Below are 107,107 nucleotides of genomic sequence, written 5' to 3' on the forward strand. Positions count from 1 at the left end.
AAGCCCCCGCCACCCCGACCGAGCCGAGCGTGGCCGTGGCGTGGAAACCCCGGCGGTAGTGCTGAGGAAGAATGGCACGGCCAAGGGTGTGCAAAAGCTCAAATCCCACGGCGTAGGCAGCAAGAACCGCCGCGCCTCCCAAATGACGCTCCTCGGCAAGCGCAATGAGCGCGGGCACTAGCGTGACACTCGGATGCCCGGTCATCACGAAATCAACGTCGTCATAGTCGAGCGCATGCCCTGCCACCCCGTTCACAAATGCGGCCCAGGTAGCGCTGGTTTTCTCGCCGCCCGTCAAGACAGTTGCCACGCCGTTTCCGCCCTCCTCCACCGCCAGCCGAAGCGCCAGGCGGGCGCTGTCGTCCCCCATCCCGGCGAGGGTGACGCCCAGGGTGTCCACCACGGCGTCGCGCGAGCGCGCGCGTGCCACAGCGCCGATGGCATTCGGATCGGCATTGGCGATGAGGCGGGCAATCTCTCGGGTGGCGGGCCAGGGGCGACTCAATTCGTTCACGGGAATTTCCCTCTACGTTCAAGAAAAAGGCGTACATCAAGATTCTACAAGACTATGTTCCAACAAAAAAATGCGGCCAAAAAAAAGCGGGGCCCGCGCTGGGCCCCGCCTGATTGGATCAAAATCATTAAAAAACTAGACGCCTCGGAGATCCTCTGGCGGTTTTTTGCCTTTTCTGGATTTAGGCGCCTTTTTCTTCAACTCCTGGGTCAACTTGTACTTGTTGATGGCAGAGACAAAAGCCTTCGCGGCGGCCTCGACGGTGTCGGGGCTCGTGCTGTGGCCCGCTATTTGGGTGCCATCCTCGAACTCAACCTGAAGATTCACCTCGGCCAGCGCGTCGCGCCCTCGGGTGACGGAGTTGACCGTAAAGTCGGCAAGACGGCTTCGGTTGCCGGTAATGATGTTAATTCCGTCGAGCACAGCATCGACAGGGCCATTGCCCCTTCCAACCTCGGTATGCACCTCATCGCCCTCGCGGAGGTGGACGGTGGCCATCGAGCCGGGCTGCGAGCCGGTTGAGCTCGAAACCTGGAGCGCGTCGAGCTCATAGTAGCTCTGGCCCGAATCGGCCCGATTCTCTTGAAGAAGGGCAATCAAGTCCTCATCGTAAATCTCTTTTTTCCGGTCGGCCAAATCAATGAAGCGTGGATAGATGGCCGAGATTTCCTCGCGGTTCATCTTGAAGCCAAGCTGCTCGTAGCGTTGGCGAATCCCTGCGCGGCCCGAATGCTTGCCAAGGACAAGTGTGTTCGAGGGGCGACCCACCGACTGCGGCGTCATGATCTCGTAGGTGATGGCATTTGAGATAACGCCGTGTTGATGGATGCCCGCCTCATGGGCAAAGGCGTTCTTGCCGACGATGGCCTTGTTCTGTTGAACGGGCACGCCCGTCATCGAGGTGAGAAGACGGCTAGTCGGGTAGAGCTCCTTTGTCTTCACGCGAGATTTAAAATCGAGAATGTCCTTTCGCGTTTGAAGCGCCATGACGAATTCTTCGAGCGAGGCGTTGCCCGCCCGCTCACCAATACCGTTGATCGTGCACTCAACCTGGCGCACCCCGCACTCGACGGCGACGATGCTGTTGGCGATGGCAAGGCCCAAATCGTTGTGGCAGTGAGCGCTGAAGACCACTCCCTCATAGTTGGGAATTTTTTCGAACATATGCTCCCAAAAACGGCGAAACTCAGAAGGCACCGTGTAGCCAACCGTATCGGGCAAATTGATCGTCGTCGCGCCCTCATCAATGGCAATTTTCACGACCTCGATGAGAAAATCCCAGTCCGCACGCGTTGCGTCCTCGGCGCTCCACTCAATGTCTTTGCAAAGTTTGCGCGCATGGCGGACCTGCTGCCGCACTTCCTTCAAAAGCTCGGCGCGGCTCATCTTGAGCTTGTATTTGAGGTGAATGTCACTCGTCGCGATGAAGGTGTGGATGCGCGGTTTTTTGGCGTGGCGCACCGCCTCCCAGCAGCGGTCGATATCGCCGCGCTCCGAGCGCGAGAGCCCGGCGACAATGGATTTCTTCACCGCCTTGGCGACATCTCTTACGGCCTCGAATTCATCGTTCGAGGCGATGGGAAAGCCCGCCTCGATGATGTCCACCCCCAGCTTTTCAAGTTGGAGGCCCATCTGGACTTTTTGAAACCGGTCCATGGCGCAACCCGGCGACTGCTCGCCATCGCGGAGGGTGGTGTCGAATATTCGTACACTGTTGTTTGATTTCGATTTACTCTTGGGTGATGCGCCCTTTGGCGCGGGTGATTTTTTCTTTGGCTTACTAGCAGGCATCTTATTAAGCTCCTTAGGATCAAAATTTAATTTTGGGTTCCCGCCGCGCATCGTGTGCGGGCAGGCGCAACCTCGATTTGGCTCCTAAGTCGCCAGCGACCGTTCGGGCGCACCACTCACGCCCGTGTTCCTCCTCTTGAACTTATCAAACGGCATCGCTTTATTCTTCAAGGTCTTGCTCCATTTCATAAAAAAACCAGCCAGGCTCCTTCATACAACCCCGTAGGGCCCACAGCCAGCGTGTTGCAATACATATCGGCAATTTTGGCCTCCGGGTCAAGTGGTTATTGCGCAAAATACAGATTTTTGGGGAGTTTCCCCATGTTTGCCCCGGATTAGCACATCCCCTAGAGCCCTCGGGGACTGTAGGGGCAGGCCCCTCCGTCTTTACCTAATTTTTACGCGAGAGCCCCGCTCGCTCATGTATGATTCGCCAATACGCACATACTGGCACTAAATGTGCCCATCTTTTTTGCACGAACATTTCACAACAAGGAGCATTCTTGATGTCGAAACCCACCACCCCGGCGGACCAGAGCGCCACTCCCGGCGAGCGCATCATCGACAAGCCCGAGCACCCCCAACAGGGGTATGCCAACACCATCGTTGCCGAGATGGAAACCATCGAGGGCAAGGGCCAGCTTAAAATCGGCAAGAGCGGGAATTTTGAAATTTTTTGCGATGAGCCCCCTCGCCTCGGCGGAGGCGGCGAGTACCCCCAGCCGCTCAACTATTTTGCGCTTGGCGTTGGCTTCTGACTGCTCACCCAGGTGGCGCGGTACGCGCACATGATGAAGATCGAGTTTAAAAAAGCCCGATGCCGAATTGAATACGATTTTTTCCTGAAAGGCTCGGTGTTAAAGGGCACCGTCGAGAGCGGGTGCACCGGCTTTCGCTCATTTTTATTCATCGACTCCGATGCGCCTAAAGATCAAATCATCAAACTCGCCAAGAATGCGAAGGGGGGTTGTTTTGCCGAATGGACCCTCCGCAACCCGGTCGAGATTGAGGATGTACTCGAGATCAACGGCGAGGCGGTGGCGCTGTAGGCAAAGTGCCGAAAAAGGTTTCCCCAAAAAATTACCCGCACAAAAAAAGAGGGGCCGCAAAAAGCGGCCCCTCCCGAACTGTCTGGTTAAGCGTAATTACTACTTCTTGCCCTTCTGCGGGACGATACTAACCGAATCCTCGCCCACGGCTGGGGTTCCATCTTCCGTTTCGCCGCTCAGCTCCGCGCTCTCATCGCCTTCGCCGATGCCCGTATCCTGTGTCGGGAAATGGCACACCAGATCGTCAAGGCCGTCTTCATTGACGTCCTCGGCGTGGCATTTTTTCGGTGCAGCGCCGGCCGGGCCGAACGCCAGCGAGGCGGTGTCGAGCGTGTTCGCGTCAAAGTCCTCGGTCGAGAGCACCGCCACCGGGGTCACGCCCTTGGATTTTAAGTTAATCGGGTTTTTATCGCTGCCGGGCTTGATGTCCACCACCAGGTCAACTTGGGGGTCAGCAAACTCGGTGGTGTTGAGCATGACCGAAAAGGTTCTGTATGCATAGTTCGCGTTAAAAACATCGGGCTTGCCGTCCCCGTTGTAGTCCCCCAAATCGATGTTGCCTGGTAGACGCACTACACTGAGATCCAAGGGGTCGGGGAGACTCGTGGCCGCGGCGAATGAGCCAACCCCGTCGCCCAGCAGAACGGAAATGCTATTGGACCAATAGTTCGCCGTCGCCAAGTCCAGCACGCCATCTCCATCGAGATCCGCCGCCTTAACTGAACCGGGCCAGTCTCCCACAGGATGGTTCACCACAGCGCCAAAGGTGCCGTCGCCGTTGCCAGCGTAGACCTTGACCACGTCTTCATGCACATCGGCGTGTGCCAAGTCGATGTTCCCGTCGCCATCAAAGTCAGCCAGCACCAGCGACCAAGCATCAGACGAGATTCTCTGCCCTTTGGTGAGATTGCCGGCGCCATCGTTCAGGTAAATGTCGACAGATCCGACGTCGGCTGACACCACATCGTTGTCCCCGTCACCGTCAAGGTCGGCAACCTCGATGTCGGTCGAGCCCCAGAAAATGGGGTCCCCGTAGTTCGTGGGGGCGCCGAAGGTGCCGTCGCCGTTGTTCAGCAGGACAGAGGTATGGTTATAAGAGCTGCCCGCGATGATATCAAGATAACCATCGCCGTTGAGGTCCCCGAGGCCAACCGAGCGGCCACCCTGCGGCAACACCGGCATAACCACAGTGGTAGCAAAGGTGCCGTCGCCGTTGCCGAGCGTGACCGCGACAGCCCTGGCATGGTTGTGGACCGTGACGATGTCGAGGTTCCCATCGTTGTTGACGTCTCCCACCTTTAAACCGTAGAGGTCGGAGGAACCGGTGAGTATCTCCGCTCCTGCGGAGAACGTGCCATCGCCGTTCCCCAGCATGAGGGTCACCCTCGTGTACGGATCAAAATTCCTATGGCGGGCGATGACATAGTCGAGGTTGCCGTCATTGTTAAAATCGCCCGAGGCCCCTACCCCCATACCAAAGGCGCTGTTTGGAACTACCGTAGCGACCGGGGGGTCGAAGGACAGTGTAGCGGCGTTACTCACAACCGGGGCAAGAGCCAGCCCTGCGGCAACAAAGAAAGCAACTAGTAAATAATTTAAACCCTTTTTCATCTGAAAACTCCCATTGGTTAAATTTAACAACTCTGAAATAAATTCCCTTACTTTTTTTCAGTCAACTAAGCGAAATCAACGTATTTATTTGCCACCACTTCCAGGCCTTTCAGGAAAAAAGCGCTGGCTAGGTGGGCGGATTGCTGAACTGCCAGAGGCAGATAATAATCGGTTCAAAAGTTAGTGTGTGTGTTTTAGCTGATATGGCGAGAGATGCAAACAATAAAAATTAAGAAAATAGTAATAGGGTTAAAATATCTGTTTATCTAAATACCCCCATAAAGTGCTTATGCCCCGCGCTGGCTCTTGAGCTCGGACTCTTTTTCAGCCTGCTCGGGATGGAGGCCCACGCCCAAGGCGCTGACCATGCGGTTCATGTGGTTGAAGTAGCCGGTGATGAGCACGACATCGAGGATGTCTTCATCGGAAAGGCCCGCCTCTCTTAAAGGGGCAAGGTCGGCTTCGGTCATTTGGCTTAAATTCAGGGTGAGCTTTTCGACATAGGCGAGAACGGCCTGCATTTTAGGATCTAGACCGTCAAATTCGCCCGCCTCGACCCTTACGGGGAGGTTAACGTCTTCACTGAGCTTCGCGAGCACCTGCCCGTGGGAGGTCTTTCAGTAAAAACAGTTATTCACGCTCGAAACTCTAACGGCGATCATTTCTTTCTCGATCCGAGTTAGCCCTGATGCCCCTTCCATCAAAGAGACGAACATGGATTGGTTGGCGCGCAGGTGGTTTTCCTTGATGCTCATGATCTCGGTCGTGCTCGACACGAAACCGCGGCGGTCTTTTGAGGCCTTGTAGTAGCGCTGAAGATTGGGGCTTGCCTCATCCTCGGGCACTGTTCTGATCCAGGGCATGATGAAGTTCTCCTTAAAGTAATCAAAAAAAATTATCCGGGGTTCAATTTAATTACATGGCGCTCTGGCCACCATCGATGACAAGGACCGAGCCGGTCATGAAACGCGAGGCGGGGCTTGCGAGGAAAACGACGGCGCCCTCTAGCTCCTCGGGCGCACCCACGCGGCCCATGGGAATGTGGGTTTTAATCATTCGCTCGCCAGCCTCTGAGGTGAACATGTCGCGGTTGATGTCGGTGAAAAAATAGCCGGGGGCAATAGCGTTTACGCGAACGCCCGAGCGGGCCCACTCGAGGGCGAGGGTTTTGGTGAGCTGGATGAGGCCGCCCTTGCTGGACGAGTAGGCCGAGAGCATTTTGATGCCCACCATCCCGGCGACCGAGGCGACGTTGACGATAGTACCGCTGCCTCGCTCGCACATGCCCCGGCCTGCGGCCTGGCACATCAGAAACGCGCCCCTGAGGTTGGTGGCGAAGACGCGGTCCCACTCTTCAAGGGGAAGATCGGCGGCCCAACCTGCGCCGCTGATGCCGCTGTTGTTAACCAAAATATCGAGGGGCCCGAGGGCCGCCTCGGCGGCGGCAACGGCGGCGGCGGGTGACTCATCGTCGGTGAGGTCGAGCGCGATGGGCTGGGCACCTCGTCCAAGGGCGCGGATTTCGGAGGCGACCTCTTCGAGTTTGTCCACCCGCCGGGCCGCAAGGGCGATATCGGCTCCGGCCTCAGCAAGGGCAAGGGCCATGGCGCGGCCAAGACCGGTGCCGCCTCCTGTGATGAGAGCTGTTTTGCCTTCAAGGTCGAAATCTTTGCGCATGGGGGGAAGGCTCCTCATTCTAAAAAGCTGGGCGAGCGATACTGACGCAGCGCTTGTTCGTGTCAGATTTCCATCAAGACGGGCGGCCCGTTTTCCACTTCGGCACAGGCTCGGGACCCGCCACTAGGCCGCCGGAGGTGAACCGGGTGGAGCGGAAAAATTTCTTTGGTGCGCGCCGCGAGGTATCACTATTATTATCCCGGGGGGCGGCTCTAATCACCGCTTGCCAAGCGAGCTGTTCACCGCACATCGCGCGAGGTGTCACCATTAGCCACACGAGGTGTTCACAAGTTGTGGATAACTGACGGTATCGGCAGCTTAAACACCCCAAAATCCGACACTTAGTTCTAGTTGCCCCATGAAGGAGCACTACATTTAATGCGTTAATTATCAATAAGATATACTAAATTTTCGCCTATCCGTGCCGGTAGCCTTCGTCTTCGATATTGTTTTTACACAGCTTTTCCAGATTCCGGAAAAAAGGCACTAAATGTGGGCACCTAAACCCGCGCCAACCACTAAAAGTTGGGGTCGTCTCTATGAGCGGCATGTTGCGCTGAATAAACTCCGCTCATTAGTCCTCCATCGCGCCCTAGGGTGCCACCTCAAGGAAAACCAAAGAGGTGTTGCCATAGTCCGCGCGACGAATTTTCCTTGCTCCCTCGGGCACATCCGGCTCAACCTTACCAACTGAAAACTCGCACACCGCCAGTGCGCAAAGCGGGGGCGACTGAAAAAGCAAATCCAAAATCTGCTGCCGAAGCCCTTCCTCGACCCAGGGAGGATCGACGAAAGCAACGTCAAACGATGCGCCCCCCTCTTCACGGAGATTCGAAAGAGCCCCCCTGGCGTCTCCATGGCAAATATCGAGCCTATCGCTGAAATCAAGGCGTTCTGCTTCATTCTGAATATGGCGGCAACGCTCCTTGTTCGACTCAAGAGCAACAACCCGCTCGGCGCCTCGACTGATTGCCTCAAGCGATACAGCCCCGCTACCGGCACACACATCGATAAAAGACCAGCCCTCGAAACGTTGCCCCAGAATATTGAAAACCGCCTCACGCACCCTGTCGCCCGTGGGTCGCACATTTTTGCCCGGAGGAGAGGCCAGCCGCCTTCCTCTGGCACTTCCACCGATAATTCTAAGGGACATTTCCATGCACCAAGTGAAACTAGAGTTGATCAAAATGTGCCAAATCACTGAACTGGCGATAGCGCCCTTCGATCTCGCTCTGGGTAAGTGTTTTTAGCCGATCATAGCTAAAAGATTCGACGTTAAAAGAAGCCATAACGCTTCCAAAAATGACAGCACGTCTAAGTGCACCAGAACTCATATCTCCTTTCGATGAGATGTAGCCCATAAAGCCACCAGCAAAGGTGTCCCCCGCCCCGGTCGGGTCGTAGATTTCCTCCAAAGGAAGACCTGGAGCGGAAAAAACTGAATCTTTCTGAATCAAAAGTGCACCGTACTCCCCTTGCTTCACAACAAGAGTTTTAGGACCCATTTCCAATATCTTGCGCGATCCCTTGAGCACATTGGAGTCACCAGAAAGTTCGCGAACTTCACCTTCGTTGATCACCACCATGTCAACCATACCGAAAGTTTCTATCAGTTCATCACGCTTCCCCTCAATCCAGAAATTCATCGTGTCACAGGCAACTAGACGAGGAGATTTAACCTGCTCAACCACGGAAGCTTGGAGTTCGGGATCAATATTCGCGAGAAATACAAATTCACTTTTGCTGAACGCCGCCGGGACCTGTGGGCGGAAATCTTCAAACACATTAAGTTGAGTATCGAGAGTATGCGCCGTATTTAGATCATACCCATACTCTCCTTTCCATCTAAATGTTTCTCCTTCACTCCGCTCGAGACCCGCAAGATCAACCCTGCGATCAGAGAGAAAATCAAGTTCAGCTTGTGGAAAATCACTTCCCACGATTGCAACAAGACGAACTTGAGTGAAATAGCTCGCGGAAACAGAAAAGTAGGTCGCTGAACCGCCAATTGCGTCCTCGCGCTCTCCAAAAGGAGTTTTCACAGAATCAAATGCCATAGAACCGACCACAAGAAGACTCATCTATTAATATCTCCATCCCATCGAAGCGGGCAGTGAATTACATCCACTCTACAAAGAAACACCTTACTCTATGCACCCTACCAAAAAAAGGTTTGGTCTATTTCCGTTGGTATTTTACGATTAAGGGGGCTAACGCAGAACTAGCCAAAGGACCGAACCAACATCTACTACTTTGTTGTTTCCTGGCAACCTTCTATATTTTACATAATAGGCCTGTTAGCTTACGGGTTAAAGTTCGCTTAGCGGACTAGCGATTCCGCTGGAGATATAATCATATGAATGGATTACATAACGAATCAACTGGGACACCTGTCACGAGGGATGATTTAAGTCGTCTCGACTACTTCAAAGACCTTAAAGAGCGCTACCTTTCTGTCATGGGCCTAAATGCCCGCTGGCATCCAATTGAAGACTCCACACTTGCCCCTAATCGCAATACTTGCATGCACCTGCATTACCTTATTTCACTCACTCGAGCCGTCGAGGAAACACTCGACTCAACCTTCCGCTCCGGTCATGTTCCTGGAACAGCATTTTTCGGGCGCGGAAATGAGGCATCGAGTGTAGCCAGTGCATCCTGTCTCCACGAAGAAGAATGGCTCATTCCCATGCACCGAAACTGCGGGGCGCATCTGGCCAAAGGGCATCCCCCGGACAGCATCATGTCCCACTTCTTTGGCCGTGAAGCTGGACCATCTGCTGGTCGAGACGGGAATTTCCATATGGGCTACCGGCCAAAAAAAATCACGCAACTCATTAGCCATATTGGCACGATGGTTCCCATCGCAGCAGGAGTCGCCTGGGCTGAAAAAATCCGCGGCTCAGGTCGTGCCGCTCTCACCTACATCGGCGACGGCGGCTCAAGCGCAGGCGACGTACACGAGGGCATGAACTTAGCGGCCGTTCAAAAACTTCCTCTCGTTATCATAATCGACAACAATCAATTTGCTTTCAAAACACTTTTAACAGAGCAATTCGCCTGCGAATCGCTTGTTTTGAGAGCGCCGGGCTACGGCATGCCCGGCTACTTGATCGACGGAACCAATGCTCTTCTTATGAGAAAGATTTGCGGCGAAGCACTTGAACGAGCCCGAAAAGGAGATGGTCCCACCCTAATAGAAAGCGTCACAATCCGCGCTGTAGGTCATTCGGTCTACGACAAATTTTCTGACTACGTGGACATGGAGAACCTCAACAAATGGAATGAAGAGCGAGATCCGGTGAAGCGGTTCGACGAATATTTACTTGCAAATGAAATCGCAACGGAAGACGAGATCGGAGCATCCCATACACGTGCACGCCAAGACGCTGAAAAGGCAAGGGACGAGGCCCTGAAGGGTCCGTTTCCAAGTCCCGAGTCTGTCGAGGACGACGTTTATGCACCCGATTAGAGGACGATCGACAGGAGAACTGCGTGAGTCAACTGACATATCGTGAAGCTATAAGTGTCGCCATGTGGGAAGAAATGGAGCGCGACAATTCCGTCTTCCTCCTGGGGGAAGATATCGGCCTCGGCGGTGGTGCCTTCTATATCACCAAGGGATTTCAGGAACGCTTTGGCCGCGAACGTGTCGTTGATATGCCGTTGAGCGAGGCGGGATTCACAGGTGCCGCCATTGGAGCCGCCCTGAATGGAATGCGCCCCATCGTGGAATTTCAATTCGCCGATTTCGTGACCGAATCTTTCAAAATGATCGTTGATTTTGCTGGCGGCAACCATTACAGGAAGATGGGACCAGTACCAATAGTGCTACGACTCCCATCGGCATCGCTCACCAGTGCAGGTCCGTTCCACAGCCAGAATCCTGAACCATGGTTCTTCAGCACGCCGGGCCTCAAGATTGTCGCGCCGACTACCGCTTACGACGCTAAAGGCATGATGAAAACAGCCATACGGGACAACAATCCCGTGCTCTTTTTGGAATATAAAAAATTTTACAACTATCCAATTGATGAACTGCCGAAAGTGCTTAGACCCGACATCCCGGATGAGGACTACACCGTGCCCTTCGGCGAGGCGAGGATATTAAGAGAGGGAGATGATCTATCCCTCATCACCTTTGGCACGACTGTGCTAGAAGCCCTAGATGCTGCTGATATTCTCGAATCAGACGGCGTCCAGGTTGAAGTAATCGACATGCGCACGATTTTCCCCTTCGACAAAGACGCCATACTGAATAGTGCCCGGAAAACGGGAAAGCTACTCATCCTTCACGAAGCCCGAAAGCGTGGAGGTGTCGCCGGCGAATTTGCCTCTATCGTGGCGGAGGAGGCTTTTGAATTCCTTGACGCCCCAATTAGGCGAGTGGGCGCCATCGACACTCCTGTTCCGATGAGTCCGCCCCTAGAGAAGGCATATCTTCCGGGTACGGAAATGGTGGTCGACGCACTCAGGGACTTGGCTGCATACTAACAGCCATAGGTTTTATCTGATCGGGGAAAAAATCCCACAATCCTTGAGGAATGACATGTACCAGGCGCGTGTTCGAATGCCCCAGATGGGGAGCAGCGTTCACGAAAGCACAGTCATTGAATGGAAAAAATCGGTGGGAGATCGTGTTCTCAAGGGAGATCCACTACTTTCGGCAGAAAGCGATAAAGTGGAATTTGAGATTGAGGCACCTGCCAGCGGGATGCTCAAGGAAATTCTGGTAGCCTCGGAAAAAATTGTCGCTGTGGGCGAAGTGCTGGCTATCCTTGAAACAGAGGAAGAAATTACAGAAGAACAGTTTAGCCTACCCTCCCAAAGTGGCCCGCCAAAGACAAATGAATGGACAGCCCCGGTGGCGCCGGTAAAACTGGAGAAATACGAACCCGCATCTTCCGGCCCTGCTCAAAGGCCGCCTCACTCAGGCAATGAGTCCACCTCGCCTCAAGACTTTGACAGCCACATGTCGCTCTCTACCCGCAACACGTGGCTCTCGCCCCGCGTGCAGCGCCTGGTGGCAGCGCATGGCCTCGATCTAGGCACGGTGGCAGCCTTGCCCGGCAGTGGCACAAGGGGCCGGGTGACGGCCAAGGACGTCGAGCGCTTCATCGCCGATGGCAGCTTTCAACCATCTGATATTATTGATCTTACATTCTCACCCCTCGCCGAGACACAAGACCGCGAGCGCGCCGAGCCCTTGAGCCGCCTTCGCCGGCGCATCGCCGAGAACCTCACCCGCTCGGCCCAACAAATCCCCCAGGTAACCACTTTTCTTGAAGTCGACATGAGCAACATCGCCGCCTGGCGAGCCGCACATAAACACGAATTCGAGCAAACACGCGGCGTAAAACTCAGCTACAACCCCTTTTTTGCCCTCGCCGTAATCGCCGCCCTCCGCGACCCCGAAAACGAGCGCCTAAACGGCAGCTTTGAAGATGACGCTCTTTCCATCAAGCGCTACGTCAACCTTGGCCTCGCAGTGGACACCCCCGTGGGCCTCATGGTCCCCGTCTTAAAAGATGCCGACGCCCTGGGCTTTGGAGATCTCGCCCTCGCCCTGGCCGATCTTGGAGCCAGAGCCCGCACGGGCAATCTCGCCCCCGATGAGGTAAAAGAGGGAACCATTACCCTGACGAACTTCGGCGCCTCGGGCGCCCTTTGGGGCAACCCCATCATCAACCCCCCCGAGGTCGCCATCATCGGCACAGGCGCCGTTGCCCCGCGGGCTGTGGCCCTTCCCGGCGGGGGTGTCGGAGTAAGGCCCACCATGGGCCTATCAATAACGTTTGATCACCGGGCCAACGACGGCATGGCGGCAGGCCGATTCGCCGCCGCGGTCCGCGCCGCGCTCGAAAGCATGAACCTCTCACAACTGGAGTTTTAAACGACATGGCAAGACCCGACCCCTCAACACCACTCAGATCGCTCCTCTTCACCCCCGGCAGCAACGAAAAAATGCTCGCCAAGGCTCCCCACTCGGGCGCCGACGCCGCCCTGTTCGACTTAGAAGACTCGGTCGCCCCCGACATGAAAAAAGGCGCGCGGCCCATGGTCGCCCAGGCCATGAAAGAAACCGCCGCCACCGAAGGCGGCCCCCCCGTCATTACCGTCCGCGTCAACGACACCACAACCGGCCTTTTGGAGGGCGATTTAGAGGCCATCGCAATCCCTGAGCTCGACGCCATCAAGCTCGCAATGACAAACTCCGCCGCCGACATCCGCACGGCGGACGCCATTTTGACCCGGCTAGAAAACGAGCGGGGCCTTGAGCCAGAGTCCATCGGCATCATCGCCCTTATTGAAACAGCCCTTGGCCTCTACAACTGCTTTGATATCTGCAAGGCGGCCAGCCGCGTCGTCGGCATCGGCATCGGAAGCGCCGAGGGGGGGGACATGAGCAACGATCTGGGTTGTGAATACCGCCCCGACGGGCAAACGCTTCTCTATGTGAGGAGCAAAGCCCTGGCCGATTCGCGCGCCGCAGGCGTTCCCTTTCCCACCGACGGCCCCTTTACCCGCTTTAAAGACCCCGATGCTTGCCGCGCCGACGCGATTCATGCAAGGGAGCTTGGCTACGTGGGCAAGGCGGCGATTCACCCGAACCAGGTCGAAATTTTGAACGAGGTATTCTCGCCAGACCCTGAGCGGGTGGCTTATTTGAGAGAGATGATCGACGTTTATTATGAGGCCGAGCGCGCTGGCGCTGGCGCCGTTTCCTTCCAGGGCCGCATGATCGACATCGCCATGGTCAAGGACGGCGAGCGCGTCATCGCCTTTGCCGACAATATCGCCAAGCGGGGCTGAGCTCCGGCGCGTGGTGTGACAGCGGGAACGAGTTTTACTGAGAGGGCTTTGGCCCTCTGACCCTGAGCGCCAGCGAAGGGTCTGCTGTTTTATGAATCAAAAGTCGATTCTTCGCTGGCGCTCAGAATGACATCAAATGGAATTACGGGCAAAAAAAGAGCCGCCCTCCAAGAGAAGACGGCCCCTTTTTATCTACGAAATTTTACTTCGTGCCAAAAGCCTTGCCCTTTTGCTTGGGAAGGCGCTTCCAGCTCATCGCCAACTCGGCGAGGATTCGGACCCCGACACCCGTTCCGCCTGCGGGGCGGTAGGGCTCGCTCTTTCCTGTGTGCGAGGGGCCGGCTATGTCGAGGTGGACCCAAGGGGTGCCCTCGGCAAAATGCTGGAGAAATGCGGCCGCCGTATTCGCGCCGCCCCACCTTTGGCCCGAGATGTTGCACAGATCGGCCAGCTCTCCCTTCATCATTTCGCCAAACTCGGAGAACAGCGGCATATGCCACACACGGTCGCCGGTCTCTTCCCCTAACTCTGAGACGCGCGATATCAACTCATCGTGGGTGCCGTACATTCCCGTAATACTTTTGCCAAGCGCCACCATGCAGGCGCCCGTCAGGGTGGCGAGATCAATCATGCACTGGGGCTTGTATTTTGTTTTGGTGTAGTGAAGGGCATCGGCCAGAACGAGCCTGCCCTCGGCATCGGTGTTGTGAATTTCGATCGTCGTGCCGCTCATCGCCTTTATAATGTCGCCGGGCCGGGTGGCGTCGCCGTCCACCATGTTCTCGGCCAAGACGGCCACGGCAACCACGGGCACGCTAGGTTTAATGCGCGCGACGGAAACCATTGCGCCCAGTACGGCGGCGGCCCCGCTCATGTCGGTGGTCATCAGCTCCATCCCGCCGCTCGGCTTGATGGAGATGCCGCCCGTGTCAAAAGTTACTCCCTTGCCCACAAACGCAATGGGCTGCGCCTTTGAGCCGCGCGGGCGGTATTCGATGGCAACAAGACGGGGCGGGGCCGTGCTTCCTTTTCCCACGGCCAGAAGAGCGCCCATCTTTAATTTTTCTGCCTGCTTGTGATCCAGAATCGTGCACTTTAGCCCCTCGCGGCGGGCCATGCGGCGCGCCTCGGCGGCTAGAACCGGTGGGCGTTTTTCATTGCTCGCCGTGTTGATCAGATCCCGCGCATAGGCGGTGCCGTCGGCAAGGGCTTTTCCAACCTTGATTCCTGCTCGAAGACCGGAGACCGAGGCTTTTCCTCCGCACAAAACGGCCTGCGAAATTTCTTTTTTGCCTTTCGGATCTTTTTTCTTGTATTTTTCCATCCGGTAGAGACCAAGAGAAACGCCCTCGGCTGCGCTTTGCCCCGTGAGCTCAGGAGACATCGCTCCATCGCGCACTATGTCAACGAGAGAGATGGCAATCTTCTCGGCGCCATCAGTGCGGGCGCGCCTGGCGCCCGTGGCACAGGCCCGCCGCACCACCTCGGCATCCCTGTCCGCCATGCTTCCTAGGCCAACGAGCACCACGAATCCGGCGCCAAGGACTGACTTTCCGGCTGGGACCGCGACCGAGGCGATCTGTCCCGTTTTACCCTCAAAAACCTTTCGCTTCCTGAGGGATGTCAACGCACCGGCCAGCGCCTTATCGAGCCGGTCGTGTATCCGTTTGTCATCCACAAGAAAAACCAGGGCATCTACCTTCTGGTCGAATCCATTACCCGGGGCTGCTGAGAATCGCATTCATCATCTCCTTTGAGATCTAAAATAAGAGCCGGGCGCACCCGAGAGCCGCCCAGCCATACCACTCACCCTTTCGCGGCGTGACACAGGAGTGTAGCCGAAGCGCTGCCGGGCCGCTAGTTTGGGGAGGCGGCCATTTTTTCGGGCCGATGTTTTCTCAGGGGCGATAATATGAAACATTACACGTGTTATATGTGCAGGATACGGAGGAACTCAATTTTGCGAGAAGAATCAAAAAATCGATATCAATTGACCAGAATTTTTCTGGCGCTCGCCACAATGGTCTTGCTCTCGGGATGCGGAAAAATTATCGCCATCACATCGAATCCAAACAGCGTCTACAAACTAAAAGTCGAGCCCATAAATTCGCCGGATCGCAACCTTCGAAAATTGGAGTTTTTCTATGCAGAATATCTTTTAGAGACGGCAACCTCATCCACCCGGATAGGGGTTCTGCTTGAACCGCTAAAAACACCAATGGGCATTGTCATGAACCCCTCGAAATATATTTCGGGTATGACGGGAGCAGACAAAATCTCAGATCTCATCAAACGCTTCGCCCCGATGAAGTTTTATTCGCTACGAACCTCGGCAGGAAAACACCTGGGTTATGCATTTCTTCACCCCAGGGAAACCCTGCGCACCATTTCAGTCCATAAAGGGCGTTATTGGCTGGAGTTATTCAGGACAAAGAAATAAAACCACACCAGCCATTTTTCACGCAATTGGAATTTCCATGAAACTTAGGTAGGTTTGCAACATTGATATTCTTTCATTCTAACGGAAAGGGAAACCGACATGAGCTTTTATAACTGGGACATGCTTCCTGTAACGAACGAGCGACCAGGCGTTACACATAGAAGAATTTTCGGCGACACCATGCAGATTCAGCACCTCATTACCGAGCCGGGCGGCACCCCAACAAAGATGCACACGCATCCCGGGGAGGAGGAAATCTTCTACATCCAGGCTGGCGAGTGGGAATTCAACCTCGACGGCGATATCCGTCAACTATCTCCGGGCGATGTTGTTCATGTGAAAGCTGACGTCCCCCATATGCTTCAGATGATGAGCACCGACGAGCCAGGCATGGCCCTTGAAGTTTTCTCCTCGGTACATAATCCCGAGTTGGCCAAAGACCGCGAACTCTTCACGGTTGATGCGATCAATGCACGTATCAAGGAAGCAAACCCCGAGGATTAGATTTAAGAATAAAACAGGCAAAAGAAATTCACTGGCCCTGGGGCTCCTGTGCGGCGAATAAGCGGATATTTGCGCCCAGTGATTTATTTGTGATGCCCCAGGTATTTGTCCCACCTAATGCCGAAATAGCCGAAGACCATAAATAATCCCGATATGGGAATCGTTTTAAAAAAACGTGCGACATAGTAGGGCAAGTCCGAATTCTCGAATCTCGACCACATCTCCACCCCTTCGGCCTGGGCCCCGGGGATTTGGTCCATCACGATGGACACCGAATGCGCGAACTCCTCCACCATCAACGCTATCGGGTAGCGATTCCAAATCCCGTCTTGCCGCCAGAGATAGATCTCATAAACAAGAAGGGCGATTCCCCCCAGATAAAGAAACCATCCAAGACGCCTGCGAAACCAGTGAACGAACAAATTCAGACTCCTTTACGGTGATAACAACACTGCCTGCTAATAATATCACGATTTCGATTGCCTAATTCCACTCAAACATGAGCCCAGAGGTGCCCGGCGACACTTGTTTCAAGTGAATAAAATCTAATTTCTCCAATACATACGGCGGCTTGAAACATGCGGCGTTTCATCTTCATAATGGTTAACTACACTGAACAATGGCATCTTCGAGGAGATATGAAATCATGGCCCAGATCAAGCTTCTTCAACACTTCAGTATTTATTGCCGAGAGCTAGAGCCCATGCACAACTTCTACGTCAACGTACTGGGCCTTCCCGAATTGCCTCGTCCCGAATTCCCCTTCCCTGGCTACTGGCTCGAATCCGGCGAGGGACACCACATTCATTTGTCAAAACTGCGGGAAGGACACGTCAAGAATTCCATCAGCGAGAACGAGGACAGCTACATGGACCACCACTTTGGCCTACTAACCGACGATCTTGCTGGCGTAAAGGCAAATCTTCGTGAGCACGGCATCGAATTTCATGACGAGCCCTATGGCTACCCGCAGATTTTCTTTCGCGATCCCGAGAACAACCTCATCGAAGTCGCCTCGGCGGAAATGTTTGAGGGTTAAGACTCATTTTTTTGAAAAGAGGACAATTCGCCATGGCCGATAAACGTTTGCGACAGATAAACGCCACCAACGCACCAGGCCGCTATTCGCGTGCCGTCGTCTCGGGGAACACGGTTTATCTGGCCGGGCAGACCGGTTTTGGTCTCGACGGCGAGCCGATAACGCCCGGCAACGCCTCTGCCCAAGCCAGGCAGGCATGCGAGAACATCAAAATATTGATGGAAGAGGCGGGTGGCGACCTCTCGCACGTCGTCAAGCTCACCACCTATGTCACTGACCGGGCTCACAGAGAGCCCGTCTACGCCGTCATTGCCGAATTTTTTGGCGAGTACGCCCCAGCCTCGACGGGGCTCATCATCGATGGCATGGCTCACCCCGACATGCTCGTCGAGATCGATGCGACGGGCACCCTGCCGGGGTGAAGAAAGTTTCGCCACTACCCAAAAAATTCAAATCACTTCCCCCCTCAGGCGTTTATCATCTCGTTCTTCATCTCGGCAAAGAGCGGCGTATCCAGGTGGGCGCGCTCGGGCGCTTTGTTTTTCCGGCGGGCTATTACACCTATACGGGCAGATCCATGCGGGCGCTTCCTGCACGGGTGGCGCGGCACGCCCGTCGCGACAAAACGCTCCGTTGGCATATCGACTACTTCAGACGACATACAAAATTCATCGGGGTGCAGGTGATTGCATCCACCAAGCCCGGTGATGAGGAGAGGCTTGCTCGTGCGCTTCTCGCGTTAGCTCAAAAACAAACGGGGAACAATGCCGTGCCCGCTCCCGGATTCGGGGCCTCGGACAGTTCCTGCCCGGCACACTTATTCTACTGGGGCAATTTGTCACCTGACTTCGAAAAAATTCATAAATAACGATTTATCAATATCTTACAAATAGTTACCGCACCGATATTTCATCTCATATTCTCTCGCTGAGATTCCTAGAGGAAGGAAAAGATCTCTTTTAAGACAATAATCACAAATAGGACTTGAAATTAATTTAGACATGGCTAATAATATTTTTAGCACATTAACGCCCTAAAATTTATCAATAGTGAAAACCTGAAAATAGATCGACGAGGAGACACATGACCGACCCGCTTGCAGCACTCATCATCGCCGGCATTATCACGCTCCTCTCCGTGGTACTTTTCTGGCCTGTTCGGGGATTTTTTTGGCCCTGGTTGAGAACATTTCGAGCCACCGAACGCATCCTGATCGAGGACGCCCTCAAGCACGTCTACGACTGTGAGTACCGCCAGTTGCCCTGCACCCTCCACAGCATCTCAGGCGTCCTGAGCATTTCGGGCAACCGAGCCGCGCAACTTCTCGTTCGCCTTGAGCAGTTAAAACTCGTGACATCGGCGCGGGGTGCTTATGTGGTCACCGAGGAGGGCCGAGGCTATGCCCTGCGCACCATCAGAATTCACCGTCTCCTAGAGCGCTATCTATCCGATGAGACAAACCTTGATCCTGCCGAGTGGCACCAAAGTGCCGAGTACCGCGAGCACAAGACCACGCCCGAGGAATCAGAGGTTCTGGCGGCGCAGATGGGAAACCCATTGTTCGACCCTCATGGCGACCCCATCCCGACGGCGCATGGCGACATTCCCCCACCCCAGGGAACACCCTTGACTGAACTTTCTCCCGGCAAACTTGCCGCGATTGTCCATGTCGAAGACGAGCCTCAGGCGATCCACGCCGAACTCGTAGCCAAGGATTTACACCCAGGCATGCGCGTTCGTGTACTTGAGAGCGGGCCCGAAGAAATTCGTTTCGAGGCCGACGCACACGAATACACGCTCGCCCCTGTCGTTGCGGCCAACCTTTCTGTCCACCCTGTACCCGAGGGGCAGGAAATGAGCGTTTCCCTCAAATCACTCGCCGATCTTAAGCCCGGGGAAAAAGCCGAGGTCGCTAGTATTTCTCCCGCCTGCAGAGGCTCCCAGCGGAGGCGCATGCTCGATTTGGGCATTATTCCAGGCACCGAGGTAACTTGCGAAATGAACAGCCCCACCGGAGACCCCACCGCCTACCGAATCAGGGGCGCCGTAATTGCGCTCAGGCGTGAGCAATCCGGGATGGTCCAGATTAACGAACCTCAAGGAGTCACCACATGAGCAGTCAACCAGCGGCCGCCTGCGAATACTGTCCTGTTCACAACGCCGAGAACCTCATCAAGCTCGGCGTCGATATGGAGAACTGGGATTTTGTCGTGGCGCTGGCCGGAAACCCGAACACAGGAAAGAGCACCGTCTTCAACGCCCTGACCGGCCTCCGTCAGCATACCGGCAACTGGCCCGGCAAAACTGTCGCCCGCGCAGAAGGCGGCTACTCGATAGGCGGGCAGAGTTACAAACTAGTAGATCTGCCGGGTACCTACTCGTTGCTCTCAACCAGTTACGATGAAGAGATCGCCCGCGACTTCATCCTCTTCGGGCAGCCGGATGTGACCGTTATCGTGGTGGACGCCACCCGTATCGAGCGCAACCTCAACCTGGTTCTTCAGGTGCTCGAAATAACGGATCGCGCAGTCGTTTGCCTCAACCTGATGGACGAGGCCAAGCGGCACGGATTGGCGGTCGACGAGCGACGTCTGGCCAAGGATCTGGGTGTACCCGTAGTTGCCACATCGGCCCGCTTCGGGGAGGGGCTGGATCTCCTCAACAAGACAATCGCCGAGGTGGCAACAGGTCAGATTGTTTGCAAGCCGCGAAGGATAAAGGGGCAGTCTCTTCCCCTGAAATCCGCAGTGGACAGCCTAGCAGGCACTGTTAGCGAAGGGTTTCCCGAACTGCCTAACGCCCGCTGGATAGCCCTTCGTCTTCTGGACGCCGATGAGCGGATAGTCGAAGCCGTCCAAAGCGGTGAGTTGGAAAACATACTGGCACCTAAAACAGCAGAAGACGGAACGCACATGCAAACGGCAGCATCGAGATTAAATGCGCCATGGGACACCACGAAGAGCGATAAGATCCTCGCCGAGGCGTCCTCGCTTCGCTGGAACATCGGTGCCGACTTTCACCAGACGCTTATGGAAACTATCTATACCGAGTCCGCCCACATCGCAGACCGTGCAGTGTCGCGAAGCGGGCAGGAGCCGAAATTCGATTTGGACCGAACCATCGATCGTCTGGTGACGAGCCGAATTTTTGGATTTCCGATCATGGTGCTCGCCCTCACGGTTATCCTCTGGCTGACGATCTCGGGGGCGAATGTACCCTCGGCCATGCTTGCCACGCTTCTTCTCGAAAATATTCACCCCATGCTTAAAAGCGGCGCGGCTTTCATCGGAATGCCCTGGTGGCTCGATGGTTTTTTAATTGACGGCATGTACCTTGGCACCGCCTGGGTCATAAGCGTCATGTTGCCGCCAATGGCGATCTTCTTCCCGTTGTTCACCCTCCTTGAGGATTTTGGATATCTACCGCGAGTGGCCTTTAATCTCGACAGCATGTTCCGAAGCGTGGGGGCCCACGGCAAGCAATCGCTGACGATGGCGATGGGGTTTGGCTGCAATGCCGCCGGAGTGGTTGCAACACGCATCATCGAAAGCCCCCGGGAGCGCCTGATTGCTATCATCACCAACAATTTTGCGCTTTGTAACGGACGCTGGCCCACGCAGATAATGATCTCCTCTATTTTCATAGGCGGTCTGGCCCCAGCCCACCTTGCCGGATTGCTCTCGGCCCTGACCGTTGTCTCGGTGGCCATGCTGGGCGTGTTCTTCACATTTGCCACCTCCTGGTTTCTCTCCAGGACGGTTCTCCGCGGAGAGGTTTCTACTTTCAGCCTCGAATTGCCTCCCTACCGCCCGCCGCGCATATTTCAAACAATCTACACATCGATGATCGACCGCACCCTACTCGTTCTATGGCGCGCAGTGATCTTTGCCTTGCCGGCCGGGGCGCTTCTGTGGCTCATTTCGAATATCCCGATTGGTGATATCAGCCTGGCGCAACTCATGATGAACTGGCTCGATCCATTTGGATATATGGTCGGCTTGAGCGGCCTCATTCTCCTGACTTACATCATCGCAATTCCCGCCAACGAGATCATTATTCCAACGATCTTGATGCTCACCGTGCTGAGCGGGGGAATGACGGGTGTGGGCGAGGGGTCGGGCGTGATGTTCGAACTCGATTCCGAAGGGGCCACCGCCCAACTCCTCAAGGGAGGCGGATGGAACCTCTTAATCGCCGTAAACGTTCTGCTATTCAGTCTCGTTCACAACCCCTGCTCGACCACCATCTACACCATTTGGAAGGAAACGCGGAGCGGAAAGTGGACGGCGGTTTCCGCCCTTTTGCCTGTCGTGATGGGTTTTGCTCTGTGCTTTGTAGTAGCTCAGGTGTGGCGTCTCGTTGCAGGGGGTGGCTACTAATACTTCCCGCGAGGGAGGAAGGCAGATTCAAGCTCTTGTTTGCGTTGTTCCAGCGTAAGGGATTAGGCCTCTAGCTGCTTTAGAGTTTTCGGCAGACGAAAAGATAGCGGTTGAGGCTGAAAAAATATTTCCCCTCGGCGCCAAGCTCCTCAAGCTCCCGAGCCCAGGCCTTCACCTCCTCTTTAGGTATGTCCCCGTATCGGATAACAAAGGGGACAATGATGTTCAGCATTCGGCAACTATATCTTTCAAGATCGTATTCGGGGTTGAGGAACGTAAAAACATCTCGACGCTCGATTTCAAAGCCCGCCGCGCGAAGCTGGGCCGAGAGCGATTTGGGAAGGTGCGGATTGGCTAGGTGTGCGTCCCAGGCCTTCAGGATGCGGCGCGCACGCTCTTCATCCCTCGCGCTCCACACGAGCGAGTCCCAGTCGGTATCGAGAATCACCGCCCGCCCGCCAGGCTTAAGAACGCGGTTAAGCTCCGAGAGCGCCGCCTCGATGTCGGTAACATACTCATAAACCTGGGTGGAAACGGCTGCGTCATACTCGCCAGCCCCTGCAGGGACAGAGTTGGCATCCCCCTCTTTGATTTCTACATTTACAAGCCCGGCACACCTTGCCCGCGCCAGCTCATTCATCGCCCCGGTCGGGTCCACACCAACCGCCCGGCCCGATGGCCCGACGGCCTCGGCAATATCGCGCAGAACAAAGCCGGGCCCGGAGCCAATGTCGAGCACCCGCTCGCCGTTGCGGGGCGCCAGCGCCTCCATCACAAAAGCGCGTTGACCCTCTTCATCCGGGGTGGAATAGACCTCCTCCACCCGGCGGGCCGTTTTATCGTCAAATTTAGGCGGTTGTTGCAAAACGCCACCTCCTGCCCCCTGGTCCATGCTATTCATTGACCCATTTAGCCGCACAAGCGTATAAAACCTCCTCTGCCTTGCGGCACACCCTAGCACCGGGGACCATCCTGGATGGATTCGGCGAAAGATACAAAGATTACCGCCATTGCTGCGAGCCATGGCGTTAATTCATTTTACCTTTTTTTTCTAACGCCGATTATCCCGATAATCGCCACCGAATTTAATTTAAACTATGTAGAAGTAGGCATAATTGCGTCTTTATATGCCTTTGCCAACGGCATTTTTCAATTTCCCATATCATTTCTGGGCGACTACCTTGGGCGATGGCGCACTGTGCTAACCATCTCGCTGCTTGTGCAGTCCATCCCTGTATTCCTCTACGGGATTTCTCCGACTTATGGCGTATTTCTGATTTTTGTCTTTTTTAGCGGCCTAGGATGCTCAGCCTATCATCCCCCCGCCATCGCACTCATCACCAGAGAGAGCCCCGAGCGACGCGGCTTCATCATGGCAATCTTCGCAGGCGGCGGCGATGTCGGAAGCATTATTACCCCCGTCCTTGTGGGATGGATGACCGTCTATTTTGCCAGCTGGCGTATGGCCGCTCATCTGGCGCTTATCCCAGGAGTTATCATGGCGATAATCATTTGGCGCCTGTTCGAGGACATACCGCGCGACGACCGCTCGATGAAACAAGCGGCGAGTGCGACCCTGGGCGCCCTCGTAAGAAACAAACCCTTGATTCTTTTAATTCTTCTCTCCACCTTTCGCATCACTGGCTTCAGAGGGCTTATGACGTTCCTCCCGCTTTTATTGGCGCAAAATTTTGGTTTCGACACCCAGAGCGTTGGCTGGACCATATCCTCCTATTTCATTATGGGCACACTAACGACGATCATCGTAGGCCGCTGGTCGGATAAGGGAAGCAAGACGATGTTCATCCTTGTCCTGACGTTGTTCTGCGGGCTTGCGCTGGCTTCTATTTCACTGGCAACGACGACTCTCGGCGTAATTTGCGCCATAATCTCCGTGGGCGTCCTCCTCACACCGGTGCCTAGTCTAGTGCTTGCCGTGGGTACCGAATTGGTGGAAGAAAGACAGCGTGCCAGTGCCATCGGCCTTGTTTACGCCATAAACGAGGGGGCAAGCACAATATCGCCGCTCATCGGCGGACTCGTCGCCGAGGCCGTGAGCCTGAGGTTTTCGTTTCTTTTCTATGCCGTGCTGTTCGGCATATCGAGCGTCATCGCATTTATTCTTCACCAGGTGAGTAAAAATCTAGACACCCCCAGGCCAGAGAGCGCCGCATGAGCCACGACATCAACGAGAAGAACGAGACAGAGAACGAACTTGCCCCCTGGGGCGCCATCGGTCTTTTGTTCCTGGCGCATTTCGTCGTGGACAGCCAGATAAGCTTTCTCTCACCCCTGCTTCCTCTTTTAAGCGAAAAGTTCAATATCGATCTCGGGGCTGCGGGTGTTCTGGTGGGTCTGCTCGCCTTTTTCGTCGCGGGAACCCAGCTTTTCACCGCCATCATCACCGACAGGTGGCCCAGGCTTCCCTGGTTGGCCATCGGCCTCATCGGAAGCTCTTTTTTCATGACGGCGGTAGGGTGGCTGCCCTCATATACCTGGGTGGCCATATCGATCCCGATTGGTGGGGTGCTCGCAGGAATAGCGCACCCCGATATGGCCTCTCGGGCGGGCTCGCTTAGTGACAGGCACAGAAGCCTCGCCGTCAGCTTTTTCGTCTCGGGCGGGAGGCTCGGTTTTTCCCTGGGGCCCATCATCGCCCTTTTCATCGCCAAATGGTGGGGGATGGAATGGCTCTGGCTCTACATCTTCGTGAACATCGTCGCCGTTATCGGCATCTTGAGCGGCCTGCCAAAACCAGAGGCCGCCAAGTCGCATGACAAAGATATTTTCCGGGGCCTCGGGGCCGCACTCTGGAAAGCGAGACACCCACTCTCCATCCTGCTCGGTGTCACAATCTCCCGAGCAGTCGTTACGGTGAACATGCAAGGCCTGCTGCCCACCCTCTATGTCGAGATGGGGCTCGGCCTTTGGCAAGGCGGAATCGCCAACTCGCTGCTTCTTTTCTTTGGGATGGCAGGGGTAATGGTCGGGGGCGCACTCGCCAACCGCCTTGGAAAGCGGCAGATAATTGTGAGTGGAATCGCCATTTCAATTTTGAGCCTGGTGGGATTTCTCGCGGCAACGCCAGGCCTGGCATTGGTCTTTCTTTCCATTTTGGGCTTTGGTCTCTACATGCCCATGGGCGTCGGCATGGCCTATGCCCAGGAATTCTTGCCATTGCACAGGGGATTCGCCAGCTCGCTTACCCTCGGGGCCTCGTGGGGTGTCGCGAGCATATCAGTCATCCCGCTCACCTGGGTCGCCGAGGACATTGGCCTTCTCCTGACCTTCTGGGCGCTTCCCATTTGCCTGGTCATCGGCATGGGATTCGCCTTTTTCCTCCCGGACGAGAAAAAATTCAGCTAAACAAAAAAACGCGGCCTCCCCATGGGGGGCCGCGTTTTTTCTATCGACAATAGAATCTAGGCGCCAGCACTAACCCCTTGCTCTTTCACCAGTTCATCAAGAACCAAGTCGATCCGAGGCTCCTCCGTCCAGTTTGATTTGTAGGCGATCTTTCCATCCTTATCGATGACGTAGACCATATTCGGCATGCGCCCGAAGGACTCCACCACCGCCTCGTCAAGATCATCCACGAGAACAGGCACCTTCATTCCGAAAATATCAACAAGCTCCTTTGCGTAGCCAAGTTTATGCTCGTAGGAGGTATGTTGCGTATATTTTTTAAAATACCTGCGCTCGCCCGCGTGAGGCTCTTTCGAATAGATGACAAAAAACTCAACATCCTTATCCTTATACTTTTGATATAATTCATCAATGCCAGGCACCTGCCGGCGAAAAGGCGGTCACGTGATGGCGCCAAACTCGATGACAATGTTCTTTTTCCCCAACATATCGGCAAAATCCACCTCAACACCCTCGGTCGTCTTAAGCTTGACAGGAGGGGCCGTGTCGCCCGGCTGAAGCAACTCCTTGAAGGCCTTGTGGCGAATTTTTCGAAAACCGGCGAACTCTCGTTTAAGCGTTCGAACAGGGTCCAGATACCAGAGGCTCCACATCCCCCCCATGGGGCCGGGCGGCCTGTCGAAATGATCTTGTTTCTGCATGAACTGTCTCCTTGGATACAACAGTGATAATCGGGTATTTCTAAAGATATCCCAAAATCTGACGATAATTAGGTTATTGATCTGTAATGGTTTTGTCGAGGGTGGCGCAATTTTTTCTCAGAATACGATTGAGACATTCACCTTAAAGGTTTAATATATATAGAGTTGTCGACACCTAACAACAAATGGCCGAAGTGGAGGACATAACATGGAAACTTTAAAAATCGCTTTGACCGGATTAATAACCCTCGCTGCTGCATCCCTATCGCCTTCTGATTTTCCCGGCAGCGTTTATTCCCAGGAAAAAAAAGGCGACCCATCAACCCAGACAAAAAAATTGGACGCCGAAACGGCTAAAAAATATAGGGAAATTCGAATTCAGGAAACCAAGAAAAAAATTCTGAATATTTCCTCACTCATAGAAGACATCAATAAAAAACTCAAAATCCGTACATCCGGACAGGATATTTTCACGGAAAAACGAGATCTTGAAAATCAACTCCGTGATTTAATCACTCTTTACGCCCTGACCGACCAGGCCCTCACCGAAGCGGGACGCCTCAACAAGGAAATTCGCATCATCAAGCACAACTCAAGAAAAGGCCCGCGAGATTCAAGTCGCCTTCAACTCGCCAACTTTCTAGACGCCAGACGTCAAGAATACATCACCTTCGCAACGCGATAGGCTCCAAGAGAAACGTATTAATTCTCCATCTCAAAAACGCTCCATGACACATCCGCCACCCGGCGAAACCCCAAACTGCCGAAAACACGTTGCGAGGGCGTATTGCCGTCGATGATGTAGCAATAGACTGGTGCACCACGCGCTATCTGCATGGCGGCAAGCGCCGAGGCAACGGCGCGCCCCAGTTTTTGATTACGGAATTTTTCAATCGTGTGGAGCATCCCAATCGAGCCATTCGCATGAACAATCATATAGGCCGCCAACTCATCGCCAACATGAACAGCAGCGTGCGGCGCCCGTGCAATACGCTCGGTGATATAGGCGTCGCGCTCGCCATGCTGCCCCATACTCGAAACCAGAGAAATTTCATCCTCCCGAATCCTATCCATTGGCGGACCATCAACAACAGGCGTGAATTCATCTTCCGCGAGGATATAGAGGCCGCATGGGGTTTCACGAACAAGGGGGCGCCTCGATATAATGGCCTCGCGCACATCGGCTGGAAGCGCGCTCAACCTCATGACTCTTTCTTCCTGTTGAGCGTTGGGATGATAGGGTTTCTCGCCCGCCGCCTCCATTCCGAGCGCCATTTGATCCAGGTCGGCCAGATTTTCGATAATCGCCTCTGTAGTACCCAGCGTGGCGAGCCAACCTCGACCTCCGTGAACACACAGAGACGGCTGCTCGGCACTATCCACAAAAATTTGGACATCGCCATTAGACTCTGCTATTTGCCCGCCTATTCTGTAGCTATAGGGTCGTGTCGATTCAAGAAAACCAACGAACGCCGGATCCTCTAAACTTCCTAATTGATTGAGCGCCACAAAGGCCTCCCAAAAATTCGAGCAAAAAAAAAAGACCGAAACAATACGGCTATCATACAATTTCGGGACTCGTTAGTGTATGAATAAGGAGCCGTTTTTTCATTCATCAAGGGGGCTGATGTGCGAAGCTGCAGCATCATTATCATCCCCGGGGACAATATCGGCCCCGATGCCGCTGCACAGACCCTCGTCCAGAACCCGGCCCACTACGATGTTCTTGTAATAGAAAACCTGCTCGGGGATATTTCAAGCGACTTAGGGGGCGGAACTATCGGCGGGCTCGGAATGTGCCCGGCTGGCAACATCGGCGACGAATATTCTTATTTCGAGCCTATCCATGGCTCGGCGCCCGACATTGCCGGCAAGGGTATCCGCCAACCCGTTGAGTCAGATTTTATCGAGTGCGATGCTTCTCAAACACATCGGAGAGGCCGCCGCAGGCCAGCGAATCGAAAATTCCGTATGGAAAGCGCTTGAGGAGGAAGACATCGTAATCGATAAACTTGGAAGGTCCTCAAAAAGAACCATATCGGCTGCCGAGGCCATCATTTCCAGACTTTAAGTAGGCTTGATAATTTCACACCGAATGGCTCAAGGCACCCTTAGTCCCAGAAGCGATAACGAAACAAAGTCCAGATCGCCACGCCACCATCGCGCCAAGTGATCTTTTTTCCTTCCTCGTAGGTTCGGCCATAGTAGGAAATGGGCATCTCAAATACGCGCCATTTCCTGGCCTTTAAAATTTTAGCGGTTATTTCCGGCTCCACGTCAAATCGCATTGACTCGATGACCATTCCTTCGATCACTTCGCGCCGAAACATTTTGTAGCAAGTCTCCATATCGGAGAGCGTGCAGTTAAATAATATATTCGTCAAAAAAGTCAGCAGATGATTTCCCATCTTGTGCCAGAACATGTGGACCCGCTGGGGTTTTCCCCCAAAACGCGAACCGTAGACGACATCAGCCAACCCTTTTTCAATGGGCGCAAGCAGCTCGGGTAACTCGGAAGGATCGTATTCAAGATCCGCATCTTGAATGACAATCACATCCCCTTGAGCTAGCTCAAATCCGGTCGAGAGCGCCGCCCCCTTTCCCCTGTTTTCTGAATGCAAAAGGACACGAACACCCTCTCCTTCGAGCCCGGCGAGAATCTCCCTTGTCCCGTCCACGCTTCCATCATCCACAACGATGATTTCAAGATTCAGAGGAACAGCGCGAACGCGTCCAACGATTTCAGTAATGGTATCCCGCTCGTTGAAGCAAGGAATCACAACGCTCAACAGAATTTCTTTCGTTTCGCTTGCGCCCATTTCGGCTCCAAAATCGATAAGAAAATGAGATGAACTACCTACAAAACAGCCTACCCGCTCGCTAACTCATCGACAGCCGATAAGATAACAGAGGCTCGCGCATGCTCAGATGCGTCCCGGCCCCGCCAGGCCCACGACAATTCTCCGCCCTTGTCCACCACAAATGCCCCCGGAAGGCGAAACCTATCGCCTATCGGCGCGCCCTGCCGGTTTCCTTGGGCAAAGGCCCAAAAGCCCCGCCAAATAGTGCGCGGACTTATAATCCGCCCAAGATTTCCCCGCTCCAGGCCATAAGCATCGTAAGCATCCCCTGAGGGGTCGCCGAGACAGGTGAACGGAAAATCGAAAATACTGCACACCGACACGGCCGAGGCCCCCTCGGAGGGGCTCACGGCAACAAGCCGAATCGACCTTTCCTCAAATTCGGTTTTATGACGGCGCAACTGCGCCATCTGCTCGCGACAGAAAATTCATCCCAAATGACGCATAAAAACGAGGACGAGTCTCGACTCCTCCCAAAATCCAGATAGAGAAGCTGACTTCCCCTCCCCATCCTCCAGCAAGACATCAGGAGCCATTTGGCCAACTCCCACCATTTTATCCATTCCCCAAACACCTCCCCGAACCAGAAGATCCACGGCTATTTACGTCATCATACGGCAGTGGACGCAAAACCGCCAAAAGCGGCATATCATCCATCCCTAGAGGCGAGGCGGCTTGGCAAACGGTGTCAGCACATGCCAAAATCAACCCGCCGTCACTCATTCGAGTGACAACTATCTTTAGCTGAGGAGAGACGTATGGCAACGCAACTTCTCGAACACATGCGCGAATTATGCGCCATACCCGGTCCGCCTGGCCGCGAGGACGCTGTCCGCGATCGTATCGTGGAAATTCTCAACCCCTCTGCAGATATTCTGCGCTCAGACGCATTCGGCAATCTGATTGCACGCCACAGCGCCGTGGACACTGTTCCCCACGTTTTGATTGAGTGCCACATGGATGAAGTGGGCCTCGTCGTAAGACAAGTCGAGCCCGGGGGCGCAGTGCGTTTTGACAAAGTGGGTCTGGTCGCAGACGCCGCCCTTCCGGGCCAGGAAATCGATCTGCTCACCGAGGATGGCAAACTCCATCGCGGAGTGGTCAACATACGAGCGGGGCACCTCCAGGCCAGGGACGGGCAAGAGCATCCCGGCGTGCAGGATATGTGGATTGACCTGGGCGGACTGGACGGCGCAGCTACCTCTGCCCTCGGCATCGGCCCCGGTACGCAAGGTGTCTTCCATAGTCCGTTCGAGGGGTTGAGCGATGGCGTATGGAAATCAAAGGCGGTGGACAATCGGGCGGGGTGCGCCCTTTGCATCGAGGCGTTCCTCAATATGAAAGCCCTTGCAAACCGCCTCCGCCTAAGCGCCGCCTTTTGCGTTCAAGAAGAAGTTGGCGGGCGCGGGGCGTCCGTTCTATCGACCAGCCACACAATCGGCCGCCATTCCCCCGATCTGGCCATCGTTATCGATACGGTCGGGGCCGAGGGGCCTGCGGGAGTCAACGATGCGCTCGGTGTACGCCTGGGAGAAGGACCTGTCCTAAGGCGATACGATTTTTCGCCGGGTAGTCGTTTGGGCCACGTTCCCTCACGGGAAATGGTCGCCTGGGTGCGGCGCGCCGCCGAGAGTTCTGGCGTTGCCATACAAGAGGACGCCTATGTCGGCACCTTCACGGACGCCGCCACCTTGAGCCGCTCGCTTCCGGGCGGGCTTCCGACCGTGACGCTGAATCTTCCCCGGCGGAACGCACACAGCCCCTCCGAGATGTTCATGGAGTCCGACCTCAATGCTACTGCGGCCTTAATCGGCGCCCTCCTGCGCACCACGTCCGAGGGTGATTATCCGAAAAAAGGGAAAGACTACAAAGAATAATCCTCCGATAGATTTATGAAAGGGAAATTTTACGTGCCACAGACCATTCGAGTCGCCCATAGCCCCGACTCTGACGACGCTTTCATGTTTCACGCCCTGGCGAATGACAAAATCGATGCGGGCGGCTATGAGTTCGTTCACGAGTTGCACGATATAGAAACACTCAACCAGGCAGCCTTCGGTGGCAAGTACGAAGTCAGCGCGGTGAGCTTTCACGGCTACTGCCACATCGCCGACAAATATGCCATTCTCCCTCACGGAGCGAGCTTCGGGGACGGCTACGGGCCGGTCATCATCACCCGGAAGCCCATGACCAAGGAGGCGCTTCGCGGGGTCGAAATCGCAGTGCCGGGCCTTCTGACGACTGCCTACCTCACACTTCGCCTCTACCTGGGAGGCGATGAGCCCAAGCATCGTGTCGTGCATTTTGACCACATCATGGACGAGGTAAAAAGCGGCGCAGTCGAGGCCGGGCTTCTCATCCACGAGGGCCAACTCACCTACGAGGAGGAGGGCTTCCACCTTGTCGAGGATTTGGGCATATGGTGGCAAAAAGAAACGGGAGGCCCCCTTCCCTTGGGTTGCAACGTCATCAGGAAAGATCTTGGGCCCGAGTGCGTACGCGAGGTAAGCCGCGTCCTGGGCGAGAGCATCAATTATGCGCTTGAGCACAGAGAAGAGGCCTTGGACCACGCCATGGCCTACGCCCGGGATCTTCCGCGCGAGAAAGCCGATACTTTCGTTGGCATGTATGTCAACGACTGGACGCGCTCATACGGCGAGGCGGGACGTCAGGCCGTCGTCACACTTCTTGCCCGCGCAGCCGAGGCCGGAATCATCCCCAACCACACAGAACCTGAATTTGTGGACTGAGCCAGACAATCAGTCAGGAGGCATCATTATGTTTGACGGCATTCACCATATTTCCATCGCCGTTGATGTTCTCGAGGAGGCAAGGGATTTTTATGCCGGCCTGCTCGAACTTGTGGAAATTGACCGACCGGACCTTCCCAACGCTGGCCATTGGTTCCAGGTCGGACCTGTCCAGCTTCATCTGACGGAGAAAACAACTTTAGAAAACGGCGAAAACATTCCGGGAACTGGCGCCGGAGAAACACACTTTGCTTTCAGCGGCGGCGACCTTGAATCCATGAAGGTAAGGCTTGAGGCCGTGGGTATTTTCGTCAAAGACGGCATTAACCATAAAATCGGAATGCGTCAGCTTTTTTTCAGAGACCCCTCCAACAACTTGCTTGAGATATTCGCTCCTCTTGGCTCTTAGGAGTTAAACGGAAGATTCCCTAAACAACAAACCCCAAGGGATTTGCCATAATTTTTTACTAAATAATATATACCATCTTCGCGAATATGGTATATTTACCATGTTCTCGATAGAAAGTGTTTTAAGATTTACAAATCGGCCTCTATTGCCGAGATGTAAATTCTCAAAAAAATAAATCAGATTTGAAATGTTTAGGGGGGGGAGTAAGCGTTACTCGTTTATTCTTATGAAGGAGCGGAAGCAAAATGGAGAAACTTAGATTCTGGAAGAAGTTAGCCGTCGTCGTACTTGCAACAGGCTTCATCGGAGGCTGCGTTAAGCTCAATGATGATCTAGGCCAAATATTCAAGTACAATAATCCGAAAATTGAAGCACGCAAAAAAGTTATGCGCGGCATCGCAGGCAACATGAAACGAATCAAAATCACCATGCGGGCTGGCAGCGGCATCGGTCCCATGCGCCAGATTAAGTGGGCTGCCGAGGACATCGCAAAACTAGCGCGCAAAATACCCGGTACCTTCAAGCATCAAACCCTCGCCGGAAAAACTACGGCAACAAACAAAATATGGGGCAACTGGAGCGGGTTCACCCAAGTTGCCACGAACCTTGTCACCTCGGCAGAGGTTCTCGCTTTGGCTGCCGATGGCCAGGATATGGGCGGCGTCAAGAACAGCATCAAAACAGTCGGCGCCAATTGCGGTAAATGCCACAAAGGGTATCGCGTGAAGAAAAAGAAGAAGCGGATGAAAAAGTAGTATTTTTTCAAACAACTTCAAAAATCCCCGGCTCTCAACAGGCCGGGGATTTTTTTCATTTTTTTAATCATATGACTGTCTAAAATGTAAACACTTGCACTTCAAACTTTTATATATCTCTTGACTTCTTATCGGACAGCGATAACATCTAGTCGGGCATGTTGTAGATGCCATTCCCCATGTGATATCGAATACAGAGGGCCACACTTTGCAGGAAAAATTTCCCACCGAATCTTTTGAAGATAGATACGAAGACGAGGCCCGTATCAATATCGATCTATCCTACGCCCTCAAATTAATGAGCGAGGCGTCAGACGCTCACAAAGAAGGCGACATCAACAAGGCTATAGAGCTTTACAAAGAGTCCATCGCGTTTTGTCCCACAGCCGATGCACATACCTACCTCGGCTGGATGTACTCTTTTCAAGATCGCTTCGAGGAAGCCATCGAGGAGTGCCACCAGGCCATCGAAATTGACCCTGATTTTGGGAATCCCTACAACGACATCGGCTCTTATCTCATGGAGTTAAAGGAGTTCGATGAGGCGGTCGAATGGCTCGAAAAAGCCAAGAGCGCGTCGCGCTATGAATCACGGCATCTTCCCTATATGAACCTTGCGCGGCGGCACATCCTGCGGGACGAGCACGGAAAGGCCATCGGTGAATTGTACGGGGCAATCCAGAGAGCGCCCGAGGAGGCTTTCCTACAAAACCGCTTCAAAGAACTACTCTCTATGCTCAATTAGCCCACTACATGTCATTTCACAAAAAAAAGCGGCCGCCCCGGGTTTTCTCCGAGTCGGCCGCTTTCATTATTAATTCAAAACATTGGCAAAATGTATTAGCCGGGAATACTGTCCCTTTTATCCTCTTCCTGCCATGCCTCTTCAACATAAATCGTGCGTGCGGCATCGCGGTTCGGACAATTGCCGTAAGTGAAAATCAACTCGGCATCCTCGGTCTCGCTCGGATTAAAGAGACCGTGAATTTCTCCCGCTGCGGCATAAACGAAGTTGCCCGTCTGAACGGTGTGCTCTTCTCTCTCCTCACCCATCCAAACGACGAGAGGCCCCTTGGCGATATAGAAAGTCGCATCACAAACATGATAGTGGCGCTGATTGCGGCCCTGTGGCGGAATGATGGTGCGGCCCATGGTTATCGTCTGCGTTCCCACGGCATGGGAATCTACACCCCAGGCGATGATCAGGGGTGGCTCGTATTTTTTGTCCACACCGATGGCCGTCGAGTCCACGACTGCCCAACGTTGTTTTTTTTCGGCTGCCTTGACGTTCATTCCTTCTCCTTTGATATCTATTGATATTTAAACGAAAAAATCACTCTCGGGTGGTGAACCTACTACGGATAGAAAAAATCGGAAAGCTAGGCGATACCCAGAAGATTTCGGGGCCCCGGCGTGCTGGGGCCATTTCCGACCGAATTAAGAATTTGTAGACCCGATTTCGCCGTCTTATTGGCCTTTGAGAGGACAGCTGCGTTCGCCTGGAAGAGCACCCTGTTTTTGACAAATTCTACCGTTGTATCGGCAAAATCCGTATCCCGAATGGCACTTTCGCTGCTCCTGAGGTTTTCAAGTTCAACGCCTTGCCGCTGAACGCCCGCCTCAAGGTTGTTTGACTGATGGGCGCCCACCTCACCCCGATAGGTAGAGAGCTTTTCGATAGCTGCGTCTACGGTATCCAGAGCTTTCTGAGCGCCGCTTGGGGTGGAAATATCAATCTTTTCTAAATCACTCGATATCCCTGAAAGACTAGAGGAGTCCACCCCTTCGTCCGTCGTATCGATGCCTTTGAGCACCTTTGACACGGACGATACGGAAGACTGCGCCGAAGTCTGATTCGCCGCCCTGGCCGTTGCATCTGTGCCGCCGGTATTAACCGCCTCTAGAGCCCGGTTGCGAACTGAGCGCAACTGATCGAACGCCTCCCCTAGCTTGGCGTCCTCGGTTCTCAATTCATTTATTTTTCTCTGATCACCTTGAATATTTCTTTCAAGGCTGTCGCCCTGAACGCGGAGATTCTCGCTAATAATCAATCCGGATGGATTATCGGCCCCGCTATTAATTTGCTGTCCCGTCGAGAGGCGCTCAAGAGATTTAGACAAGGCCTTTTGGCGAGCCTGAAGTGTTCTCGCCGCCGTCAACGCCGAAATATTCTGATTAATTCGAAGACCCATATCAGCCCCCCTTTACAGCGACTTAAAAAATGCATTGCCTAAAGCCTATTAAAAAGATGAGTCCTATTACTAAAGTCCAGTCACCCCCCTTGCAAAACTAGACAACTCATCTTTGTCCAACATGAAAATCATAGCATTTATCAAGGGAAGAACCAAAAAACGAATAAGTAAAATAATGACGGGTGAGAGCACCTAAACGACTGACAAATAACCTCTTATGAAATTATCGTTCCAATCCGGATAATGTGAACCCGGGCACTCAACCATTACATTTACCCCAAAATTCACTAAAACCATCCCTACTTCGCCTTGAACTGGTCATCGAGGAGCTTGAACATTCGTTTAATAGATGATTGTGACAGCAATTTCAATTTCGTGGCCTGTAATACTTGAGCGCCTCGGGCAACCAGCGCTGAATATCGCGTATTCGGGTGCTTCCCGAAGGGTGGGTCGAGAGGAACTCCGGGGGCCTGTTATTGCCATCTTTCTCTGAATTTTCTTTCATTCGCCGCCAGAAATCGACAGCCCGCCTTGGGTCATAGCCCGCCTTGGCCATGAAAATCAGACCTAGCCGATCAGCCTCGGATTCATGTAGACGAGAAAACGGAAGGATTAATCCCACCGAGACGCCAGCGCCCAGCGCGGCCATCGTCATTTGCGAAGTTCGGGATTCGCTCTTCGATAGTGCCAAACTAACAGCAAGCATCGAAGTTGAGACAAGAACTTGCTGGCTCACCCGCTCGCCTCCATGCCGGGCGATAGCGTGCGCCACCTCATGTCCCAAGACTGCGGCCAGCCCGTGTTCGTTCAGCGTGATGGGAAGAAGACCCGTATATACGAAAACCTTCCCACCCGGCAAGACGAAAGCGTTTGGCGTTTTATCGTCCTGTATAACAACAAACTCCCATTTATATTTTTTTCCCGATGCACGAGCGATTCGCTCCCCCACCCGGCGAACATGTTCGTTTATCGCCGGATCATGGTTGATTTTCTTTTCGTTTGTTTTCATCAAACTCTTAAATGACTGTGCACCCATGCTCAACTCTTGCCCCTCAGAGAGCAAAAGAAGACGCTCGCGACCCGTATAGGGCGTCTTCGAGCAAGCAGTGACCACTAGGAGGAGGAGAACTGTAATTCCTGGCAGTATCCGGTGAAATTTCATTCTGGGCCCTTTCCTAAATTCAACTCCACCTCACACACCTCAATAAGATAAAACGGAAAAATAACATCTAACTAAAAATCGTTTTCGCCATCAAGGAAGCAGCGCGCCATTATAAAACCCTTCCGCTTGGTACGCCTCATCCAGCAACACGAGAGGATGGACCACACGAAGATCGATCTCTCGCTCCTTGGCGCCGAAACCGATCTGAATCTGGCAGCCAGGGTTACCAGTACAAAGTACCGGAGCGCCCGAGTCATGGATATGTCCCATCTTTCTATCCAACAGTTTCATTGAAATCTCTGTCTGCGTCAGATTGTAACTACCAGCCGAGCCGCAGCACCAGTCACTCTCCCGGAGCGGCACGATTTCAGCATTTTCCACCGAGCGCAAAACATCAAGGGGCTCGGCGCGAACCTTCATGGCATGGAATAGATGACAGGGGTGATGATAGGCGACCCGCTGAGGCTCAGGATGTCTCGCGTTTCGCACTCCAATTTGAGAAAGAAAAACTGTCGCGTCCATCGCCTTTTCACTGAATTGTCTAGCTTTTTTAGCGAAAACAGGATCACCCTCAAGTAATTCGGCATATTCATGAAGCATGGCGCCGCAACCCGATACGGCAAGAACTATCGCATCGTAAGCATCGGGATCAATCGCCTCAAGATTCCGGCGGGCAAGTTCTCTCGCCGTTTCCTGATCGCCTGCATGGGCCTGCAACGCACCGCAACATGTTTGCTCGCGTGGAAAAATTACCCGCACACCATTGGCCGCCAGCGTGCGTACAGCGGCGCGGTTCACATCTCCAAAAAGAGCCGACTGAAGGCATCCGCCGAAAAATGCAACTCTGTGTCGCTCCTCGCCCACAGCGGGAACTTCGGGCGGAAGCGGCATCATCACGCCAACCTCGGGCGCCTCGGGCAACATCGGCTCAAGGCGCGCCAGCTTTTTAGGTATCAATCCAAGCCACCGAACCAAAACACCCAGAACCGTAGTTTGATAGAGACGAGTGAGCCCTGCAGCGAAGTTAAGCAGCGGGCGGTTCGGCAATAGCCACCTGAAAAGAAAACGCCTAAGCGCCCGCTCGCCCAGCGAGCGTTTCCGCACTTTCTCGATTCCCACTCGCGCCGCACCAATGAGTTTGCCGTAAGACACACCCGATGGGCACGCCGTCTCACACGCCCGGCAATCCAGACATCGATCCAGATGCTTGATGACGGTCTCGCTCACTTCCATCTCGCCATCCACCACGAGACGCATGAGATAAATGCGCCCACGGGGCGAATCCATCTCATTTCCCATGATGGTGAACGTGGGGCAGCTAGTCGTACAAAATCCGCAATGGATACAGTGTTGAATAACATCACGGTCCACCCCGTCAGGCCCCAGAAAAGGATTTTCCGACACCGGAACAGGGAAGGCGGCCTCGCTAGTCATACGAATAATTCCCTTATGTTAAATGCGGGCAACGAAACGCCCGGGGCTGAGCGTTCCCTGAGGGTCATACTCGGCCTTGAGACGACGCATGAGTTCAATCGCGGGCGAGGCGAGCGCGTCTTCTCCGAAAACATCTGTCTCATCCCGCAACGAGGCGGGCGCGGCACTGAGCGCAACGTGCACAGCCCTCCCCTTTTCCCGGTCCGCCCCGGCGCGGCAGCCTTCCCGAAACGCCTCCCAGGCTGCGAGCGGCGATACGTTTTCGGAGCCAGGTGAGAGCCAACACCGATAGACGCCACTGGCGGCATGCGCCCCAGACACAAGACGATACCCCCCGCCCGCCCGGGCAGCTTCAATCGCCGCTGCGGCAAATCGAGGGAGTTGGTCCAGTCGCCCCGAGGCTCGAAATTCTAGAGCGCCCGAATCGATAAACTCACCACCCGGCGAATCCGCCATCGCCCGAGAAAGACGGGTCGCCTCCTCAGGATGGAAACGATGCAATTCGGCGCCCCCTTGTTTTTCGAACAAGTCCTCGACCCGGCCAAGCTGCTCCATTAGGCCTTCCTTGAAATCACCATACGCGGCGGCTAGACACCAGGGACCAGGAAGACCGATTCCGACTGATCCCCCACGAAGGTCAGCTATTCGGCCAGCGTCCACCACCTCGACCCACATAGGAGAAAGCGCCATGCGCGTCAACTTTTCTGCGGCTGCAAAGGCCTCTGCTGCAGATGAAAATCCGGCCGCTCGCGCCTCTACCCGCTCGGGATTTTTATAAAGGCGAATCGCCAATTCGGTTACGACGGCTAGCGTCCCCCAACTCCCGGCCAACAGGCGGTTCATGTCGTAGCCAGTTACGTTTTTCACTACGAGCGCTCCATAGGTCTGTGTCGAGCCATCGGCAAGCGCCACTCGCATCCTCATCACGCGATCCCGGGCACGACCGAACCGCACCCGCATCGGGCCCGAGCGATCGGCAATAATCGTTCCGCCGACAGTGGCCCTATCAGAAAAAGGTGGATCGAGTCCCGCCGTCTGGCCCTCTGGAAGCGTCAGACTATTCAACGAGGAAACCGTCATACCCGCACCGACAATAGCCGTCAGATCATCGCGGAGAAAATCAACGACACCCGAGAGTTTTGTTGTCGAGAGTGCCACGTCGTAGCGCGCCGGGGGATAGCCCCCCCGCCGACTCGTTCCGCCACCCCAGGGCACAACCGCTAGACCAGCCTCACTCGCTCGTGCGAGTACCCGCGCCACAGCTTCATGCGTCCTCGGCTGGGCCACGAGAGCGGGCACCTTTCCACCAAGCCCGTAGCCAGCCGATGCCGTTTCGGTGATCAGGTCCCGCTCGCCAGTATCGGCAAGAACGGCGCTAGCAAATTTATCAAGAGATGGAGAAGACATAACTATTTCGACATTCCAGCGGCGTGCGAGGAGACTGCGCCACTCTCAACGACAGGAAACAGGTCATCCTCCCCTGGAAAAATTTTACCTGGATTGAGAAGACCGGTTGGCTCGATTGCGTCTCTCATTCGCATCATCATATTGAGAGTTGGCTCATCAAACTGATCGGACATCTCACGCATTTTTTCTATGCCAATACCATGCTCACCCGAAAGCACCCCTCCGGCACGAATGCATGCCCGCAGGATTTCAGAGCCGCACGCAACGGCACGCACCGTCTCTCCGGGGATTCTGTCGTCGAAAAGAACATTGGGGTGTAGACTTCCGTCTCCGGCATGAAATACATTGGTGACGATAAATCCAAAGCGCTTTCCTATCTCGTCAAATTCGGCCAGCACCTCTGCCAATTTTGATCTAGGAACAGTACCATCTAGGCAATAGTAGGCAGGCGCTATCGCTCCGAAGGCGCCAAAAGCTTTTTTTCGGCCCATCCAGAGTGCCTCGCGCTCCTCCTCGTTTTCGGCGAGCCTGAACGAGGTGCATTTATTCTCCTCACTAAACTGACGAACTATCTTCTCAAGCGACCTCATCGACGGCACCAAACCATCAAGCTCGATGAGAAGCACGGCCGCTGCATCCTGGGGATATCCCGCCTTCATGACCTTCTCGATCGCCTCAACAGTATAGCGGTCCATCAATTCCATAGCGGCGGGCACGGCTCCAGCCGCAATAATATCACTCACCGTCCGGCATGCGTCGCCCACATTTGAAAACGTCGTCAGCATCGTACGCACGCCCTCGGGATTAGGCACCAATCGGACGGTAATCTCAGTCGTTAGAGCAAAAGTCCCCTCAGAGCCGACAAAAAAGCCCCTTAGATCGAACCCCGGCACCTCTTCACCATCTGCCCCCAGTTCGACGACCTCTCCCGAGGAAAGAACCACAGTCATCCCCATGATGTGATTCGTCGTCATCCCGTACTTGAGACAGTGAGCACCGCCTGAGTTTTCAGCAGCATTTCCACCAATCGTGCAGGCCATCTGGCTGGAAGGATCGGGCGCATAGTGGAATCCGTTGGGCCGTGTTTCATTCGAGAGATGAAGATTAACAACCCCCGGCTGGACGCGAGCCAGCATATTTTCGTAATCCACTTCAAGAATACGGTTCATCCTCGTCGTAACGAGGAGCACGCCACCGGGCGCTGGCGTCGCGCCGCCCGAGAGGCAGGTGCCTGCTCCGCGTGCAATCACAGGAACACCAGCCTCATGACAGATCGTCATCACCTGCCTAACATCTTCCGTTGAGTCTGGAAGAACCACAACGCCGGGCTCGCCTTTGTAAATCATCAACGCATCGTGGTCGTAGGTGCGCATCGCCTCGTGGGCAGTATGTACATAATCCTCGCCAATGGCCGATATGAGTTTTTCAACAAGTCCAGAGTGATTCATTCACAACCACCTTTTACCGAACAAATTTTCTAAAAGACCACCTTTCCAACGATTATAACGCCACCGCCCCACGTTGCGACACCTCCCAGACGGGACAGAGCACGTAAGAGAGCGTATAATCATTTTTTATTCATATTACTTAGTCTCAGAGGTCTTCTTGAACACACCCGCAACCAATACCCCGAAAGGGCCTCGTATATATTACGGCTGGATCATCGTCTGTGTTTCGTTCCTCTCCATGGGGTTTCACAACTCAGCACGTTTTTCGTTCACTATCTTTCAAGTTCCCCTTATTGATGAGTTTGGGTGGAGCCGAGGCGCCCTCGGCGGGGCCTTCTCGCTTATGCTCGGTTGCTATGCTCTCTCGGGCCCGCTCATCGGTTCAATATTCGACAAAAAAGGCCCGAGAGCCGTTATGCCCTGGGGCTCATTGTTAATCGGAAGCGGCCTCATTATCGGCTATTTCACCAGTTCCCTCTTGCATATTTACCTCTTGTACGGCGTTTTTATTGGTGTCGGTATGTCGATGAGCGGCTTTGCACTCCACGGCGCCCTTATGCCGCGCTGGTTTCAGAAAAAACGCGGCCTCGCAACCGGCATCTATCTCTCCGGCGGCGGTGTCGGCATCCTTGTCTTCTTCCCCCTCATCGAGCGCCTCATCTTCTATGTCGGATGGCGTTATACCTTTCTACTCTTCGGCGTGACCATTCTTCTTATCATGGTCCCCCTCAAACTGATTTTTTTACGCGATGGCCCCGATGACGTGGGCCAAACGATGGACGGTCTACCCCCGGATTTGACGGCCCCAGCCCCCATCCCTCAACCCGAAACGAAAGAGCAACCCAACATCAGGGAAGTATTCGACGAGGTAAGGCACGATGGCCGCTTCTGGCTACTCGCCTGCATTGTCTTTTTCCTTGGGCTAAACAACAACACCATCATGAGCCAGCTTCAACTTTTTCTCGTGGACTCAAAGTACGGGACCGCAACCGCTGCGCTCTTGTTGGGTGGCATCGGCCTCATACGTATGGCGGGAAGCTCTTGCATGGGCTGGTTGAGCGACTCTATCGGCAGACCGCGAACACAAGCCCTGTCCTCCTTTGTCTCGGCAATGGGGCTCATCATTCTCCTCACCTTACCGGCTGCAGGCGGATCAATCTTAATGGGCATCATTTTCGTTCTCGTTTACGGATTTGGTATGGGGGGCATGTCGGCCTGCCACTCGGCCATGTCGGCGGACGCCTTTGGAGGGCGAAACTTTGGCGTCATCATGGGATTTCTCGAAATTTGCTTCGGGCTCGGGGGTGTTGTCGGCCCGCCGGCCGCAGGCTTTATCTTCGATGCGGTGGGAAGCTACAATGTGCCGTTTACAATCATAATTGCAGGTCTTCTTTCCATGAGTTTCGTCTGCCTGGTTATTTATCCAAAAGTGGCCGCAAGAAATAACTAACTTTCTCGACAAACTCATAAAAAAATTTAAAAATCAATCGCTCATCCCGTATATTCCAGAATAAACAGCCCCAATCCCCATCGATCACCAAGATAAATAAGACCGGTCTGGGTGTCCACGAAAACATCATTGCTCTGGGTGAGCCAGCGCTCAGAGTCTCCAGCCGGAATATAATGGCCCACCTCTTTGGGTTTAAACGGGTCCGACCAATCTGCAATACGCAACCCGGCCCCATACCAGCATATGTACATCAGATCATCTGCCTTCATATCGAGCCAGACATTATGAGCCCCATAGCGAGCCCCGAGCTGCGACCAGTAGGGATCCACCGGCCTCATCGATTCGGGATCTATTTCATAGGGATGAAAACTTGAAATCGGAAGCGGCACCATCGGATTCCGCATGTCGTAAAAGGTAACGAAGGCGGGCGGGTGAGCACAGTTCATCGTAACGCACTCGGTGGCCACGATGGCGAATTCTGAGCCCGGAGGAACGAGAAAGGTGTGGTAGCAGCCGGGCCAACCGTGGGTCTCGTGCGGGTTATGGCGCCACATGAACTCAGGGTTTCTGGGGTCAGTCATGTCGAACATGGCAATGCCCCCGTTCCAGAAGCCGCAGGTCACATAATTCCCAAACGGGTTCGCTTCATGAAGCCAGACACCCCAACCGAGCTTTTCAAAATCCCACGAGGGTGTCTCTCCCGCCCCTTCGTTCTGCCCCTCTATCCAGCATTGCGATAAAAGCTCGGGAGCAGAAGGGTCTTTTACGTCAAAGGTGCTGAGCACTTTCCCATGGCAGCCGTCCTTGAAAGCCGAGCAATAGAGAAGACCCCTATCCTTATCGTGAATCGGGCGGTGTATCCCCCTGCCATCGGCCTCAACGTGTCCAACCTGTCTCGGATTAGTAGGGTCGCTCAACTCGAAAATTTTCATGCCCGGTATTACGTCGGGTGGCGGCTCCTCGCCGGGCCGAAGCTCACAATTCGTGTAAAGCATATCGCCGACCATCAAGATTTTATGGGTTCGGGCACCAGGATGGTCCTCGATCTGATTGACGACCTTTGGTTTCGTGGGGTCCGAGACATCGACGATCGTAAGACCGTTATGACCGTTCGCGCCAGAGGCGGCGACATAGGCGAGCCCATCCCTCACTTGAATTTGAAAGGTATCGCCCCAACCGTTCAGATCCGAATGTCCCACGACGCGGACATTTTTTTTATCCTCAGCGACAGGGCCGGTGAGAACAGAGGGCTCATCCTTGTATATAACCTGCGTGTCTAGCGAGCGAGGCGGTATCTTGTACTCTGGCTTCGGCATGAGACAAACTCTCCTGATAAAGACTATTAAGCTAATAAGACATTCTAGAAAAAAAATGAAAAATATTAAGCACCTTAATCTGGAACAGCGACACCCAACTCTTCGGCGAGGGAGGCTGAGGCGCGCCACACGTTTTCTTCAATGGCAACACCCTCGCGGAGCCGGATCGCCCTTTCCCTGAAACTCCTCTCGCCCGGCATACGTATTTCATCTGCACCCGAGGCGAGGGGCGAATCCTTGATTTCCTTGATGTGCGCGCTCACGGCACGCCTGAAAACGGAAGGATCGCCGAAAGCCGCAGGGTCGATCACGATGAAAAGATCACCCTTGTTTGCTTTTCGGCCCTGATGAAAAACTCCGGCAACGGCCTTTCCGACCAGACCGCCAACCATGGGCCCGGCCAGAAGCCCGAGCATGAGATTCAAGCCGTATCCTTTGTAGCCGCCAAACGGAGTGAGCGCACCTTGGGCCGCCTCTGCCGGATCGGTAGTAGGGGCGCCGTCCGGACCCAGCGCCACACCCTCTGGAAGCGACTCGCCCTTCGCACGGGCCTTCATGACATTACCAAACGCGATTTCGGTAGTGGCGAAATCAAGCAGCAGCGGTTCTTCCTCATCCGAGGGAAGAGCGATGACGAGCGGGTTCGTACCAATGATCCGTTCGGTCCCACCGTAGGGATGGGCAAGTGGAGGCGTCACCGTCGTTATGATGCAAGCCATGCCAGCCCGAGCAATTCGCTCTCCATAATAGCCGACGAAAATTAGATGATTCGCATTGAGCAAACCCACCGAGCAGGTTCCGGCAATCACCGCTTTTCTCATGGCCAGATCTATCGCGAAAGTGCCGCCAATCGGCCCCAGCGCTCCCCCGGCATCGACAAGGGCCGAGCCCTCCCGCTCCTGGACAATCCTGGGCCTCGCCTTCGGGTCGATCATCCCCTCGTTGATTCGTTTAATCATGTCGGGCATGCGGATAAGACCGTGGCTTGATATTCCGCGCAGGTCCGCCTCCCACATCACCTCCGCCGCCTGTCTGGCATCTGCGGGAGAGCAGCCAGCGGCAACAAACATCGCCTCTTCATATGCTCGAAGTACGCTAGCGCTCACGATATGCTGAGATAGTTCACTCATATTCTTTCCTTTTCACTAATAAAATTTATTGATCGAAAGTATTTTATAAATCCGGTTCCGGCGCTGCGACAGAGGGTTTTGTGACATTCATCATCCAGCAGTATATCTCGATCCGGTTGCCGTCAGGGTCGAGAAAATAGAAGGCATGACTGCCACTGCCGCCTAAAAACCCTTTTTCATCCTGGGCCTCATGCCCATGTACATAAGGACCGGAGACCAACTCGATTCCCATTGAGCGTACATGGTCAAGCGCGGCGAGCCAGTCTTCTCGATCATCCACTTCAAAGGCAACATGGTTGAGTCCCACGTCATGTCGCTGTGTCGAATCAATCCCAACCGATGGGGGGTTGTCCGCCCCCTCGGGCAACCCAAAGAGGACAAAGTTGTGGTGCATTTGATCGACGCGCATGAAGCAAATCTGACCAGGAAAATCGGGCGGCCCCCATCTTCCCGTAAGTTTGAGCCCCACAACTTCGCGGTAAAACTTAAGGGAGCGATCCATATCGCTGACCTGAACCCCAATATGTCCAAGTGAACCTACATTACAGCCCATTTCCGAAATCCTCCATAAAGGAATGTCCGGCAATTTTTTGCCTTACAAATCAACCCATCAAATTGTCTCAATAGCTTAGATTATATCATGTCCTGCGCATTTAGACCTCTCTCATGGCCACTCTCGGGAGCGAAATTCTCCCAAAAAGCCTAGATTGAATGTAGGTGCCAAGGGCCGCCAGGAGGATTTGCCATGAGACTCGATCCACTCAGGTTAGGGCTTGCTTTCGGAATCCTATGGGCCTTCGGGGTCGCTTTTTTAGCATGTATGGCCCGCCTCTTTGGGTGGGGCGTGCCCGTCGTCGAAATCATCGCCAGCGTCTACATTGGATTCTCCATCACATGGGCAGGTCTACTCGCAGGCGTATTATGGGGCCTCGCCGATGGATTTATCGGTGGTTTTCTAATTGCCTGGCTCTACAACCTTCTTCTGCCCACCGACAAATAATTGGGGAGTTTCCGTATCTCAAAAAGACGAATGAGGAAGCAACATCGGTTGAAAACGTTCTAGCTCTTTATTGCAAGCCATTTCCTCGTTTGCCGCAAATCGTCGGCTCTGGGGCTAAATGCTGCCCCTACCCCCATGTTCAACTTCGTAATCTCCTCGCTTCCAGCAATACCCTCTCCGTCAAAAATAAATGAGACACTTTCAAATACGGATACTATTATTCAATTCAAAGATCACTCAGAATTTACTGTAATGTGTTACTTAACTTCAGCTCATAATAACTTGCATATAAACATCTCTTTGCTCTAACCACCCCAAACTCTGAGACACTCCCCATGGGCAACAAAAAAACCGTTGACAATCTCGGTGCCAAGCCAAACATTGACTTATGAGCCGGTTGCAACATAGAAGTGAGCGGTCGGGGGATTATCGCACCGACAACGGCTCGCACCCGGATAGGACCGGGGGGAGTGGGGCGCTAACGGGTAGTGCCCCCTGGAGTAGACAACTCTCAAAAGGAGGTTCTATGAAGAAAGACAGGAACCCAGAATCCCGTGCCGAAAATTCCACCTCCTCGGCTCCGCTTGTCGGCCGGGCGGGGAGGAGGCTGAAAGGCTGACACCACAAAACAGGCGCCATGCGCCTGGCGCAGTTGATTGGGAACATAAAAAATCCCCAACTGCAAGAGAAAATCCAGAGAGCGGGGTGCAACGCCCCGCTCTCTTTTTATTTCCATGAATTGGGCATAACTGGAATACATCCTTACGCTAACGCCATGCTTTTGGCGGTTTTTTCCCTCTACCAGGAATTTTTTTCCCTGCCACAACAACGCCACAGATCATAACATATTACTTATCAATTACTTACAATCGGCATGGTAATTGCTTAAGTAAATCATAGAGCAATATCGGTGCGGCTTTGCTGAACTAAAAGCCCTCCGAGCAGGATTATTTAGTGAGGAGCGGGCAAAGCCCTCGTTAAGGCTGTGCTTTGCCCTAAAAGTACATTTTGTGATCTGGAAAAAGATCAAAGCGGTTACCCACAATTCAAGGAGGAATATCAGATGGGTCTAAGAATCAACCAAAACATTGCTGCTCTAAACGCCGCACGTAACCTACGCTCCACCGATGCCGCTATGTCGAAATCACTCGAGCGGTTGTCCTCAGGTTTCAGAATCAACCGCGCAGCCGACGACCCCGCCGGACTGATCATTTCTGAAAACTTAAGAGCGCAAATTGCTGGCCTTGGCCAGGCGGTCAAGAACAGCTCAAATGCTGTGAACGTTGTGCGCACCGCGGAGGCGGCGCTCGACGAGGTGCTCAAACAGCTCCGCGCCATCCGGACCCTGGCCCTTGATGCTCTGAACACCGGCTCGTCTGACGCCATAGCCCGGGCCGCTGACCAGACGCAGATCGACTCATCGATTGCCACCATCAACAGAATTGGCAACACCACCCAGTTTGGTAAAATTAAACTGTTGAACGGCTCCTCGGGTGTTCGTGGCTCGACAAACAGCAACGATCTGGAGTTCATCGCGGGCTCGACCAACACCGTGGCCGGCAGCTACGACGTGAACATCTCCCAGGTTGCGACCAAGGGTAATAAAACTTTTACCGTTAAAAACGAGTTCGAAACGGGCGACGCAGCGGTCGCATTCGACTTGAATGCAAGCTCAACCGCCGCTTTCACGGTTGACTTCGGCGCGGGCATCACTTCGGCCACGGATGTTAAAGAACTGGGCGCCCAGCTCACCGCCGCAGGCCTTGTGGACGACACCTCCCAGACCGGTGTTAAGGTGCGCTTTAATGAGCAAGATGCCACCGCCTACGTCACCATTGACAGCACCGCTGCTGCTGCTGCCGATAAAATTGACACGACCCTACTGGGCAACCTGAACGGCACCACGCTCGGCAAGATTGTTAATTTTGCGCCCGATGCGGCTGGAGGCGAAACAAAGTTCCACATTGCCGGTCGTTTTGCAGGCCTTGGCTTTACCGCCAGTGACCTTACCGTGGATACCACGGGCGCCAACACGGGCTTTTCGGCCAACACGGCCCTCCAGACTGGGTTGGCGACCCCCGGTGATCCGACGACCACGAACACCATTCAGTTCACGATTGATTTTGGCACCGGCCTCGACTCGACGGGCAAAAAAGCGCTCGCCCTGGCCCTCCGTGACGGCGGACTAACCGATAGCACCGTCACGGCCGGTAATCTCTCGGGCGCCGGCGCGAACAACTCGACGCTGGCCGTATCGCTCAACACGACCACGGCGGTTGCCACCATTACACTGACAACTGACGGCAACATGACCGAAACTTCCTCGGCTGTCGCGCTCCAAAGCGGCATCGCCATTGACAGCGCCTCGAACCTTGATCGCTTCATCGCGGTGGGTATTGCGACCGACAAACTCACATTCTCAACCTCTGTCGCAGCCGTTGTGGCTAACGGCGCTGGTGACAAGACATCGGGTGTCAGCACCGCGCTGACGTTTGGCGCGAATCCCGGTCTCGCATCCACAGAGGTTGCCACGCTGGGTGGGGGCACCGGCCTTGCCGTTGCCGACATCAAGACCATTGGTGAAACGCTTACCATCAACGACTCAACGGTTGTTGATATCGCAGCGGGCACGGCGCTCACATCGGTTGTTTCGCGAATTAACTCTGCGATCGAGGCTGATGAGCTCAAGGTCAAGGCAACGTTCAAGGCTGACACCGCGAGCAGCGACTTGAACAACCTCATATTCACGAACACTGAATTTGGATCGACGCTGACGACGGTCAAATCAACGAAGGGCGGCTCCCTAACCTATCAGCTCAGCATCGGAACAAGTATCCAAAACGTCCAGGGCAAGGATGTTGCCGGTACCATAAACGGCGTTAAAGCCAATGGTGACGGACAGTTCCTGACGCTATCCTCATCGGGTGACAACGCCAACGGCATCAAGGTTAAATTCACGGGCACGGCAGCTCCTGTGGATGGCACCTTGAAGGCCACCGTCACCCAGGACTCGCTGCTCTTCCAGGTCGGCGCCAACTCGGGCCAGACCGTCAAGCAGTCCATTGAAGACGTTCGGGCCAACAAGCTCGGCAAGCTGGCCACCGGGCTTCTCACCTCGGCCAGGAGCATTGCTGACATCAACGTCATCACCTCGGACGGCGCCAACGATGCGCTCAACCTGGTGGACGATGCGATCAACACCATCACAACCATCCGGGGAAACTTGGGTGCCTTCCAGGCGAACGTTTTGGAATCGAACATCAACAGCCTGGGTGTGGCGAAAGAGAATCTCTCGGCTGCTGAAAGCGCCATCCGGGATGCGGACTTCGCCGAGGAAACCGTGCAGTTCACGCGAAACCAGATACTCTTGCAGGCTGGTACGGCCATTTTGACCCAGGCCAACGCCATCCCGCAGGCAGTGCTCCAGCTCCTCGCGTAAGGAGAGCGTTTTTAAGCAACATCAACGGAAATAAAAAAAGAGCAGGGCAAAAGCCCTGCTCTTTTTTTTCAGGCAGAAAAAACCAATCGATATAGTTAAGCGGAGGGCTCGCCCTCATTCCAGCCAAGGTTGTTGGGGCCACCTTCCGTATTAAGGGGAAATCCCCCGGCCTCATGGCGCTCCTTGATAAGACGCCACTCGTCATGAAAGCCACGCGTAAATCCTCTAAAATGCGGGATAACGTGGCGGGCAAAAAGCTCAAGCGAGCGGCGAAGCTTCTCTGGGCCAGCCCACTCATGGGTGGTGAGCATGAGACCACCGAAACCACCTGTTTCTTCTTGAAATTGCTCAATAGCGGCTATCGCATCATCGGGCGTTCCGATGATCCATCGGCGCCGCTCGGCTGCCGAGCGCGCGGTCACCTCTTTTAAAGGCTGTCCCGGATACTCTTCGTATGGAGCGTTAACTCCTATCTTCCAGAAATATTCCGTCTCGCGCATAATTCCTTCCTCGACATCGGCCCATGCTTCTTCACGAGATTCGGCGAGATAAACACTGGTCGCTATGCGCCAATTATCTCGAGAGGTTTTGACGCCATGCTCGCGGGCAACCTCCTCTACAACGGGCCATTGCTCAGAATGAGGGGGGTAGTTGCCTCGATTCATTCCGGCCATCGACATGAGGATCATTCCGTAGCGCCCGGCAAGTTCAAGACCCCTACGGCTTCCTGCAGTGGCAACGGCGAGAGGCAAACGCGGCTGCTGATAAGAGCGGAGTTGGAGCCTCATTCCACGCAACTGCCAAAAACGGCCCTCGTAATCGATGGGCTCATCTGATTCAAGCAGTTTTACGATGATATCCACCGACTCGGCCATCATGTCATGGGCACGGTCCGGCGGAACCTGAAAAAGCGCTTTGTCGGTGACAAGATTACTCGGCCCGACGCCCAGGATCGCCCTGCCCCTCGTTAAATGATCGAGAAAAGCCATTCGCTCGGCTACATGGAAGGGATGGTGGTAAGGGAGATCGACAACCGAGGTACCGAGGCGAATCCGATGAGCACTGGCAGAGGCCTTGGCGAGTACCATCTCAGGTGATGGTATTGTTTCCCAGCCGCCGGAGTGATGCTCTCCGATGAAAAACTCATCAAAATCAAGGGAATCTGTGAATTCAATAAGGGAGATATCGCGATCGAAGGCGAGCGTGGGATGCTCGGATGGATGATGAAGCGGCATCATGAAAAAAGAGAATTTCATTATTTATCCTTAACAATAATGTTTACCAGTCGGCCTGGAACAACAATATGTTTCAAGATATCTTTTCCCTCAGTATATGTCACGGCTACCTCTACCGCTTTTTTTATCAACTCTTCCTTGTCCGCCTCAGGCAGCGCCATGAAAGTTCGCCTAGTCTTACCATTTATCTGGACAGCAAATTCTTTTTCCTCGGCAGCGATGGCACTCTCATCAAAAGAGGGCCAGTCTTCACGAAAAATACTCCCCGCCCCTTTGCCGCTTTCCAGGGCAGCCCAAAGTTCCTCGGCCAAGTGCGGCGCCAAAGGCGCAATACATAGAAGAAGAATTTCGGCCGCCTCGCGCTGCACCCCGGCCTCAGCCGCATCCTCGGTGCGAAGCGAGGTAGATAGCTCCATGATTCTTGCTATCGCCGTATTGAACGAAAATGTTTTCTCGTAGACATCGCTAACCTGCTGGAGCGTGTAGTGCGCATCACGGCGAAGCTTGCGGCCCGAATCGGAGATCGCTGATGCATCTCCAGAAATGGGCTCCGCCGTCTTCCAACTATCGAGGCGCTCTTGAAATGTAGCCCAGAGGCGCTGCAAGAAACGGTGCACCCCGATGAGCCCATCGTCGCGCCACTCCTTGTCACGTTCGGGAGGTCCAATAAAGAGCGTATAAAGCCGCCCTGCGTCGGCTCCGTAACGAGCCGAGCACTCCTCGATCGACACGCCGTTGAGTTTGCTCTTGCTCATCACCGCCATGTCGCCCACTACTTTGTCACCCGCCTTGTATCGACTCCCCTCGGGGCCATCTTCTGTTATGACGAGTCGCTCTTCGTCTACATGGCGATAGGGCACCCAAACGTTGCCTTGGGCCCCCGAGACACGGTAGGCAGTTCGGCACACCATCCCTTGCGTGAAGAGATTCTCAAAGGGCTCCTCGAAGGAAACATGCCCAAGATCATAAAGGACCTTCGTGAAAAATCTTGAATAGAGAAGATGCATTACGGCGTGCTCGGCCCCGCCAATGTATTGGTCGACGGGAAGCCAACGATTCACATCAGCCGTGTCGAACACGGCGTTCTCGTTTCGCGATGACACGTAACGAAGGTAATACCACGAGGAGTCCACGAAAGTGTCCATCGTGTCCGTCTCGCGGCGTGCGGGCTTACCCGTCCTGGGGCTGATGACATTCACGAAATCCGAGCTTTGCGCCAGTGGATTTCCTCCCCGGCCCGTGAATTCAACATCCCTGGGATGCATGACGGGAAGTTGCTCATCAGCCACAGGCGTCACCGTGCCGTCCTCTTCATAGAGAACAGGAATCGGCACACCCCAATACCTTTGCCGGGAAATTAACCAATCGCGAAGACGCCAGTTAATCGTACGATCACCAAAACCTTGCTCGTTAAAGTAGCCCACCATTTTAGGATAAGCCTCGCGGTTGGGCTGGCCATCAAAGGGCCCCGAATCCTGCATGACGCCATCCTCGACATAGGCCTCGGTCATCGAATTACTATCTATTCCTCCGCCTGGGTGCTGAATCACCACTTTAATTGGAATGTCGTATTTTCTCGCGAAAAGAAAATCTCTTTGATCGTGGGCCGGCACACCCATGACAATACCCGTGCCGTATTCCATCAGGGCATAGTCGGCAACCAGAAGACGTACCTTGTCGCCATTCACAGGATTAATAACGAAATGACCCGTATCGACACCCGTCTTTTCTTTTTCCTCGCTCATCCGATCGGCAGTGCTCTGGGCCTGCATGGCAGCGACGGCCGCCCGAATCTCCTCAGCCCTTGGATTTCCTTCGAGCAAATTTTCAATAAGGGGATGCTCAGGCGCGCAAACCATGAAGGTGACACCGTAGACAGTATCTGGCCGCGTCGTAAAAACCGAAAGCGTCTCCCCAGAGGATTCAAGTTTGAAATCTATACGTGCGCCTTCGCTCCGGCCCAGCCAGTTGCGTTGTTGCTGTTTGACATGCTCGGGCCAGCCGTCCAGCCCATCAAGATCGTCTAGAAGACGCTGGGCGTAATCCGTAATTTTGAGGAACCACTGGCTGAGCCATCGCTTCTCGACGGTCGCCCCACTTCGCCAGGCGATTCCGTCATGAATTTGCTCGTTAGCCAAAACGGTTTCATCCACAGGATCCCAGTTAACAAGAGATTCCTTTTTAAAGGCGAGGCCACGCTCGTACATCTGAAGGAAAATCCATTGGGTCCATCGGTAGTAACCTGGATGCGCTGTCGAAAGCTCTCGCCGCCAGTCGTAGGCGAGTCCGGCGAGGCGAAGCTGCCTGCGCATGTTATCGATATTCCGCTTTGTCCATACCGCAGGATGGCTTCCCGCCTGAATGGCAGCGTTCTCGGCCGGAAGACCCAGGGCATCCCACCCCATCGGATGCATAACAGCGTGGCCGCGCATCGTACGATAGCGACTGATGGCATCCCCCATGGTGTAGTTACACGCATGGCCCATGTGCAGATCACCCGAAGGATAGGGGAACATCATCAGGCAATAATAAGTGGGTTTATCCCCAGGGTCGTCGGGAGCCTCGAAGATTTTTCCTTGCTCCCAAACATCCTGCCATTTGGCCTCATAATTTTTTGGTTCATACTCTCCGAGCATTTGTACCCTCAAATCAATTTACTTATCGCCGCCGGGAATCTTCTGCGAGCAGACTTAAGCCGTCAAGGCCAGCCGAGGTTTCTTCTTCATTGTGGTGCCAATCCGGGCCCCTCTCCGACCGGTGAGGCCGCAGCCTTCATTTTCCCAAGTATTTCAGGAGGGATTCGACCAGGGCGGCCACCGGCATCTGTCCGCGCATGAACAGTAAAACCCTCTACAAGGACACGACCTCCCTGCTCGACACGGTAATCAAGACGAACTCTCGCTCCCTTAGGTTCCCTAAGCCAACCAGTAATAGTTACTTCACCGTCGTACCGGGCACCTTCCTTATAGCTACAACCACTCTCAAGCACCGGGAAAAAGATTCCTTGTGCTTCAAGTTCGCCATATGGAATTCCGAGTTCACGAAAATATTCCGTGCGAAGATGCTCGAACCAGACGTAATAGACGGTATGATGTACGACTCCCATCTGATCAGTCTCGGCATAGCGAACACGGACGGTGGCGGTTAGTGGCAAGGCGATTTCCGATACATAGTTAAAAGAGCAAATATCTGGCGATGGTGAAATAAACCAAGATGCCGATGATATCCACCCCTGTGGTCACAAAAGGTCCAGTCGAAACGGCGGGGTCAAATCTGAAGCGATGCATAAGTAGCGGGAAGATCGACGAGAGCAAAGCAGCCAGAGTCATGACAATCGTTATCGAGAGACCAACCACTAATCCAAGTTTGGCAGCCGACTCAAACTGAAAAAATACCATTATCCCTAAAAGAAAGCCGTAGGCAACACCAAGAATCACACCCGCCCCAAGCTGCTTCGATACCACACGGAGCCATGCATTCGGACTCACGCGCCCGGTGGCCAACCCGCGGACAATGATAGTCGCGCTCTGGGTTCCTACATTTCCCGCCATTCCAATAATTACAGGCATAAAAGCAGCCAGCGCAATAACTTTGCTCAATTCATTTTCAAAGACTCCAATCAACCAAGCGGCGCCCATCCCACCCATCCAACTCACAAAAAGCCAGGGAAAGCGAATCCAAGCCATTCTGCCTGCAGAAAGATTTGTAATCTCCTCGGCATGTGTTCCAGCCATCTTAAGGATATCTTCGGTAGCCTCCTCGCGAAGCACATCGATCACATCATCAACCGTAACGACCCCAAGCATGACACCCGAATCGTCAACAACCGGAATTGCCAGAATATTGTAGCGAGAAACGAGGCGCGCAACATCTTCTTGGTCTGCATGAACGGTGACACTCCAAACATTGGAGGTCATCACTTCTGATAATCGTTTATGAGGTTCTGCAAGTAAAAGCTGACGAAGACTTACCACCCCTCTTAAGTGGCGATCCTCACCTAAGACATACACATAAAAAACATAATCTACCTCATTCGCCTTTCTGACTTCACTAATAGCTTTTTCAATCGTAATTTCATCAAAAAACGCTACGAACGAGTCTGACATAATACTGCCCGCAGAGTCGGGGGCATAAGCCATGATATCTTCGATGACGAAAGATTCATGCACATCCATCTGCTCAACAACTTCACCGGCACGTCCCTCGGGAAGCGCTTCGAGAATATGGCGAGTATCGTCACTACCAATCTGTTTTAAAAGTGTTGCGATTGCCTCGTTAGACATCGGCTCAAGCAGTTCGGAAATGATGTACTGATCACACTCGGAAAGAATCTCTGCCTGGCGCTCAATGTCACTGACAACAGCAAAAGCTCTTTGGCGCTCTTCGGTTTCAAGATTACGAAAAATCTGGGCCGCCTCGGCAGGATGGACTTTAGCCAAGGCGTTTCCTAGATGAGTTCCCGCATTGCGGCGGAGTAGACGCCGAATCATGTCCTCAATCTGAAGAAGACGTGTATCCCGTTCCTGAACCATGTGGCCCCCAAATTGCGTCGTGCTTGAATCCTTAAAAACTATTGAAAATAGGCATGCTATTCGAATCGGAGGAGCACTTTATTTTACGCTCCCATAGCTGTCAAACATATCAAATCGATCAAATTCAAGAGAGTCTCCGACTTGCAGCTACATGCGAGTGCCACTAATATGATTGCAAAGGTTTAAGAATGTTCCAGACTCCCCAGAGAAAGGTTTAGCCTCATCTCCAAATTACACGGTAATTTGACAGGTCTTAAATCAAAGCAAATCAAAGCTCTTGAGCGACTCTACCGCCGTAAAATCCCAGCGCACCAACTAATTCACCTCGAATTTGGCAGAGAACTTGCCGCAATTTCTTTCGAAATTTCACAACAAATTGGCATCCTCGTTGATCGATTAGGCACAGTTCGTTTTGTCATTGTTGGGGACGCGCAGGGAATAGAAATCCCAGAACTCGGGCGCGCCCGCGCCGGCGTCTCAAGGTTGCGGGGCCTTAGATGTATCCATACACACCTCAAACCCTCTCCTCTTTCACAAGAAGATTTAACAGATATGGCTCTTCTTCGCCTAGATGCCATGGTAGCCATTGAAGTATTCGAGGAGGGAGAGACTGGCCGTATTCATGTCGCCCATATCCTACCAGTATTGAAGGACGATGAAGATGAAGCGGAAGATTTCAAAACAGCGACATCGACCAACGATACCGCCCCACCTTGGGAGCAAATGCTATTTTCCAGCATCGAAAGGCTCGAACTTGATTTTTCCACTCTGATCTCCTCACTGGAAGAGGAATTTTCTCGCATACAGCGTGATTCCACCCAGTTCGAAATAGGGGAACGAGCGCTCCTCGTACTCGTCGACCTAGGCAATCGCGATGGATGGCCATCTGATGCCGAATTGTCCGAACTTGAGATACTCGTCGAAAGTGCAGGTCTCATCCCATGCGGCAGGATACGCCAACGTCGCAAAACGCCTGACCCCAGGTTCGTCATTGGCAGGGGACGTCTTGTTGATGTTTTAATGCGTTCAATGCAAACCGGAGCAGAGGCACTCGTTTTTGCACAGGAGCTTTCCCCTTCCCAGGTGCGCAATCTTGCCGAGTTCACGGATTTAAAAATTCTTGACCGCACACAAATCATTCTCGACATCTTCGCCCAACGTGCTAAAAGCCGCGTCGGAAAACTACAGGTTGAACTTGCTCAACTCAAATATATGCTCCCCAGGCTTTCCACTAAACATACGGCTATGAGCCGCCTCACCGGTGGCATTGGCGGACGTGGGCCAGGCGAGACGAAACTTGAAGTATCGAGACGACGGGCCGACGAGAGAATTCGCCGCCTGGAGAAAGAACTGAACAAACTTCAACACAAGCGAGCACAGGGGAGAAGACTCCGGATTCGGCGTAAAGTGCCAATTCTCTCCCTTGTGGGTTACACAAATGCAGGCAAATCCACAATTCTCAACACGTTAACCCAAAGCGAAGTATCGGCAGCCGATAAACTCTTTGAAACCCTCGATACATCAAGCCGGCGTCTTCGCCTGCCTCGTGAGGTGGAAGTCCTCATTACGGATACGGTGGGATTCATCCATGATCTTCCTAAAGATTTAGTCGGGGCATTTAAATCGACCCTGGAGGAGTTGCATGATGCCGATCTCCTCCTCCACGTAGTCGATGCTTCGGATCCTGATTGCGAAGAAAAACTAACTGCCGTGGAGAGACTTTTGGGTGAAATTGGCGTTGGCGCCACACCAATTTTTCATATCTTCAACAAAATGGATAAAGCTGACGATATTCAATTGGCGAATCTTTGCAAACGCTTTAATGGCATTGCTGTCAGCGGTATCGATGCCAAAAGTTTGTATCCTCTTATTGAGGAAGCCTCAAATCGCTTGAGTGAAATCATTAAACCCTCAGGGGAAACCGAATTCGAAAGAGCAGCGATTTAGCGTTTCGTCCCTCTAAAGTTCCCGCCCGTTTGGATTTACCGTCATGCACACAACTTTGAAGGTATTCATCTGCGCCGCTTTGCTCGTCTTTGCTACCGGTTGTGCCGGGAAATCAACTTCACCCTCAGCATCAAACCTTTGGCAACAAACCCAGCAAGGAGTTCTTTCGGCTTATCAGGCCACCAAAAACACTGTCTCCTCCATTTTCGGAAAATTGAATTTCGACAAGTCCAAAGAAAAAGAAAAAATCACCAAGAAAAACAATTCCCCCAATACGGATAGCTTCCCAGCGAGGAGCCAGCTGAACTATGAAGAAGAGATTAAATCTGGTCGATTAACATCAATCAAAGAGCCGACACTAAAGGGAAGCGGCTCCAAAAGTCTTCATATCGTTCCACGCAACTCTCAATCTCTAGACGAATTGAACGACCAAATCACCTCCATCGACAGGGAACTTGTCCTGGAACGAGATCCGAAGAAAAGAGATGCCCTTCTTCGTCGACGAAATCGACTCGTTGAAACAAGAGCGAGAATTTTCAAAGAAAAAGATATGATTTTAGAGGTAGGAAAAACACGCAAAAAACTTCAACAACAGGAAAAAGAACTTGAGAATTTTAGGGAAACAAAAAGTGGTGAATTTAGGTAATTCATCAAAACAAGTTAATAACAAATTTCAAGAGACCGGTTTATTTTCCCCCAAATAGTGGGCCAAGGCGAACCATGGCCTCTTTACCCGGCGCGAGAAGTTCTCTGGCCACTGCTATCACATCCTCGTTGCTCACCGATTGAATTTTGCTCTTGTAAGATTCAGGACCTTCCTTATCAAGTCCGTATAGTTCATCGAAGGCAACCTCCAGGGCTCGTGCCCCTGCTCGCTGAAGAGAGCGCAAATAATCTCCGATCAGAAATGCCTTTGCCCGCTCAAGTTCAACGAGTTCAAGCCCGGATTGGCGAACTCTCTCGAATTCATTGTGAAAAATTCCGATAGCCTTCTCCTCATCCTCGGGACCAGTGGCTGCATAAAAAGATATCGGACCAGGAGCAAGCCCCTCCTCAGATGAGGCATAAACCGCATAGGCAAGCCCGCGCCGTTCGCGTAATTCCCAAAAAAGGCCGCCTCCCTGGCTTCCCAATGCTGTGGTTAATATGGATAGTGCGTAACGCCTTGAATCATGAAAATCAGCTCCCATAAAAACCAATTGAATGTGGCTTTGTGAAGCCCTTTCGACCACATAGCGCCGACTTCGTCCTTTTGTGGGTGGGCTCGGGGCTTCCGGGTTACGTGGCAAGCGCCCTCGATATGAGTCTTTGGCCCAATCGTTGAGGCGCAGCTTAAATTTTTCAGCCACATCGCCCGGATCAATATCGCCAGCTACGCTAAGAACATTATTTTGAGGTGAAATCCATCGTCGCCATGTACGTCGCAAAATTGCCGGGGTAAGTTGAGCCAACACGCGAGAATTCCCCAGTGGATGCCTGCCGAAAGGATGGGAACTATAAAGAAGAGCCATGGCCCTGAGGCGCGCAAGATTTCCCAAATCATCCATGTCGCCGCGACGCTCGGCCGCAATCTCGCGTCGCACCAAATCCAAATCATCTGCAGCGAACCTTGGTTTGGTGAGTATTTCAGAAACAATTTCGATCAATTCATCTGAGACACCAGAAATGCCAGATGCCGAGAGGCCAATACTGTTGCGACCCGAGAAGCCCTCGACCAGAGCGCCCAGGCCGTCAATACGCGCCGCCATCGCCTCTGAGGACATCGACGCCGTCGCCTGGGGCGCAACGCTACTCATCAGATTATGAAGCCCTGCCTCGTTTTTTGCCTCAAGCCGCTGCCCACCCAAGGCAACTGCTCGAATAGCGATTACCCGCGCCGCGCCTCCGGGCCGAACAAGGAGACGCGCACCACCAGGAAGGGTGAACCTGTGAATCCCGTCCTTGCCTTTTGAAGCCCGCCTCGTGGAGGCCCGCCTCATGGAGGCCCGCCTCGTCGAGGCCTGTCTCGTCGAGGCCTGTCTCGTCGAGACCCGCCCCTTCTCCTTCAGTGCCAGCGCCGCAGCCTTGGGTCTATCTTTCAGGGGCTTTAGGCCCCGGGTCTTTTGAGGCATCGGCTCAAGAGGCTCGAATCCACGCTTGAGTGCCACATGTAGCTCCCTGGCACCAAGTCCCCCGGGCGAGCCCCCGCTCGGGCCCCTAGTTGGACCGTTCGGTCCATTTCCAGAACCCGCTTGAGCCCCGCTGCCGCCGCCCGGGCCGCCCCTCGATCCCCCATTTGCGCCCTCGGGGATGAGTACACCCGAGGTCAGCCCCTCCAGGCGAATCCAGCTCGCCGCAACGCGAGAGACATCCTCGGCCGTCACAGCCAATAGCCGATCAAGATAATTTTCGGCAAATCCAACACGCCCCGCCATCAGCCGGGCATAGCCCGCGATGCGTGCATAGCCGCCCATTCCCTCGCGGCGAAACTCCATGTCCGCCAAAAAATTCACCCGCGCGCGCGCCATCTCCTCGGGCGTCGGCGGGGCCAGCTCGATAATCTCCCTCGCCACCCGCAAAATCTCGCCCGCCGCCTCGGCCACCCGCCCCGGCGCCGTCAGCCCGCCAAGAAATAACAATCCCTCGCCCGCCGCAAAAAAATTCTCCGCCGTCACCTCGTGCATCAACGAGCGCCCGACGCACACCCGCTTATAAAGCCGCGAGCTCTCCCCCATCCCCAAAATCATCGCCAACACCTCAAGCGATGGCGCATCCTCGTGCCGGAACTCGGGAATCCGAAAAGCCATCTCCAGATGCGCCAGCCCCGAGCGCTCCCGCACCACAAACGCCCTTGGCCCCCGCCCCTTTGGCTCAGGCGGCGGCGCCATGGGTAATGCCATGGGCAGGGTTTTAGATACTGCCCTCTTTGCACCCGCCTTTTTTAAAACTCTTTTTTTCGATCTGTTTTCTGCCTTTATCTTTCCCGCCAGCGCCCGGCGCATACCCTTTGCTGAAACATTTCCCGAGGCCACCACCACACACCCCTCGGGCGCGTAACAACGCCTGTGAAACCGCCGAAGCGCCGCCGCGTCAAACCGCTTAACCGAGCGCACCGCGCCCATGATGGGCCGCCCGTAAGGGTGCATCTTTCCATACGCCCGCTCGAACAAATATTGCTGAAGCACCTGATCCGGCTGATCCTCGGAGCGATCAAGCTCGGCGAGAATCACCCCGCGCTCGCGCTCGATTTCGGCGGTCGAAAATTTTGGCCACCACACCGCATCCGCCAACATCACGGCACACGCCTCTGCCGCCTCGGGCAGGCAGACAAGGTAATAATACGTCGCATCGCTCATCGTATAAGCGTTCGTGTCGCCGCCCGCCGCCTCAACCCGCGCCGCCAGCTCGCCAACGCCCAAATTGCGCGAGCCCTTGAAAACCATGTGCTCTAAAAAATGCGCCAGCCCATCCTCGCCCGGGCGCTCCACAGCCGGCCCCGCCGGAAACCACACCTGCACCGAGGCCACCTGCGCATTTTTGTCGGGGAGCACAATCAAGGAAGGCCCGTCAGGTATGCGGGTCTGCGTCATTCGCGGGAAAAAAGAGGAAATTTTCTTCATTGAATCCAGTATGAAATGCCCCGAAAAAATGATTATCGGAGCGAAACATTTGAAATTAAATTTTCGCGGTAACTACCTTGACTTCAACCCGCCGAATCGTATCATCAGCCCTGGGCAAAGTCACTTGAGCGGGGATGCCCACGGGAAGCCTTTCACATCAGAAAGCCGCATTCCACAACAACAATATTACTTCGGCGCCCCACCGGAATATTTTCGCGCATCGGCCCGCGAACTACAAGAAAGAGAGCCATGGAACACATCAAAAAACACGTATTCGTTTGCATCAACCAGCGCCCCGAAAACCACCCCATGGGTTGCTGTCAGTCCAAGGGCAGTGTCGAAATTCTTCAGGCGCTTGGCGAGGCCGTTCAAACCTCAGAGCTTGCCGCCTCGACCGCCGTTTCGGGCTCAACCTGCCTTGGCCCCTGCGCCCTTGGCGCATCGGTCGTCGTATACCCAGAGGGTGTCTGGTACCAGGGCGTCACGGCAAGCGATGTCCCCGAAATCGTTGAGAGCCACCTGAAAGGCGGCGAGCCCGTTGAGCGCTTGCTGCTCAAAATGCCGGGCGCTGCAGAGTAAAACTCCCGACAAAAGATTTTCGGATTATCATACAAAAAAAATCGTTCGCTCTTAAGTCCCCTCTCCCCTCGGGAGAGGGCTAGGGTGAGGGCGTTTTTTCTTCCTTCAAATCCCACCGCTACCTTTTGTCATATCATTTATTTCGTCTCCGGCGTTTTCTTTTTCCTTTCCGCACTGCTCTTTAAATAATCGGGCAGTTTCGTATTCTCATCTATGTACGCCGAATCGACCTGTTCTTGGGCCAGCCTTATTGTCCTAGAAAGATCCACCCCTCTGAGATTCGTCTTATAAAGGTCCGCCCCTTCGAGGTCCGCACCTGCGAGATTCGTTTTTAAGAGACTCGCCCCTTCTAGGTTGGCCCATCTGAGGTCCGCCCCGGCGAGGTTCGCCAAAGTAATATCCGCCATGACAAGCCTTGCCGCTCTGAGGACAGACCCTTCGAGATTCGCCCTTGTGAGTTGCATCCTTTCGAGGTTCGCCCCTTTTAGATCCGCACCTGCGAGATTCGCCTCTGCAAGATTCGCCCCTCTAAGGTCCGCATCAACAAGATGCGCCCCCGCGAAAAAAGCTTTAAATCCTTCGGCATACCGTAGGTCCGCCTCTTCAAGCTGAGCTCCTATAATGAGGTCCAGCCCCACGTATTTTTGACTGGAGCCTTTGGCGGCGGACTCCGTGCCGTGCAGGGCTTTCACCTCGGCGCGGAGAGCCCTCAAGGACTTGTCCCGATCCCAGTTCGGGGGTTTTGTGGAGACCTCCTTGTTCGTAAGGACAACGTAGTTCCTCAGGCCAACGAGGCGTATAGGAAACGGCTCAAACCACAAACCGTTGATGGCGAACCAGGAGAAAGCAAAAACCACTATCGTAGAAATTGCGGCGATTGAGGCCGCAAATGGAAGTGGCCACTTAATCTTCCTGATCGGAACGGACGGCTCCTCGCGGAAGGTATTCCGAGCCGTCCTCTGAAAACCGATGGCAATGAGAACGGCGAAGAACAAATAGAAGATGTGCCATCCAGTTCCGACGAAATCATGGACACGGAGGTACCAGAGCCAGAAAAGTGCGGTGATGAGAGGGACTGTCCACCAGGAGAGAAACATGGATACGCCTGACTGGAGGAGGGGGAACAGCAGGCGCTTCCCTTGAAGCATTGGAATATAAAGTCGTACTAACCTATTCAAAAGCCAGGGGTAGGCCTTTTTATCGAGGGGTTTGCCGTCCGGGAACCGCGCTGGTAGCTCAGAGAGTTCTTCCCATAAATTCTGCATGTAGAGGTGAAAGTAGAAATAAATGGCCAACAGGACGATCGGGGCCACATAGAAGAAATTCGCGATGGGAATCGCCGTCTGGATGATGGGCAATGGGGATGTGGCCGAGTTGGTGATGAGTTTGGCATCGTCCGTGCTGAGGATGGTGAGAGCGGCATAAGCGCAACCCAGGAGCATGGCGAAGAAAATCTTCCGGGCGTTTTTTGATGTCTCCTCGACAGTCTTGAGGCTGTTTTCGAAATCCTTAACCGCAGAGGGGATGGTCGCGAAAGAAACATCGGTCCCGGCAAACTGGCCGCCAGTGAGTCCCGTGACTCCTTGTAGATTCGCGTCACGGAGGGATGCGCCGCGCAACTTCGCCCCAAGAAACGATGCCCCCTCACACTTGACTCTATCGAGATTGGCCCCGGTGAGGTCCAACCCGTTGAGGTTCCCCTCGTAGAGGAACGCACCACTGAGATCCGGTCGAATATTCGGATTCTCCCCCCTCCATTTATTCCAGACAATCGCCCCCTGTTTGAGAGTATCGAGGTGTTCTGGATTCGCCATGAAGCCCTCCTACCCGGCTAAACCGCAAAGCAAGACAAAATCTCCGGAGATGAGATCATACAATAAACGGGTTTCGGGCGTGGGGAAAGGTGGGATGGGGAAACGAAAAAAATTACCCCTTACACCTCGGGCCAGATGCGTCTTGCCTTGGAGGGGGAACCCGGTCCGTGCTCCAGGGCGCGAACAACGCCGCCGACGGTGGTGGTGGTGTCCGAGGCGCTCGCCTCAAGCGATTCGAAAAAATGCTCTTGGCCCTCAAAGGAGTCGAACTCATAGAGGATGCCGTGGCGGGCCCAGCCGCCGAGGGAGATAAGTTTGCGCGCGCCAACACACCCTTTTAAGCCGCTAAAGGCGGCGAGGCGGTCGTGGACATACCAGCTGGCTAGCACTTCATCGTAGCTAGCGTCCTTGGCGCGAAAGGCGCCAAACTGAATTGAGGGGCCGGCTGCGAGGCTGGGGCTGCGCTTATCAATTTCGGGGCCATCCACACGGCCCACCTCGGTGAAATACGCGGTGCGCTCCCCCTCGCGGCGGGCGAGCATTTCGCGCGCGCGCGCATCATAGCTCTTGAGAAGATCGTCTGGAGCCGGGTTGAGAAAATCATGGGCACAGGTGGCCCCGAAGATGAGGATAAACTCACCCCCTCGGCCCAGGCCCGGGTCATTGATAAAAGCCTTGTCTTTATGGGCCGCGCTCAAGGGGGCCGCTTTTTCGAGGCGGTAGTGCCCCCCCCAAAGATAGCCCGGGCGCGCAAGCGCCGATGGGATATGCTCCTCGTGAAGCCAGGCGAGATATTCCGCCTCGCCATCTTTGGTAAGGTCGTACCAGCTAGCCCAGATGCCGCAGTCCTCTGCCATTGTTTTCCTCCGCTGTGTTAATGGAGAGCTAGCTCCCCCCGCCCCGGACATCTCCCCCTCGGGAAATGGCCAGTTTTTTTTGCTTCAAATCCCGCAACAATCTCTCAAAATATTTTCGGTTGCTGTCGTGGTTTTCCAGTCCCTGAAATCGTAGGTGTGGCGCCCGGCCTTCCGCCTACGCCTCCGGCCAGATGCGCTTCGCCTTGGTGGGAGAGCCCGGCCCGTGCTCCACGGCGCGGACGACCTTTCCGATGGAGGTAGTGTCGTCCATCCCCTGCGACTCCAGCTCCTCGTAGAAGTGCTCCCGCCCCGCCAGGGAGTCGAACTCGTAGAGGATGCCATGGCGGGCCCAGCCCCCGAGGGAGACGAGCTTGCGTGCGCCGATGCACCCTTTCATTTCCCGCAGGTTCGCGAGGCGGTCGTGAAGGTACCAGAGGGCGAAATCGAGATCCCAGACCGGGTCCTTGGCGCGGTAGGCGCCGAGTTGGATCATGGGGCCCGGGGTAAGACCGGGGCCGCGCTTGGCTATTTCGGGGCCGTCAACGCGGCCCACCTCGGTGAAATACGCGGTGCGCTCCCCCGTGCGGCGGGCGAGCATTTCCTGCGAGCGGGGGTCGTAGCTTTTAAGCAGGTCGTCCGGTGCCGGGTCGAGAAAGTCGTGGGCGCTGCCCGCCCCGAATATGAGGATGAACTCCCCCCCTCGGCCAAGGCCCGGATCTTCGATGAAGGCCTTGATCTTATGGGTTGGGCTCGGGGAAGCCCTATGCTCCAGGCGGTAGTGCGCCGCCCACTTGAAGCCCGGGCGCGCAAGCGCCGAGGGGATGTGCTCCTCATGAAGCCAGGCGAGATATTCCGCCTCGCCATCAATGGGAAGGTCGTACCAGCTAGCCCAGATGCCGCGGTCCTCTGCCATCGAAATCCTCCTAAAAACTTTAACAAGGGAAATTGGGAGTATAGCTGAAAATATTGTCCCAAAGGGAGGCCCCCCCATCTCACTACGCTCTTTATCTCACAGCCGCCGGTGGCAACCGCCAGACAACGCCCCCGCCCTCTGCTAGAATCTACTCTATTAAACGCGGCTTTCATCTTCTTTCCATCAGGAGCATCGTCATGCGCTTTGGCATTCAGATCAGCTCGTTCAAGGATTTTCCCCCGATAGATGAATTTTTAGATTTTGTGAAAGAGGCCGAGGAGCTGGGCATCGACCCGATTACGGTGGCGGACGCGGTGTCGACCTCGCGCCTCCATAGCCGGGATATTTATGTGATGCTCGCCCTGATGGCGCGGGAAACGAAAACGGCGCAGCTTGGCACCTCGGTAACAAATTTTGTGACGCGCCACATTATGACGAGCGTGAATGCGATGGCCTCGGTGGACGATGTGGCGCCGGGCCGGGTGATGATTGGCTTTGGCGCAGGCGACACGCCGCTCTATTCGGTGGGGCTCAAGCACTCGAACTTAAAAGCGATGAGAGAGGGATTGGTTGCGGCACGGGCACTGCTCAACGGCGAGCCGGTAGAGCACGGGGGCGTGACGATTACCTCGAACTGGCGAAAACCGGGGCTCCCTATTTTTTTGGCGGCCGATGGGCCAAAGACCTTGGAGCTTGCAGGAGAGCTGGCCGATGGGGTGATACTGGGCTCTGGCATAACCCCCGAGGTGGTTGAATGGGCGCGGGGGCACATTGCTATTGGCGCCGAGCGCGCGGGGCGCAAGCCGGAAGACGTCGAGCTGTGGCTGAACGCGATTGTACACATTGAGGAGGATGGCGCAGCGGCCAGAGAAACCGTGCGCCCCAGACTCTGCACCCGGGCGAACCACAATTTTCGCCTCGCACTGAATGCCGTGCCCGAGGAGCACAGAGAGGGCGTCGAGCGATTTAGGGCGAACTACGATGAGTTCAACATCGGGGCGGGGAGCCCGAACGCTGCGGGCATCACCGACTACATGATTGACCGCTTCGCGGTGGTGGGCAGCCCGGATGAGTGTCTTGAGCGCTTCAGAGAGATTGAAAAGCTGGGGGCGAGGACGTTTATTTTCGCAATGTCCTACACGCTTGAGGCGCGGCGCCAGATTGTGCGCTTCGTCGGGGAAAAAGCGATCCCCGAGCTCGGGGATAAATAGCCTGAGGGGGGCTAATAACGACAGCTGGCCGGGGAGCCTGAAGAGAGCTCCGCGGGCGATGTTTTGAGACTAAAAACCCTGTGGGTTAAAACCCTGTGGGTTAAAAACCCATCCCGACCATGAGCCGGTTCCACATATTTATAACCGCGATGACGCCAAGGAGCTCGACAACCTGGGCCTCGGAATAATGCGCCCGAGCCGCATCGAAAACCGCATCGGACACTTTGACGCCAGAGGTTGAGGCCTCGCACAACGCCAGCGCGGCCTTTTCTTTTTCATCAAACGCATCGCTCGCCGAGCCATCCACTGCGCCCGCTATCTTCTCGGCAGCAACCTTGTGCATCTTCGCCATGTTCGAGTGCATCGTGGTGCAGAACTCACACCCGTTTAGCGCCGAGGCGCGGATGTTGAGCACCTCCTTGAACCCTGCGTCAATCTCTCCAGGGCCGTCGGCGACGGTGGTGAGCGAGAGCAGTGAGCGCAGAAAATCGGGTTTGTGAGCCAACGCCTTTACCGGGTCGATGACGACACCAAACTGCTTTTGCATGTTCTCCATGATGCGCTTGGCACTCGCCTCGGCCTCGCCGGGTTGTATTAGTGATATCCGGGCCATCAGTTCACCTCCCAGTGACGAAAAATATTGAATGATGTATGCAACTTACAACGCGAGCCAATTAATAGACCCACGGACAAGTACAAATGTGCCTACCGTTATAAATACCTTGGCACAAAGAATACAGCGCCCGATACATCTATGAAAAGGGTAAAAAATGCCGCTCTTTGAGTGAATTAGAGCGTGTTGCGGCATCCTTGGATATCGAATATTTAATGGCCGCGAATAATCTGTCTGTACAAGAGTCGATTTATTAGCGGATTTAAAGAGAGCGACAAAAGACCCCTTGGAATATAGCGACAATAACTATCTTTTATTCATTTTACCCCAATGCCAAGGAGTCAACATCAAAACCTTGATTCTTGTGGTTTCCAATGCGCTCGGATGATGTTATTTTGGGTGAAGTGGCTATTTTGCGGCGTGGCTGGAAATAGGGATTAGCAGCGCCGCAGTTATTGTTCTCGGCATATAGAGAAAATTTTTAAGGACCAAATAAGCATGCCGGATAATGGCAAGCCAGGAAGTAGAGACCGCCTGAAAATAGGACAAGGCGGAGAAGGCAAAGGCAAGGCTCGTGTGCGCCTCCGCCCTGTGGTGCTCGGCAACATTCCCTGGGGGACCGATGCACCTGTCGATCTCTACGTCAACAAGGGCAAAGAGCTTTCCCTCATGTTCCGCAAGACGCAAGGGCTCTCCTCTGACGCCTACCAGGAAATCTCGAAGGTCACTGATCGGCTCTACTACGACAAAGAATCCAACGTAAACTGGCAGGGCCTTGTGGAGTCCAACCTCTCGGCTATCCTCGACTCGCCCCTGCCCACCGAGGGTAAGGCAGCCGTCGCCTACGGTTCCGCCGCCCGCCAGACCCAGCAAATTTTCGAGGACTTCAACGAGGAAGGCTACGAGGCCGCCAACGTCACAGTCGAGTCCATCAACAAGCTCATGGATGAGCCCGGCGCCATGGAAAGTTTTTTTCAACTCACCGTCCACGACTATTACACTTACACCCACTCAGTCCATGTCTACATCTACGCCTCCCTGCTGACACGGGCCATCATCGGCAACGAGAACGAAAAGTTTCTCAAAGAACTGGGCGTCGGCTTCCTCCTCCACGACATCGGGAAAAAAGATATATCCCCGGCGATCCTCAACAAAAAAGGCAAGCTCGACGAGGACGAGTGGATTGAGATCAAGAAACACCCCGGCACCGGCTACGACATGTTGACGAAAACCTCTGGTGGGCTCTCCGAGGAAGTAACTCACATCGTCCTTCAGCATCACGAAAAAGTGGATGGCTCGGGCTATCCCAAAGGCATCAAAGATACCGATATCGGTCGATTCGGTCGAATTTGCGGCATCGCCGACGTCTATGACGCCCTAACAACAAGGCGCTCCTATAAAGAGGCGATGTCCAAGATGACAGCCTTCACGATCATGCAAGACAGCCCCGGCCACTTCGACGAAAAACTGCTTGCCCGCTTCATACGACTGGCAGTGCCGTACCTAGAATAGACCGCTCAGAATCAGACCGCCCTCGCCCGCCCGGCACAGGCGACCTCCGATGTTCATTCGCAAGGAAAAATGCGTACCCTCGACCCGTCGGCGAGCCGCCGCTTATCTGGCGGTGATTCTACTTGCCACCCTCGCCGGCTGCGCCTCGGCCCCAGATAGGCCACGGGCAGTTTCGGCCCCCGTTCCTTCAAGCGATTTAAGCGGGCTCGCCTCGTGGTACGGCCAGCCCTACCACGGTCGAAAAACGGCAAACGGGGAAACCTACGACATGTACGACCTCACCGCCGCCCATCGCACCCTTCCGTTTGGCGCCCGCGTCCGCGTCGAGCGAACCGATACGGGTCGCCATGTAAACGTGCGAATTAACGACCGGGGGCCATTCGTTAAAGGGCGTGTGATAGATCTTTCACAAGGCGCGGCCGATCGCCTCGGCATGCGCTCAAAAGGAGTGGCACGCGTACGGCTCATCCCGCTCCGGATGCCACCCAAAAAGCGCGCGCGTTGGCTGATTCTCGTGGGAAACTTTCGAACCCGGGGCGAGGCGGAAAAATTCACGGGAGCTGTGTCAAAACGCGCTCGGAAGACACGCGTTATCCCCGGCTGGCATGGCGACAGGAACCGCTACCGCGTCCAACTAGAAGGCTTCACAGATCGAAGGCGAGCCGCCGATCTTACCGGGCAGCTTCGAGGTCGAGGCTACGACGCCTACCTCGTCCGCGTGGGATAGTCGCCATCAAGCTAACCCGCATCACGGCCACTACATTTCGCCCAATCGCTCTCTTACCGCTGCCAGATCTGTCAGCGGCGCATCACAAGTATAATTCCGGCACAAATACACCACAGTCGCACCCTCAAGTGTTTCCTTCCCCTCAAGAAGCGGTATCTTCTCCTCAATTTCGCCGTCCCCTGGAGAGCCCTTCAAAGCAATCACCTTGTTTGGAACGAATAGGGAGTTCACGACATCGAGCGCCGCCCGCGTATCCGCCGAGGCAGGATCTCCCGCAATAGCGACCTCCACGGGTGCGCCGCGATCAAAGTCGAGCGCAACGAGCATCATATGAAACGCACCCGGCACCCGATCGAGAAACTCTCCATACACCTTGATGATGGCCTGACCCGTTTCGGTGAATGTGGCCTCGCCCGTCAGTTTGCCGAGGCGAAGAAGCGCGAGCGCCGCCACCGAATTTCCCGATGGAATCGCGCCATCCTGAGCCGTTTTCTTGCGAACGATGAGTTCCTCGTGGTCTTTTGCCGTGAAGAAAAAAGCCCCTTCCCTCTCGTCCCAGAAGCGAGCTATCGCCTCCCTTGCGAGGGCGGCCGCCTCATCGAGCCATCTCATCTCAAAGGAGGACTCGTAAAGATCCACCAGCCCCATCATCATAAACGCGTAGTCGTCGAGATAGGCGTTGAGTCGGCTCTGACCCACCCGGTGCGTTCTGAGCAGGCCCCTCTCGCCGCGCATCTTCGTCAAAACAAAATCAGCCGCCCTCCGAGCCGCCTCCAGGTAGGCAGCGCCACCCTCCGCGCGCCCGGCGAGCGCCATCGAGCCAATCATCAAACCATTCCAGCTTGTGAGGATTTTATCGTCGAGCCCCGGCTTTACGCGCTTCTCGCGCTCTTTGAAAAGTTTCGCGCGGCTCCGCTCAAGGACCTCCAAAAGCGATTGCTGCGTGGCACCCTCCTCCTCGGCAAACTGGTGCGGCGCCTTGGGAATATGAAGGATATTATCCCCCTCAAAATTTCCTCCCTCGGTAACATCGTAGAACCGGCAGAACACCCCGGCGTCCTCGGGCCCGAGCAGCTCTTCGACTTCAGCTGGGCGCCACACAAAAAACTTACCCTCCACCCCTTCGCTATCAGCGTCCTGGGCCGAGTAGAACCCGCCCTCGGGCGATGTCATTTCGCGAAGCACATAATCGAGCGTGTCCGTCGCCACCGAGCGATAAAGAGCGTTGCCCGTGGCCTGATAGGCCTCCATATAGACTCGCGAGAGCAGCGCGTTGTCGTAGAGCATTTTTTCGAAATGGGGAACCAACCAGAAGGGGTCCACACTATAGCGGTGGAATCCGCCACCGAGTTGATCGTACATCCCGCCCAGCGCCATTCGCTGAAGAGTAAACTCGACCATGCCGAGACAATCCTTGTCCCCGCTCCGCCGCCACTGTCTTAACAACAACATCAGCGCCATTGAGGGTGGAAACTTGGGTGCCTGCGAGAACCCGCCCCAATTGGCATCAAAGCGGCCTTTTAATTCCTCTGCCGCCTTTGAAACGAGATCGAGAGAAACATCGCCCGCCGCCGGGGCCACCTCGTTCATTCGGGAGAGCTCGCCAGTGAGCTTGCCCGCGTTCTCTTCAATATCTCCCCGCTGCTCTTTATAAATGGCGGCGATTCGAAGGAGGAGACCCCGAAAACCCGGCCTTCCTTGCATATCCTCGGGCGGAAAATAAGTTCCTCCGAAAAAGGGGCGCAAGTCAGGCAGAAGGAACATGCTCATCGGCCAGCCGCCCTGGCCTGTAAGCATCTGCACCGCCTCCATATAGATCGAATCGATGTCGGGCCGCTCCTCGCGGTCCACCTTGATCGAAACAAAATGCTCGTTTAGCACGGCAGCTACTTCATCGTTTTCGAAACTCTCACGCTCCATCACATGACACCAATGGCAGGCCGAGTAGCCGATCGACAAGAAAATCGGTTTGTCTTCCTCGCGCGAGCGGGCAAGCGCCTCCTCGCCCCAGGGATTCCAGTTCACCGGGTTATGTTGGTGCTGCAGTAGATACGGGCTCGTCTCACCAGAGAGCCGGTTCGTGTGCTCGGTCATGGATACCTCGAAAATATAACGGGCAGGGCCTGCCTGATCTCAAACGAGACCGCTCCCGGGAGAATCTTAGGCGGGCGGCAAAAAACCTAAACAGCAAGGGTAGCATTATTAGTAATTTAAGCAAAAAATTATTTTTAAAAACAACTATGCTAACCCGGCGTCTTTCAAAATCCTTCGCCCGCTCTCGGCGAGCGCTTCTTTTTTTTCATTTAACTTTGGATAGACGAGCTTGCCGCCCCGCTTTAAGACGGCACCGCCAATCATGACGGTATCGACGTTGCCAATACCTGCTTGAAATATCGCTGCCTCGGCGGCGTTATTCACCGGATAGAGATTGAGGTCAGTGGTTCTAATCATAATGAGGTCGGCCTGCTTTTCTGGGGTGAGTGTGCCTGTGCTGCTATCAAGGCCCATCGCGCGGGCGCCCTCTATCGTTGCCCATTTGAGCGCTTGTCTTGCAGCGATGGAGACCTTGCCGGGCGATGCACCAGTGTCAATGATTTTCTGGTTGTCTGCCGCTCGCTGATGCTGGAGGGCCATCCGCATAACGGTGAACATATCGCCGCTAATGTTCGACTCGATATCCACACCAAGCGAGGGGGCGCCGCCCGCAGCGAGGATTCGCCCACAGACAGGATGACCATGGCCCATCTGCATCTCGACCTCGGGACACGAGGATACGGTGGCCCCGGCATCGCCGATCATCTGAAACTCATCGTCCGTTAGCTGGCAGCCGTGAACGACGTTATAGGCGGGGCCGAGAAGATTCGCGTCGTTTAACTTGCCGATGCCGCCCTTGGTCATTCCGCCGCCGGGGCGACCGCCCATGTGGGCGCTGGCAACCAATTCGTATTCACCCGCTAGGCGAACATCGTGCTCGGCCACCTCCCAGGTCGAGATGTCGGGACCTCGAATCGCCATGCCGAGGGTAACCAGTGCACCGCGATTAGAAAGACGACCGGTGGCGAGGCGCTTTATCTCCGCCTCGGGATGAGGCATTTCACTGTGTGGCATACCGTCTTTTTCGACATCGGGCTTGGGCGTTCCGTGGGCAAAAAGGGCCCGGATACCCGCCTCCTCAAGACCGTCGATAGCCCGGTCGGTGTGCTCGGGCGTCGGGTTGTTGTGACACCAGTCAAAAAGCGAGGTTGCCCCGCAGTTGATTTGATTGAGCGCGCCCAGAAGATTAGCGAGATAGAGATCCTCGGGGGCAAACTGCGTGGCGAGGTTGGCGTGCATGTGGCCCATGTAGTCGCCAAGAGACCAATCGCCTGCGACACCGCGAATGCCCGTCTGCCAGGTGTGCATGTGGGCGTTCACGAGGCCGGGCATGACGATCATATCGGCGGCCTCGATGATTTCAGAATCAGGCGGAGTGTCGAGATTTCGGCCCACCTCTTTAATCGCGCCGTTCTCAATGAGAATTTGCCCGCCTGCGATATCGCCAAGCGCATCGTCGAGCGTGAGAAGATGCCCGGCCTTGATGAGTGTCGTTGTCATAGGGAAATCATTTCCTCTTGTTAAACCAGCCCCTCAATAACGGCGGCGGCAAGCTCGCTTCCCCGGTGGAGAAGATCAATCTCAAGATTCTCGTCGAGGCCGTGAGCATTCGAGTCGGCATTGGCGAAGGGGAACCAGAGCGAGGGAATCCCCAAATCGCGCGTGAAAAGTATGTCCGGGACACTGCCGCCGAAGTTGGGAAACACAATCGGGGCCTCCGCCCGTGCTGCGATGGCGGCAAGGATTTTCTCGATGAGGGGATGATCCACAGGGGTCTTCGATGGGAAAAACGCGGCCTTTCGCTCAACTTCGATATCATCGAAACCCTCGGCCTTTAAAAACGAGCAAACGGCATCAAAAAGTTTATCCGGATCTTGATCGACGACGAGCCGGAAATCCATTTTGGCGCGCGCCTCACCCGGCAGGACAGTCTTGACGCCATCCTGCGAGTAGCCACCCTGAAAGCCGCAGATGTTGAGATTCGGCTGAATCAGGGTCTTTTCATAAAACGCACCAGGCTCGGCTATCCGGCGCATGCCCGCCTCGCCCAGGGCCGCAGTAAGCTCGGAGGCCGGATCGGGTATCTCGCTCATCGCTTTTAAATCAGCCGCCCCCACCTCGCGCACCGCCTCATAGAAACCCGGCACGCGCACCCGTCCGTTTTCATCCTTGAGAGAGCGCACAGCATCAATAAGCCGCCAGAAGGGGCTCGCCATCGCACCACCGTAGGTGCCCGAATGAAGATCCTTGCCCGAGCCGTGCGATATAAGTTCGATATACAAAAGCCCCCGACAGCCGAGTGAAATCGTGGGCCTGCCCGATGGGTGGAGCGAGCCGTCAGACGAGCAGGCAATATCGGCGCGGAGCAAGTCCTTGTTCTCGGCAATAAACGCGCCCAGGTTCGTCGAGCCCATCTCCTCCTCGCCCTCGACAAGAAATTTTAGGTTAATTGGAAGCGCGGTGTTGGTCGCCCGGTAGGCCTCGACGGCCTTCACCTGGGCAAAATGCTGGCCCTTATTGTCGCCCGAGCCGCGCGCGAAGATCCGGCCATCTCTGATATCGGGCTCAAAAGGGTGCGTGGTCCAGCCCTCTCCCATCTCGGCGGGCTGCACATCGTAGTGCCCGTAGACGAGAAGCGTGGGCGCCCCGGCTGGGCCTTTGGCCTCACCATAAACAGCCGGGTGCCCTGCGGTTTCCATGATGCGTGTTTCGAGACCGGCCCTCTCCATCAGGCCAGCCAGGTGCTCTCCCCCCTCCCGAACGTGGGTGCCCGTCGTTGAAATGCAAGGGATTTTCAGGTATTCGATGAGCTGGGCGAGGGATTCCTCACGCCCGGCGCGAAGGTGCTCGATGACAGTAGACATAATGCCTCCCCAAGATTGAATTTTCGGGTAAAATATTGTTGCGGCTTTTGATGGGTCTCATTATGCTCCCAGGTGGCCGCATTACGAAAGAGCCCCCCAGTGGGGGAGCCCACCAGTGGGGGTCCCCCACCATCGGTGGGCGCAGGCCGACAGGTTCAAGGAGACAACCAGATGCCTTCCCTTCTCCATCAAGACAAAGATGGTGAGCCCTCGCGCCCGAAGAGGCGCTCCCGACTGAGGCGCTTAAAGCGGATGCCGCTTCTTTTGCTGCTGGTACTTGTCGCGACAAGCTGTAGCCGCGCAAGAACGATCGGGCTCATGGCACCGAATGCGCCTACCTTTGCCTACCGGGAGATGTCCGTCGAACTCCCCGGCAGCAAACCAGACATTCGTATAGAGGGCTACTACACCCGCCCCTCGCCAGAGGGCAAATATCCTTGCGCGGTAATTCTCCATGGCAAGGGAGGATGGTGGCGGGCCTATATCCGCTACGCCCGCGCGCTGGCCGGCCAAGGGATAGCCTCCGTCATTGTGAACTATTACTCAGGTCATCAGGTCGATCTTGAGGGACTCTACGTCCCCTTTGATGAACGACGGGCGCAGTTCGAATATCAAAACGGCGACATCTCCGCGGCGGTGGCCGCCTTTTCCCGCTATCCGGTTTGCAGCGGGAGAAAAGTGGGGCTCATCGGTTTCTCACTCGGAGCCGACAAGGCCTTCCGCACAGCCGCAACTCAGCCCGATATCGGCGCCGTGGTTGGCTACTACGGACCCTACGATTACGTCTCCTTCATTCGCCAGCGGGTGAACCCGATACTACTGGCACTGGCGGGCGAGAATGCTCTCAAGTGGAAAGCCTACCTTGAAAAAAACAGCCCCTACACGCAGGCGGGCCGCGTAAAGGCAAGCGCCCTATTGTTTCACGGGGTCGAGGACACAACGATATCGGTAAAACAATCGATTCTCATGCAAAGGGCCTTGGAGAGGCGAGGTGGTTCGGGTGCGCGGATGAAACTCTACGAGGGGGTGGGCCATAACTTTGCCCTCAGACGCCGAGGCACCAAGGCCGAGCGTGATGACTCTATCCGCCTGACGATTTCGTTTCTCAAGAAAAAACTGATTGAAAAAAAGAAAAAAATCGTCTCTGGCAAGAGAAAACCCGTCGCCAGGTCGGGCCTCTGAGCGTGATACCGCCTCACCCAAACCTTCCCCGACGTCTTATTTGATCAAATTACCCCGAGGCTCTTCTGTAACCAGCTGATTTTGTAGTATTATATGAACAAGAAGGGGAAGGATGCGCCATATTTGACCTTATAGGTAATTAATACTTCGAACTATTGGAGAGTTGAATGCTCGACGAAGGCACCATCAAGGAGTTAACCGAGAAACATTATAACTGCACCCTCGTCAGTGTGGAGCGCACCCACGAGTCGCTCGCGCTGTTCCGGGTGAAGCCGGATTTTCCGATACCGGATTATAAATCGGGCCAGTACACCACGCTGGGCCTCGGCTACTGGGAACCCCGCCACGAAGACGCTGTCGAGGAAACGAGCTTGGACGATAAGAAAATGCGCCGTCTCGTCCGGCGGGCCTACTCGATCTCGCACCCCGTCGTAAACGGGGGAGGAGAGCTCTGGGATTCGGGGAAAATCGATTTCATCGAATTCTACATTGTCCTGGTCATCGGAACAGAGGGACATCCCTCCCCCGGCCTGACCCCGAGGCTGTTTCTCAAGAACGAGGGCGAGCGGCTCAACATCGGTCAGAAATTCACGGGCGAGTACACCCTTGATTCCATGGCACCCATCCGCAACAACGACAAGGGACTCGTCGTCTTTGCGGGAACGGGAACGGGTGAGGGCCCCCACAATCGGATGATCTGGGAGTTGCTCTCGACCGGCTACAAGGGCCAAATCGCCTCGATCAACGTCGTGCGCTACAAAAAAGATCTGGCCTACGAGCCGCGCTACCGCGAGCTTGAAAAAAAATATCCGAACCTCACCTACCACGCGCTGACAACTCGTGAGTCGGACACCCAGCACAACAAGGTCTACGCCCAGGACTACATCGAATCGGGACAGTTCGAGGAAAAAATTGGCCGCAAGATGTCTCCTGATGACACCCATATTTTCCTATGCGGTAACCCGGCGATGCTGGGAGTGCCCAAGATTCGCGACGATGAAAGAATTTGGCCCGAGGGAAAGACCGGCGTTATCCAGATGATGGAAGAGCGCGGCTTCAAGATGGATTACGGCAAAACCAAGGGCAACGTCCACTACGAGAAATACTGGTAGGCACTTAGGATTATCCGCCTGAGCGGCCCCGCGTCCACCGGAGAGCTGATGCCCCACCTGCTTCGCGACGACGACGAGGGGATCTGCATCCTCACCCTCAACCGTCCCGAGATTCGCAACGCCATAGACGATGAAATTATGCGCCTTCTTGCCGAGGAAACGGCCCGACTCGCGTCGGACGAATCTCTGCGCGCCGTGGTCCTCACGGGTACCCGAGGCGATGCCTTCTGCGCGGGCGGCGACCTCAAATGGCTCCAAAGCTTCGAGACCGCCGAGGCAGGCGAGGCGATGAGCCGCCGGATGCAGGAGATCCTCGCTGATCTCGCAAATCTCCCGGTTCCTGTCATCTGCGCTCTAAACGGCTACGCCTTGGGCGGCGGCACCGAGATTGCGCTATCGTGCGATATTCGGGTGATGGAGGAGAGTGCCTACCTGAGCTTTCGGCATGCGCGAATCGGATTGATGCCAGCCTGGGGCGGGGGCGCGCGACTCCTCCGGCTATGCGGGCATGCCCATGCCATGGAACTTCTGACGACCTGCCGCGATATTCCTGCGGGAGAGGCGCTCGAAATAGGCCTCACGAACACCGTTGTTCCAGAAGGCGCAGGACTCGCCGAGGGGATGCGTCTAGCCCGCGAGGTTGCCCGCGCTGCGCCGCTTTCGGTGCGCGCGATAAAAAAACTCATGATCGAGGCTGCCGAAAAACCACTGGCCGAGGCCGCGAACATCGAGGCAAGCCTTTTCGCTGGCCTCTGGGACTCAGCGGATCATGACGAGGCAGTAAAAGCATTTTTCGAAAAACGCGCACCAAAATTCCGGGGCCGCTAGGGAGCAGGCATGCCAGCCGAGCAGGACAAACGAAAGCGCTACGAGACCCACGCGGGACTACCCATCAAGGCCCTCTACGGCCCCGGGGACGTGCCCGAGGGAGTAAAAGAAGAAGTTCCTGGCGAGTACCCCTTTACGCGCGGCATCCATTCTGAAATGTATCGCAAGCGCTTATGGACCACACGCCAGTACTCGGGCTTTGGCACCGCCGAGGAAACCAACCAGCGCTACCGCTTTTTGCTTGATGAGGGCAACACCGGTCTCTCGGTTGCCCTCGACCTGCCTACACAACTCGGCCTCGACAGCGACAACCCCCGCGCCAAAGGAGAGGTGGGCAAAGTGGGCGTCGCCATCGACACCCTCGCCGACATGGAAGCGCTTTTTAAGGATATCCCTCTTGGAGAGATCAGCACCTCGTTCACCATCAACTCGACGGCGGTGATTCTTTACGCCATGTACATCGCCGTAGCGAAAAAACAGGGGACCCCTCCCGAGCAGATCACCGGCACCATCCAGAACGACATACTGAAAGAGTATGTCTCGCGGGGAACCTGGATATTCCCCCCCGAGCCCTCTCTTCGGCTCATCGTCGATACCATCGAGTATGGCGCAGCCCATACCCCGCGCTTCAACACCATCAGTGCGGCGGGCGCTCACTTTCGAGATGCCGGGGCCACCGCCATCGAGGAGGGTGGTCTCACCCTCGCCGACGCCATCGTTTATGCCGAGCGGTGCGTCCGGCGCGGGATGGATGTGGACGAATTCGCGCCCCGGTTTAGTTTTTATTTCTACACGCACTCGGATTTTTTCGAGGAAATTGCGAAATACAGGGCCATGCGCCGCCTCTGGGGCCGAATCATGCGCGAGCGCTTTGGCGCCAAGGACGAGCGGAGCTGGAAGTTCCGCTTCGGTGTCGTCTGCGGCGGAAGCACACTGACCGCCGCCGAGCCCGAGAACAACATCGTGCGCGTCGCCTACCAGGCCCTCTCCTCGGTGTTCGGCGGGGTGCAGACCATGTTCACCTGCGCCTACGATGAAGCCCTTGCTTTGCCCACCGAGGAAAGCGCCGTTCTCGCCTTGCGCACGCAACAAATCATCGCCAGCGAAACCGGCGTCATCGACACGGCAGATCCTTTCGGCGGCTCCTACTACCTTGAAAATCTCACCGCCGAGATGGAGGCCGGCATGGAGGCGCTCATCAAGAAAATCGAGGACGAGGGCGGGGTGGTCTCGTGCATCGAACGCGGGCTAATTCAGAACTGGATTGCCGAGAGCGCCTACAAACAGCAAAAAGCCATAGACTCGGGCGAGCGAACTGTTGTCGGAGTGAACAAATACCGGGACGAGGCCGATTCATCGCCGGAGATATTCTCGGTGCCGCCCGAGCTTGCCGGGCAGCAGATTGAGCAGCTTGGCAAGGTAAAACAAGACCGCGACCGGGCCCGGGTAGAGGCCGCCCTCGCCCGCCTCCAGGAGGCGGCACGGGGAGATGAGAACCTCATGGACGCCACCATTGAGGCAGTGGAAGCCTACGCCACCCTGGGCGAGATCACTGATATTTTAAAGGACGAATTCGGGGAGTTTCGGGAGCCGATTTCTCTTTAATGGGGCCATGTGCCCTCGGGGGCCATTGCCCCCCCTCCCCTTGCCCGGCCCTCCCGGATCGGGAATAATCATCTGGCCTATCAACGGAAGAACCTCGGCGGGCCGCCTTTGGTTTGCTGCAGGAGATTCGCTTAGTTTCTCAAAATTTCACTGGAGGTGGTTTTACCCATGTGGACGGATGCCAAAAACGGCAACAACGCCGCGACCGACTATAAGTACCGTAGTGTTTCGATAGATCTTGGAGCTGGAAAAATTTCGGTGGAAGAAAAAGCCTGCGCCGACTTAGAGGATTTTCTCGGCGGCATCGGACGGCTTTTCAAAATACTCACCGCGCACGATGTGCCCGACCCATATGCCCCCTCGGCCCCGCTGGTGATGGAGCTGGGTTGTTTTTCAGGCACCAACGTCATGACGGGCCTGCGCACCTTCTTCGGCGGCTACAGCCCACTCAAGGGAACCCGCGCGGGCGCGCCCTCGGCTATGTGGTCGGCAGGCTCAGGGAAATTCGGCTCAAAAACAGCCTTCGCTGGGGTGGACGAAATAATCTTCACCGGGCGAAGCGATAAACCTGTCACCCTCGTCATCAAAAGCGCCTCGGTGGGCGGCCCGCCCGAGATGGAACTGGTGGACGCATCAGCGCTTCTCGGAAAAACAGCACACGATAAGATCATGGATCTCCAGAAACAGTATGACGACGCACATTTTGCCGTCATCGGACCCTCGGGCGAGAATTATGAGACCAACCGCATGGCGGCCATCGCGCTCAGCTCCGAGAACCAGCTCAAGAGCGGCGACAATAAGCCGCGCTTTTGCGGCCGAGGCGGATTTGGCGGCGTCATGGGGAGCAAGAACCTCATCGCCATCGTCTCACAAGCCCCTGACGACAAAACAGCCGTCACCGAGGTCGTCAAAGAGGCGAACAAAATCATCTCGCGCGGCGCAGGCTCCAAGAACTATCGCGACGACTACAAGGCCGAGGGCGGGGGCGGCACCTGGCGCAACATCGCGGGCCTCCACCCCCTGGGCTGCCTACCCGAGAACAATTTCGAGCCCCCCGGCAACGATAACGCCGCACAAATCTTCCGGGGCGCATACGAGGAGGGCTACGTCATCAAAGACGAGCCTTGCTTTAAGTGCGGCATCGCCTGCCACAAGAATATATACGACAGGCCCGAGGGCGAGACCGCCATTGGAAGAAAAGCCAAGACCAGCACCTTCCGCGCCAAGTTCGACTACGAACCCCTCGACCTCATGGCCCCCAACTGCGGCATCTATGACCGCGAGCAGGCCCTTGAGCTCGTCGAGTTGGCCGACCTTCTTTGCTACGACGCCATCAGCCTCGGTGCCACCGTCAGCTACGCCATGGAGTGGAACAAGCGCCACCCCGACAACCAAATCCTCGACGGCATGACATTTGGCGACTACGAGAAGATGGTGAAATTCATCAAGCTCGCCGCCGAGGGAAAATGTAACCAGCTCGCGCAGGGCTCGATGCGCCTGGCGCAAGAGATGGGCGATCTCTCCTTCGCCATGCAGGGCAAGGGCCTAGAATATCCGGCCTATCTTCCCGAAACGAACCCGGGCTACCCCTGGGCGCTCGCGGGCGGCCACATGAGCTTGCGCACCTTCCTGCTCCTCATCCTCGATGGCCAGAAGACCGACATGAAATACTGGGAGGATGCCATCCAGAACGGCATCTACTACACACGCGACGACCTCGTTGGCACCTGCAAATTCGGCGGCGCCCCGGACGACAGCATCGTTGGCAGCATCAACGACATGTACGGCCTCTCGATGACCAAGGACGAGATGTACACGGCCATCCGCCGCTCCTACCTGCGGGGCCGCCTCCTTGAGAAAAAAGTAGGCTACACCGATGAGGAATATGATGTTCCGGGCCGCGTCTATGAGCGGGTGAACGACAACATTAAAATGCCCGCCTTCATCACCCGCGAATTCATGGATGAGCTGAAATCACGTACCGAGAAAAACTGGGACGCCCTCACCGAAAAAGAGGGCCTCTCGGCCTAGCTTTTAGAAGTCCGCACAAACAAATAACCCCCGTCGCGAGAAATCGTGGCGGGGGGTTTTTGTATTGTTAATAATTCTTAATATTTATACTCCACCAGGGGAAAAATCAAAAAAAGTGACTGCTGGAACTGTTAAATTTGGTGAGACCGAATACAGTCCGCCATAAATCAGCCCCAACAAAAAACATAATCCTGACAACACGCCTAACGCTATTGATACATACTGCCCAAAATTTCTTTTGCGATTTGCATGTGCCAAATAATCCTCAATATCCATTTTATTTTCTAAAAAATCCTTAAAAATTTTCGCCCATCGTTTCTGAAGTCCGAAAGCACGAAAAAACTCCCCAAAAAGCAACAAAACGGAAAGAATGATCCCTAGCATAAAAATTGAAAGAACATCATTTCCCCAATTTGAATTTCCAAACTTTGAAAAATAGACCCCTTTAAAACTCAATAACGCGACAGCTCCACCACCATTCAGCATCAGCAGACTTTTAATGCATATAAACGCATAGTCACTAACATTACGGCCTATCAACTCACTTGTTTTTACAATCGATATCCTTAATTCATTTTGATTTTCAGAAGGGAGCTCATTAAGTTTCATCAATGTTCACCTCAAAAAATATCCCCTCACACCCCCCGTTTATCGCCCCACAAAATGACGTGCAGCCTCGGCGTGAAGCGCCAGCCGCGCTCCAGCGCCGCATCGGCGAGGGGAAGGAGTCGGGGTTCCATGTGACTTAATTTTTTGCCGCCCGGGGAGATGATGATTCGGTGGGAGGGGAAATCGGCCAGATCGTATTTAGCCAGGAGGGCATCGACCTCGGCAATCTCGTTTGTTTTGTGGAGAACGAATTTCAGATAAGGCTCGGTAGCGCGGGAGAGCCAATCTAAAGAGCGGGGTTGTTTGTCCACAGCGATGGCGGCAGAGGCCAGCTTGGGCGACACGTTCCATTGATCGACCAGGGCGAGAGCCGCCGCCCCCGGCTCGATGTAGCCCGAGGTTTCAACCTCGATGCGAAGGCCAGCGTTATTAAGCATCGCGATAAGCGCGGGGAACATTTCATTTTCAAGAGGCTCCCCCCCGGTGACAATTACCTGGCTACCCGGGCGCGCAGCGCAATAATCCAAAATTTCATGGCCCGATAGCTCGACCACGGGGGGCCCCGCCCAGCTATATTTTGTGTCGCACCAGGCACAACCAACCGTACACCCCATGAGGCGCACGAAAACCGAGGGGCGGCCAAGGGTCGCGCCCTCGCCCTGCAATGAATAGAAAAGCTCGTCCGCCAGCGGAATGCGTAGAGCCGCCGCCGGGGTTAATTTCTCTCCGGCGAGAGAATCGGGCATGATCCTGCCTTTTTTCGCCTACCCGAGGGCGGCGGCGACGATGATGGCGATGCCGATGAAGATCGCGCCAATGACAATGCCCACGGCGCGGTTCTGATCTTTGGCAAGGGCGTCGTTCACCGAAAACGGGGTGATCCACTCGAAGATCTTGTAGCCAATCATGAGAAGCATGACGCCAACCAGGCCATAGATGATCGACCAGACGAGATTGGCCACCGGGCCGGGCTGCGGGGCCGGAGGCGGGGCGCCATTGGCGAGGGCGAGCGCAGGCACGAGAGCGATTGCGATAAGGGCGATGAGCTGAAACACATATTTTTTCATTTCAATATTACCTCCTTTGAGCGGTTGCCGTTGACCATAGCAAGAGGCCATGCCCGGCTCAAGGGGCGATTGCCCCGGCGAAAGCCCTGGTGGCCACCCCGGTACTTGCCCCGGAGAGCGCGACATGCGGCCAATCAACGGCGTTTCTCGCCTCCGATCCCCCGCCATGGTATAGATGGTGGCGCGAATATTACATGCCAAGCCTTGTGGGGAGAGCAAATGGACTGGAAGGGCCGAAAAGTTCTGGTGACGGGCGCGGGCGGCTTCATCGGGAGCCATTTGGCCGAGGCGCTTGCAGAGCGCGGGGCCGAGGTGACGGCGCTGGTCCGCTACACCTCGCGTGGCTCGGCGGGCTTTCTTGACGGGGCCGCCGATAAGTTTCGCATCTTGGCGAATGACATCACCGAGGCAGGCGGCGTCCTCGCGGCGATGGAGGGCCAGGAGTATGTCTTCCACCTCGCCGCCCTGATCGGGATTCCCTTCTCCTTTGAGCATCCCGAGGAAGTCCTTCAGGTCAACACGGTGGGCACGCTGAATGTGCTCAACGCCGCGCGGCGGACGAATCCGCGCCGGGTGGTGCTCACCTCAACAAGCGAGGTCTACGGCACGGCGCAATATGTGCCCATCGACGAAAAACACCCCCTTCAGGCGCAATCGCCCTATGCGGCCTCGAAGATTGCGGCCGACAAGCTGGGCGAGTCGTTTTTCCACAGCTATAAGACGCCCGTCGTCACCGTGCGCCCGTTCAACACCTACGGGCCAAGGCAGTCGGCGCGGGCCGTCATCCCCACTTTAATCTCTCAAATGCTGGCATCTAACAATGTGAAACTCGGCGCAACCACCCCGACGCGGGATTTTAATTTCGTCAAGGACACGGCGCGCGGCTTTATTCTCGCCGTCGAATCTGATCGCGCACCTGGGGAAACGGTGAATATCGCCACCGGCAAAGAAATTTCCATCGGCGAGCTCGCCCAAAAAATCGCCTCGCTCATCGGAAAAGACATCACGCTTGAAACCGACGAGCAGCGCATCCGCCCGGGCTCCAGCGAGGTTATGCGCCTGTGCGGCAGCGGCGAGAAAGCGGCAGAGATCATCGGCTGGCGGCCCGAGGTTTCACTCGATGAGGGTCTTGGACAAACCATCGAATGGCTCCGCGAGTCGGGCACGGTCTCGGACCCATCGAGGTACCACATCTAATGAAAGCCATTGTCCTAGCCGGCGGCCTCGGCACGCGCCTGCGCCCCCTCACCTTCGCAATTCCCAAGCCTCTTGTACCTGTGGGCGAAAAACCGATTCTCGAAATCCTAATCGGGCATCTCGCCGCACACGGCGTCACGGATATTTACCTCGCCGTTGGATACCGCGCCGAGCTTATCGAAACTTTTTTTCAGGACGGAGGGCGCTTTGGCGTCAACATCCACTATTCACGCGAGGAAATGCGCCTCGGCACCGCCGGGCCCGTTCGCCTCGCCCGCGATCAGTTCGGCATATCAGAACCCGTCATGGTCATGAACGCCGACATCATCACAGAGATAAACTTTAGCGACATGCTCAAATGGCACCAAGACAAGGGGGCCGCGATTACGGTGGGCATCCGGCGATTCGATCAAATCGTTCCCTTCGGTGTTGTCGAAACTGATGGCGATCAAATCACCGCTATCGTCGAGCGCCCGACGCACACGCATCAAATAAATTGCGGCATCTACACCGTGAGCCCTGAAGTTATCGACCTCATCCCGCCGGGCGAGGAGGTCTACATGCCCGACTTCATTGACAAGGCCATGGGAGAGGGCCACACCATCTCAGGCTTCACGTTCACCGAAAAATGGGTTTCCATCGACGACCTCGGGGATCTGGAAAAAGAAACCGGCAAGCTGGGGCAAGAATGAAGGTTCTTTTCTGCACGAACGATCAAAGCTTCCAGCCCTCAAACGAGCCTTACGGCTTTTATCTCGGCATTCAATCTCTCGGCCACGATGTCGAGATTTTTTACTACCGAAAAAAAAGTTTTTTCTACTCGAATTTTCGCAAGCAGTGGGTCCGCTGGATGAACAACCAGCTTGCGGAAAAATGCATCCGCGAGGGCTTCGACATGCTCCTCGTTCACCGGGGGGGCTACGTTGCCGCCAAAACCCTTGAGCGCATCCGCAAGGAGAGCCGGTGTAGGACGGTCTGTTTTTTCCCGGACAACCCGTTTGGCGCCTACACCCCGCCCCTGCCCTTTGACCTTATTGGCGCCTATGACCTGTTTGTCTCAAAGGACACCTATTTCGAGGAAGAATTTGAAACCTATGGCTTCGATAACGTGGTCGCCCTTCCCCACGCCTATGACCCCTCGGAATTTGAAACCGAATTTACGGACGATGAACTAGAGCCTTTTCGCGCGGACGTGGCCTTTATCGGGGGCTTTCATCCCTTTCGCGAGCGAATCTTCTCGGGGCTCACCGATGAGGGCGTGAATTTTAGAATCTGGGGCCCGCGCTGGGTGAAGGCTACTGACCCGTGGATCAAAAATCGCGTTCATATGGAGCGGGCCCTCGACCGGGTGGAAAAACTAAAGGTCCTCAAGGCAAGCAAAATCCTTATCAACCTCCAGCACGGGGGCGGCGCCCTTTACTGGCCGGACGACAAGGTGGTTCAGTACATGGGCGCTGGGGCACTCATGATCGTCAACGACCGGCGAGATTTGGGGCTCATCTTCGAGCGCGGAGAGGAGATTCTCACTTATCAAAAAAAAGAAGAACTCCAGACCCTTATCCGCGAGTATCTGGAAAACGAGCCAAAGCGCCTTGAAATCGCTCAAAAGGGGCAGGCCCGCGCCCGGCGCGACCACACGACAGCCGTGCGCTTCGAGCAAATTTTGACTCTCCTGGCCGAGCGAGGGCTTCCAGCGGGAGGAAGTTAACCCATAGTGTGGCGCACATCTTATGTTTCGGTTATCTTTTCAGCACCCGCCCATATAACAAAAGGAACCACTTCGCCCCATGAACAAGACACGCGATCTTTCTTATGATGAGGTAAAGGATCACCTCGCCATCCGCATCAGGGCGCACACCGAGTTCGCCAATTTTCAGCTTGAAAACTGGTTCACCGAGAATCTGCGTATCCCGGCAGGCGGGGCGCTTCTTGAGATTGGCTGCGGTGACGGCAACTGGTTCGAGACCTGGGCAAGCGCTTTGGGTGCCAATGGATTCATCACGGGGGTCGACAAGAACGATGAATTAATTTCTCGTGCGGCAGCGCGGGATGTTGCCTGTCGAAAGCTGTTGATGAAAATGGATTTCAATGACCTCTCGGCCTTCCTGCCCGAGACTTTTGACTGCGCCATCGCGCCTTACTCGATTTACTACGCCGATGACGCAAGAGAGACCATGGGAGCGATTCGAAATTTACTTAAAGAGGGTGCAAGCGCTTATCTTGTCGGACCTACCGAGCAGAACGCCGAGGAGCTGTATCAACTCAACGAGCTCATCTTCGGTTTCGAGAGCGACGATCCGACGAAGCGGCGCGCCTGCCGCATTGAGGAAGAGTTTTTACCGGCAGCGAAGGATCTTTTCACCGAGGCCACGAGCCAGCGCGTACCTCGGCTTATTGAATTCCCCACGCTCGATCATTACTTTGAATACTACAGGGCAACGCTTCTTTACCGCGAATCGTGTAAAAAAGCGGGCCGGACGCCTGAGGCTGGCGAGATTGTGGCCTGTGGCTGGGACAACCTCAATCTCTCGAAGGAAGTTGTTGTCGTCGAGGCGCGCCGCTAAGGTCGAAAAATTCCAGGCAGCCCGTGCGCTATTGTTGAAAGGAGAATCGTCATCGCCAAGGCAGGCTCGTTGCTCGTTGTTGCTCCGCACCCGGACGATGAAACACTCGGCCCCGGGGGCACCCTTCTTCGCCGCGCAGTGGAGGGCTGGGATCTCCACTGGCTCCTTATAACGAACGGGCAGCACTCAGGCGGCGAGGCATCAAGCGATAAACGGGGAGGCGAGATCGATGCCGTGGCCGGGGCGTATGGTTTCAAGAGCGTGCGCCGTATGAACATGCCAGTGTCGGAGCTGCATCAAGTTCCCGAAACGGACCTCTACGAAGGAATCGCCGGGGCGATTCGCGAAGCCGAGCCCTCGGAGATAATGCTCCCCTTCAGGAGCGACGCCCATAGCGACCACCTGGCTGTTGCCGCAATTGGCTGGTCTTGCACAAAGTCATTTCGCTTCCCATCGATACGGCGGGTGCTGATGTACGACACACCCTCGGAGACCGATTTCTCGCACCCGGGCGACCCGTTCATTCCCAACGTGCTGGTGGACATCACCGGGCAGCTAGACCGCAAGATCGAGATCATGGGTTTCTATGAGAGCGAGCTAAAGACCCACCCCTTTCCCCGCTCCGAGCAGGCATTGAGGGCGCGTGCAACGCTTTATGGTGCCATGGCGGGTTGCGAGGCCGCCGAGGGTTTCATGCTCATGCGGGATATCGACCGCCTCTAATCGTCATTCGTATTCAGAGATTTCCACCAGGTTTTCGTCCGGATCGCGAATATAGACCGACATTATCGGGCCCTTGGCCCCTGATTTCGAAACCGGCCCCATCTCGATTGGAATCCCGGCCTCATTGAGTTGACGCACAACCTCGCTTAGCGGCTCTCCGCTGATCAGGCAAAAATCTCCCGCACCTGCGACAGGCGATTTGGCATTTGGCTCAAACTCCTTGCCCACCTGATGGAGATTGATCTTCTGGTGGCCAAATAATAGCGCCCACCTTCTGCCGCCAAATTTCGCCGCCTTCATTCCCAGGACTCGCTCGTAAAACGCGCAGGTGTCCGGAATCGAGCGCACAGTCAAAACAAAATGATCGATGATGGTAATCTTCATCCGTTAACCCTCCGTCGCGTTAGATTTCAAGTCTATTTTTATCATCTCGGATAATCCCACACAGGTCTATAAATTGCGCATATTTCATATTTTTTCATAGGGATTGGACAGGGAGGGACGTGAATCAGTACACTCGTTTCAAGATTAGATGCAGGCACACTACGGAGGAAAATGGATGCCATCTCCCGCAGAACTCGTGGATTGGGTTACAGACGCCCGGGACCGCACACTCGAACTCGTCGCCGACCTTTCGGACGACCAGCTCATCGGCCCCAAACTCATTTGCGTAAACCCCCTGCTATGGGAAATCGGCCACATGGCCTGGTTCCAGGGCAAGTGGCTACTCCGAGGCATCAACAATCGAGAGCCCGTTCTTAAAAACGAGGATGAACTCTACGACTCGATGGAAATCCATCACCATACGAGGTGGGATCTTCCCCTCCCGCCCCGGAAGGACACATACGCCTACATGGACAAGGTGGTGGAAAACGTTCTCAAGCGCGTCGAGAGCGGAACGCTAACCGAAGAGGAGGCCTACCATGTTCGCTACGGTGTGCACCACGAAGACATGCACACCGAGGCGTTCTCCTACACGCGCCAGACACTAGGCTATCCCGTTCCCGAAGGGCTCATCGAGTACACTGACAAAACGCGGACTAAAGAGGACATTGGAGGCGGCCCCCTTCCCGGCGACGCGAAGATTCCAGGCGGCACCTACATGCTCGGTGCACCGAAGGATGAATCCTTTGCCTTCGACAACGAAAAATGGGCGCATCCGGTCGAGATCGCACCCTTTGCCATTGCAAAAGCCGCTGTCACCCAAGCCGAATTCGCCGAATTTGTGGATGACAGGGGATACGAAAAAGAAAACCTCTGGAGTAAAGAGGGATGGGAGTGGCGCGGCGAGGAGGACTCACAGCACCCTGTTCATTGGCGGCTCGGCGCCGATGGCTGGGAGCGGAGAAACTTTGATCAGTGGGTGCCGCTAGAGCCGCATCGACCTGTAATTCACGTGAATTTCTTTGAAGTTGAGGCCTATTGCCGCTGGGCGGGCCGCCGCCTTCCCACCGAGGCGGAGTGGGAGCTTGCCGCCTCAAGCGAGCCGAACGATTCGGGCACGGGCTTCACCGACCGCAAGAGGCAATACCCCTGGGGGGATGAGCCACCCCGGCCCGAGCTGGCCAATCTCGACTGGCGTCACATGGGCTGCGTTGACGTAGGCGCTTTTCCAAAGAGCGACAGCGCCTTTGGCTGCCGCCAAATGCTGGGCAACGTATGGGAGTGGACGAGTAGCGTATTTGCCCCCTTCCCAGGATTCGTCGTGGACCCCTACAAGGATTATTCGGAGCCTTGGTTCTACTCGCGCCGCGTTCTTAGAGGTGGTGCCTGGCCAACCCGCTCCCGTTTAACGCGAAATTTGTACCGGAATTATTTCACGCCCGAGCGCAAAGATGTTTGGGCGGGATTCCGCACCTGCGCCAGATAAAAGGCGCCACCTGGACAAATGAAAATATCTTTGATCACACCGGCCCCGCCTCGCTCCCGCAAGGGAAACCGCGTCACTGCGGTTCGGTGGTCGCGCCACCTCAGGGACCTGGGCCACACCGTCCACATCGATGAGGAATACACTGGCCGCGATTGCGATATTCTCGTTGCCCTTCACGCCAAACGGAGTTTTGCCTCCGCCAAGCGCTTCAAAGATGCGCACCCAGATCTGCCCTTGATCGTCGCACTCACGGGCACCGACCTTTACAAGGATATCCTCACCGACACTGGCGCCCAACAATCCCTCGAAATGGCGGATCGGCTGATCGTCCTTCAGGCGATGGGCACCAGCGAGCTTCCCAAACGCCACCGGGCGAAAACGCGGGTTATCGTTCAGTCCATCGAAGCGCCTGCCGGTAATTACAAGCCTCGAAAAAATTCTTTCAATGTATGCGTCATTGGCCACATGAGAGAGGTCAAGGACCCGTTCCGTGCGGCGGAGGCCTCCCGGTTGCTTGCCCGGTCCTCGAAAATTGAGGTGATGCAAATCGGTGGCGCGCTCAGCAAGGACATGGAAGTTCGAGCACTCAAAGAGGCAAAATCAAATCCGCGCTATAGCTGGGTTGGCGAGGTACCCCGCTGGAAGGTGCTCCGGCTGCTCTCAAAAAGCCGTCTTCACGTCCTGAGCTCCGAGATGGAGGGCGGGGCCAATGCCCTTTGCGAGGCCATTGCCTGCTCGGTGCCCACGCTCGCCTCGCGCATATCGGGCTCCATCGGACTTCTAGGAGAAGACTATCCGGGCTACTTTGAGTTAAAGGACACCAAAGGTCTCGCATCGATGCTAGAGCGGGCTGAAAACGACCCCGGTTTCTACAAAGAGCTCAAGACGTGGACGAGGCGGATTAAGCGCATCGTCTCCCCCGCAAATGAGACCCGTTGCTGGAAGATGCTTGTTAAAGAATTGGCTGTCTGAGGTTTTTTTAAGCAATTTTCAAGAACAACACAGCAAACTTTTTCTCACCATCCGTCCAGACCTTCTCGGTTTGAAAACCCTGCCCAGCCGCAAACTCCGAAAAATCTTTTATGTCGTACTTATGCGAATTTTCGGTGTGAATGGTTTCGCCTTTCTTAAAGGAAATTGTTTTGCCACCAAGGCGCACGCTCTGCGGGGCTTGGCTAATCAGATAGCTCTCAACGCGCCGAACCTCAGAATTGTAGAAAGCCCGGAAATCAAAACTCTCGACATTGAAATCAGCCCCAAGTTCCCGATTCATGCGGACAAGAAGGTTTTTGTTAAACTCTTCCGTCACGCCGAGACTATCATTGTAGGCAGCCTCGATAGTTTCCACCTCCTTGATGAGATCGATGCCGAGAAGCAACCCGCCTCCCCCACCACATGTCGCCGCCATATTGCCGAGCAAATCTTCGGCCTCATCGGGTGTGAGGTTGCCAATCGTCGAGCCGGGAAAATAGGCAATGGCTCGCCGAGCCGGGCGGCTAAATACGGGCAGGCTAAATGGCGCCAAAAAATTAGCGCAAATGGGCACAAATTCAATGTGAGGGAATTCCCGAGCCAGGCCTTCTGTCGAATTCAAAAGAAATTCCCTTGAAATTTCCACGGGCACACAAGCCACCGGGTCATCGAGGGCCTCAAGCAACATATGGGTCTTGAGAGCAGAGCCGATTCCGTATTCGACAATGGCGCATTCGGGCCCCATGACCTCTGCCATCTCATTTGCACGCTCGCGCATGATGGCGATTTCGGTTCGCGTCGGATAGTACTCATCGAGCTCACAAATCCGCGAAAATATCTCGGAGCCCTGCTCGTCATAAATAAACTTGCAGGGCAACGTTTTCTGAGGCTTCTGGAGTCCTTCGAGCGCTTCTTCTAAAAAATTATCCGCCGTGGGCTCATAGTCAATTAGCCTGATCTTAAATTCAGGACCCAAAACAAACTCCTGTAAAAAAACCCGCAATTGCTCGCGGGCAAGCGAAACATCGGAGAAATAGCGGATTCAACGGCCACCCGATAATATCAAAAAAGCTTAATCGGTCACAGAAAGTTTCAACGAAATTCAAGATATCATATTGAGGGGTCAGTACAACCCAAACCCTAGATTTCATTTTCATCAAGAGCGCCCAGCGTCGCAAAGCGCTCATTCATCCAAATAAAATTTCCATTTAAACGCTTTAGGGCATCGGCTTGAGGCGCAGGCCCTCGGAGACAAGAAACCGCTCGAGAAGATCAAAACCCCCTTGAACCAGCAGGGCGAGCCCCGCCGCTGGAACCGCACCCTCGAGAATGAGGCCCACGTCGTCCAGGCGTATGCCCGTGAGAATGGGCTGGCCGAACCCGCCTGCGCCAATCAGCGCGCCCAGCGTTGCCGTCCCCACATTGATGACCGCCGAGGTTTTCACCCCCGCCAAAATAGCCCGGGAAGCGAGGGGCAACTCCACCAACCGCAGCCGCGCCCGCACGGGCAGGCCGAGCGCCTCGGCCGACTCCCGGAGCCCGACAGGAATATCATGCAGGCCAGCGTAGGTGTTCCTCACGATGGGAAGCAGGCTGTATAAAAACAGCGCCATCATCGCCGGCGGCCCCCCGATTCCTAAAAGCGGAATCATGAACACCAAAAGGGCGAGAGATGGAATGGTCTGTATAATACCAACAACACCCAAGATGACTTGGCCCGCCAATGGGCTCCGCGCGGCCCATATCCCCAGTGGAATCGAGACGAGTATCGCGGCGAGAAGCGAGATGACGACCAGATAGAGGTGATCCCGCGCGTTTCGCATCAACCGCCGCCAGGGGGAGATCACGCGTGACTTCGACACAACGCCAAAAGCGTCCGCCAGAAATTCAGAAGCCACTCGGCTCTCGGCCACCTTGTCGATCTTTGCCCGGGCGTTCATGCGAATCATGGGGCCCTCGCCGATTCGGCCCCCCAGTCTGAGGAAGGAGCGCACGGCCTTGGGCGCTCTTTTTTTCAGGTCCGCCCGGTAGAGAATCACCGCATCGTAGCGGGGAAAGAAATTCAAATCGTCCCCGAGCGTGAACAGATCGTAATACTTGATGTCGGCATCGGTTGCATAGAGATCGATCAGATGAATATCCCCGCCCTCGAGCGCCCGGTAGGCGAGGTTGTGGTCCAGCCCGCGGACGGATAGCTGCGGCAGGCGGTAGCGCGCCTTGAGGCTGGGCCATCCGTCCCCCCTGTCCATAAATTCGTTCGAGAAGCCGAATTTGAGTTCCGGGTGTTTGCGAAGATCCGAGATTGTTCGAATGCCGAGACGCCCCGCCGTCTCTTTTTTCATGCCCATGGCATAGGTGTTGTTAAAGCCGAGAGGGCGGCTCATCAAAACCCCTCGTTTTTTGAGCGCCGCCCGAACTTCGGGCTCCGTTTTCAGGTTCTCGCCGGCCAGGATTTCCTGGCTGATGGTGCCGGTGTACTCGGGATAGACATCGATTTCCCCGGAGAGGAGCGCGCTCCAGAGGATTCGCGTTCCCCCAAGCTCCCGGCGGTGTCGCGAAGCCGCTCCGGAGTCCCGGATAAGGGCGGAGAGCAACTCGCCGAGGACGACGGATTCGGTGAAAGTCTTGGAGGCGACGGTCACTTCCTGTCCCACAGCGGGACCAGGCGCGGCAATGAGAAAGAGCACTAGCACGACTAAGCCGCCCAGAGATTTCATACGCCCTGCCCCCGGATCGCCTCAAGCGGGCTCCGCTGTGCGTTGATGAAACGGGTAACAAATTCATCGGCCGGGCGGCGAACCAAATCCTCAAGCGTGCCCTGCTGAAGAATCGCTCCCTCTGCCATCAGGTAAATGGTGTCGCCGAAAAAACCGGCCTCGCCGATATCGTGCGTCACCATAACCACGGTTTTCTTGAGGCTCTCGAAAATGCGCCGCAGATCGTCCTGTAGCTCGTGGCGAATCATCGGGTCGAGAGAGCCAAGCGGCTCGTCCAGAAGCAGGACTTCGGGGTTGAGCATGAGGGCACGCATCAGGCCGACGCGCTGACGCTGGCCGCCTGAGAGTTGCGCGGGGTACCTGTTAAGGCCTTCTTGGGGAAATTGCGTGAGCGCCGTCAATTGGTCGAGGCGCTCTTTTATATTTTTTTCGGGCCAGCCAAGATAACGGGCCATGAGCACCACATTGTCCCTGGCCGTTAGATGTGGGAACAGGCCCCCGTCCTGAATGACATAGCCCATCTTCCGCCTAAGGATGAGACTATTCTCTTGGCCGATGCGCTCGCCATCAAGGAGAACATGGCCCGTGTCCGGTTCGATGAGGCCCATCATGAGCCTGAGGAGTGTGCTTTTTCCGCAACCACTCTGACCGATCAGGATGCTCGTCTTACCCGGCTCAATTTTAATCGACAAGGGCCCGGCGGCGCTCACCCCACCATAGGTTTTCGATACGTCTTCGAGTTCAAGCAAAAGACATCCCCTAGGAAAGTTTCATGTAGCCTACCACAGGAATCTGACGAAGAAATTTATCGAAAATACATTATCTAGGATATGGGAAAGGTGCTAGAAGCAGGTGCAACACTAACCCTGGAGAGAAAAGCAGGTTAGTGCGATATCAGGTTGAAGCTTAAACAAAATAATCGGCGTTCGCCCTCAAGCGGCGTGGCCGATAACGGCGAGCTCTTGCATGGAAATATGGCAGGGAAAGTAAACAACCTCTCCGCCGGGGTCTTCAACAACCACCGTGCACGATCCAGATTCCTTGAGCATCCGGAGAAAGGAATCGATCTCCCATGCCTCTCGGGTGCGAACACTGATACTCCAAACTAGCCGTTCGGAAAGGCTTGCAATTGCTTCTTCCACTTTCCAAGTGATGCTCGGATGCTCTTCAGTGAAGTAATCCACAACAAACCTCCTAAAACATTCAAAATTAATGCTTCATTCTAAAACCCGGGAGAGTGGCACTCCCCGTATGCATTCCTTCTTAATTCTTCATTCATTCTTATCGACCAATCTCCATATATCCTTAGAGAAAATCTCGGGTTTTCTCATTTCCACCCCTTTTGGCACCGTGCCGTATCAACTACCTGGGTGTGAGGCACTCCACCAGAGAAGAAGCCAGCCCCCTCATCAAGGAAAAATACATCTCCTCGCCTGCCTTCAAATCCACCCCAAGGGGATCAAGCACGCCTACTCGAGCACCAGAGCCTTCCACCGCCGTTCTCACAAGCCGGGGGGTGAACTGGGGCTCGGCAAAAACGCACTTTGCCCCAAGGGTGTGGATCTTTCGGCGAATCGCGGCCAGCCGCTTTGCGCCGGGGCTGCGTCCTGGGGAGAGGGTCAGGGCACCCAGCGGGCGAAGGCCGAACCGCGACTCGAAAACCCGGTAGGCATCGTGAAAAACGATGTAGGGCACACCAACTACCGACCCCAGCAAAATGCGAATGCTCGACTCCAAAATTTTAAGCTTTCTCGTTAACTTAGAGGCATTCGTATGATAGAGAGCTGCCCGCGCCTCATCTGCACGGCTCAACTCTTTCTCGATGACTTTGACCATGCGACGAGCATTTACCGGGTCGAGCCAGATGTGCATGTCCGCCTCCGCATTACTGTGGCCATGGCGGTCACCATGGCGGTCGCCGCGGCGGCGATGGCTCTCACTCGCATGTCCTCCGGCGCTTATCTCCTCGACCCTGGAGAGGGCTATCGCTCTCGATCCCCCGGAAAGGTTGGCGAGCGGTTTTCGAAGAAACGCCTCAAGCTCAGGACCCACCCAGAAAACCAAACGGGCACGTTGCAGCACTCGCATACCGGAGGGTTTGAGCGAGTAGGTGTGCGGCGAGGCCCCGCCGCGAAGGATAAGAGCGGGCTCACCGCTCCCCTTCATCACACCTGCGACCAGCGAGTGGATCGGTTTGATGCTGACGGCGACCCTGGGCGCATCGCCCCCATGTGCCGCAGGCTGCCCAAATACCAAAAAGCTAAAAATCAGAAACAAGGCATAAAATCGAATCATTCTTAAACCTTTAGACCCCTTTATTTTCAATTAGATATAAACGTTGATAAAATTTAGTGTATGTTATAACATAACATCTCAAGGCTCTCAACGGCTCGTATTCTGAGGTGCGAAATGAGCAAGATAAGACGGGCGAAAACTTTCCTCTCCCTCGATCATGATCATAACCACTGCATCGCCGATGCACTCTCAAAGGCAGAGGAAATTTGCGCCGCGCGGGGCGCGCGCCTCACAAAGATTCGCAAACACGTTCTTTCGTTTGTCTGGGAGAGTCACTCCCCGGTTGGCGCCTACGACATCCTTGCACGCCTCAACGCCGAGGGCCGCCGCACCGCCCCCATCACCGTCTATCGTGCGCTCGATTTTTTGATGGAGAACGGCCTCGTTCACCGCCTCGCCAGCATGAACGCCTACACGGGCTGCGGCGTTCCCGAAACGCCCCACGGCGCACATTTTCTTATTTGTGAGAACTGCGGCGCAGTCGCCGAATTGCTGGATCCAAAAATAGACAGGGCTATCTCGATGGGGGCCGAGCAGGCGGGATTCGCCGTCAAGTCCCCTGTCGTAGAAGTCCAGGGTCAGTGTCCCTCATGCCAGACGGCGGCTCATAAATGACTGTGCAGCCCGGCGGAAAAACTCTGCTCGAAGGACGAGGCATCGGCCATGCCTTCGGCGAAAACGCCGTCTTGAGCGATATCGACATATCGGTTTCCTCAAGCGAGATTGTCACCCTCATCGGCCCGAACGGAGCTGGCAAGACGACGCTCATTCGCATACTGCTCGGCCTCATCCGGCCAGACGCGGGCACCATCGCCAAGCGATCAGGCCTCATCGTGGGCTACCTGCCCCAGCAGCTCGACATCGACCCCATCCTTCCGCTGAACGTGCGCCGCCTTCTCCAGCTAACGAGCCGCCCCGCCGAGGAGCAGATGATGCAAGCGCTAGAGGAAGTCGGGGCGGCGCATCTTATAGAAAATGCAGTTCAAGTCCTCTCCGGCGGCGAGCTCCAGCGTGTGCTCCTCGCCCGGGCGCTCGCTCGGAATCCGCATTTACTTGTTCTCGATGAACCCATCCAGGGCATCGACATCGTGGGCCAGACCGAGCTCTACGAGCTTATCGCCCGGATACGGACCCAGAGGAACTGCGGTGTTCTGATGATTTCCCACGACCTCCATCTCGTCATGGCATCGACCGACAGGGTTGTGTGCATCAACCATCATCTCTGCTGCTCTGGTCAGCCTGAGACCGTCAGCCAGCACCCCGAGTACATCGCCATGTTCGGGCCAAAAGAGGCGAAGAGCCTCGCCGTCTACACCCATCACCATGACCACTCCCACGACCTCGCCGGCCATATCGTACCGCTCGCCGAGGGCGGCAATGGCGAGCACGACACCCGCGGGGACGAAGAATGATTTTCGAGGATTTTATATGGCGAGCGCTGATAGGCGGCGCAGGCGTCGCGATAGTGAGCGGCCCGCTCGGCTGCTTTATCGTCTGGCGGCGAATGGCCTACTTTGGTGACTCGCTCGCGCACAGCGCCCTGCTGGGCGTGGCACTCGGTTTTTTGCTAGGGCTCGATGCGCGCCTCGGCACCCTTGCCGCATGCATCGCCCTCGCCCTGTTTCTCGTCCTGCTTCAGAGCCAAAAGCGCCTATCCTCGGACACGCTTTTAGGCATCCTCGCGCACACGGCGCTCTCCTTGGGGCTTGTCACCATCAGCTTCATGGAATCGCTCCGGGTGGATTTGCTCGGCTATCTTCTGGGCGACATTCTGTCTGTCACGAACTCGGATATTTACTGGATCCTCGGCGGCGGCGCGCTCGCGCTCGCGGCGCTCGCCATTATCTGGCGCCCGCTCCTCGCCATCACCGTCAACGAGGAGATTGCCCGCGCCGAGGGCATCCCAATCGGGCTGATACAACTCGCCTTCATGCTGCTCATCGCGCTCATTATCGCCATCGCCATGAAGATCATCGGCATCCTATTGATTACATCGCTTCTCATCATTCCGGCGGCGGCGGCGCGGCGATTTTCAAAAACGCCGGAGCAGATGGCGGCCCTCGCCAGCCTCATCGGCGTCCTCGCCGTTCTGGGCGGGGTCATGGCCTCGCTCCAGTGGGACACCCCCTCGGGGCCCTCGATAGTTCTCGCCTCAGCCGTGCTGTTTGCGGTGAGCGCCAGCTGGAGCCTTGCCGGGGAGAAATAAAAAAGGGACCGAATCAAAAGATCCGGTCCCTTGTAAACCGAGAGTTCTATTCTCAATCAACATTCACTTCAAAGCAGCCTAGTTCGCGTCGAGAAAATACTTAATATCCGTCATCGACTCCTCGAAGCACTGAATCAAGAAAAAGTGGCTGGCGTCCTCATAAATTTTTATCCGGCTACCGGGCACCCGCTCGGCAATCTGCCTGGCGGCGCCAACCGAGCAAAGAACGTCCTCGCCCCCGGCCAGCACATACGTCGGGCATTTCACCTGACCCAAGCGATCCAGCGCATCGTGCGTCAGGCAGGCATTCGTCGAGTTCGAGTAGCCGTGAATCGGCCTGTCCGTGTTGCCGAGCCCGGCCTCGAAGGCATCGAGTAGTTCCTGGTTCTCATTAAAATAAAGCGGCGGGAAGAAAAAAAGCGACTGATGCTTCGCCGCAGCGGGGTAGCCTTGCGCCTTCACCACCTCGTTGAAGTTGTAGAGAATTTGATAGCCATAGCGGTCGAGTTTTCCGAACGAGGCGGTGATGAGCATGCTCCTCACACGGCCCGGATAGTTGATGGCCATCTCCTGCGCGATGGCGCCGCCCATCGAGCGGCCAATGACGTGGGCGGGCTCAGAGACGCCCAGCGCGTCCATGAGGCCGATAGTGTCGTCGGCAAAATGCCGCGTCGTATAGGGATAGTCGGGGGCACTGCTCCTGCCCGCGCCCCGGTTGTCTAAGGCGATAACCCTGTAGTTTTTTTCGAGCACTTTTATCTGCGACTGCCAGCCACTGCAATCACCCGCCAGCCCGTGAATAAGAACGACGGGCGTGCCCGCCCCGGACTCCTCGTAGTAAAGCTCTACATCCCCAACAGTTGTTTTCGGCATAACAGCTTCCCTCTGTCAAGAAATTCAAAAAACTCGTGCCCTATCCGGGCACATCTGAAACTAAATCGTGCAGCGCAGAATATGGAGCCCGTGATTCTTATCGGTGACGTACATGTACCCGCGCCGGTCCACGAGAACATCCTCGCTCTGCGTCACCAATGTTTTCGGTAACATACCCAGCCGCTCGGTCGGATCCGAGGGGATGTAGTGGGCGATCTCAAAGGGGTGCACCGGGTCCGAGAGATCGTAGATGCGGAGCCCCGCGTTGAAGTAGGTCAGATAGATCCTGTCCTCGCGCTGCTCAAGGCAATCCAGGCCCTGGGAGTGGTGCTGGTTGTGCGGGCCAAAACGCCCGCCGCGCTCGCAGAAGTTTTTGTGCGAATAGCCCTTGGGTGGATCCGGCACCGGAAAAATACTCATCACCCGAGGATTCGTCTCATCCTTGATGTCGATGACGGCGGTGTAGTTGAGCGGCTCATCGCAATTCTCACGGAGCGCCTCGCTGTTGGCGATGGCGATGTTGCGGTCCAGGTAGGGATAGACGGTGTGAACCGCGAGGTTGCTGCCCAATGGCGGGTGGACATTGAGGCGGCTAATCATCTTCGGGGCTGAAATGTCCTCGATGTCGAGAATAATGATCCCGCCCCCGGCGTAGGGCAGATAGACCCGGCCATTTTCGGCATGGGCCGGGCCATGCTGGAACGCATTGATCGGGCTCCGGGGCTTGCCGTTCTCGTCTAGTTCCTGCTCGGGGAGCCACCAGCGGCCCGCCTCCTTGGGATTTGCCGGGTCCTCCAAATCGAGCACACGATAGATCCGGCTCCGGTAGCCCTCCGCTCCAGCGGAAAGATGTGCATAGCGGCCACCATTATAAAAGTTGCGATGGGTGCCATCCGCCCCTGTCTCCCAGTGGGCGATGCGCTTTGGATGCGCAGGGTCGGTCGCCACATCCCAGATATAAACGCCCTCGGCCTCGGGCGGGTCGTTGGGCCGGGGGCCCCAACCCTCGGGAATTTTCTCCATCGAGGTGATCATCAGGCCATCGGCCACCTGCACCTGAAGGGTCCAGCAGTTATCCGGGCCCGGCAGCCAATCGCAATGCTCGGGCGAGGCAGGGTCGGTCACGTCGAGCACCGTCCAGCCGCTCTGCCAAAAGGTGGACAGATAAAGATAGAAGCGCTCGTTCACCTCTTGCATGGCAATTTTGAAGGCCGGGCGTTTTTCGAGGTCGTGGTATCCGATGAGTTCAATATTTTCCGCTGAAATTACGTCTGGCGCATTCGATACAGTCATAATTATTCCATCCTCTATCTATCTGTGAATAAATGTCATGAAATCATCCAGATACTGCAGAGCCCCCAGGTGCCTCGTCCACAGGATCGTCCAGGTTAACTCTCTTTTTCTCGGTGGGCGCATAACCGCCCGTTTTCATTTTCGAGGCCGCCTCAAGGCTCGGCTTTATCCCATCGGGCTCGCCCCCCGGATAGGCATCGTCCGGGCAACGGCTGTCCCGCATATAAATGCAGGGGCGGCACTGGATACAAGTGAGAATTTCCTCATCACGCCCGGCAAGAGCTTTACCAGCATAGTCCGGATCAGTGAGCATCGCCCGCCCGACGGCCACAAGATCGGCCCCCATGTCCAAGTATTCCTGAACGCGAGAGGGCTCAAAACTCCGCCCGTTAGCGATGAGCGCAAGTTTTACTTTTTTCCTGAGCCGATCGAACGCCGGATTGTAAAACTCTGGCTCCACCGCCACCCCGTTCCGGGCATTGCGGGAACAATGAATAATGTCCATCCCCGCCTCCTCAAGGGCAGCGGCAAGCGCCAGCGTATCCTCAATGGTGAAACCTTCCTCCCAGGGCTCAAGAAGTCCCGTTCGGTAGCTGATGACCATATCCTCGCCAGCGTTTTCACGAACCGCCCGTGCGACCTCTACCGGAAAGCGCATTCGCCTCTCAAGGCTCCCACCATATTCATCGGTTCGTTTGTTCGAGGAGGACGAGAAAAATTGTTGTATCAGGTACCAGGTCGCTCCATGGATTTCGAGCATTTTCACCCCCGCCTCACGGACACGACGGGCCGACTCTCCAAAGGCACGGACAGTGTCCTTCACCTCCTGAGTGGAAAGCTCGCGGGGAAGCTCGTCGTTTTTGGGGTGTTTGATCGGCGAGGGCCCGGCGATGGGCATTCCCGTCACCGCACTCAGGGCAGTGCGCCCGGCATGAAAAATCTGAACGGCAAGAGGCGCACCTGCAGCCTCGACTGCCTCGGCAAGCTCTTTTAGGCCAGGGACAATGTAATCATCGTGGGAGGCAAGCTGGCTCGGAAAGCCCTTACCCTCTTGATTGACGTAGGTCGCCTCGGAAAAACAAACCGCCGCCCCGCCCCGCGCGCGAGCCGTGTAGTGGGCGTGGCTCCAAACCGAGGCGACACCATTTTCCTCTGCCCGCGAGGAAGTCATCGCCGACATCGTGATCCGGTGTTTAATTCGAAGGCCCCTGATTTCTATTGGCTCAGTGAATTTCACGTTCCGAATCCCCTGGATGATCGAAGGTGGGGTTTTATTCTCCCGAGAGCATTTTCTTGACCTCTGCGGCGTCGGAGGCCTCATTGTAATCGCCTTCCATATGGCCGCTGCCGACCGGGCTCTTGACGTGAAAGAACACCGCAGGCCCCTCTACAACATGGATTCCGTGCCGCGTATTTCGGGGAATGTGAATCAGATCGCCCTTTTGGACCTCACGCGTTTCATCGCCAAGAATCATGTTGAACTTGCCATCGAGCATGAGGATGAACTGCTCCTCATTGGGGTGAAAATGAGGTGGCGGGCCGCCATCCACCTGGTAGGTAACCATCGCCGCTTTCATTAACTCACCGGCAGTCGTCTGAACAGCCCCATCACCGAGCGCGGTGGAAATCGTCTCCATTTCAGAAATCTTATAGAAAGGCATCAGCGCTTCCCCTTATGAAATTTTATTTGGGTCGGGCTTATTCTCCGGCCAGCTGTTTTTCTACTTCATCGGCGTCATCCGCCTTATTATAGTCTTGGTACAAATCGCCATCCCCGGCCGGGCTTTTCACTGTGTAGAAAACTGCGGGGCCCTCAAGGATATGAATGCCGTGGCGTACGTTGCGCGGGATGTGGATCAGGTCGCCATGCTCGACAATCCGCGTCTCATCGCCAAGGATCATGTTCAATTTTCCCTCGAGCATGAGAACGAACTGCTCCTCGTTGGGATGGACATGCGGGGGCGGGCCGCCGCCTACCGGGTAAGTGATCGTGCCAGCCTTCATAAGCTCTCCAGCAACAGACTGCGTTACGCCATCACCGACACCGGCCTCAACTTTTTCAATCTCCGACATATTATAAAAAGGCATTCAAACATCCTTCCATAAATTATACCGACTGACTCAAGACCTCAGTCCGCTACACGATGAATAGAATTGAGCTTTAAGGCACGGGCGCACGAATATACCGTGCAACCCTTGGGATACTCGTAGGGGCCATGGGCATTGCCTGCTCCACCGCCGTATACATAGCCGCCTCGGGTGAGCACTTTGCCATCGATGTGCATCTCGCCCTCAAGAACAAAGATGCTGTGATAATGATCGTGCTCATGGCGCGGCTCAACATAGCCGGGAGGGAAGCGGACGAATCGCTCCGCCCTCTCGGATACTTCGTCATGGCCCTCGCGAATAATTTTCATCTCGACGCCCTTGGGCAGGCCCAGCACCTTTACGCCGTCTTCCCACTCAAGCTCGTCCGTATTAACTGCGAAAAAACCGCCGACATATTCCACGGGATATCCTCCACCGGTGAGTTTCGTTTAATTCGACTAAGCGCCTTTTGTGAGATCCGAGCCATGCTCGGCCTCGGGGTTGCGGTGAATCTGGTTCATCTCCTTTGCTCGCGAGCAGGAGAAGACGGTGCAGCCCTTGGGATAGTGGAAGGGGCCATGCTGCTCGCCCGGCCCGCCGAAGACGAAATCTCCGCTTTTTAAAATTTTTCCATGGACATGCATCTCCCCCTCGATGACCAGCGTGCTGTGGAGATGGTCATGAATATGGAGGGGCTCGGTGTAGCCGGGCGGGAATTTCACGAACTTATCAACGCGCTCGGACACGTCGTCAAATCCCTCGGCAACAATCTTCACCTCAACGCCAGGGGGGAGGCCGATGACTTTCGTGCCATCTTCCCATTCGAGCTCTTCGGTGTCGATTATCAAAAAAGATTCCGCTTCCTTCATGGATGTACCTCCTCGATAGGTGATCCCAATGCTCAAATCATGTGGGTGATTCCGAATCTAAATCATGGTCATAACGCGCGCCCGAAGCGAATGGGTCATCTCGCCAGCGTGCATGAAACTCGTCATGTCTCGAACAAAACGCTCCATAGGCGCTTCGGTCATGTACCCCGCGCCGCCCCACACCTCCATCGAGCGGCGGGCAATTCGCTCGCAGGCCTCGGAAACAAAAATCCGCGCAAGAAAGCTCTCGCGCACGGCATCTGCGCCCCCCTGATTGGCGGCCCAGGCTGCAGACTGGAGCGCACGCCGCGCCGTAGCAATCTCCATCAGGTTATCAGCGAGCATGAAACCCACCGATTGATGCTCGATGATGGGCTTGCCGCCCTGCACACGCTCCCTGGCGTGTGCGTCGGCAAATTCATTAGCGTGTCGCGCCGTGCCAAGCGCCGCCGAGGCGGGCAGCACCATGAAAACAGGAACAACCCCGGCCCAGGCCTCGGGCGAGCAATCTATCCGGCTTGCGCCAGTAACCTTCACGTCATTAAAAACCAGCGCAACATCCTCGGCCGAGCGCATTCCCATCGGGTCGTGGCGATGAGCAACACGCGCCACATTTCCGTCAAGAAGAAACGCCTGGCGCCCGTCCTCTCCCTCAAGCGAAACTAAAATCCACCGCGCCGCCTCACCGTTCATCACATGAGACGAGGAACCGCTCAGCGACCACCCACCTTCCGCCTGCCGCGCCGAGGCCGAAATATCCGCTTCGGCCCCCTCATAAGGCATCCGGTTCTCGGGCATCGGCACATGTGAAAGCTCGCACCGCGTCAGATGAGCACCATGATCGCCTGCAAAGTCTTTAACAAAGGACTCGAATTTATCTGCGGCGCAGATTTTCCGCAGCGCCATGGATACGCACCAGTCCTGGGCAAAGGTCGCCCCGACACCTAGATCCCCCCAACCAATTTCCTCGCCGACAACGCACAGGGTGAGCAAATCCGCGCCGCCGCCACCCAACGACTCTGGAACGGCAAGCGTACGAAGGCCCAGGCGGCTGCCTTTTTCCAGCAACTCCGCCGGAAATCTCCCCTCCGGGCTTTTTTGACGGTCAATCTCCTCGACAGCCGGAACAATCTGCTGCCGGGCGAAATCCCGCGCCATTGCCTGGAGCGCAATATGGGTTTCCTCAGGCGCAAAATCCATGCGCACGTTTCCTCTCTGCGGTGATTACGCTTACCAAGATCTAGTCGATGAGCCCCACGCCCCGAAGATCGCCTTCGAGCTCTTTTTTCTCATCCGCCGTCAGCGGAATCATCGGCGCCCGCGAGGGGCCACCCGACATTCCCATCAGGGACATCCAGTACTTGAGCGCCGGAATCGGGAAGGCACCTCTCGACCACGGACCCCAGATCCATTTGTCCATCACCCGGCGCATCGGATTCATCACCTCGCTCGCCGTCCAGGCCTCATCGACATTTCCCACATCGATGAGGTCGGTGTACTTCTGCATGGTGAGGTTGCCCGTGCGCTGATAGAGGAACGGGTCGGGGCCGCTCATGAACGTCTGCTGTTTGTGATAGGCCCTGTTGTAGAACCACTGTGTCTCCATCGGATCGCTCACAACGATGTCATCGCCCACCGCATGGCGCACTTCATCGCAATGATATTTCGGCTGGGCGTTCTTAACGCAGCAGATGTTCTCGTTGTCACCCACCAGCTCTTTGATGAGCTGAGGCGAGAGCGAATAGCCGGTCGCCCCGGTGTTGAAGAGCGAAACACCCAAGTCCACGTTGTCGCAAACATATTTAAAGTAGGCACGGACCCGCTCGGGAATCCCCTGGGCGCCCAGATACGGATTCGCCAGAATTGCGTAGGTCGCACCCGCCTCGGCCGCAGCGTTCGTCAGTTCGACCGCCTCTTTCGCCGAGGTGTGGCCGGTGTGTGCGATAATGGGCACATCGCCCGCCTCATCGCAGGAGATCTCCTGGCCGCGAAGGCGCTCTTCTTTGGTCATGCACCAGAACTCACCAATCATGCCGCCGATAAAAAAGCCCTTGATGTCAAGGTCATCGATGTAGTGACGAATGTCGGCGCGATACGCGTCCTCGTCGATATTGTCGTTCTTATCGAAGGGATAGGGTATCGCCGCCCATATGCCCTTCATGTTGTCTTTGCAGTAAGTCCTTGCGTCAGATTTTTTGTAGGAAGCCATTTCTATCTCCTCGTTGATGGTTGAAAAAAGTTCGCCTCAGTATTTGATTACCATTCATCCTCACCGGGAGGCTTGAGGAACGGCGCCGCCTTCAGCTTGACCGCCTCGTTTGTCCCGAAACCGTGCAAATAACTCAAAACATCACGCCAACATTTCTCGGGCGAGGGACGATCGGCATGATAGGTCGCGCCCGTCCTCCCCCATATATCCATCGCCATCCGGCACACCTTGATGCCCGCCTCGGAGGCAAACACCTTCGACATGAGCCGCCGCTTCGAGTCATCGGTAGGTTTGTCGCCATGCCAGGCGGCGGCATAGAGAACCGTTCGCGCCGCCTCGATAAGCATGTACATCTCGGTGAGCGCCATCTTAGCCCATTGCTCCTCAAACGCCCCTGTCCGGTGGGCCGCCGAGAGCGCCAAGTCGTAGGCCAAACGCGAGGGGCCCATCACCGGTATCAGGGCGCCGCTCACCATACTGCGTAGAATCGACAGCCCGCCGTCCCACTCGCCGAATAGATTCGCAAGAGGGACGCGGCAATCCTGAAGAACTAGCTCACCATTTTGAAGAAGCCGCCTACCAAGTTTGCTGTGCGCCTCGCCGATGGTGAAGCCCGGCGTATCGCGGGGAACGAGGAAACAGGTGAGCCCCTCGCTCATGGGCCGCTCGGGGGCCGTGCGTGCAAAAATAAAATAATATTTTGCGAGCCCGCCATTTGAAATGTAGTGCTTCGTCCCGTTAAGAACGTAACTATCGCCGTCTTTCCTTGCGGTCATCCGGGGGCCTGCGCCGGGGGCATCGTAGAGCAAAAAAGTGTCGGTGCCGCTCTGGGGCTCCGTCGTAGCGAGGGCGAGTAAGGCTCTGGGATCACTCAAAAAATCGCCCAAATAGCGCTCGCGCTGATCGGGTGTTGTCTCGTCTGTGAGGAGGCGCGTAAATTTGTAGGTCTGATCGAGCGAAACGGCAACCCCCAGATCACCATATGCCATCTCCTCGGTGACCATGGCCTGAACCAGGTGGCGCGCCCCAAAGCCCCCATGCTCTTTGGGCACAGTTAGCGTCCTGAGCCCCGCCGCGTCTATCTTCTCGGTGATCTCCCAAGGATAGGCCTCATCGGGTGGGTAATTCCGGTCCCTCTCTGCGGCAATAGGAAGAAGGTCCTCGCGCGCAATTTGCCGAGCCCGGCGGACCATCTCTTGCTCTTCGGGTGTTAGATCCGGCTCCAATTTCAGCTCCGAGGTTTATTCGATTCTATATTCGACGAGGTGTTCAATATTACGATGCCCTGCTAGCTGCAACACCATTCGTCAGCATTGACGATAACGAATCGGCGGATTCAACTACCAGCCGCTCAAATTCTGATTGCTCGGAACTCTCCATCCCCGCCGTGGGCATGGCCACCATGAGCACCGCGATGACATCGCCACCCGTGCCGCGAATCGGTGCGGCAATGCTCAGCGCACCGAGAATGTGCTCCCCATCGCTGAGGGCATAACCCTTCTCGCGGACACACTTCAATTCATCAATATATTCGGTGGCTACTGTTATCGAACGGTCGGTGTAGCGCGTCAACCCGTATTCGCCGATCATCCTCTTTACCTGCTCTGGTGGCAGATGGGCGAGAAACACCTTCCCCCCGGCTCCAAAGTCCCAGGCGCGGCGCGCGCCCTGGGGCGAGTGAACACGGAGGTCGTCAGGACTCTCGATGCATTCGACGACCACCATGTCGTCGCCGTCTTTTATTCTAATCGAAACAGTTGCCTTGGTTTTAGCCACTAGTTTCTTCATGAGTGGCCGTGCCTCTGGCATCAGGTTGAATCTTCGGCTGGCCACGGAGCCGAGTTCAAAGGCGTGCAGACCCAATAGGTATTTTCTGTTTTTAAGATTTTTTCTCAAAAAACCGACATCTTCAAGCGTCTTGACCGCCCGATGGACCCGGCTTTTGTGCAAACCAAGTTCATTGGAAATCTCTGTGATTCCCCATTCAAAATCCGTGTCCGTAAATAGCTGCAGGATTTCGAGCCCCCGCCGAAGCCCCTCGGAACGTCCACCCGAATTCATTGTTCTCCCCCCAGGAACATTTGTTCTGATAATTTCACTGTACAGGCTGGGTGCCTTTTTTGTCAATGAATCCGGACCTTTCCAGCAGTTCACTGAAACCAATCAGGCTGGTAGTATGCGCCGTCAAATTCTAAATAATCGAATCAAGGATTTTGTCATGCGACCATTTCGAAGCTTGCTCTTTAGTCCGGGAATTCGTCCCGAAATGATGGAAAAAGCCCCGCGCTCGGGCGCAGACGGCCTGATCTTCGATCTGGAGGACTCGGTTCCCAACGATCGGAGACAAGAGGCACGCGGCTATGTAACCGAGGCGCTCAAACGGGAGGGCAATCCCCCGGTGTTCGTCCGGGCAAACCATCCCTCGACAGGCGAGATGGAAAAGGACTTAGAAGCCGTCGTTTCAGACGGGCTCTTTGGCATCATTCTCCCCAAGGTGGAAACACCGGGAGACGTCAAACGGATGGATATGGTGCTCTCGGATCTAGAGGCCCGCGCCGGCCTCTCTCCCGGCAGGGTAGTCATTCTCCCTCTTCTTGAGAGTTGCCGCGGCCTCCATTTCACCTATGAGATCGTTACCGCCTCCCCCCGGGTACAATCCATGGCCTTTTCAAGTGGCGAGGAGGGAGATTTCATGGTGGACATCGGCGGAAGGTGGACCCCTGAGGGCGAAGTTTTCCTTTACCCCAGGAGCCAACTCGTCTGCGAGACACGCGCGGCAGGAATTGGTGTTCTCCTCGATGGCGTGTTTATGAATCTAGTGGATGACGATGCCCTGCTCCGTGAGTGCAACCTGGCACGCAACATGGGGTACACCGGGAAAATGGCAATTCACCCCAAACAGGTTGCCGCGATTCATTCGGTGTTTACACCCTCGGCCGAGGAGATCGAATACAGCCGTGGACTCATCGAGGCCTTTCGCGAGGCTGAGGCGAGTGGAAAAGCAGCGGTGCAATTTCGGGGCATGATGGTGGACTACGCAAACCTCAAGCGAGCGGAACAACTTCTCGCCCTGGCCGATTCGTTTTAAAAGAAAGGCACTTTTCAAGTGACATCCAAATCTTCTCTATCGCGTTTACTGCGTCCCGCCTCGGTGGCCATTGTGGGGCTCTCGGCGGATCAGACGAAACACGGCGGTCGCGTTCTCTCATTTCTCCGGAAAGTAGGGTTTGAGGGAGACATTTGGGGCGTTCATCCTAAGACACCCGCCATCGATGGCGTCGAGGTGTATCCGTCTCTCAAGGAGGGGCCCACCTCGCCGGACGCCATAATACTTGCCGTACCCCCGCCCTCGATTCCGGGTGTACTTGAGGAAGCCGCAGAGAGAAAAGCGGGCGGCGCCATTATTTTCAGCGGTGGGTTCGCCGAGGTCGGGGGCGAGGGGGAATCGCTCCAGAGGCGCGTCTGCGATATCGCCCGCGCCGGAGGGGTTCGGCTGCTGGGGCCAAATTCGGCAGGAATTATTTATCCACCCGCCCGGACAATTTTGAGCTTTCTCACCTGCCTTGAGCGGCCTGCCAAGGAAATTCGCCCGGGGCCCGTTGGGCTCATCACTCAGAGCGGCGGGACGGGGAGTTTCATGTTCAACCTGGCTGCGGATCGTGG

The 107,107-nt window shown here is 55.3% G+C and carries 104 protein-coding genes and 1 pseudogene; 48 read left to right on the top strand and 57 right to left on the bottom strand.

What is annotated here, in order from left to right; genetic code table 11:
• Together HOJ95_12465 and HOJ95_12470 are read right to left on the bottom strand one after the other, a co-directional pair.
• Window positions 1-514: MmgE/PrpD family protein (locus HOJ95_12465; protein MBT6395514.1), on the bottom strand; the 514-nt coding region annotated here is incomplete at its 3' end.
• Between the two features lie 135 nt (window positions 515-649).
• On the bottom strand, window positions 650-2,305 hold the full coding sequence (locus HOJ95_12470) for a 2-isopropylmalate synthase (protein MBT6395515.1): 1,656 nt from the start codon (window positions 2,303-2,305) through the stop codon (window positions 650-652).
• A gap of 506 nt (window positions 2,306-2,811) precedes the next feature.
• On the opposite strand from HOJ95_12470, the gene HOJ95_12475 reads away from it, so the two are divergent.
• Window positions 2,812-3,063: a hypothetical protein gene (locus HOJ95_12475; GenBank protein ID MBT6395516.1), complete on the top strand. Its 252-nt coding sequence runs from the start codon at window positions 2,812-2,814 to the stop codon at window positions 3,061-3,063.
• 30 nt (window positions 3,064-3,093) lie between these two features.
• Window positions 3,094-3,354 carry a hypothetical protein gene (locus tag HOJ95_12480; GenBank protein ID MBT6395517.1) on the top strand — a complete coding sequence of 87 codons (261 nt, stop codon included), beginning with the start codon at window positions 3,094-3,096 and terminating at the stop codon, window positions 3,352-3,354.
• Window positions 3,355-3,453: 99 nt separating this feature from the next.
• Here the strand turns inward: HOJ95_12480 and HOJ95_12485 are convergent, their stop codons facing one another.
• The 6 genes from HOJ95_12485 to HOJ95_12510 all read right to left on the bottom strand — a co-directional run bounded on the left by HOJ95_12485 (window position 3,454) and on the right by HOJ95_12510 (window position 8,723).
• Window positions 3,454-4,965: a VCBS repeat-containing protein gene (locus HOJ95_12485; protein MBT6395518.1), complete on the bottom strand. Its 1,512-nt coding sequence runs from the start codon at window positions 4,963-4,965 to the stop codon at window positions 3,454-3,456.
• A gap of 287 nt (window positions 4,966-5,252) precedes the next feature.
• Window positions 5,253-5,564 (bottom strand): hypothetical protein, encoded by a 312-nt coding sequence (locus HOJ95_12490; GenBank protein MBT6395519.1) that lies wholly within the window; start codon window positions 5,562-5,564, stop codon window positions 5,253-5,255.
• A gap of 18 nt (window positions 5,565-5,582) precedes the next feature.
• Window positions 5,583-5,828, bottom strand: coding sequence for a hypothetical protein (locus tag HOJ95_12495; protein ID MBT6395520.1), 246 nt, complete (start codon window positions 5,826-5,828; stop codon window positions 5,583-5,585).
• Window positions 5,829-5,880: 52 nt separating this feature from the next.
• A complete protein-coding gene (locus HOJ95_12500; GenBank protein ID MBT6395521.1) occupies window positions 5,881-6,642 on the bottom strand; it encodes a glucose 1-dehydrogenase in 762 nt (253 codons plus the stop codon).
• 592 nt (window positions 6,643-7,234) lie between these two features.
• Entirely contained in the window at window positions 7,235-7,795 is a 561-nt protein-coding gene (rsmD, locus tag HOJ95_12505) for a 16S rRNA (guanine(966)-N(2))-methyltransferase RsmD (GenBank protein ID MBT6395522.1), read from the bottom strand.
• Window positions 7,796-7,814: 19 nt separating this feature from the next.
• Window positions 7,815-8,723, bottom strand: a complete 909-nt coding sequence (locus tag HOJ95_12510; protein MBT6395523.1) for a sugar kinase — start codon at window positions 8,721-8,723, stop codon at window positions 7,815-7,817.
• A 275-nt stretch (window positions 8,724-8,998) separates the two neighbouring features.
• Here HOJ95_12510 and HOJ95_12515 point away from each other — a divergent pair, with 275 nt between their 5' ends.
• Genes HOJ95_12515 through HOJ95_12530 form a run of 4 tightly spaced genes read left to right on the top strand, consistent with a single transcriptional unit; the run spans window position 8,999 to window position 13,455 of the window.
• Window positions 8,999-10,114 (top strand): thiamine pyrophosphate-dependent dehydrogenase E1 component subunit alpha, encoded by a 1,116-nt coding sequence (locus HOJ95_12515; GenBank protein ID MBT6395524.1) that lies wholly within the window; start codon window positions 8,999-9,001, stop codon window positions 10,112-10,114.
• A gap of 23 nt (window positions 10,115-10,137) precedes the next feature.
• On the top strand, window positions 10,138-11,136 hold the full coding sequence (locus HOJ95_12520) for an alpha-ketoacid dehydrogenase subunit beta (GenBank protein ID MBT6395525.1): 999 nt from the start codon (window positions 10,138-10,140) through the stop codon (window positions 11,134-11,136).
• Between the two features lie 55 nt (window positions 11,137-11,191).
• The gene (locus HOJ95_12525) at window positions 11,192-12,535 is read left to right on the top strand and encodes a 2-oxo acid dehydrogenase subunit E2 (protein MBT6395526.1); all 1,344 of its coding nucleotides are present in this window, start codon (window positions 11,192-11,194) and stop codon (window positions 12,533-12,535) included.
• A 5-nt stretch (window positions 12,536-12,540) separates the two neighbouring features.
• The gene (locus HOJ95_12530; protein ID MBT6395527.1) at window positions 12,541-13,455 is read left to right on the top strand and encodes a CoA ester lyase; all 915 of its coding nucleotides are present in this window, start codon (window positions 12,541-12,543) and stop codon (window positions 13,453-13,455) included.
• A 202-nt stretch (window positions 13,456-13,657) separates the two neighbouring features.
• Here the strand turns inward: HOJ95_12530 and HOJ95_12535 are convergent, their stop codons facing one another.
• Complete coding sequence (locus HOJ95_12535; GenBank protein MBT6395528.1) at window positions 13,658-15,196, bottom strand: leucyl aminopeptidase; 1,539 nt, start codon at window positions 15,194-15,196, stop codon at window positions 13,658-13,660.
• Between the two features lie 219 nt (window positions 15,197-15,415).
• Between HOJ95_12535 and HOJ95_12540 the strand changes: the two genes are divergently transcribed.
• Together HOJ95_12540 and HOJ95_12545 are read left to right on the top strand one after the other, a co-directional pair.
• Window positions 15,416-15,895 carry a hypothetical protein gene (locus HOJ95_12540; GenBank protein ID MBT6395529.1) on the top strand — a complete coding sequence of 160 codons (480 nt, stop codon included), beginning with the start codon at window positions 15,416-15,418 and terminating at the stop codon, window positions 15,893-15,895.
• A gap of 99 nt (window positions 15,896-15,994) precedes the next feature.
• Complete coding sequence (locus HOJ95_12545; protein ID MBT6395530.1) at window positions 15,995-16,399, top strand: cupin domain-containing protein; 405 nt, start codon at window positions 15,995-15,997, stop codon at window positions 16,397-16,399.
• Window positions 16,400-16,482: 83 nt separating this feature from the next.
• Here the strand turns inward: HOJ95_12545 and HOJ95_12550 are convergent, their stop codons facing one another.
• The gene (locus HOJ95_12550) at window positions 16,483-16,821 is read right to left on the bottom strand and encodes a hypothetical protein (protein MBT6395531.1); all 339 of its coding nucleotides are present in this window, start codon (window positions 16,819-16,821) and stop codon (window positions 16,483-16,485) included.
• A 224-nt stretch (window positions 16,822-17,045) separates the two neighbouring features.
• Between HOJ95_12550 and HOJ95_12555 the strand changes: the two genes are divergently transcribed.
• The 5 genes from HOJ95_12555 (at window position 17,046) to feoB (ending at window position 21,817) form a co-directional block, all read left to right on the top strand.
• The gene (locus tag HOJ95_12555; protein ID MBT6395532.1) at window positions 17,046-17,438 is read left to right on the top strand and encodes a hypothetical protein; all 393 of its coding nucleotides are present in this window, start codon (window positions 17,046-17,048) and stop codon (window positions 17,436-17,438) included.
• A 32-nt stretch (window positions 17,439-17,470) separates the two neighbouring features.
• Complete coding sequence (locus HOJ95_12560; protein ID MBT6395533.1) at window positions 17,471-17,860, top strand: RidA family protein; 390 nt, start codon at window positions 17,471-17,473, stop codon at window positions 17,858-17,860.
• Window positions 17,857-18,306, top strand: coding sequence for a GIY-YIG nuclease family protein (locus tag HOJ95_12565; protein ID MBT6395534.1), 450 nt, complete (start codon window positions 17,857-17,859; stop codon window positions 18,304-18,306). Before HOJ95_12560 ends, HOJ95_12565 begins: the two co-directional genes overlap by 4 nt.
• Before the next feature lie 215 nt (window positions 18,307-18,521).
• Window positions 18,522-19,553 (top strand): DtxR family transcriptional regulator, encoded by a 1,032-nt coding sequence (locus tag HOJ95_12570; GenBank protein MBT6395535.1) that lies wholly within the window; start codon window positions 18,522-18,524, stop codon window positions 19,551-19,553.
• A complete protein-coding gene (gene feoB, locus HOJ95_12575) occupies window positions 19,550-21,817 on the top strand; it encodes a ferrous iron transport protein B (protein ID MBT6395536.1) in 2,268 nt (755 codons plus the stop codon). Before HOJ95_12570 ends, feoB begins: the two co-directional genes overlap by 4 nt.
• Before the next feature lie 79 nt (window positions 21,818-21,896).
• On the opposite strand, the gene HOJ95_12580 is transcribed toward feoB, so the two are convergent.
• Window positions 21,897-22,682 carry a methyltransferase domain-containing protein gene (locus HOJ95_12580; GenBank protein MBT6395537.1) on the bottom strand — a complete coding sequence of 262 codons (786 nt, stop codon included), beginning with the start codon at window positions 22,680-22,682 and terminating at the stop codon, window positions 21,897-21,899.
• 111 nt (window positions 22,683-22,793) lie between these two features.
• Between HOJ95_12580 and HOJ95_12585 the strand changes: the two genes are divergently transcribed.
• Both HOJ95_12585 and HOJ95_12590 read left to right on the top strand, forming a co-directional pair.
• Window positions 22,794-23,993, top strand: a complete 1,200-nt coding sequence (locus HOJ95_12585; protein MBT6395538.1) for an MFS transporter — start codon at window positions 22,794-22,796, stop codon at window positions 23,991-23,993.
• The gene (locus HOJ95_12590) at window positions 23,990-25,183 is read left to right on the top strand and encodes an MFS transporter (protein ID MBT6395539.1); all 1,194 of its coding nucleotides are present in this window, start codon (window positions 23,990-23,992) and stop codon (window positions 25,181-25,183) included. The genes HOJ95_12585 and HOJ95_12590 overlap by 4 nt, the downstream gene beginning before the upstream one ends.
• Before the next feature lie 56 nt (window positions 25,184-25,239).
• On the opposite strand, the gene HOJ95_12595 is transcribed toward HOJ95_12590, so the two are convergent.
• Both HOJ95_12595 and HOJ95_12600 read right to left on the bottom strand, forming a co-directional pair.
• On the bottom strand, window positions 25,240-25,605 hold the full coding sequence (locus HOJ95_12595) for a redoxin family protein (GenBank protein ID MBT6395540.1): 366 nt from the start codon (window positions 25,603-25,605) through the stop codon (window positions 25,240-25,242).
• Window positions 25,606-25,623: 18 nt separating this feature from the next.
• Window positions 25,624-25,884 (bottom strand): hypothetical protein, encoded by a 261-nt coding sequence (locus HOJ95_12600; GenBank protein MBT6395541.1) that lies wholly within the window; start codon window positions 25,882-25,884, stop codon window positions 25,624-25,626.
• Window positions 25,885-26,092: 208 nt separating this feature from the next.
• Here HOJ95_12600 and HOJ95_12605 point away from each other — a divergent pair, with 208 nt between their 5' ends.
• The gene (locus HOJ95_12605; protein ID MBT6395542.1) at window positions 26,093-26,569 is read left to right on the top strand and encodes a hypothetical protein; all 477 of its coding nucleotides are present in this window, start codon (window positions 26,093-26,095) and stop codon (window positions 26,567-26,569) included.
• 17 nt (window positions 26,570-26,586) lie between these two features.
• Here the strand turns inward: HOJ95_12605 and HOJ95_12610 are convergent, their stop codons facing one another.
• The gene (locus HOJ95_12610) at window positions 26,587-27,393 is read right to left on the bottom strand and encodes a hypothetical protein (GenBank protein ID MBT6395543.1); all 807 of its coding nucleotides are present in this window, start codon (window positions 27,391-27,393) and stop codon (window positions 26,587-26,589) included.
• Between the two features lie 105 nt (window positions 27,394-27,498).
• Between HOJ95_12610 and HOJ95_12615 the strand changes: the two are divergent.
• Window positions 27,499-27,955 (top strand): annotated as a pseudogene (locus HOJ95_12615) (hypothetical protein).
• A gap of 40 nt (window positions 27,956-27,995) precedes the next feature.
• Here the strand turns inward: HOJ95_12615 and HOJ95_12620 are convergent.
• Together HOJ95_12620 and HOJ95_12625 are read right to left on the bottom strand one after the other, a co-directional pair.
• Entirely contained in the window at window positions 27,996-28,703 is a 708-nt protein-coding gene (locus HOJ95_12620) for a glycosyltransferase family 2 protein (protein MBT6395544.1), read from the bottom strand.
• A gap of 50 nt (window positions 28,704-28,753) precedes the next feature.
• Entirely contained in the window at window positions 28,754-29,146 is a 393-nt protein-coding gene (locus HOJ95_12625; GenBank protein ID MBT6395545.1) for a redoxin domain-containing protein, read from the bottom strand.
• Between the two features lie 357 nt (window positions 29,147-29,503).
• Between HOJ95_12625 and HOJ95_12630 the strand changes: the two genes are divergently transcribed.
• The 5 genes from HOJ95_12630 to HOJ95_12650 all read left to right on the top strand — a co-directional run bounded on the left by HOJ95_12630 (window position 29,504) and on the right by HOJ95_12650 (window position 33,404).
• Window positions 29,504-30,622: a M20/M25/M40 family metallo-hydrolase gene (locus tag HOJ95_12630; GenBank protein MBT6395546.1), complete on the top strand. Its 1,119-nt coding sequence runs from the start codon at window positions 29,504-29,506 to the stop codon at window positions 30,620-30,622.
• A 15-nt stretch (window positions 30,623-30,637) separates the two neighbouring features.
• On the top strand, window positions 30,638-31,495 hold the full coding sequence (locus HOJ95_12635; GenBank protein MBT6395547.1) for an ABC transporter substrate-binding protein: 858 nt from the start codon (window positions 30,638-30,640) through the stop codon (window positions 31,493-31,495).
• Between the two features lie 28 nt (window positions 31,496-31,523).
• The gene (locus tag HOJ95_12640) at window positions 31,524-31,904 is read left to right on the top strand and encodes a glyoxalase (GenBank protein MBT6395548.1); all 381 of its coding nucleotides are present in this window, start codon (window positions 31,524-31,526) and stop codon (window positions 31,902-31,904) included.
• A gap of 245 nt (window positions 31,905-32,149) precedes the next feature.
• Window positions 32,150-32,659: a cytochrome c gene (locus tag HOJ95_12645; GenBank protein ID MBT6395549.1), complete on the top strand. Its 510-nt coding sequence runs from the start codon at window positions 32,150-32,152 to the stop codon at window positions 32,657-32,659.
• 298 nt (window positions 32,660-32,957) lie between these two features.
• On the top strand, window positions 32,958-33,404 hold the full coding sequence (locus tag HOJ95_12650) for a tetratricopeptide repeat protein (GenBank protein MBT6395550.1): 447 nt from the start codon (window positions 32,958-32,960) through the stop codon (window positions 33,402-33,404).
• A 95-nt stretch (window positions 33,405-33,499) separates the two neighbouring features.
• Here the strand turns inward: HOJ95_12650 and HOJ95_12655 are convergent, their stop codons facing one another.
• The 6 genes from HOJ95_12655 to HOJ95_12680 all read right to left on the bottom strand — a co-directional run bounded on the left by HOJ95_12655 (window position 33,500) and on the right by HOJ95_12680 (window position 40,302).
• Window positions 33,500-33,952: a cupin domain-containing protein gene (locus HOJ95_12655; protein MBT6395551.1), complete on the bottom strand. Its 453-nt coding sequence runs from the start codon at window positions 33,950-33,952 to the stop codon at window positions 33,500-33,502.
• Window positions 33,953-34,038: 86 nt separating this feature from the next.
• Window positions 34,039-34,851: a hypothetical protein gene (locus HOJ95_12660; GenBank protein ID MBT6395552.1), complete on the bottom strand. Its 813-nt coding sequence runs from the start codon at window positions 34,849-34,851 to the stop codon at window positions 34,039-34,041.
• A 367-nt stretch (window positions 34,852-35,218) separates the two neighbouring features.
• On the bottom strand, window positions 35,219-36,013 hold the full coding sequence (locus HOJ95_12665) for a M48 family metallopeptidase (GenBank protein ID MBT6395553.1): 795 nt from the start codon (window positions 36,011-36,013) through the stop codon (window positions 35,219-35,221).
• Between the two features lie 90 nt (window positions 36,014-36,103).
• Window positions 36,104-37,447 (bottom strand): 4Fe-4S dicluster domain-containing protein, encoded by a 1,344-nt coding sequence (locus tag HOJ95_12670; GenBank protein MBT6395554.1) that lies wholly within the window; start codon window positions 37,445-37,447, stop codon window positions 36,104-36,106.
• 18 nt (window positions 37,448-37,465) lie between these two features.
• Window positions 37,466-38,854, bottom strand: coding sequence for an FAD-binding oxidoreductase (locus tag HOJ95_12675; GenBank protein ID MBT6395555.1), 1,389 nt, complete (start codon window positions 38,852-38,854; stop codon window positions 37,466-37,468).
• 2 nt (window positions 38,855-38,856) lie between these two features.
• Window positions 38,857-40,302, bottom strand: a complete 1,446-nt coding sequence (locus tag HOJ95_12680) for an FAD-binding protein (protein MBT6395556.1) — start codon at window positions 40,300-40,302, stop codon at window positions 38,857-38,859.
• Window positions 40,303-40,459: 157 nt separating this feature from the next.
• On the opposite strand from HOJ95_12680, the gene HOJ95_12685 reads away from it, so the two are divergent.
• Window positions 40,460-41,752 (top strand): MFS transporter, encoded by a 1,293-nt coding sequence (locus tag HOJ95_12685; GenBank protein MBT6395557.1) that lies wholly within the window; start codon window positions 40,460-40,462, stop codon window positions 41,750-41,752.
• Window positions 41,753-41,793: 41 nt separating this feature from the next.
• Here the strand turns inward: HOJ95_12685 and HOJ95_12690 are convergent, their stop codons facing one another.
• The 3 genes from HOJ95_12690 to HOJ95_12700 form a co-directional block, all read right to left on the bottom strand.
• Window positions 41,794-43,068 carry a hypothetical protein gene (locus HOJ95_12690; GenBank protein ID MBT6395558.1) on the bottom strand — a complete coding sequence of 425 codons (1,275 nt, stop codon included), beginning with the start codon at window positions 43,066-43,068 and terminating at the stop codon, window positions 41,794-41,796.
• Window positions 43,069-43,142: 74 nt separating this feature from the next.
• A complete protein-coding gene (locus HOJ95_12695; protein ID MBT6395559.1) occupies window positions 43,143-44,198 on the bottom strand; it encodes an Ldh family oxidoreductase in 1,056 nt (351 codons plus the stop codon).
• A 43-nt stretch (window positions 44,199-44,241) separates the two neighbouring features.
• Window positions 44,242-44,751 (bottom strand): VOC family protein, encoded by a 510-nt coding sequence (locus HOJ95_12700; GenBank protein MBT6395560.1) that lies wholly within the window; start codon window positions 44,749-44,751, stop codon window positions 44,242-44,244.
• Window positions 44,752-44,943: 192 nt separating this feature from the next.
• On the opposite strand from HOJ95_12700, the gene HOJ95_12705 reads away from it, so the two are divergent.
• Together HOJ95_12705 and HOJ95_12710 are read left to right on the top strand one after the other, a co-directional pair.
• On the top strand, window positions 44,944-45,198 hold the full coding sequence (locus tag HOJ95_12705; GenBank protein MBT6395561.1) for a bacteriophage holin: 255 nt from the start codon (window positions 44,944-44,946) through the stop codon (window positions 45,196-45,198).
• A gap of 1,063 nt (window positions 45,199-46,261) precedes the next feature.
• Entirely contained in the window at window positions 46,262-48,637 is a 2,376-nt protein-coding gene (locus tag HOJ95_12710) for a hypothetical protein (GenBank protein MBT6395562.1), read from the top strand.
• Between the two features lie 95 nt (window positions 48,638-48,732).
• On the opposite strand, the gene HOJ95_12715 is transcribed toward HOJ95_12710, so the two are convergent.
• From HOJ95_12715 to mgtE, 4 genes are all read right to left on the bottom strand, one after another.
• Window positions 48,733-49,893: an LLM class flavin-dependent oxidoreductase gene (locus tag HOJ95_12715; protein ID MBT6395563.1), complete on the bottom strand. Its 1,161-nt coding sequence runs from the start codon at window positions 49,891-49,893 to the stop codon at window positions 48,733-48,735.
• Window positions 49,893-52,508 carry a leucine--tRNA ligase gene (locus HOJ95_12720; protein MBT6395564.1) on the bottom strand — a complete coding sequence of 872 codons (2,616 nt, stop codon included), beginning with the start codon at window positions 52,506-52,508 and terminating at the stop codon, window positions 49,893-49,895. Before HOJ95_12720 ends, HOJ95_12715 begins: the two co-directional genes overlap by 1 nt.
• 86 nt (window positions 52,509-52,594) lie before the next feature.
• Window positions 52,595-52,978 carry an acyl-CoA thioesterase gene (locus HOJ95_12725; protein ID MBT6395565.1) on the bottom strand — a complete coding sequence of 128 codons (384 nt, stop codon included), beginning with the start codon at window positions 52,976-52,978 and terminating at the stop codon, window positions 52,595-52,597.
• 67 nt (window positions 52,979-53,045) lie between these two features.
• Window positions 53,046-54,404 carry a magnesium transporter gene (gene mgtE / locus HOJ95_12730; GenBank protein ID MBT6395566.1) on the bottom strand — a complete coding sequence of 453 codons (1,359 nt, stop codon included), beginning with the start codon at window positions 54,402-54,404 and terminating at the stop codon, window positions 53,046-53,048.
• Window positions 54,405-54,626: 222 nt separating this feature from the next.
• Between mgtE and hflX the strand changes: the two genes are divergently transcribed.
• Both hflX and HOJ95_12740 read left to right on the top strand, forming a co-directional pair.
• Window positions 54,627-56,351: a GTPase HflX gene (gene hflX, locus HOJ95_12735; protein ID MBT6395567.1), complete on the top strand. Its 1,725-nt coding sequence runs from the start codon at window positions 54,627-54,629 to the stop codon at window positions 56,349-56,351.
• Window positions 56,352-56,394: 43 nt separating this feature from the next.
• A complete protein-coding gene (locus tag HOJ95_12740; GenBank protein ID MBT6395568.1) occupies window positions 56,395-56,997 on the top strand; it encodes a hypothetical protein in 603 nt (200 codons plus the stop codon).
• A 40-nt stretch (window positions 56,998-57,037) separates the two neighbouring features.
• Here the strand turns inward: HOJ95_12740 and HOJ95_12745 are convergent, their stop codons facing one another.
• Window positions 57,038-59,950, bottom strand: coding sequence for an insulinase family protein (locus HOJ95_12745; GenBank protein MBT6395569.1), 2,913 nt, complete (start codon window positions 59,948-59,950; stop codon window positions 57,038-57,040).
• A gap of 258 nt (window positions 59,951-60,208) precedes the next feature.
• On the opposite strand from HOJ95_12745, the gene HOJ95_12750 reads away from it, so the two are divergent.
• Entirely contained in the window at window positions 60,209-60,529 is a 321-nt protein-coding gene (locus HOJ95_12750; protein ID MBT6395570.1) for a (2Fe-2S) ferredoxin domain-containing protein, read from the top strand.
• 137 nt (window positions 60,530-60,666) lie between these two features.
• Here HOJ95_12750 and HOJ95_12755 read toward each other — a convergent pair whose 3' ends face one another.
• The 3 genes from HOJ95_12755 to HOJ95_12765 form a co-directional block, all read right to left on the bottom strand.
• Window positions 60,667-62,343, bottom strand: a complete 1,677-nt coding sequence (locus HOJ95_12755) for a pentapeptide repeat-containing protein (GenBank protein ID MBT6395571.1) — start codon at window positions 62,341-62,343, stop codon at window positions 60,667-60,669.
• Between the two features lie 119 nt (window positions 62,344-62,462).
• Complete coding sequence (locus HOJ95_12760; protein ID MBT6395572.1) at window positions 62,463-63,200, bottom strand: hypothetical protein; 738 nt, start codon at window positions 63,198-63,200, stop codon at window positions 62,463-62,465.
• Window positions 63,201-63,375: 175 nt separating this feature from the next.
• Window positions 63,376-64,113: a hypothetical protein gene (locus tag HOJ95_12765; GenBank protein ID MBT6395573.1), complete on the bottom strand. Its 738-nt coding sequence runs from the start codon at window positions 64,111-64,113 to the stop codon at window positions 63,376-63,378.
• A 53-nt stretch (window positions 64,114-64,166) separates the two neighbouring features.
• On the opposite strand from HOJ95_12765, the gene HOJ95_12770 reads away from it, so the two are divergent.
• A complete protein-coding gene (locus HOJ95_12770) occupies window positions 64,167-65,324 on the top strand; it encodes an LLM class flavin-dependent oxidoreductase (protein ID MBT6395574.1) in 1,158 nt (385 codons plus the stop codon).
• A 100-nt stretch (window positions 65,325-65,424) separates the two neighbouring features.
• On the opposite strand, the gene HOJ95_12775 is transcribed toward HOJ95_12770, so the two are convergent.
• Window positions 65,425-65,937, bottom strand: coding sequence for a carboxymuconolactone decarboxylase family protein (locus HOJ95_12775; protein ID MBT6395575.1), 513 nt, complete (start codon window positions 65,935-65,937; stop codon window positions 65,425-65,427).
• A gap of 498 nt (window positions 65,938-66,435) precedes the next feature.
• On the opposite strand from HOJ95_12775, the gene HOJ95_12780 reads away from it, so the two are divergent.
• Window positions 66,436-67,449 carry an HD domain-containing protein gene (locus HOJ95_12780; GenBank protein MBT6395576.1) on the top strand — a complete coding sequence of 338 codons (1,014 nt, stop codon included), beginning with the start codon at window positions 66,436-66,438 and terminating at the stop codon, window positions 67,447-67,449.
• A gap of 49 nt (window positions 67,450-67,498) precedes the next feature.
• Window positions 67,499-68,176: a septal ring lytic transglycosylase RlpA family protein gene (locus HOJ95_12785; GenBank protein ID MBT6395577.1), complete on the top strand. Its 678-nt coding sequence runs from the start codon at window positions 67,499-67,501 to the stop codon at window positions 68,174-68,176.
• Window positions 68,177-68,206: 30 nt separating this feature from the next.
• On the opposite strand, the gene HOJ95_12790 is transcribed toward HOJ95_12785, so the two are convergent.
• From HOJ95_12790 to HOJ95_12800, 3 genes are all read right to left on the bottom strand, one after another.
• Window positions 68,207-70,270 carry a thioredoxin domain-containing protein gene (locus tag HOJ95_12790; GenBank protein ID MBT6395578.1) on the bottom strand — a complete coding sequence of 688 codons (2,064 nt, stop codon included), beginning with the start codon at window positions 70,268-70,270 and terminating at the stop codon, window positions 68,207-68,209.
• Between the two features lie 144 nt (window positions 70,271-70,414).
• Window positions 70,415-71,770: an amidohydrolase family protein gene (locus HOJ95_12795; GenBank protein MBT6395579.1), complete on the bottom strand. Its 1,356-nt coding sequence runs from the start codon at window positions 71,768-71,770 to the stop codon at window positions 70,415-70,417.
• A gap of 20 nt (window positions 71,771-71,790) precedes the next feature.
• The gene (locus HOJ95_12800; protein MBT6395580.1) at window positions 71,791-73,134 is read right to left on the bottom strand and encodes a M20/M25/M40 family metallo-hydrolase; all 1,344 of its coding nucleotides are present in this window, start codon (window positions 73,132-73,134) and stop codon (window positions 71,791-71,793) included.
• Between the two features lie 171 nt (window positions 73,135-73,305).
• On the opposite strand from HOJ95_12800, the gene HOJ95_12805 reads away from it, so the two are divergent.
• From HOJ95_12805 to HOJ95_12825, 5 genes are all read left to right on the top strand, one after another.
• On the top strand, window positions 73,306-74,316 hold the full coding sequence (locus HOJ95_12805; GenBank protein MBT6395581.1) for a prolyl oligopeptidase family serine peptidase: 1,011 nt from the start codon (window positions 73,306-73,308) through the stop codon (window positions 74,314-74,316).
• A 167-nt stretch (window positions 74,317-74,483) separates the two neighbouring features.
• Window positions 74,484-75,428: a ferredoxin--NADP reductase gene (locus tag HOJ95_12810; protein ID MBT6395582.1), complete on the top strand. Its 945-nt coding sequence runs from the start codon at window positions 74,484-74,486 to the stop codon at window positions 75,426-75,428.
• 48 nt (window positions 75,429-75,476) lie between these two features.
• Window positions 75,477-76,256, top strand: a complete 780-nt coding sequence (locus HOJ95_12815; GenBank protein ID MBT6395583.1) for a hypothetical protein — start codon at window positions 75,477-75,479, stop codon at window positions 76,254-76,256.
• Window positions 76,257-76,265: 9 nt separating this feature from the next.
• Window positions 76,266-77,861, top strand: coding sequence for a methylmalonyl-CoA mutase (locus tag HOJ95_12820; protein MBT6395584.1), 1,596 nt, complete (start codon window positions 76,266-76,268; stop codon window positions 77,859-77,861).
• Between the two features lie 168 nt (window positions 77,862-78,029).
• Window positions 78,030-79,892 (top strand): aldehyde:ferredoxin oxidoreductase, encoded by a 1,863-nt coding sequence (locus HOJ95_12825; protein ID MBT6395585.1) that lies wholly within the window; start codon window positions 78,030-78,032, stop codon window positions 79,890-79,892.
• An 84-nt stretch (window positions 79,893-79,976) separates the two neighbouring features.
• On the opposite strand, the gene HOJ95_12830 is transcribed toward HOJ95_12825, so the two are convergent.
• The 3 genes from HOJ95_12830 to HOJ95_12840 are packed head-to-tail and all read right to left on the bottom strand — an operon-like array spanning window position 79,977 to window position 81,568.
• Window positions 79,977-80,501 carry a hypothetical protein gene (locus HOJ95_12830; GenBank protein MBT6395586.1) on the bottom strand — a complete coding sequence of 175 codons (525 nt, stop codon included), beginning with the start codon at window positions 80,499-80,501 and terminating at the stop codon, window positions 79,977-79,979.
• Between the two features lie 26 nt (window positions 80,502-80,527).
• Window positions 80,528-81,247: a 7-carboxy-7-deazaguanine synthase QueE gene (locus HOJ95_12835; protein ID MBT6395587.1), complete on the bottom strand. Its 720-nt coding sequence runs from the start codon at window positions 81,245-81,247 to the stop codon at window positions 80,528-80,530.
• 18 nt (window positions 81,248-81,265) lie between these two features.
• A complete protein-coding gene (locus HOJ95_12840) occupies window positions 81,266-81,568 on the bottom strand; it encodes a DUF350 domain-containing protein (protein ID MBT6395588.1) in 303 nt (100 codons plus the stop codon).
• Between the two features lie 219 nt (window positions 81,569-81,787).
• On the opposite strand from HOJ95_12840, the gene HOJ95_12845 reads away from it, so the two are divergent.
• The 5 genes from HOJ95_12845 to HOJ95_12865 all read left to right on the top strand — a co-directional run bounded on the left by HOJ95_12845 (window position 81,788) and on the right by HOJ95_12865 (window position 86,052).
• Window positions 81,788-82,765 (top strand): SDR family NAD(P)-dependent oxidoreductase, encoded by a 978-nt coding sequence (locus HOJ95_12845; protein ID MBT6395589.1) that lies wholly within the window; start codon window positions 81,788-81,790, stop codon window positions 82,763-82,765.
• A complete protein-coding gene (locus HOJ95_12850) occupies window positions 82,714-83,457 on the top strand; it encodes an NTP transferase domain-containing protein (GenBank protein MBT6395590.1) in 744 nt (247 codons plus the stop codon). The genes HOJ95_12845 and HOJ95_12850 overlap by 52 nt, the downstream gene beginning before the upstream one ends.
• On the top strand, window positions 83,454-84,473 hold the full coding sequence (locus HOJ95_12855; GenBank protein ID MBT6395591.1) for a glycosyltransferase: 1,020 nt from the start codon (window positions 83,454-83,456) through the stop codon (window positions 84,471-84,473). Before HOJ95_12850 ends, HOJ95_12855 begins: the two co-directional genes overlap by 4 nt.
• A gap of 79 nt (window positions 84,474-84,552) precedes the next feature.
• A complete protein-coding gene (locus tag HOJ95_12860; protein MBT6395592.1) occupies window positions 84,553-85,329 on the top strand; it encodes a class I SAM-dependent methyltransferase in 777 nt (258 codons plus the stop codon).
• Window positions 85,330-85,398: 69 nt separating this feature from the next.
• Complete coding sequence (locus HOJ95_12865) at window positions 85,399-86,052, top strand: PIG-L family deacetylase (GenBank protein ID MBT6395593.1); 654 nt, start codon at window positions 85,399-85,401, stop codon at window positions 86,050-86,052.
• A 3-nt stretch (window positions 86,053-86,055) separates the two neighbouring features.
• On the opposite strand, the gene HOJ95_12870 is transcribed toward HOJ95_12865, so the two are convergent.
• The gene (locus HOJ95_12870) at window positions 86,056-86,436 is read right to left on the bottom strand and encodes a VOC family protein (GenBank protein MBT6395594.1); all 381 of its coding nucleotides are present in this window, start codon (window positions 86,434-86,436) and stop codon (window positions 86,056-86,058) included.
• A 175-nt stretch (window positions 86,437-86,611) separates the two neighbouring features.
• On the opposite strand from HOJ95_12870, the gene egtB reads away from it, so the two are divergent.
• Entirely contained in the window at window positions 86,612-87,922 is a 1,311-nt protein-coding gene (gene egtB, locus HOJ95_12875) for an ergothioneine biosynthesis protein EgtB (protein ID MBT6395595.1), read from the top strand.
• 18 nt (window positions 87,923-87,940) lie between these two features.
• On the top strand, window positions 87,941-88,894 hold the full coding sequence (locus HOJ95_12880; protein MBT6395596.1) for a TIGR04348 family glycosyltransferase: 954 nt from the start codon (window positions 87,941-87,943) through the stop codon (window positions 88,892-88,894).
• Between the two features lie 7 nt (window positions 88,895-88,901).
• Here HOJ95_12880 and egtD read toward each other — a convergent pair whose 3' ends face one another.
• The 5 genes from egtD to HOJ95_12905 all read right to left on the bottom strand — a co-directional run bounded on the left by egtD (window position 88,902) and on the right by HOJ95_12905 (window position 93,906).
• Window positions 88,902-89,852, bottom strand: a complete 951-nt coding sequence (egtD, locus tag HOJ95_12885) for an L-histidine N(alpha)-methyltransferase (protein ID MBT6395597.1) — start codon at window positions 89,850-89,852, stop codon at window positions 88,902-88,904.
• A gap of 259 nt (window positions 89,853-90,111) precedes the next feature.
• On the bottom strand, window positions 90,112-91,611 hold the full coding sequence (locus HOJ95_12890) for an ABC transporter permease subunit (protein ID MBT6395598.1): 1,500 nt from the start codon (window positions 91,609-91,611) through the stop codon (window positions 90,112-90,114).
• Window positions 91,608-92,360, bottom strand: coding sequence for an ATP-binding cassette domain-containing protein (locus HOJ95_12895; protein MBT6395599.1), 753 nt, complete (start codon window positions 92,358-92,360; stop codon window positions 91,608-91,610). Before HOJ95_12895 ends, HOJ95_12890 begins: the two co-directional genes overlap by 4 nt.
• 183 nt (window positions 92,361-92,543) lie before the next feature.
• On the bottom strand, window positions 92,544-92,795 hold the full coding sequence (locus tag HOJ95_12900) for a hypothetical protein (GenBank protein MBT6395600.1): 252 nt from the start codon (window positions 92,793-92,795) through the stop codon (window positions 92,544-92,546).
• Between the two features lie 178 nt (window positions 92,796-92,973).
• The gene (locus HOJ95_12905; GenBank protein ID MBT6395601.1) at window positions 92,974-93,906 is read right to left on the bottom strand and encodes a zinc ABC transporter solute-binding protein; all 933 of its coding nucleotides are present in this window, start codon (window positions 93,904-93,906) and stop codon (window positions 92,974-92,976) included.
• Window positions 93,907-94,020: 114 nt separating this feature from the next.
• Between HOJ95_12905 and HOJ95_12910 the strand changes: the two genes are divergently transcribed.
• The 3 genes from HOJ95_12910 to HOJ95_12920 are packed head-to-tail and all read left to right on the top strand — an operon-like array spanning window position 94,021 to window position 96,112.
• Window positions 94,021-94,521, top strand: coding sequence for a transcriptional repressor (locus HOJ95_12910; protein MBT6395602.1), 501 nt, complete (start codon window positions 94,021-94,023; stop codon window positions 94,519-94,521).
• Complete coding sequence (gene znuC, locus HOJ95_12915; protein ID MBT6395603.1) at window positions 94,518-95,318, top strand: zinc ABC transporter ATP-binding protein ZnuC; 801 nt, start codon at window positions 94,518-94,520, stop codon at window positions 95,316-95,318. Before HOJ95_12910 ends, znuC begins: the two co-directional genes overlap by 4 nt.
• The gene (locus tag HOJ95_12920) at window positions 95,315-96,112 is read left to right on the top strand and encodes an iron chelate uptake ABC transporter family permease subunit (protein ID MBT6395604.1); all 798 of its coding nucleotides are present in this window, start codon (window positions 95,315-95,317) and stop codon (window positions 96,110-96,112) included. Before znuC ends, HOJ95_12920 begins: the two co-directional genes overlap by 4 nt.
• Window positions 96,113-96,190: 78 nt before the next feature.
• On the opposite strand, the gene HOJ95_12925 is transcribed toward HOJ95_12920, so the two are convergent.
• The 11 genes from HOJ95_12925 to HOJ95_12975 are packed head-to-tail and all read right to left on the bottom strand — an operon-like array spanning window position 96,191 to window position 105,505.
• On the bottom strand, window positions 96,191-96,985 hold the full coding sequence (locus HOJ95_12925) for an alpha/beta fold hydrolase (protein MBT6395605.1): 795 nt from the start codon (window positions 96,983-96,985) through the stop codon (window positions 96,191-96,193).
• A gap of 60 nt (window positions 96,986-97,045) precedes the next feature.
• Window positions 97,046-98,278, bottom strand: coding sequence for a hypothetical protein (locus tag HOJ95_12930; protein MBT6395606.1), 1,233 nt, complete (start codon window positions 98,276-98,278; stop codon window positions 97,046-97,048).
• 43 nt (window positions 98,279-98,321) lie between these two features.
• Window positions 98,322-99,515, bottom strand: coding sequence for an NADH:flavin oxidoreductase (locus HOJ95_12935; protein ID MBT6395607.1), 1,194 nt, complete (start codon window positions 99,513-99,515; stop codon window positions 98,322-98,324).
• A 34-nt stretch (window positions 99,516-99,549) separates the two neighbouring features.
• On the bottom strand, window positions 99,550-99,939 hold the full coding sequence (locus HOJ95_12940) for a cupin domain-containing protein (GenBank protein MBT6395608.1): 390 nt from the start codon (window positions 99,937-99,939) through the stop codon (window positions 99,550-99,552).
• 37 nt (window positions 99,940-99,976) lie between these two features.
• Complete coding sequence (locus tag HOJ95_12945) at window positions 99,977-100,366, bottom strand: cupin domain-containing protein (GenBank protein MBT6395609.1); 390 nt, start codon at window positions 100,364-100,366, stop codon at window positions 99,977-99,979.
• 41 nt (window positions 100,367-100,407) lie between these two features.
• A complete protein-coding gene (locus tag HOJ95_12950) occupies window positions 100,408-100,788 on the bottom strand; it encodes a hypothetical protein (GenBank protein MBT6395610.1) in 381 nt (126 codons plus the stop codon).
• Between the two features lie 36 nt (window positions 100,789-100,824).
• Window positions 100,825-101,235, bottom strand: coding sequence for a hypothetical protein (locus HOJ95_12955; protein ID MBT6395611.1), 411 nt, complete (start codon window positions 101,233-101,235; stop codon window positions 100,825-100,827).
• Between the two features lie 57 nt (window positions 101,236-101,292).
• Entirely contained in the window at window positions 101,293-102,435 is a 1,143-nt protein-coding gene (locus tag HOJ95_12960; protein ID MBT6395612.1) for an acyl-CoA/acyl-ACP dehydrogenase, read from the bottom strand.
• A 40-nt stretch (window positions 102,436-102,475) separates the two neighbouring features.
• Window positions 102,476-103,444 (bottom strand): dihydrodipicolinate synthase family protein, encoded by a 969-nt coding sequence (locus HOJ95_12965; GenBank protein ID MBT6395613.1) that lies wholly within the window; start codon window positions 103,442-103,444, stop codon window positions 102,476-102,478.
• Between the two features lie 47 nt (window positions 103,445-103,491).
• Window positions 103,492-104,670 carry an acyl-CoA/acyl-ACP dehydrogenase gene (locus HOJ95_12970; protein ID MBT6395614.1) on the bottom strand — a complete coding sequence of 393 codons (1,179 nt, stop codon included), beginning with the start codon at window positions 104,668-104,670 and terminating at the stop codon, window positions 103,492-103,494.
• 49 nt (window positions 104,671-104,719) lie between these two features.
• Window positions 104,720-105,505: an IclR family transcriptional regulator gene (locus HOJ95_12975; protein MBT6395615.1), complete on the bottom strand. Its 786-nt coding sequence runs from the start codon at window positions 105,503-105,505 to the stop codon at window positions 104,720-104,722.
• A 157-nt stretch (window positions 105,506-105,662) separates the two neighbouring features.
• On the opposite strand from HOJ95_12975, the gene HOJ95_12980 reads away from it, so the two are divergent.
• Both HOJ95_12980 and HOJ95_12985 read left to right on the top strand, forming a co-directional pair.
• Window positions 105,663-106,532: a CoA ester lyase gene (locus HOJ95_12980; protein MBT6395616.1), complete on the top strand. Its 870-nt coding sequence runs from the start codon at window positions 105,663-105,665 to the stop codon at window positions 106,530-106,532.
• A gap of 18 nt (window positions 106,533-106,550) precedes the next feature.
• A partial coding sequence (locus HOJ95_12985; GenBank protein MBT6395617.1) for a CoA-binding protein occupies window positions 106,551-107,107 on the top strand: 557 nt, incomplete at its 3' end.

The organism is Nitrospinaceae bacterium (assembly GCA_018669005.1).
Classification (GTDB): Bacteria; UBA8248; UBA8248; order UBA8248; family UBA8248; genus UBA8248.

Excerpts from the sequence above, each read along its gene's own strand:
- HOJ95_12555 (MBT6395532.1), top strand. The coding sequence starts at position 17,046 with ATGGCCCAGATCAAGCTTCTTCAACACTTCAGTATTTATTGCCGAGAG.
- HOJ95_12780 (MBT6395576.1), top strand. The coding sequence starts at position 66,436 with ATGCCGGATAATGGCAAGCCAGGAAGTAGAGACCGCCTGAAAATAGGA.
- HOJ95_12485 (MBT6395518.1), bottom strand. The coding sequence starts at position 4,965 with ATGAAAAAGGGTTTAAATTATTTACTAGTTGCTTTCTTTGTTGCCGCA.
- HOJ95_12525 (MBT6395526.1), top strand. The coding sequence starts at position 11,192 with ATGTACCAGGCGCGTGTTCGAATGCCCCAGATGGGGAGCAGCGTTCAC.
- HOJ95_12745 (MBT6395569.1), bottom strand. The coding sequence starts at position 59,950 with ATGAAGAAAATTTCCTCTTTTTTCCCGCGAATGACGCAGACCCGCATA.
- HOJ95_12480 (MBT6395517.1), top strand. The coding sequence starts at position 3,094 with ATGATGAAGATCGAGTTTAAAAAAGCCCGATGCCGAATTGAATACGAT.
- HOJ95_12570 (MBT6395535.1), top strand. The coding sequence starts at position 18,522 with ATGACCGACCCGCTTGCAGCACTCATCATCGCCGGCATTATCACGCTC.
- HOJ95_12825 (MBT6395585.1), top strand. The coding sequence starts at position 78,030 with ATGTGGACGGATGCCAAAAACGGCAACAACGCCGCGACCGACTATAAG.
- HOJ95_12870 (MBT6395594.1), bottom strand. The coding sequence starts at position 86,436 with ATGAAGATTACCATCATCGATCATTTTGTTTTGACTGTGCGCTCGATT.
- HOJ95_12860 (MBT6395592.1), top strand. The coding sequence starts at position 84,553 with ATGAACAAGACACGCGATCTTTCTTATGATGAGGTAAAGGATCACCTC.
- HOJ95_12760 (MBT6395572.1), bottom strand. The coding sequence starts at position 63,200 with ATGGCAGAGGACTGCGGCATCTGGGCTAGCTGGTACGACCTTACCAAA.
- HOJ95_12920 (MBT6395604.1), top strand. The coding sequence starts at position 95,315 with ATGATTTTCGAGGATTTTATATGGCGAGCGCTGATAGGCGGCGCAGGC.
- HOJ95_12980 (MBT6395616.1), top strand. The coding sequence starts at position 105,663 with ATGCGACCATTTCGAAGCTTGCTCTTTAGTCCGGGAATTCGTCCCGAA.
- HOJ95_12725 (MBT6395565.1), bottom strand. The coding sequence starts at position 52,978 with ATGGGAGTCGTACATCATACCGTCTATTACGTCTGGTTCGAGCATCTT.
- HOJ95_12800 (MBT6395580.1), bottom strand. The coding sequence starts at position 73,134 with ATGTCTACTGTCATCGAGCACCTTCGCGCCGGGCGTGAGGAATCCCTC.
- HOJ95_12830 (MBT6395586.1), bottom strand. The coding sequence starts at position 80,501 with ATGAAACTTAATGAGCTCCCTTCTGAAAATCAAAATGAATTAAGGATA.
- HOJ95_12495 (MBT6395520.1), bottom strand. The coding sequence starts at position 5,828 with ATGCCCTGGATCAGAACAGTGCCCGAGGATGAGGCAAGCCCCAATCTT.
- HOJ95_12705 (MBT6395561.1), top strand. The coding sequence starts at position 44,944 with ATGAGACTCGATCCACTCAGGTTAGGGCTTGCTTTCGGAATCCTATGG.
- HOJ95_12695 (MBT6395559.1), bottom strand. The coding sequence starts at position 44,198 with ATGAGTGAACTATCTCAGCATATCGTGAGCGCTAGCGTACTTCGAGCA.
- HOJ95_12640 (MBT6395548.1), top strand. The coding sequence starts at position 31,524 with ATGTTTGACGGCATTCACCATATTTCCATCGCCGTTGATGTTCTCGAG.
- rsmD (MBT6395522.1), bottom strand. The coding sequence starts at position 7,795 with ATGTCCCTTAGAATTATCGGTGGAAGTGCCAGAGGAAGGCGGCTGGCC.
- HOJ95_12545 (MBT6395530.1), top strand. The coding sequence starts at position 15,995 with ATGAGCTTTTATAACTGGGACATGCTTCCTGTAACGAACGAGCGACCA.
- HOJ95_12590 (MBT6395539.1), top strand. The coding sequence starts at position 23,990 with ATGAGCCACGACATCAACGAGAAGAACGAGACAGAGAACGAACTTGCC.
- HOJ95_12940 (MBT6395608.1), bottom strand. The coding sequence starts at position 99,939 with ATGCCTTTCTATAAGATTTCTGAAATGGAGACGATTTCCACCGCGCTC.
- HOJ95_12700 (MBT6395560.1), bottom strand. The coding sequence starts at position 44,751 with ATGGGCTGTAATGTAGGTTCACTTGGACATATTGGGGTTCAGGTCAGC.
- HOJ95_12775 (MBT6395575.1), bottom strand. The coding sequence starts at position 65,937 with ATGGCCCGGATATCACTAATACAACCCGGCGAGGCCGAGGCGAGTGCC.
- HOJ95_12835 (MBT6395587.1), bottom strand. The coding sequence starts at position 81,247 with ATGCCCGATTCTCTCGCCGGAGAGAAATTAACCCCGGCGGCGGCTCTA.
- HOJ95_12605 (MBT6395542.1), top strand. The coding sequence starts at position 26,093 with ATGGAAACTTTAAAAATCGCTTTGACCGGATTAATAACCCTCGCTGCT.
- HOJ95_12470 (MBT6395515.1), bottom strand. The coding sequence starts at position 2,305 with ATGCCTGCTAGTAAGCCAAAGAAAAAATCACCCGCGCCAAAGGGCGCA.
- HOJ95_12635 (MBT6395547.1), top strand. The coding sequence starts at position 30,638 with ATGAAAGGGAAATTTTACGTGCCACAGACCATTCGAGTCGCCCATAGC.
- HOJ95_12850 (MBT6395590.1), top strand. The coding sequence starts at position 82,714 with ATGGCTCCGCGAGTCGGGCACGGTCTCGGACCCATCGAGGTACCACAT.
- mgtE (MBT6395566.1), bottom strand. The coding sequence starts at position 54,404 with ATGGTTCAGGAACGGGATACACGTCTTCTTCAGATTGAGGACATGATT.
- feoB (MBT6395536.1), top strand. The coding sequence starts at position 19,550 with ATGAGCAGTCAACCAGCGGCCGCCTGCGAATACTGTCCTGTTCACAAC.
- HOJ95_12630 (MBT6395546.1), top strand. The coding sequence starts at position 29,504 with ATGGCAACGCAACTTCTCGAACACATGCGCGAATTATGCGCCATACCC.
- HOJ95_12530 (MBT6395527.1), top strand. The coding sequence starts at position 12,541 with ATGGCAAGACCCGACCCCTCAACACCACTCAGATCGCTCCTCTTCACC.
- HOJ95_12655 (MBT6395551.1), bottom strand. The coding sequence starts at position 33,952 with ATGAACGTCAAGGCAGCCGAAAAAAAACAACGTTGGGCAGTCGTGGAC.
- HOJ95_12715 (MBT6395563.1), bottom strand. The coding sequence starts at position 49,893 with ATGAAATTCTCTTTTTTCATGATGCCGCTTCATCATCCATCCGAGCAT.
- HOJ95_12930 (MBT6395606.1), bottom strand. The coding sequence starts at position 98,278 with ATGACTGTATCGAATGCGCCAGACGTAATTTCAGCGGAAAATATTGAA.
- znuC (MBT6395603.1), top strand. The coding sequence starts at position 94,518 with ATGACTGTGCAGCCCGGCGGAAAAACTCTGCTCGAAGGACGAGGCATC.
- HOJ95_12795 (MBT6395579.1), bottom strand. The coding sequence starts at position 71,770 with ATGACAACGACACTCATCAAGGCCGGGCATCTTCTCACGCTCGACGAT.
- HOJ95_12945 (MBT6395609.1), bottom strand. The coding sequence starts at position 100,366 with ATGCCTTTTTATAATATGTCGGAGATTGAAAAAGTTGAGGCCGGTGTC.
- HOJ95_12585 (MBT6395538.1), top strand. The coding sequence starts at position 22,794 with ATGGATTCGGCGAAAGATACAAAGATTACCGCCATTGCTGCGAGCCAT.
- HOJ95_12500 (MBT6395521.1), bottom strand. The coding sequence starts at position 6,642 with ATGCGCAAAGATTTCGACCTTGAAGGCAAAACAGCTCTCATCACAGGA.
- HOJ95_12910 (MBT6395602.1), top strand. The coding sequence starts at position 94,021 with ATGAGCAAGATAAGACGGGCGAAAACTTTCCTCTCCCTCGATCATGAT.
- HOJ95_12510 (MBT6395523.1), bottom strand. The coding sequence starts at position 8,723 with ATGAGTCTTCTTGTGGTCGGTTCTATGGCATTTGATTCTGTGAAAACT.
- HOJ95_12925 (MBT6395605.1), bottom strand. The coding sequence starts at position 96,985 with ATGCCGAAAACAACTGTTGGGGATGTAGAGCTTTACTACGAGGAGTCC.
- HOJ95_12680 (MBT6395556.1), bottom strand. The coding sequence starts at position 40,302 with ATGAATCACTCTGGACTTGTTGAAAAACTCATATCGGCCATTGGCGAG.
- HOJ95_12975 (MBT6395615.1), bottom strand. The coding sequence starts at position 105,505 with ATGAATTCGGGTGGACGTTCCGAGGGGCTTCGGCGGGGGCTCGAAATC.
- HOJ95_12645 (MBT6395549.1), top strand. The coding sequence starts at position 32,150 with ATGGAGAAACTTAGATTCTGGAAGAAGTTAGCCGTCGTCGTACTTGCA.
- HOJ95_12905 (MBT6395601.1), bottom strand. The coding sequence starts at position 93,906 with ATGATTCGATTTTATGCCTTGTTTCTGATTTTTAGCTTTTTGGTATTT.
- HOJ95_12560 (MBT6395533.1), top strand. The coding sequence starts at position 17,471 with ATGGCCGATAAACGTTTGCGACAGATAAACGCCACCAACGCACCAGGC.
- HOJ95_12785 (MBT6395577.1), top strand. The coding sequence starts at position 67,499 with ATGTTCATTCGCAAGGAAAAATGCGTACCCTCGACCCGTCGGCGAGCC.
- HOJ95_12675 (MBT6395555.1), bottom strand. The coding sequence starts at position 38,854 with ATGTCTTCTCCATCTCTTGATAAATTTGCTAGCGCCGTTCTTGCCGAT.
- HOJ95_12765 (MBT6395573.1), bottom strand. The coding sequence starts at position 64,113 with ATGGCAGAGGACCGCGGCATCTGGGCTAGCTGGTACGACCTTCCCATT.
- HOJ95_12720 (MBT6395564.1), bottom strand. The coding sequence starts at position 52,508 with ATGCTCGGAGAGTATGAACCAAAAAATTATGAGGCCAAATGGCAGGAT.
- HOJ95_12740 (MBT6395568.1), top strand. The coding sequence starts at position 56,395 with ATGCACACAACTTTGAAGGTATTCATCTGCGCCGCTTTGCTCGTCTTT.
- HOJ95_12600 (MBT6395541.1), bottom strand. The coding sequence starts at position 25,884 with ATGCAGAAACAAGATCATTTCGACAGGCCGCCCGGCCCCATGGGGGGG.
- HOJ95_12690 (MBT6395558.1), bottom strand. The coding sequence starts at position 43,068 with ATGCCGAAGCCAGAGTACAAGATACCGCCTCGCTCGCTAGACACGCAG.
- HOJ95_12960 (MBT6395612.1), bottom strand. The coding sequence starts at position 102,435 with ATGGATTTTGCGCCTGAGGAAACCCATATTGCGCTCCAGGCAATGGCG.
- egtB (MBT6395595.1), top strand. The coding sequence starts at position 86,612 with ATGCCATCTCCCGCAGAACTCGTGGATTGGGTTACAGACGCCCGGGAC.
- HOJ95_12660 (MBT6395552.1), bottom strand. The coding sequence starts at position 34,851 with ATGGGTCTTCGAATTAATCAGAATATTTCGGCGTTGACGGCGGCGAGA.
- HOJ95_12855 (MBT6395591.1), top strand. The coding sequence starts at position 83,454 with ATGAAGGTTCTTTTCTGCACGAACGATCAAAGCTTCCAGCCCTCAAAC.
- HOJ95_12535 (MBT6395528.1), bottom strand. The coding sequence starts at position 15,196 with ATGCGATTCTCAGCAGCCCCGGGTAATGGATTCGACCAGAAGGTAGAT.
- HOJ95_12665 (MBT6395553.1), bottom strand. The coding sequence starts at position 36,013 with ATGAAATTTCACCGGATACTGCCAGGAATTACAGTTCTCCTCCTCCTA.
- HOJ95_12955 (MBT6395611.1), bottom strand. The coding sequence starts at position 101,235 with ATGAAGGAAGCGGAATCTTTTTTGATAATCGACACCGAAGAGCTCGAA.
- HOJ95_12810 (MBT6395582.1), top strand. The coding sequence starts at position 74,484 with ATGCTCGACGAAGGCACCATCAAGGAGTTAACCGAGAAACATTATAAC.
- HOJ95_12650 (MBT6395550.1), top strand. The coding sequence starts at position 32,958 with ATGAGCGAGGCGTCAGACGCTCACAAAGAAGGCGACATCAACAAGGCT.
- HOJ95_12805 (MBT6395581.1), top strand. The coding sequence starts at position 73,306 with ATGCCTTCCCTTCTCCATCAAGACAAAGATGGTGAGCCCTCGCGCCCG.
- HOJ95_12965 (MBT6395613.1), bottom strand. The coding sequence starts at position 103,444 with ATGGCTTCCTACAAAAAATCTGACGCAAGGACTTACTGCAAAGACAAC.
- HOJ95_12840 (MBT6395588.1), bottom strand. The coding sequence starts at position 81,568 with ATGAAAAAATATGTGTTTCAGCTCATCGCCCTTATCGCAATCGCTCTC.
- HOJ95_12670 (MBT6395554.1), bottom strand. The coding sequence starts at position 37,447 with ATGACTAGCGAGGCCGCCTTCCCTGTTCCGGTGTCGGAAAATCCTTTT.
- HOJ95_12815 (MBT6395583.1), top strand. The coding sequence starts at position 75,477 with ATGCCCCACCTGCTTCGCGACGACGACGAGGGGATCTGCATCCTCACC.
- HOJ95_12790 (MBT6395578.1), bottom strand. The coding sequence starts at position 70,270 with ATGACCGAGCACACGAACCGGCTCTCTGGTGAGACGAGCCCGTATCTA.
- HOJ95_12710 (MBT6395562.1), top strand. The coding sequence starts at position 46,262 with ATGGGTCTAAGAATCAACCAAAACATTGCTGCTCTAAACGCCGCACGT.
- HOJ95_12820 (MBT6395584.1), top strand. The coding sequence starts at position 76,266 with ATGCCAGCCGAGCAGGACAAACGAAAGCGCTACGAGACCCACGCGGGA.
- HOJ95_12880 (MBT6395596.1), top strand. The coding sequence starts at position 87,941 with ATGAAAATATCTTTGATCACACCGGCCCCGCCTCGCTCCCGCAAGGGA.
- HOJ95_12845 (MBT6395589.1), top strand. The coding sequence starts at position 81,788 with ATGGACTGGAAGGGCCGAAAAGTTCTGGTGACGGGCGCGGGCGGCTTC.
- HOJ95_12755 (MBT6395571.1), bottom strand. The coding sequence starts at position 62,343 with ATGGCGAATCCAGAACACCTCGATACTCTCAAACAGGGGGCGATTGTC.
- HOJ95_12620 (MBT6395544.1), bottom strand. The coding sequence starts at position 28,703 with ATGGGCGCAAGCGAAACGAAAGAAATTCTGTTGAGCGTTGTGATTCCT.
- HOJ95_12515 (MBT6395524.1), top strand. The coding sequence starts at position 8,999 with ATGAATGGATTACATAACGAATCAACTGGGACACCTGTCACGAGGGAT.
- HOJ95_12475 (MBT6395516.1), top strand. The coding sequence starts at position 2,812 with ATGTCGAAACCCACCACCCCGGCGGACCAGAGCGCCACTCCCGGCGAG.
- HOJ95_12890 (MBT6395598.1), bottom strand. The coding sequence starts at position 91,611 with ATGAAATCTCTGGGCGGCTTAGTCGTGCTAGTGCTCTTTCTCATTGCC.